Source organism: Arhodomonas sp. SL1 (assembly GCF_052060015.1).
GTDB lineage: Bacteria > Pseudomonadota > Gammaproteobacteria > Nitrococcales > Nitrococcaceae > Arhodomonas.
On the sequence record NZ_JBPODZ010000001.1, the window covers coordinates 618,379 to 731,086 of the forward strand.

Genomic DNA, 112,708 nt, shown 5'->3' on the forward strand with positions numbered 1-112,708 from the left:
TGCGCCCGGGCAGGCTCAGGGTGCCGCCGCCGACCTTATGGTACTCGCGGTCGGGGTTGAGCCGCCGGGTCACGGTCTTGCCGCCCTTGTCGAAGCGGTGCTCCAGGGTACCGCGCATCAGCCCCAACCAGTTGCGGTAGACGTTGGTCTTGTCCTCGCCGTCCACGGCGGCCACTGAGTCCTCGCAGTCCTGGATGGTGCTGACTGCCGCCTCCACCACCACGTCCTTGATCCCCGCGGGGTGGTCACGGCCGATGGGGTGATCCGGGTCGATCTGCAGCTCCACGTGGAGGCCGTGATTGGCCAGGAGCACGCCCTCCAGGGGTTCCTCGCCGCGGTAGCCCACGAACTGGCTCGGATGGGCCAGCGCGGTTTCGCTGCCATCGGAGAGCGTGATCACCAGTCGTTCCCCTTCCCGGGCGAAACCGGTGACATCGGCGTGGCGGCCGTCCGCGAGCGGGGCGATCTCGTCGAGGTAGTCCGCCGCATAAGCCATGACCCGGCGGCCACGCACCGGGTTGTAGCTGGTGCCCTTTTCAGCGCCGTCGTCCTCGGGGATCACGTCGCTGCCGTAGAGCGCGTCATAGAGGCTACCCCAGCGGGCATTGGCCGCGTTCAACGCATAGCGGGGGTTGCTCACCGGCACCACCAGCTGCGGGCCGGCCACCTCGCCGATCTCCGGATCGACATTGGTGGTGGTGACCTGGAAGTCCTCGCCCTCCGGCTGGAGATAGCCGATCTCCTCGAGAAACGCCCGGTACTGCCCCTTGTCGAAGTCCTCCCGATGCTCGCGGTGCCAGGCGTCGATACGCTGCTGGAGCTCATCGCGTCGGGCAAGGAGCTCGCGATTGCGCGGGCCGAGCTCGCGAACCAGCGACTCCAGGCCCTCCCAGAAGGCCTCCGGCGTCACACCGGTACCGGGGGCCGCCTCCCGCTCCAAGAGCTCGTGCAGGGGCTGCGCGATCCGAAGCCCTGCCTGTTCGATCCGTTCGGTCATGGTCGTACTCCGCTGAATGCACTTGATCACCGGCGCTCGGGGGCGCCCTCCGGACACCCAATCCTAACGGCGTCGACGTGGCGCGGCAATATTTGTGGAAATCCATTCCATTACGTATCGAGGATGATCCAGGAATCCGGCGCGCTTCGACCTCACGGCCCATGCCCTCTATAATGCGCCCCTGTCCGGCCAGTATAGCGACCAGCGGGGAGCCTATGAGCGGCAAGCACTTCCACACCATCGTCATCGGCAGTGGCCCGGGCGGCGAGGGGGCCGCGATGAAGCTCGCCAAGGGCGGCAAGCGGGTGGCGGTGGTGGAACGCCACACCGAGGTCGGCGGGGGCTGCACCCACTGGGGGACCATTCCCTCGAAGGCGTTGCGTCACAATGTGCGGCGGATGATGGAGTTCAACACCAGCCCGCTGTTTCGCGAGATCACCGCCCCCGCGAACCTCTCTTTCCCCACGGTACTCCGGACCGCCGAACGGGTGATCGACCAGCAGGTGGGGCTGCGCAGCAGCTTCTATGCCCGCAACGACGTGCCGGTCTACGGTGGCCGCGCCCGCTTCGCCGACGAGCATACCCTGGACTTGGAGGGCCACAATGGCCGGGTCACGCGCCTCACCGCGGACCACTTCATCCTCGCCACCGGCTCCCGGCCGTATAATCCCGCGGATGTGGACTTCACCCATCCACGGGTGTTCGACAGCGACCAGATCCTCTCGCTGGGCTATACCCCGCGGACGATCACGATCTATGGCGCCGGCGTGGTGGGCAGCGAGTACGCCTCCATCTTCCGCGGCCTCGGGGTCAAGGTGGACCTGGTCAACACCCGCGACCGAATGCTCGCGTTCCTGGACGACGAGATCTCCGATGCCCTGTCCTACCACCTGCGCGAGCATGGCGTGCTGATCCGCCACGGGGAGGAGTACGAGCGTGTGCGCCCGGGTGACGAGCACGTAATCCTGGAGACGCGCTCCGGCAAGCGCATCAAGAGCGACATCCTCCTGTGGGCCAACGGGCGCACGGGCAATACCGACAACATGGGCCTGGAGGCGTTGGGCATCCAGCCCAACGGACGCGGGCAGGTGGAGGTCAACGAGGACTTCCAGACCGCGCAGCCGCACATCTACGGCGTCGGGGACGTGATCGGCCAACCCAGTCTCGCCAGCGCCGCCTATGATCAGGGGCGCTACGTGGGTCATCACATCATCCACGGCGAGTGCGACTACCGCCTCGCCCACGACATCCCCACGGGCATCTACACCATCCCCGAGATCAGCTCCGTGGGTAAGACCGAGCGCGAGCTCACCGAGGCGAAGGTGCCCTATGAGGTGGGCCATGCCTTCTTCAAGGACCTCGCCCGGGCGCAGATCTCCGGGCAGACGGTGGGGATGCTCAAGATCCTCTTCCATGTGGATACCCTGGAGCTGCTGGGCATCCACTGCTTCGGTGACCAGGCCGCCGAGATCGTGCATATCGGCCAGGCGATCATGGCGCAGCCGGGGGAGGCCAACAGCCTGATGTACTTCATCAACACCACCTTCAACTACCCGACCATGGCGGAGGCCTATCGGGTGGCAGCGCTGAACGGATTCAACCGGATCCCCTGACCCATGGAGCGCGTCCCGGTCGGCTTCTATTTCGACTATGTTTGCCCGTTCTGCTACGTGGCGAGCCACCGGCTGCGCCGGATCACCCGGGAGTACCCGGTGGCGGTGTGTTACCGCTTCGTCGAGATCCATCCGGATAATCCGGTAACCGGGCGGCCGCTCTCGGAGCTGGGCTATCCGCCAGCACAATGGGCGCGGATGCAGGCAGCGTTGGAGCAGATGGTGGCGGAGGAAGGCCTACCCTTGGCCGAACGCAGCTTCACCACCAATACCCGCCAGGCGCTGCTGCTTGCCCGCAGGGCGCTGCAGCAGCGCCCGGGACGTTTCCTCGCCCTCCATGACGCCCTGTTCCATGCATTCTTCGCCGAGCGCCGGAACATCGGCGACCCAGCGGTGTTGACTGCCCTCGCCGCCGAGCATGGCGTCGCGGATCTGCTGCCCGAAGCCGACGACCCCGCGGCCCTGGCCGGATTACTCGAGGATGTGGAGATGGCACAGACCGTAGGCCTCACCGGCGTTCCCACTTTGCAGGTGGGTGAGCGGGTGTTCCCGGGGGCAGTCTCCACCGAGACCCTGGTGGCCGCGCTGGCCACGTATACCGAGGAAGGCGGCGATTGATGGCACGCGTCCAGCTCACGCTCCCCGAACGCATGCCCTTCGCCCATCGACTCACTGTCCGCGTGACTGATCTGAACTTCGGTGGCCACATGGGCAACGAGATGGTGCTGGTCTACGCCCAAGAGGCAAGGGCGGCGTTCCTGACCCATCACGGCTACTCGGAGAGCAACGTCGAGGGCCTCGGGATTATCGTCGCCGATGCGGTGGTCATGTACCGCGCGGAGGCCTTCGCGGATGACCCCCTCGACATCCGGGTCGGCCTGGACGGTTTCAACCGCTACGGCTGCGATATCTACTACCACCTCCTCCACGCGGACCGGGGTCATGAGGTGGCCAGGGCGAAGACCGGCATCGTGTTCTTCGATTATGGGGAACGCCGGATCGCCCGGGCGCCGGGTGCTTTCCTGCAGCGCTTTAGCACTACCTGAGCGCCGTCAGCGTCTACGCACCAGCTCGCGGTCGTAGCCGGGGATCAGCGACTCGCCGACCAGGTGCATATACTCGTGGAAGCCCTCCCCCTGCGGGAGCACATCGGGGGCGTCCCGGCGTAGCTGCAGGGTGCCGAGAAACATGGAATAGGCCAGCACCGCCCGGGCCCCGGCCTGTTCCGGCGTGGCACCCAGGGCGCGGTAGCATTCCTGCAGGAACTCCAACCGCCGCTCCATGACGCGGCGGACCACGGCGGCGATCAACGGCTGGTCACTGGCGCCCGCCAAGGTGAGATACAGTCGCCCCGCCCGGCGGCTGCCGTCGGCCTCTCGGAACAGGCGCGCAAGGCGCTTGCGCGGGTCGGTCTCCTCGGCGGCCCGGGCGAGCACCTCGTCGGTCTCGCGGCGCTCCCATAGCGCCAGCGCTGCCTCGAGCAGAGCGTTGCGGTTGCGGAAGTGCCAATAGAAGCTGCCCTTGGTGACGCCCAGTGTCCGTGCCAGCGGCTCCACGGACAGCCCGCGCATCCCTTCCGCGGCGATGGCCTGGAGCGCCGCCTCGGCCCAGTCCTCCGCCCGCAGCGTATCTCTCGCCCGCCGGTTCTCCATGCGGGGAACTCTAGGCCATACGCCATCGTATGGCAAAAGGAAGGTCCGCCGCCGTTGGCGGCGGACAGGGCAGACCCCGGTCCTCACCGGGGCGGGGGGAGCCGCTGCTGCCGGCGTTATTCGCCGGGTGGGGTCGGGCTTTGCAGCCGCTTACGGCGGTTGCGAAAGCTCACCTTCACATCTCGACCGGCCTGCTGATGCACCGGTCCCTCGGAGACCTCCGGCTCCCGTAAGGGAGCCTCCATGGGTCCCTGCCGCTCCGGTGGGGGCTTGCGGTCCCCCGCCGGCCGATTACGTCCCACCCGTGGGGGCCAGCGTCGGAACCGCTTCTTTTGACCGTCGTCGCCCGTCATTGCTCGATACCCGTAACGCGTTGGTGGCTCATCAATGGGATAGGGGCGCATTCCCCGGATTTCAACTCGCGGCGGTCATCTACGCGAAACCCCGCAGCGGGTACACTGGTGGCCTCTCCGCGAGCCCATGGAGCACCCGGTAATGGACACGCCGGATCTGAAGAACCCGGAACTCTACATCAATAGACAGCTGAGCCTGCTGGAGTTCAATCGGCGGGTCCTCGAGCAGGCGCGGGACCCCGCGAACCCCCTGCTCGAGCGCGTCAAGTTCCTCTGTATCGCCTCGAGCAACCTCGACGAGTTCTTCGAGATCCGCGTCGCCGGGCTGAAACAGGCGCTGGAGATGGGTGCCTCCCAAACCGGCCCGGACAACCGCAGCGTCCAGGAGGTGCTCCGCGAGATCGGCAGCCGGGCCCATGAGATCGTCGCCCTGCAGTACGAGCTCCTCAACGAGGAGCTGATCCCGGCGCTCAACGACACCGGCATCCACTTTCTGCGACGGGGGGAGTGGACCCCCGAACAGGCCACCTGGGTGCGTGAGTACTTCTACCGCTCGCTGCTACCCATCCTGAGCCCCCTGGGGCTCGATCCGGCGCACCCCTTCCCCCAGGTGCTCAACAAGAGCCTAAACTTCATCGTCTCCCTGGAAGGCAAAGACGCCTTCGGCCGCAACAGCGGCCTGGCCGTGGTACAGGCACCCCGGGCGCTGCCGCGCATCATCCAGTTGCCCCCGGAGATCGCGGGCAACGGGGCCTGGGACTTCGTGTTCCTCTCCTCGATCATCCACGCCCACGTCAATGACCTCTTCCCCGGCATGAATGCACGCGGCTGCTACCAGTTCCGGGTGACACGCAACAGCGATCTCTACGTTGATGAGGAAGAGGTGGATGACCTGCTCCGGGCCATGGAGGGCGAGCTCCCCTCGCGCCGTTACGGCGACGCCGTGCGCCTGGAGGTCGCGGCCAATTGCCCGGAGCACATGTCGGATTACCTCCTCGAGGAATTCGAGCTCGGCCGCGATGACCTCTACCAGGTCAACGGCCCGGTCAACCTCAACCGCCTGCTCGCCGTCTACGACCTGGTGGACCGCCCGGAGCTCAAGTACCCCTCCTTCACCCCCGGCCTGCCGGCCCAACTCGCCCACGCCAGTGACCTGTTCAAGGTCCTGCGGGACCGCGATGTCCTCCTCCACCACCCCTACGAGTCGTTCGCGCCCGTGGTGGAGTTCGTCCGCCAGGCGGCGGCGGACCCCGAGGTCCTCGCCATCAAGCAGACCCTCTACCGCACCGGTCCGGACTCGGTCATCGTCGATCACCTGGTGGCCGCGGCGCGCGCCGGTAAGGAGGTCACCGTCGTGGTGGAGCTACGCGCCCGCTTCGACGAAGAGGCGAACATCAAGCTGGCCAACCGGCTCCAGGAGGCCGGGGCCCATGTGGTCTACGGGGTGGTAGGCCACAAGACCCACGCAAAAATGATCCTCGTGGTCCGCCGCGAGGGGGCACGGCTGCGCCACTACACGCACCTTGGAACGGGCAACTACCACTCCCGCACCGCCCGGCTGTACACGGACTACGGGCTGTTCACCGCCGATCCGGTCATTGGCGAGGACGTGCACAAGGTCTTCCTCCAGCTCACGAGCTTGGGCAAGGTGAGCACGCTCTCCAAGCTGTTGGAATCGCCGTTCACGTTGCACGAGGGGATGCTCGCGAAGATCGAGCGCGAAGCGGCACATGCCCGGGCGGGCCGGCCGGCGCGGATCATCGTCAAGGTCAACTCCCTGGTCGAATCGCGGGTGATCCGTGCGCTCTATGCGGCCGCCACGGACGGTGTGGAGATCGACCTCATCGTCCGCGGCATGTGCTGCCTGCGCCCCGGCGTGCGTGGGATCTCCGAGAACATCCGGGTGCGCTCCATCGTCGGCCGTTTTCTCGAGCACACCCGGGCATTCTATTTCGCCAACGGCGATACGCCGGAGTTGTTTTGCTCCAGTGCCGACTGGATGGAGCGCAACTTCTTCCGCCGGGTGGAGACCTGCTTCCCGGTGGAGGATCCGGAGTTGCGCGAGCGCATCGTCACCGAGCTGCAGTGCTATCTCGACGACAACTGCCAGGCCTGGGAATTGCAGCCGGACGGCAGCTACCGCCAGTGCACGCCAGCGGAGGGGGAACCGCTGCGGGCCGCACAGCTGGAGCTCCTCCGCCATCACGCCGAGGGCGGTTAAGGGCCTCTCAGCAGGCGATCTCCAAACGGAACCCGGCGGGCTCGAGGTGTGCCGCCTCGGCCCGCAGGTCCGCCGCGGCGAGGGGATGGGCATCCAGCCATCCTTCGGGGAAACGCAGGACGAGCCGCGCCCCCGTCACCTCGAGGCTAACCTCCGGTAGCAGCGCGGCACTGCGGCCGCGGTGCAGGAGCACCGCCAGGCGCAACAGTACCGCAAGGCGACGCGCGCGCCGGATCCGTTCGCCGGGCAGCTCGCTAAAGGCCTTACCCGAAAACTTCCGACGGTGCACCCGCACCAGCGCGGCGAGCTTGATCTGCTCGTCCCGGGAGAAGCCGGGCATATCGCTATAGCGCAAGATGTAGGAGCCGTGCTTGTGATACTGGCTGTGGGAGATATCCAGCCCGACTTCGTGCACGCGCGCCGCCCAGCGGAGCACGCGCCGTGCCCGGGCGTCACCCAGCATCCACGGGCCGGCCGCCTGCTCCAGCAACGTCAGCGCGGTGCGCTCCACGCGACGCGCATGGGCGACGTCCACATGGTAACGGGCCGCCAGGTCCTCCACCGTAAGCTCCCGAATATCATCATCGTGGATGCGACCGACCAGATCGTGGAGTACCCCCTCGCGTAGCGCGCCGTCGGCGGCGTCCATCGCGTCGATACCGAGGGCCTCGAATACCGCCGTGAGTATGGCCACTCCCCCCGGGAGGACCTGGGCGCGGTGGTTGCTTACGCCCTTGAGGCGAACGGCATCCACATGGCCGGCCTTGCACAAGGCGCGAGCGAGTCGCTGCAGTCCGGGATGGGTGATATCGCCTTCCGTCCAGCCCGCCGCCCGGAGCGCCCCCCCGATGGCACGAATGGTCCCCGAGGCCCCCACACTGTGCGCCCAGCCCCGGGCCAGGAAATGCCCCTGAACCGGCTCTAGCTCCATCAGTGCCGCGAGGCGCGCCTCATCCATTGCCGAACGACGGATCCGACCGTCCGGGAAGAAACGCTGCGTAAAGCTCACGCAGCCCATATGCAGGCTTTCAATGGTGTGGGGGGCGAAATGCTCACCGAGGACCAGCTCGGTGCTGCCACCACCGATATCCACCACCAGGCGCTGTCCATCGCCACCGGCGAGGCTATGGGCGACACCGAGATAGATCAGGCGTGCCTCCTCATGGCCACCGATCACCTCGATCTCATGGCCGATAGCCGCCTCGGCATCGGCGATGAAATCCGCGGCATTGCGCGCCCGGCGCAGGGTATTGGTGCCCACCACGCGGACGCAGTCCGCCGGCAGCTCCCGCAGCCGCTGGCCGAAGCGCTGCAGACAGCCGAGCGCGCGCTCCCGGGCGGCGGCATCCAGACCCTTTTCCGGCGTGAGCCCGGCCGCCAGGCGCACGGGCTCGCGCAGGCGGTCCAGCACCTTGAGCTGCCCCCCGTCCACCCGCGCAACCACAAGATGAAAGCTGTTGGAGCCCAGATCTAGCGCAGCGACCTCCGCCGGGCGTGACTCCCGTTCGCTCACCCGCCCCCCCCGAGCCGACAAGCCAGGCGCGGCGGCACTAGCCATTCCAGCTCCGCTTCCCCGGGGGCGATCGCGCCGGGGAAGGTCACCAGCGCCGAACCGGCCTTCTTCAGGGGCAGGGGGCGGGCGGGCTCCCCCTGCAGGGCCCGGGCGAGCCAGATCCCGAGATCCGGTTCGTGTCCGACCAGCACCACCGGGGACGAATCAGGGACCCGGAGCACCTCATCCAACCCGGCAGGATCCGTCCCCGGAGCCAGGTCAGCGGATTCCTCCAGGGCGGCGGACGGGAACGCCGTCGCCAGGATCTCGGCGGTCTCCCGGGCACGCCGCAGGGGGCTGTGCCGGATGCGCCGCGGCGGTGCCATCACGGTGGCGAGGCCCGCGGCGACCTCGCGCATCCGCCGAATCCCCTTGTCCGTGACCGCACGGCGGGCGTCGGGGACCCCGGCCCTGGCCGCCTCGGCACGATCCTCGGCGATGGCGTGGCGGAGCACGAGCACCTGCAGCATGGCGCCTCCTAGCGGTTCAGGGCGTACATGGCCTCCTCCAGCCCGTCCGGCGTGAGGGGATACATCCGATCATCGATGACCTCCCGGATCATGGCCGTGGATTGGGTCCACTCCCAGCGGCGCGGCGGTTCCGGGTTCAGCCAGGCCAGGTGCGGAAAGGTATGGGCGAGCCGCCGCAGCCAGGTCTCCCCCGACTCCTCGTTCCAATGCTCCACCCCGGCGCCCGGGAGCTTGACCTCGTAGGGGCTCATGGCGGCGTCGCCCACCACGATCACGCGGTAGTCGGGATCGAAGGTGTGCAGCACCTCCCAGGTGGGTACCGCGCTCTCCCGACGCCGGGTGGCATCGCGCCAGACCGTCTCGTAGAGGCAATTATGGAAGTAGTAGTAGGTCAGGTGTTTGAACTCACTACGGGCCGCCGAGAACAGCGCCTCGCACAGCGCGACATGATCGTCCATGGAGCCGCCGATGTCGAAGAACACCAGCACCCGGGCGGCGTTGTGACGCTCGGGGACCATGCGCAGGTCCAGCTGCCCGGCGCGCCGGGCGGTGGAGCGGATGGTCTCGTCGAGATCCAACTCCTCGGCAGCCCCCTGCCGGGCGAAGCGCCGGAGCCGGCGCAGGGCAAGCTTGAGATTGCGGGTATCCAGGGCCTGCTCGCCGTCGAGGTTGCGGAAGCGCCGCTCATCCCAGACCTTGACCGCCCGGCGATGGCGGGATCGGTCCTGGCCGATGCGCACGCCCTCCGGGTTGTAACCCCAGGCCCCGTAGGGCGAGCGCCCGGCGGTACCGATCCACTTGTTCCCGCCCTGATGACGCTCATCCTGCTCGCCGAGGCGCTCGCGCAGCGTCTTCATGAGCTCTTCCCAGCCCATCCCCTCCAGCTCCGCCTTCTCCGCGTCGCTGAGCTGCAGCTCCGCCTGACGGCGTAGCCACTCCTCCGGGATCTCCGCCTCCAGTGCCGCGGCCAGGTCCTCGACGCCGCTGAACCAGGCCGAGAAGACCTGATCGAAGCGGTCGAAACGGGTCTCGTCCTTGACCAGCGCGGCCCGCGCGAGGTGGTAGAAATCCTCGACGCTTCCAGGGGTGACCCGGGCCTCCAGGGCCTCGAGCAGGGTGAGGAACTCGGTGACGCTCACCCGCAGGCCGGCGCCGCGCAGCGCCTGCAGGAAGCCGATGAGCATGGTTACTCCGCCCTGCCCTGCTGCTGGCGCCGCCGGGCCATGAACATCAACCGCTCGAACAGCTGGGTATCCTGCTCGTTCTTCAGCAGCGCGCCGTACAGCGGCGGCAGGGTTTTCTCGCGGTTGCTCTCCCGCAGTACCGCCGGATCGACGTCCTCGGCCATCAGCAGCTTCAGCCAGTCCAGCAGCTCGGAGGTGGAGGGCCGCTTCTTGATCCCCGGCATCTCCCGCAGGCCAAAGAACACCTCCAGCGCCTCACGGATCAGGCTGCCCTTGAGGTCGGGGAAATGCACGGCAATGATGCGCTCCATGGTTTCCCGATCCGGGAAGCTGATGTAGTGGAAGAAGCAGCGCCGCAGAAAGGCGTCCGGCAGCTCCTTCTCGTTGTTGCTGGTGATGATGATCACCGGCCGGTGCCGCGCACGGATGGTCTGCTGGGTCTCGTAGACATGGAACTCCATGCGGTCGAGTTCGCGCAGCAGGTCATTGGGGAACTCGATGTCCGCCTTGTCGATCTCGTCGATGAGCAGCACCGGCGGATCCGCGGAATCAAAGGCGTGCCAGACCGGGCCAGGCACGATGTAGTTGGCGATATCGTGGACACGCTCGTCGCCGAGCTGGGAGTCGCGCAGACGCGAGACCGCATCATACTCGTACAGCCCCTGCTGGGCCTTGGACGTGGACTTGATATGCCATTCGAAGTACGGCATCCCGAGGGCCTCGGCGACCTCCTGGGCCAGCAGGGTCTTACCGGTGCCCGGCTCGCCCTTGATCAGTAGCGGCCGCTTCAGCGTGGCCGCCGCGTTGACCGCCATGGTGAGGTCGCCGGTGGCGACGTAGCGTTGCGAACCTTCAAAGCGCATGGGGAGGGGTCTCCGTTCATTCGCCGTTGGCGACGGGCACGCGCAGGAAATGCTCCCGGTAATAGCGCAGCTCCGCGATGGAATCGCGGATGTCGTCCATGGCCAGATGGCTGCTCTGCTTGCTGAAACCCTTGAGCAGCTCCGGCACCCAGCGCCGCGCCAGCTCCTTGATCGTGCTCACGTCGAGATTGCGGTAATGGAAGTACTCTTCCAGCTCGGGCATGCAGCGGTGCAGGAAGCGTCGGTCCTGACAGATGCTGTTGCCACACATGGGCGACGCCCCTTTCGGGACCCAGCGGCGCAGGAACGCCAGCGTCTCCGCCTCGGCCCGGGCCTCGTCCACGTCGCTGTGACGCACGCGATCGATGAGCCCCGAGCCGCCGTGCTGGCGCGTGTTCCACTCGTCCATGGCGTTGAGCACCGACTCGTCCTGATGGATGGCACGCACCGGCCCCTCGGCAAGGATATTGAGATCCTTGTCCGTGACGAGGGTAGCGATCTCGATGATGGCGTCCCGGTCGGTGTCCAGGCCGGTCATCTCCAGATCGATCCAGATGAGATTGTCCGCCGAGTGGGCCATCCCGCCCCCAAGTGGTTGCTGCCCCGCGATTGTGGCGCATTCTAACAGAGGCTATTCTGCGCTGCCGGCAGGGGCGGAAGGGACAGCAGCGCATGCGGGGCAGGCAATGACGGGCATGCATGCCGGCCGAGTGGCGGTCGCCTACGGGCGCGAGGTGGTGGTCGAGGAGGAGCACGGCGCCCTGCTCCGCTGCCTGATGCGCGGCCGCCGCGGTCCGCGCCCGGTCTGCGGTGATCGGGTGGAATACCGCCGTACCGAAGGCAATGGGATCATCGAGCGCGTGCTGCCCCGCGAGACGGTGATCGAGCGCGGTGATTTTCGTGGCCGGCCGCGGGCACTGGCCGCCAACGTGGACCTCATGGGCGTCGTGCTCGCCGAACCGCCGGGCGTGGACACATTGCTGCTGGATCGCTACCTGGTGCTTGCCCGCCACGCCGGACTCGCCGTGGCACTGGTGGTCAACAAGTGTGACCGCCTCCCCCCCGAGGCCCGGGAGCGCATCGCCGCGGCCCTGAGCTATCGTGGCGAACTCCACGGTGCGCCGCTGCACTGGGTAAGCGCACGGGAAAACAGCGGCCTAGACGCCCTCGCCGCAGAGCTCGCCGGGCGCACCGCCATCCTGGTGGGGGGGTCCGGGGTGGGCAAGTCGTCGCTGATCAATGCCCTCATCCCGGATCTCGCCCTACGGATCGGGGCACTCTCGGAGGTCAGCGGGCAGGGACGGCATACCACCACCGCTACCACCCTGTTCCGACTCGCTGGTGGCGGTGCGCTTATCGACTCCCCCGGCGTCCGCACCCTGCGCCTCGATCACCTGCCGCCGGCGAGCGTACTCGCCGGCTTCCCCGAGATCGCGCGCTATATGCCGGAGTGCCGCTTCAACGATTGTCGCCACGACCGCGAGCCCGGCTGCGCCGTACGCGCCGCCGCCGCGCGGGGGGCCATCGCCGCGGACCGGCTCCGCCACTTCCACACCCTCCTCGCGGAGGCGGTCGGCAACGGCTGACCGCGGTTCACTCGTAGTGCCGGCGCCCGGCGAAGGCGTGGGAAAGGGTGCCGGGATCCACGTACTCCAGCTCTCCGCCGAGGGGGACGCCGTGGGCGATGCGGCTGACGCCGATCCCGTGGCCGCGGGCCATCTCGGCGAGGTAATGCGCCGTGGCCTCCCCCTCGACGGTGGGGTTGGTGGCGAGGATGATCTCGCGTACCTCGCCGGCGGCGAACCGCCGCTCCAGCACGTCCAGGCCGAGCTCCTCCGGGCCGATGCCGTCCAAGGGGGAAAGCTGGCCCTTGAGCACGAAGTACACGCCACCATACTCCGTCGCCGCCTCCAGGGCGTGGACATCGGCGGCACTGTCGACGATGCACAGTAGGCCCCGGTCCCGCCGGGGGCTGGAGCAGATATCACAGCGGGTCCGTTCGGTGAGCACACGGCAGTCCGCACACTCGCCGACGCGATCGGCTGCAGCGGCGAGCGCGGCCGCGATCCGGCGTGCCGCCTCCCGGTCGCGCTGGAGCAGGTGCAATGTCATGCGCTGGGCCGAACGGGGCCCGACCCCGGGCAACCGACGCAGCGCCTCCATGAGCTCCGAAACGAGGGGGGAGAAGCTCATGGGCTCAGAACGGCAGATTCATACCCGGGGGCAGCCCCATCCCCTGGCTGAAGCCCTCCATCTTCTCCTTACTCACGCGCTCTAGCTTCTGGGCGGCGTCGTTGAAGGCCGCCGCCACCAGATCCTCCACCATCTCCCGATCCTCGTACACGCTCTCATCGATGCTCACCCGGCGCACCTCGTGCCGGCCGGTCATGACCACCTGGACCATGCCGCCGCCGGCCTCGCCGGTGATCTCCATCTGCTGGAGCTCCTCCTGGGCCTGCTGCAGCTTCTCCTGCATCTGCTGGGCCTGCTTCATGATGTTCCCTATGCCACCTTTCATTACCACATCTCCATCGGTTCGTGCCGCCCCTCGGGCGACGATTCAGTCCAGCGGGCGGATGCTCTCTGGCAACAACTCGGCGTCGAATGCCTCCTGCATCGCCCGGACGTTGGGATCGGCGGCGATGCGCTCGCGCGCCTCCGCCTCCCGTTGTCGCTGCTGCCGGCGCGCCTGATCCGCGGGGGCTTCCCCCGCGCCCTCGCCTACCTGGATATCCACACGCACCGTCGTGCCGAAGTGCTCGGAAAGCGCCTCGGCGATGCGCCGTCGCCCGGACTCGTTATTGAGGTGCTGATGTCCCTCGTCAATGTAAAGGCGCACGCGCTCGCCCTCGCGAGCCCCCCACCGGCAGTGTTCGGCGAGCGCGCGCGCCATCCCGCCGATGCGAAGGGTCCCGAGGAGCGTAGCCCAGTCCGGCCCCTCCGCCACGGCATCGCCGGGGGGCGTGTCTGCCGGGGCGGACGGTGCCGCCGCGTCGGCGTCGGTTACCCCGCCATCGGCCGGGGCCGGGTCGTCGACGTCTTCCCCCGACGCCGCGCCCCCTTGGGCCGGCACCGCGACGGTTCCCGCCGCCCTGGTTGCCCCCTGCGCCGGCAGCGGGGCGACGCCGCCAGAACCCCCCTCCTCCGGACGGAAGGCCAACATACGCAGCATTGCCATCTCGAAACCGGTCCGCGCGTCGGGCGCCCAGGGCAGATCCCGGCGGCCGTGCAGGGCAATCTGGTAGTAGAGCTGGACGTCCTCGCTGCCGAGTCGCCGGGCGAGCGCCTGCAGCCGTTCGTCCTCCGCTCCCCCCTCGGTGAGCGCCCCCGGCGCGAGCTGCATGACCCCGATGCGATGCAGCACGGCGAGCACCTCGCTGATCCCCTCCCCGAAGTCCGGCGCCCGCTCACTCATCTCGGCGATCACCCGCATCACCGCAGCGGCATCGCCGTCGGCCACCGCCTCGAGCAGCCCCACGACGAAATCCGTCTCCAGGGTGCCGAGCATGGACCGCACATCGGCATCGGTGAGCGCACCGCCGCCGAAACCGAGGGCCTGGTCCAGCAGGCTCAATGCGTCGCGCATGCTGCCGTCCGCTGCCCGCGCCAGCCGCTGTACCGCCGCCGACTCCGCCTCGATCCCTTCCCGCTCCAGGATGTGGCCGAGGTGTTCGGCGATGAGCGCGGCCGGCAGGTGCTTGAGGTTGAACTGCAGGCAGCGTGAGAGGATGGTCACCGGGAGCTTCTGCGGGTCCGTGGTGGCCAGGAGGAACTTCACATGGGGCGGGGGTTCCTCCAGGGTCTTCAGCAGGGCGTTGAAGCTGTGCCGGGAGAACATATGCACCTCATCGATGAGGTAGATCTTGTAGCGCCCCCGGCTCGGCGCATACTGGATGTTGTCGAGCAACTCGCGGGTGTCATCGACACCGGTGCGCGAGGCAGCGTCCACCTCGATGAGGTCCACGAACCGTCCCTCGTCGATTTCCCGGCACGCCTCGCAGCTGCCGCAGGGCTCGATGGTTACCCCGTTCGCCTCGCAGTTCAAGCACTTGGCGAATATACGCGCGATGGTCGTCTTGCCCACACCGCGGGTACCGGTGAAGAGATACGCGTGATGGAGGCGCCCTTGGGCGATGCCGTTGGTCAGGGCACGCAGCACGTGCTCCTGCCCCGCCATCTCCGCGAAGGTGCGCGGGCGCCATTTGCGGGCAAGAACCTGGTAGGCCATTCGGGGTCCGACGCTGAAGACGTGGAGGGCATTCTAGCAGGTAGTGGAGGCGGCGACGCCAGCCGCACCCCGGCGCCCGAGTCCACTGCTACCGCTGCTCCCTTCCGGGCCTGACGGGGTTCGCAGCTTGTCGTCGCGGGGGGACCGACGCCACCACCATGGTGCGCCCTCCCCTCGGGGAAGGCGCGAGCAGACTAGCAGCATTGCCGGCGCCAGACAAACCCGCCGAATCATCCGCAAAGGCGTGCGTCCTCGCCCCACTCGGCGATCTCCGCGAGCGCCGGCTCGTCGAGCAGCCGCAACTGCCGGCCGCGCAGCTCGATCACCCCGGAGCGCCGAAACTGCGAGAGGGTCCGGCTGACTGTCTCGATGGTTACGTCGAGGTAAGCGGCGATCTCTCGCCGCCCCATGGGCAGACGGATACGATCGGCCTCCAGCGAGCGCCGCCGCCGACGCGCCGCCAGATCCAGCAGCAGTGCCGCCACCCGCTGCCGCGCCGAGCCGCGGCAGGCGCGGAGCAGGCGCTCGCGGCAGGCGGCGAGCTCCTCGCGAAGCATTCGGCTCACGGCGTCACGCACGGCCGGGTCCTCGCCCATCAGCTCGTCCACCCGGGACCAGCGGATGTGGCAGAGGTGCGCCTTCTCCAGGACGACGTACTGCTCCGTGGCGGCGGTGGGCTCCTCCAGGCCCAGGGTCTCACCGGGGAAATGGAAGCCCGCGATGACCTCCTCGCCGGAACGGGTATAGCGACAACGCTTGAGCGCACCGGAGCGCAGCACGAAGAGCCGCTCCGACCACGTCCCCGGGAGGGGACGACCGGGGGCGATGGCGGTATCCGCCCGGTCCACCACCGGGCTGGTCGCGCCGTCGTCGACGCCCAGACGGCGGGCAAAGCAAATCCCGTAGAGGCCGCAGCTCGTGCAGCTCAGTGCCGTTCCCGACTCCTCCCGGGGTGTGGTATTCGCGCTGGCGTGCATCCCGAGGCCTCCGTCGCTGCCTTGCCGCCCGACCCCCGAACGGGCGCCCGGGGGTCTTCTGGGAGGATACCACAGGGCGCGGGGGCTCCCGCGCCTCAGGGCGGGACCGGCTCGAAGGCGGCCCGTCCATGCCAGTATCCGTTGCAGACCGCGACCGGGGCCAGCGTGTCCAGCTCGCGCGCGATATCCGCCGGCGCCGCGCCCCGACGGAGGCGGTCGAAACCGTCGATCACCCGTAGGGTATCGCTCGCCTGCGGGGTAATCCGCAGCACGTCCACGCCGCTCGCCACTGCTGCCGCGTAGTCCGCCGCCAGGCTATGGGTCAGCGCCGACTGGGTCTGGATTCCGTTCAGCGTCAGGAACGCCTCGCCCTCCCGGGTTCGCACCAGGCGGCCGTCGGGATCGGCACCGCAGGCGAAGCCGCAATCATCCCGGGAGCGGCCCTCCGCCCGGGCGGTAAAGCAGCGCGCCGAATAGGCCAGCGGGAGCCGACCCCAGGCGAAGACCTCCGTCTCCAATCCCGGGATGGCGGCACTCAGCTCCTGGACGCTCTCGCCCCCGAGCTCCACGGGCAGCACCCAGCGCAACGCCCCCGCACCGTGCACGAGCGCGAGGGCCCGCGCGTTGTAGAGATTGAGCGTCGGGCCGGCGATGAAGGGCAGGCCAGCGGACTCGAGCGCGGCCACCGCCGCGAAGTCGTTGGCCTCCACGAGGAACGACCCCTGGCGACACAGCGCCCGCAGCGCCCCGAGCTCCGAGCCCGCCTCAATGAGCGTCAGCGTGGAGAGCACCGGGGTCTTGCCGCACTCGGCGAGGCGCCGGCCAATCGCCATCCAGTCCTCCGGGGCCAGCCGCCGGCGCTTCGGGCAGACGGTCTCGCCGAGATAGACGATATCCACTGGGCTGCCTGCGATGGCATCGTAGAACTCGAAGACCCCTTCCCGGCTCCAGAAATACGGGACCGCCGCCAGTGAGAGTCTGGGCCTCACGTCGTCTTGCTCCATAGTTTCATCCCCACTGGCGGTCGTAGGCCCCGAGGGTCACCTGTTCGCCCTCGGAGAGCTCGCGCAGCTGCCGCTGCCATGCAGCACGTCGGCTGGGATCCGCGGATTTGCGCCCACAGGCGTCAATGGCCTGGCGGAGCACGCCCGTCACCCGTCGGATATAGGCCGGGCTGCGCTGGCGGCCCTCCACCTTGATCGCCGCCACCCCTGCCGCCGCCAGCTCTGGCAGGATGTCCACGCTACTGAGGCTCGTGGGTTCCTCGAGGACATGCCAAGCGCCCTCCCCGGTCTCGAAGCGGCCCTTGCACAGGGTGGGGTAGCCGGCTCGCTCCCCGGGGGCGTAGCGGTCGATCAGCACACCGTTGAGCCGGGCCTCGAGGCCCGTGTCGGTAGCCTGCCAGCGGACATGGGAGGCCGGGGAGCAGGCCCCATAGCTGTTCGGCGAGCGGCCGGTGGCATAGCTGGAGAGCAGGCAGCGACCCTCGACCATGATGCAGAGACTGCCGAAGCCGAAGACCTCCACGGGCACCGGCGAGGCCTCCGCCACCTGGGCCACCTGGCGCAGGGAAAGCACGCGCGGAAGCACCGCCCGGCGGATATGGAAGTGGCGATGGTAGAACGCCAGGGCCTCCGGGTTGGTGGCCGAGGCCTGCACGGACAGGTGCAGCGGCAGCTCGGGATGGTGCTCGCTGGCGTAATCCAGCACGCCGACGTCGGCGGCGATCAACGCATCGACGCCGAGCCCGGCGGCCCGATCCACGGCGGCCTGCCAGTCCGCCCAGTTGCGGGGCTGGGGATAGGTGTTCACCGCGAGGAACACGCGTGTGCCGGCGCGATGCGCCTCCGTGATCCCCCGCTGCAGGTCCGCCTCGGTGAAGTTCAGTCCGGCGAAGTGACGGGCATTGGTCGCATCGCGAAACCCCGCGTACACGGCATCGGCGCCGGCGGCGACGGCGGCGCGCAGCGCCGGCAGGCTCCCCGCGGGACAGACCAGTTCCATGGGTGCGTTCTCCTGCTCACTGAGTCGGTCCCACACGGTAACGGAGCTCGACGGGGCGCGCCTTTGCGTCAGCGCAAAGGCCGCCCCGGGCGCTGCTGCTACCCTCCCCTCCCGCAACGCTGGCCATGAAACCGGGAGCGGCCCATGCCCCTGAATTCACTGATCCCCCGGACCGTCCGCCTTGCCGGCCAGTTGGTCCCTGCGCCCTTGGAGCGGGGATTGCTGGAGGTGGCCATTAATTACGCGCTCGCGGTTGCGCTGGCCGAGGATCGGCTGGCCTTCCTGGAGGGGCGTGTCCTTGCACTGGTAGCGCCGGATGCGGGACTGCGCTGGGCGATCACCCTGTTCCGCGGTCGACTGCTGTTGCTGCCGGCGACCACCGAAGCGGACGCCATCGTCCGCGGTCCACTGGCGATATTCCTCGATCTCGCCCGCGGCCGGATCGACCCGGACACCGCCTTCTTCCAGCGCGAGCTCGTCGTCGAGGGCGACACCGAGCTGGGGCTCGCCGCCAAGAATGCCCTGGACGCGCTGGACCCCGAGTGCCTACCGAGACCCGTCCGACACTTCCTCAGCTACTGATACCGCCGGAACACCCACCGCTTTACCCAATGCCGTCGCGCGGCCCGAGCTACCGCCGCGCTCATGTTTGAAATGGCTATAGTGATATATGAACTTTCTTTTATAGTATCTGAAATTTCTGTTATGATGCGTACCTCCTGCAACAGATCGAATTCGGGTTGGCATGATTACCGCTCAACAAATGCGGGCGTCCCGGGCGCTACTCGGCATTGATCAGCGCAAGCTCGCCGAGATGGCCGGTGTCTCGCTGCCCACCATCCAGCGCATGGAGGCCAGTGATGGCACCGTGCGCAGCAACGTCGACTCGCTAGTAAAGGTAGTGAATGCGCTACAGCGGGCCGGCATCGAGCTCATTGCCGAAGGCGCGATAAGCCATTCCGGTGGGCGGGGGGTGCGGCTGAGCACGACTGCGGAATCGAAGGGCAGTTGAACATGGCCGGATCCCTTGCGCTTGCCCTTACCGCGGTGGCGGTCGCGTTGGCTTCTTCCGGGGCTTCTTGCTTTGCCGGGCGGATGCCGTTGCTTCTCCGGTCAGTAGCCATGCCCCTGTTCGCACTGGCCGGCCTCATAGCCGCAGCGGCCGGGCTTATGGCCTTGCGGGGCACCGGTGCCGACACTGCCGTACTACCCCTCGGCCTCCCCTGGCTGCCCTGGCAGCTTCGACTGGACGCCCTCGCGGGCTTTTTCCTTGTGGTCATCGGTGTGGTGAGCGTTGCCGTTGGCCTGTATGGACGGGCCTACGTGCGTAGCCTGGAGCATGGTCGTGATTCGCTGACCGCATTGGGCGGCTTTACCGGTCTATTCCTCGCGGGCATGTTGCTGGTGGTGCTCGCCGATGATGCCTTTCTGTTCATGGTGGCCTGGGAGGTGATGTCGCTGGCATCCTATTTTCTGGTCGCCTTCCATCACGAGCAGGCCGCCAATCGGCGCGCCGCATTCCTGTATCTAGTCATGGCGCAGCTCAGCGGATTGACCATTCTCCTAGGATTCGGCGTGCTTGCGTCGTTCGGTGGGGGATTTGATTTCGATGCCATGCGGGCGGCGGAGCCCTCCCCCGCCTGGGCTAGCATGGCCTTTGGGCTCGCTTTGATCGGTTTCGGTATGAAGGCCGGCCTGGTGCCGCTGCATGCCTGGCTGCCGGAGGCGCACCCGGTGGCGCCTTCGCACGTATCGGCCCTGATGTCGGGCGTTATGCTCAAGGTCGCCGTATATGGCTTCATGCGCTTCGCCTTTGATCTGGTAGGGGAGCTCCACTGGCAATGGGGCGTGGCAGTGCTGGCCGTGGGCAGCGTCTCGGCCCTGCTGGGCGTGCTGTACGCCCTGATGCAGCACGACCTCAAGCGGCTGCTTGCCTACCACTCGGTGGAGAACATCGGCATCATTTTCATCGGCCTGGGGCTTTCCCTGTTGTATCTGGCGTCGGATCACACGACGCTAGGTGTCCTGGCCCTGATTGCGGCGCTGTATCACACGATCAATCACGCGTTGTTCAAGGGCCTGTTATTCCTGGGCGCGGGCGCGATCCTGCACAGTACTCATGAGCGCGATCTGGAGCAGATGGGTGGATTGCTGCGCCGGATGCCTTGGACGGGCCTGTTCTTTCTGGTCGGTTGCGTATCGATTTCAGCGCTGCCGCCGTTCAATGGCTTCGTCTCCGAGTGGTTGACGTTCCAGTCAGCACTGCAGGCCTGGCAGTTAGACAGCGGTGTGCTGCGCAGCGTCGTTCCCATCGCGGCGGCGATGCTCGCACTGACCGGGGCCCTGGCCGCCGCCTGCTTCGTGAAAGTCTATGGCGTGGCCTTCCTGGGGCGCGCGCGGGGCCGTCATGTGCGTCGCGCAAGGCCGGTGCCGCGGGGCATGCGCACCGGCCAGGGATTACTGGCGGTCTTATGTTTCGTCCTTGGCGTGGCGCCCACTATGTTCATCGGTCTCCTGCAGGCCGTCCCGCAGCAGATCCTGGGGGCGACCTTGCCGCAGGCCACCGCCGGGGGCTGGCTCTGGCTCACCCCGATCGCCGCGGAGACGGCCAGTTACAGTGCCCCGTTGCTTGTCGTCTTGTTGCTGCTGTTGATGGGACTCACGGCCTGGACCTGGCGCCGCGGCACCGTGCGTCGAGTGCGCCGCAACGATGCCTGGGACTGTGGCTTCGCCCCCCCCGGGCCCCGCATGCAGTACACCGCCACCGCCTTTGCCCAGCCCATCCGGCGGGTGTTCGGCCTATTGTTCCGCATCGAGGAAGGGCTCACCCGGCGTGGCGACGGCCGCTTGCATTACCGACTCAGCGTGCAGGACCGGGCCTGGGGGTTGTTCTACCTGCCGGCGGCACGCGTGGTGGAATCCGCGGCCCGCCGCGTGGTTTGGCTGCAGGCCGGCAGTGTACGCTTCTATCTTGGTTGGACCCTTGCAACCCTGCTGGTGGTGCTATGGATACTCTCCTGAGTCCCGTGGCGTGGTTGCTGGCGCTCGTGCAGGCCGCGTTCTATGTGGCCCTGGGGCCTTTCATTGCGGGCTGGATCCGCAAGGTCAAGGCGATCCTGCAGAACCGCCACGGTGCGCCGGTGCTACAACCCTACCGCGAGCTCTACAAGCTCCTAGGCAAGGAGGCACGGGTCGCTCACAGCGCTTCGCCAGTGTTTCGGGTAGCTCCATATGTCGTTTTTGTAGCCATCTGGCTGGCCGCGGCCACCGTGCCACTGATCGCGACCGGCCTGCCCACAGCGATGCTGGCGGATCTGATCGTGCTGGTGGGATTGCTGGCATTGGCGCGCTTCTTCCTGGCCCTGGCCGGCATGGACGTGGGCACGGCCTTCGGTGGGATGGGCGCCTCGCGGGAGATGTTAGTCGCTGCCCTGGCCGAGCCAGCCATGCTGCTGGGGGTTTTTACCCTCGCCATGACCGCCCACAGCACGAACCTCTCGAGCATGGTGGAGCTCCATCTGGCCGGGCCACCGGTGCTGCGGCCTTCCTTCCTGTTCGCGTTCGGCGCCCTAGTCCTCGTGGCCATTGCCGAAACCGGGCGCATCCCCGTGGACAACCCGGCAACCCATCTGGAGCTCACCATGGTCCACGAAGCCATGATCCTCGAGTACTCGGGCCGGCACTTGGCACTGATGGAGTGGGCGGCGCAAGTCAAACTGGTGCTGTACGGCGCGCTTATCGCGAATCTGTTCTTTCCCTGGGGCATCGCTCGGGAGATAGCGCCCGCGGCGTTGGCGATCGGGATCATTGCCATCTTAATGAAGCTGCTAGCGCTCGGCGCGGTGCTTGCAGTGGCGGAGACGGTACTTGCCAAGATGCGCCTGTTCCGTGTTCCGGCGTTACTGAACCTCTCGGTGTTGTTGGCCGTGCTGGGGCTGTTAGGACACGTGATCCTGGAGGTGGGACGGTGAGTCTGGTCGAGCTCCCGGTACTGCAACAGCTGGTGCTAGTGATGGCCGCGCTGGTGCTGTTCACGTCCTTCGTGCTGCTCGAGCAGGCCCGGCTGGTCTCCGCCATCCATGCCTTTGCCTGGCAGGGAGGGCTGATCGCCGCCATCACCGCCTTGGTGGCCGCGACGGAAGGTTCGCCCCACCTGTATATTTCGGCACTGCTGACGCTGGGACTCAAGGCGTTGCTGATCCCGTGGCTGCTGCATCGCCTGGTGCGGCATCTGGATCTCGAGCGCTACACCGAGACATTGGGCCGTCCCGCACTGGTGCTCATGGCGGCAGTGGCGCTGGTGATCTTCAGCTACTGGTTGGTACTGCCCCTGGTCGCGCAGGAGCTGACCTTTACCCGCGACATCGTCGCCATCAGCCTGGCCGCTGTGCTCATCGGCCTGCTAATGATGGTGGCCCGTCGCAAAGCCGTACTCCAGGTGTTGGGCTTCATGGCGATGGAAAACGGGCTGTTCCTGGCCGCCGTCTCCGCCACCGAAGGCATGCCGCTGGTGGTGGAACTCGGCATCGCCTTCGACGTGCTGGTGGCCGTCGTGCTATTCGGGGTGTTCTTCCTCCAGATCCGCGAGAGCATCGACTCGCTCGATGTCGACCGGCTCAACCGGCTGACCGAAACCCCGGAGGAGGAGCGATGAGCGCGCTGCTGCTCACCGTGTTCACCCCTCTACTCGGTGTGCTCTTGTTGGGCCTGGTGCGTTCGCCAGCGCGAGCGGGCTGGCTCAACGTGGGGATCTCGGCGGTCAGCTTTGCGGCCTCCGCCTGGATGGCGTGGTTGCTTGCGACGGTGAGCGAGATCGCGGGATGGTCGTTCCGCGTGGACGCTTTCAATGTCTATTTGCTTGCGCTGACCACCTTCGTAGGCCTAACTACCTCCGTGTTCTCCCGGCCCTACATGCGGTATGTCGTATCCACCGGCCGCACCGGCGAGCGCGGCCTTCGTCTCTATCACGCCATGTACCAGCTATTCATGTTCACCATGCTGCTGGCCTTGGCTACGGACAATCTGGGTATCCTATGGGTGGCCGTGGAAGGGGCGACGCTGAGCACCGTGCTGCTGGTGTCACTGTATCGCACCCCCGAAGCGGTCGAGGCGGCCTGGAAATACTTCATCCTCTGCGGTGTGGGCATCGCGCTGGCGCTGTTCGGCACGGTGCTGACCTACTTCGCCGCGCAGCACGTGTTCTCGGAGCCGCAAACCGGATTGGCCTGGAGCGCGCTGTATGAGCACGCGGGTGAGCTCGAGCCGGCCGTGATGGGGATAGCGTTCGCCTTCCTGCTGGTCGGCTATGGCACCAAGGTGGGACTGGTCCCTCTGCACCAGTGGCTGCCCGATGCCCATTCGGAAGGGCCGACGCCGATGTCCGCCGTGCTCTCCGGGCTGCTGCTCAATGTCGCCCTGTACGCCGTCATCCGCGTGAAAATGCTGGTCGACGGTTCGCTGGCAGACACGGCGACGCCCCACATGGCCGGCTACCTGCTCATGGGCTTCGGCATGCTCTCGTTTCTAGTCGCCGGCCTGTTCCTCCATCGCCAGCGCGATATCAAGCGCATGTTCAGCTATTCGTCCATCGAACATATGGGCCTGATGACCTTCGCATTCGGTCTCGGCGGTCCCTTAGCGACCTTCGGAGCGCTGCTGCACATGCTAGTGCATTCCCTGACCAAGTCGGCGATCTTTATCACCGTCGGCCATGCCGCGCACATTGCCGGCACCCAGCATATCGACCATATCCGCGGACTGATCCGCACCCAGCCGGCGGTCGGGTGGACGTTGCTGATCGGTGTGGCGGCCATCGCCGGCTTCCCGCCGTTTGGCGTCTTTACCAGCGAGTTCCTGCTGCTGACCGCCACCATGCAGTCTCAGCCCTGGCTGACGTTGGCCCTGCTCACAGGCCTGGCCGTGGCGCTTGCCGGGCTGTTCCGACACGTCCAACCCATGGTCTTCGGCCTCGCGCCCGAAGGGCAGCGCCCGGTCCCGGTGAACATGCTGCCGATTTTCCTTCATCTGGGACTGGTGCTGTGGCTGGGCCTCGCCATCCCCGGCGTTGTGAGCCGCTGGTTGGATCGCGCCACGGAGCTAATCACGGGGGTTCACCTGCTATGAACGCGACCTCCACCCTGACCGAGTACCTGTCTCGGCTGCGGGCGCAGGGGGTGCATGCCGGCGTCGCCGAAACGGAGCGGCTCGCCCCAGCGCACCGATTGCCGGTAAACGGCGCCGATTGGGGGGTGGCTGCGCAGGTGGGCGCCGAGCTGAACTGGCGCTGGGCCGGCATCTGGGGGGACCCTATGCCCGAATCCTGCGTCGTCCGTGCCTGTCTGGTCAGTTACGGCGACTACCTGGTGCTAGAAACGGAAGTGCCGTACACCGCACCCCTGTTGGCTTCACATACCCCCTGGTATCCCGGCGCCGACCGGATGGAACGGCATATGCAAGATCTGTTGGGCATTCGCTTCGCCGATCACCCGCGCGACCAGCGCTGGACCCGCCACCAAGCCTGGTCCGCTGAGGAGTACCCCCTGCGGCCCGAATTTCCCGTCAACGGCCAGGCACCGGTGCGAGCACCCGCCGACACCGATTACCCTTTCGTCGCGGTGAAGGGCAGCGGCGTCTACGAGATTCCGGTGGGGCCGGTGCATGCGGGCATTATCGAACCCGGTCATTTCCGCTTCCAAGCGGTCGGCGAAGAGATCCTCAGCTTGGAGGAACGCCTGGGCTACGTGCACAAGGGCATCGAGAAGCTCGCTGTCGGACGGGAGCCAGAAGAGCTGGCGCGACTCGCAGGGCGCGTGTCCGGCGACTCCACCGTCGCCCACACCTGGGCGGCCTGCCAGGCGATGGAGCATGCCGCCGACTACGATGTACCTCCACGGGCGCTGCATCTGCGGGCGTTGCTTGCCGAACGCGAGCGCGTAGCCAACCACATCGGCGATGTCGGCGCCATCTGCAACGACGTAGGCTTCGCGTTCGCCCATATGCAGTGCGCGCGGCTGCGCGAGCAGTGGCAACGGCGCAGCCACGAGCTCTTCGGTCATCGCCTGTTGATGGATGTCGTGGTGCCGGGTGGCGTAGCGCGTGATCTGCCAGGGGATGTCGCACAGAGCCTGCGCGCCGACCACCGGGGCTTACGGGAAGCGGTGGCACCGATCTTCGAGATCGTCGACGACCATCCGCCGCTGGAAGATCGGCTCCTAGGCACCGGTCGTCTAAATCGCGACGATGCCGGCGCGCTCGGGTGTACCGGTTACGTGGCCAAGGGCAGTGGACTGGACTTCGACCTGCGCCGCGACGCGCCGTATGCCCCCTACGACCGCCTGCGCGTGGACGTGCCGGTGCTCGAACAGGGCGACGTGACCGCCCGCGTGCAGGTGCGCATGCAGGAGGTACTGGCCAGCCTGGCGCTGATGGATGAGCTGCTGGAATCGCTGCCGGGGGGGAAAGTGGCCGCCTCGCTGCCCCCAGTCACCCCAGGCGCCGCCGGGATCGGCCTGATCGAGGGCTGGCGTGGCGAGATCCTCAGTTTCGTGCGCTTCGACGATACCGGCCATATCGCCCGTTTTTTCCCCCGCGACCCGAGTTGGTTCTTGTGGCCGGCCCTTGAGCGGCTCATCGACCGTAACATCGTCCCGGATTTCCCGGTGTGCAACAAATCCGTCAACGGCTCCTACTCGGGCCACGACCTCTGAGGAAGGCATGCTGAGGATCCTGCGCCAGATCGCCCGCACCGGTAAGCTCACCGAAATGCCGCCTGCCACCGGCGATGCGGAGCTGGGAACTTTGGGTATCGAGGTACGCCGCGTGCTCGAGGCACGGTTCTGCGGTAGCCTCGCTATCCGCCAGGTGGATGCTGGCTCGTGCAACGGCTGCGAGCTCGAGATCCACGCCCTCAACAACCCCTATCACGATATCGAGCGCTTCGGCGTGCATTTCGTCGCCTCGCCGCGCCACGCGGATGCGCTACTGGTGACCGGCCCGGTCTCGCGTCACATGGAGACCGCGCTGCGCCGCACCTGGCGCGCCATGCCGTCGCCCAAGCTGGTGATCGCCGCAGGGGATTGCGCCTGTACCGGCGGGATCTTCGGGGTTTCGTACGCAAGCTGCGGCGGCGTCGAAAATGTGCTACCAGTAGACGTGAAAATCGCCGGTTGCCCACCCACTCCCCTGGAACTACTCCGCGGCATCGTGGCCGCGATCCGATCCCGGTACGAGTGAGTGCGTGCATCCTCACCCGCTCGCGCCAGCCATAAGCAGTCAACGGGTCCCCGAACTCTGTGACTTTGTCACTGATCCCCGGCCGGACCCGGCGGACACTGAGGATTCCGATGGCGGTTGCGCCCGTGCGGGCCACCGCTGCGGCCAACCATGGAGGTTCCCATGCAACGCTTTCTTATCGCCCTCGTGCTCGCCCTCGTCCTCACCGGCACCGCTGGGGCCGCCGAGCACGAAGACCGGCATATGCTTACGGTCATCACCGATGACTCCACCCAGACCCAGGCCATGGCCCTGATCCTGACCCGCCAGTGGGTGAAGGACGGCGGCAGCGCCCAGATCCTGCTCTGCGACACCGCCGGCGGCATGGCCGTCTCCGGCTCCGACGTGGGTGGCGAGGCGGTTCAGCCGCCGGACATGGCCCCCCGGCAGATGCTCGGCGGACTGATCGAGGCGGGCGTGCAAGTGGATGTCTGCGCCATTTTCCTGCCCACTGGGGGAATGGAGAAGTCCGCCCTGCGTGATGGTGTCGGCGTGGCTACGCCGATGGCCATCGGCGAGGTGATGGCCGATCCGGCCACACGGCTGTTCACCTTCTGAAGCATCGTCGACGATCGACACTCTGGCGCCCCAACAATGGGAGGTGCTGTCATGGCTCAAACATCCTTTCTTTCCACCCTTCGCGGTGCCGCAGTGGCGGCACTGGCGTTGGCACCGGGCGTGGCCCTGGCCGCGCCGGCGGCGCTGGTTTCCGCGGACTGGCTGATGGCGAATCGCGACGACGTCCACGTCGTCGAGACCGCGAAGTCCGCGGAGGCCTTTGACGAGAGCGGCCACATCGTGGGCGCTCCCTTCATCCCCTACGCCCGTCTCGCCGTCGAGCACGACACCCCGGCGGGGCCCGTGCGCTATCTCCTGCCCGATCCCGACGATTTCTCTGAAGTCATGCGCGAAGCGGGGGTGAACAGCGATGAACGGGTGGTCATCACGCCCTCCGGGACGAGCGTCAACGGTGATATGACCGTGGCCGCCCGCCTGTACTGGGCCCTGCGCTACTACGGCCACGAGGACGTGGCGGTGCTCGATGGTGGTGTCGCCGCATGGCGGGACGCCGGTGGAGAGACGAGCACCGCTCCCGCCGAGGGCATCGACGCCGGTGACTTCACGGCCCGCGCGGCCCGGCCGGAGATCCATGCCTCCGCTGAAGATGTCGAGGCAATCCTCGAGGACCGCTCCGCGACGCTGACGGACAATCGTCCCCTCGAACAGTTCATTGGTCTGTTCACCAAGGACTACGTCCAGGCGAGCGGCCATTTGCCGGGTGCCGTGCCGGTGCCGTTCACCCTGTTCTCCGTCGCTCGGGATGGCGTCCATTACTGGCGCTCTCCCGACGAGGTCCGGCAGGTACTCGCCGCCATGGGGATCGGCGAGGACGAGCCGGTGGTCACCTACTGCAACTCCGGCCACGTCTCGGCAATGGCGTGGTTCGCCATCAGCGAGGTGGGCGGTCACGCCGATGCGGCCCTCTACGACGGTTCCCTCCATGAGTGGACCCAATCCCGGGAGCGCGCGGAACGTCTGATCCCGTAGCCTAAGCCCGAGGCGGCGGCGCGCCGCCGCCTCGGCCGGATACGTATCCGCCGTTCAGGGAGGAAACATGTCCCGGCTGGCTCTTCTATTGCAGCGGCTCACCCTGGCCGTCGGCCTGCTCCTGGCAGCGACGGCGACCGCGATCGAGGGCGACGCGCCCTCCACCGCGGATCACTCTCGGTTCGAGATCCTCCAGCAGGATTTCGCCAGCGGCCCGGAAGTCACCGAGGCCTGTCTGAGCTGCCATACCGAGGCCGCTTCCCAGCTGCAGGAATCGCTGCACTGGACCTGGGAGTTCGAGCATCCGGATACGGGCCAACTCCTCGGCAAACGCCATGTGGTCAACAGCTTCTGCGGCACCGTCGCCTCCAACGAGCCCCGCTGCACCAGCTGCCACGCCGGCTACGGCTGGGAGGACATGCGCGAGCCCGCACCCACTGCGGAACGACAGGTGGACTGTCTCGTCTGCCACGACACCACCGGCGAGTACTGGAAGGTCCCCACGGAGGCGGGCCATCCCCTCTATGAGCCGCAACCCACCGACGAGGGTGTCCGCCAGCCCCCGAATCTCGGCCGTATCGCCCGCAACGTCGGCCCCAGCGGACGGGCGAACTGCGGCAGCTGTCACTTCTACGGCGGGGGCGCCGACGGGGTGAAGCACGGCGACCTGGACTCCTCGCTGGAGGAGCCGCCGCGCGGCCTTGACGTGCACATGTCGCCGGAAGGGGCCGGCCTGGTGTGCTCGGATTGTCATACCGCCGGCGGCCATCAGGTCACGGGCAGCCGCTACGCCACCAAGCCGTTCGACCCCCATGGGATCGACGTGCCCGGGCACAGCGATGAGACCCGGAGCTCGTGTGCGTCCTGCCACGGCAACGCCCCCCATGGCGAAACCAAGGTCAACGACCACATCGATCGGGTGGCCTGCCAGAGCTGCCACGTGCCGGAGTTCGCCCGCGGCGGCGTGGCCACCAAGACATGGTGGGACTGGTCCACGGCCGGGAAGCTCGACGAGGACGGCAATCCCATCGAGCGCTATGATGAACAGGGCCACATCGCCTACCTCTCCACCAAGGGGGATTTCCGCCACGGGGAGGACGTGGTGCCGGACTACTACTGGTTCGATGGCGTGATGCGCTACACCCTGCGCGACGAGGTCATCGACCCCGACGATGCGCCGGTGGCGATCAACCGTTTCGACGGCGGCCCGGACGACCCCAACGCCCGCCTGTGGCCCTTTAAGACCATGCACGGTCGCCAGCCCTACGACGCCGAGTACCACACCCTGCTGGTGAACCACGTCTTCGGCGACGACGACACGGCACTCTGGACCAACTTCGACTGGGCGAAGGCGCTGGAGGCCGGCACCGCGTACGCCGGCCAGCCCTACAGCGGGGAGTTCGGCTTCGTGGAGACGGCGATGTATTGGCCCATCACCCACATGGTGGCCCCGGCGGAGGACGCGGTCACCTGCGGCTCCTGTCACGCCCGCCAGGGGCGGTTGGACGCCCTCGGCGGGTTCTATCTGCCCGGTCGTGACCGCAGCGTCGCCGTGGACGCCACCGGCTGGACACTGGTGGCGCTCACCCTCGGCGGCGTGCTCCTGCACGGTGTCGCTCGCATCATCAGCCGGCGAAGGAGGCAGCACTGATGCGCGAGGTGATGATCTACAAACGCTTCGAACGCTTCTGGCACTGGAGCCAGGCGTTGCTGATCTTCGCGATGCTGATCACCGGCTTCGAGATCCACGGCAGCTACACCTTGCTCGGTTTCGGGATGGCGGTGAAGACCCACACCATCGCCGCCTGGGCCCTCATCGCCCTGTGGGTCTTCGCGATCTTCTGGCATTTCACCACCGGGGAGTGGCGGCAGTTCATTCCCACCACCCACCGTTTGGGAGCGGTTGCCCGCTACTACCTCATCGGCACCTTCACGGGGGCGTCCCATCCGTTCCGCAAAACCAGCCGGGCCAAGCACAATCCCCTGCAGCGCCTCGCGTATCTCGGCTTCAAGCTCCTGATCACACCAGTCATCTGGATCTCGGGGCTTGCCTATCTGTTCTACAACCAGTGGCACGTCGTGGGCGCGGATGGCCTTTCCCTGGGCCTGGTGGCAATGGTCCATACCGCCGCCGCCTTCGCCATGCTCATCTTCATCATTGCCCATGTGTACATGGCGACCATGGGCCCGACGATCTTCAGCCTCATCCGGCCCATGATCACCGGTTACGAGGAGTTGGAAGAATAGGAGCGATCCACCTTGGCAACCCGGGATAACCCCACCGCCGATAGCCGTCTCCGCCATTTCCCAGTGAGTATGTTCTCCGTTGTCATGGGCATGGCGGGGTTGACGCTCGCCTGGCAGAGCGCCGCCCATGCCGCTGGCCTGCCCATGCTGGTCGCCGACACGTTGCGTCCGCTGGTGGCAGCGCTGTTTCTGGTGATCGTGGTGCTCTACGCCGCGAAGCTGGTGCGCTACCCGGCGAGCGTCATCGGTGAGCTCCGGCATCCCGTGAAGCTGAGCTTCTTCCCGACCATCTCCATCAGCCTGATCCTGCTCGGGACCCTTGCCCTCCCTGCCCTGTCCCGTCTGGCCCTTGTGCTCTGGGCCACCGGCAGTCTTGCCCACCTCGTTTTCACCCTCTACGTGATGAACAGCTGGCTGCACCACGAGCACTTCGAGATCCAGCATATGAACCCCGCCTGGTTCATACCGGCGGTGGGCAACATCCTCATCCCCATCGCCGGTGTCCCACTGGGACTGGTCGAGGTGTCCTGGTTCTTCTTCAGCATCGGGCTGCTGTTCTGGATCGTGCTGATGACCATCGTCGTCTACCGCATGATCTTCCATCAGCCGTTGCCCGCGCGCCTGATGCCCACGCTGTTCATCCTAGTGGCACCGCCGGCGGTGGGTTTCCTCTCTTACCTTCGCCTCACGGGCGGCGAGCCGGACGGATTCGCCCGGATCCTCTTCCACGCGGGTTTGTTCCTCGTGCTGCTGCTGTTGACCCAGTACCGACGCTTCACCCGTTTGCAGTTCTTCCTCTCCTGGTGGGCCTACTCCTTCCCCCTGGCCGCGATGACGGTGGCGGCCTTCACTATGTACGCCTCGGTGGGGACGGCTTGGCTGGCGGTCATCGCCGGTGCGCTACTGGTACTGGTGACCGGTGTCGTGGCGGTGCTCGTCGGCCGTACCGTCGTGGCCGTCGCACGTCACGAGATCTGTGTGGAGGAGGGATAGTCAGGCCACCGCTGGCGATGGGTGAACGCCCCATCAGCGCCGATCCTTCCGATCCATGCAATCGCTTGCGATCCGCCAACGCCCCGGGGCACGCCGACGCTTCGTCCCCCGGGGCGTGCTAGTGGCCTATCATCCCCCATAGCCCCTATAGTCCATTATCGCATAACTATATAACCAAAAATTGACATCCTGATTCGGAAAGAGTAAAAGTTTAGGGATCGTCGAGACGTGCGCCGGCAGCGCGGGGACGTCCCGGGCGCAGTGCCGGCCACCGCACAGCACCCACCCATGCCCGAGGAGGAGCCATGGAATCCGTCAAGCACCTGTCACCGTTCTATGCGGTCACCACACAGCTCCGTCCCGGTGACCTGGGCGCTCTCGCCGCAGAAGGCGTCCAGACGATCATCAATAATCGTCCCGACAACGAGGGCGAAGATCAGCCGGAGGGCGGGGAGCTCGCCGCCGCCGCCGAGCGCCTCGGGATGAGCTACCATCACCTGCCGGTGGTCTCCGGGCAGATCGCCGACGAGGACGTGCAACGCTTCTCCGAGGTCATCGAGGGTACCCGCGGGCCCGTGGTGGCCTTCTGCCGCACGGGAACGCGCTCCACCACGCTCTGGGCGTTGCACGAGGCGCGGCATCTCACCCCCGACGCGATCCTTCAGACCTGCGCCGCGGCCGGCTACGAGCTCAACGGCCTGCGTCCGCGCCTTGAGGCCGCCTGGGAGCACAGCGATCCCGGCAGGGGTGCCGAGGCCGCCCCCTCGCGCCGCTACGATGTGGTCATCGTCGGCGGTGGCGCGGCCGGCCTGGCCACGGCCGCGAGCCTGCTCGCCCGCCGCCGCGATCTGGATATCGCCGTCATCGAGCCGCGTGAACAGCACTACTATCAGCCCGGCTGGACCCTGGTGGGCGGCGGTGTGTTCCGCCGCGAGCAGACGGTGCGCCCGATGGCGGAGGTCATGCCCAAGGGGGTGCAATGGATCCGCGCCGCCGCCGCGGCCTTCCAGCCGGAGCACAACGCGGTGGTACTCGAGGACGGCGAGCGGCTCGGCTACCGGACCCTTGTCGCCGCGCCCGGCATCAAGCTCAACTGGGACGCCATCGAGGGCCTCTCGGATACCCTGGGCCGCAATGGGGTCACATCCAACTACCGCTATGAGATGGCCTCCTACACCTGGGAGCTGGTGCAGAACCTCAATGGCGGCAAGGCGCTGTTCACCCAGCCCACCATGCCCATCAAGTGCGCTGGCGCGCCGCAGAAGGCGATGTACCTGGCCTGCGATGAGTGGCGCCGCCGCGGCGTCCTCGACGGCGTGGACGTGGAGTTCAATAATGCCGGGGCCGTGCTTTTCGGGGTGAAGGAGTTCGTCCCGCCGCTGATGAAGTATGTCGAGAAGTATGGCATCGACCTCAACTTCAACAGCAATCTGATCGCCGTGGATGGTCCCGCCCACAAGGCCTGGTTCCGGGTCACCAGCGACGACGGTGAGGAGGTGGTGGAGAAGTCCTTCGACATGCTCCATGTCTGCCCGCCCCAGACCGCGCCGGATTTCGTCCGCTCCAGCCCCCTCGCCAACGAGGCCGGGTGGGTGGAGGTCGATGCCGAGACGCTCCAGCACGTGCGCTACGGCAACGTCTTCGGCCTCGGGGACGCCTCCTCGGCCCCCAACGCCAAGACAGCGGCCGCGGTGCGCAAGCAGGCGCCGGTGGTCGCAGAGAACGTCATCGCCACCCTCGAGGGCCGGGGTTGCCGGGCGGTCTACGACGGCTACGGCTCCTGCCCGCTCACCGTCGAACGGGGCCGCGTGGTGCTCGCGGAGTTCGGCTATGGCGGGAAGCTACTGCCGACCTTCCCCCTGGATCCCACGGTGCCGCGGTGGACCATGTGGATGCTCAAGGAGAAGTGGATGCCGGGCATCTACTTCGACCTCATGCTCAAGGGCCGGGAATGGCTCGCGAAGCCCCGGCGTCTGCCCCATGACCCGGCGGCCCGGGAAGCCCAGGACGCCCTGCACGAGTCGCGCACACCCGGGCGCTGACGGGAGGCGCCCGTCAGTCTCCACCCTCTGACGGCCGGGCCGCCCCGGGCGGGGCATCCCGGCCATCCTCCCCAGCGGCCGACTCCGGTGGGAGGGCGGCGTCGCTGCGACGAACTCCGGAGCCCTCCGGGAGCGCCGAGGCATCCAGGGCGATATGGGCCGGTGGCGCAGTGCCGTCCTTTTCCTGCCCGAAATACATCGTCATGTGCGGGAAGGGGATCTCGATACCGGCCGCATCAAAGTGGCGCTTGACCAGGCGGTTGTACGCGCGACCCACCGCCCACTGGTAACCCGCAACAGTGCGGATGCGCACCCGAATGTTCACCGAGCTGTCGGCCAGCGCCGTGACCCCGTCGATGTTGACGTCATCCAGGATATGGGCACCCATGTCAGGATCCTCACGGAGCTCCTCGAAGGCTGCACGCAGAGCCTCCATCGCCTCGTCCACCTCCTCGCGATAGGCGATCCCGTACTGGCCGACGTGATAGGCAAAGCCCCGCATGTAGTTCGAGACGTTATCCACCGAGGAGAACGGGATCAGGTGATAGGTCCCGGCGAGGTCACGTATCCCCACCGAGCGTACCGTCAGCCGCTCCACCTCCCCCGTGATGCCGGCGACGGTGACGAAGTCGCCGGCATTCATGGCATTCTCCAGCTGGATGAACACGCCGGTGATGATGTCCTGGACCATCTTCTGGGCACCGAAGCCCACGGCGAGACCGAGGACACCCGCACCGGCGAGCAGCGGGCCGATGTTGATCCCGATCTGGGAGAGGATGATCATCACCGCCATCGCGGCAATTACGATGGCGATGGCGTTGCTAAACAGTGCCAGCAGGGTCTTCTCCCGCGCGCTCGGGGCGCCGCGACCCGTATTCGGGTTCAACCGGTGCTCAATAAGACTGGCCACCACCATCCAGGCACCGCCCGCAACGAGCAGGGTAAGCGCCACGCTGGCAAGGGTTGCGAGTAGTGTCGTGCCCGCCGCCGAGGCCAGCCAGGCGGTGAGATCCAGCACTCCCCAGAGATCCACCAGCGCGACCACCGCGACCACGACCACCACGCCCCGCACCACCTTCAGCGCCGCGGGCACGTAAGCATTGAGGCGGCGCTCCAGCAACGGCAGCCGCCGCCGCATCGTCTCGGAGAGCCGGATCGGCCGGCGTGCCAGCCAGCCGGCGCCCTCCACCAGCAGGACGGCCACCAGCACCACGAGCAGCGTCCACACGCTGGCGCGCAGGACGAACACGAGGGTGCCGGCCGGATCCACCTGACCGCCGACGAAGACGACGGTAACGTACGCGGCCGCCAGCCAGTGCCATATGCCGGCCACACCCAGGCGCAGCCGGCGAACGGCACCACCCACGACAACGCCCTCGCCCCGGAGGGCAGCGGCGACGGTGCCGCGGTAACGGAAGACAACGCGAAGCACATAGACGTATGCCGCCAGCGAAACCAGCAGGGTGGTAAGCCGGCCGGGCGCCGCCCCCAGGTGCTGGGCAACCAGGGGTGCGGCAACGAGCAGGCCATAGCCCAGCAGCCCTGTCAGGCGGGCAACGCGGTGGTAGAGGTAGCGCGCCGCCGCACCGGCAAGGGGTAGCGGCCGCAATGCATCCTCCGCCGGGGACAACGCCAGGCGAAACAGAAGCTTCACCCCCTCGGTGACCACGAAGGCGTTGATGAAAAGCGATCCCCAGGCCGGCAGGTCCCCGCCCTCGCCCAGGGCGTACAGCGCCAGGGCATAGGCACCCAACGCGATCACCGCGATCATCGCGAGGTCGGCGAGCATCGCCAGCAGGATCGACACTGCGCGGCGCAGCGGCCCGGGCCGCCGTTCCGCCGCGCGGGCACAGGCACGGAAGACGGGGGTAGCGACGCGGCGGAGGATGGCGAAGGCCACGAGGGTGGCCACGATGAGCACGACCACCGGCATCGCTGCCCGTGCCACAGCGGCCAGATCGAGGGGTGCCGCCTCTGCGTCCGCGCCGGCGAGGGCCTGGACCGTTGCCGCCGCCTCTGCCAGCCGCTCGCCCACCGCTTCGGCAGCGGCAGCCGTGACGGCGGCGATCTGCCGCGCCATGCCGGCCGGCGCCGCCTCCGGCGTGGTGGTTGCGCCCTCTGCCTCGTCGGGGACCGGCGACGCGCCCTCGCCCTCGGCAAGCCGTCGTAGCTCGCCGATCAACCGCTCGCGGGCCTGCTCGTCGGCGAGGATATCGGCCAGGGCCGCGTAATCGGCCTGCTGTACCGGCTCCTCCTGGCTCCCTCCCTCCTGCTGGGCAGGGGCTGTGGTTACAAAGACGAGCGCCAGAAGCGCCGCGGTGAGGACTTGCAAGGCATGGCGGGAGAAGGGAAGCACGGGATCACCTCGTCCTATGCAGGCCACAATCAAAAAAGGCCCGCCGACGGGGCGGGCCTTTTATACGCGGCGTTACTCCAGCGCCGGTCGGAAGCTGGCGGAGAGAGAGGGATTCGAACCCTCGATGGGCGTTAGCCCATACTCCCTTAGCAGGGGAGCGCCTTCAGCCACTCGGCCATCTCTCCGGTGTCGCCGTCCTGGCGGCAACGGGGGCAAAGCTTACGCAAAATGCCCGTCTGCGTAAACCCGGGTCATTCCCGTTCCCCGGCTTCCCCGTCGCCGGAACCGCCGGACTCGTCCTCGTCCTGGATGCGGTCATAGATCTCCTCGCGATGGACGGAGACGTTCCGCGGCGCGTTCACGCCGATGCGTACCTGATTGCCCTTGACGCCGAGCACGGTAACCGTGACCTCATCGCCAATCATTAACGTTTCCCCGACCCGGCGGGTGAGAATCAACATCGCCTTTGACCTCCTTGGCGCACCGGCTCCCCTCCCCCTTGTAGAACTTATTGTCGTGCCCATGCGGGGTCGCGAGTCGCCGATTACCCTTGCTACACAGTGAACCTAAAACAGTGAACCCCAAAAAACCGACCCCGACCAGCACCCTCCGTGGCCTGGCCGAGACCGCGTGACGCGTCGCTAGTGACCTTCCTCACCCTCGACACGCACGGTCTTGCCTTCCTTGTCGTCCAGATCGAACGCCCGGTGGAGCGCCCGTACACCGAGCTCCAGATACTTCTCGTCGATCACCACGGAGACCTTAATCTCCGAGGTGGAGATCATCTGGATGTTGATCCCCTCCGCGGCGAGCGCGTCGAACATCCGGCTCGCCACAGCGGCATGGGAACGCATGCCCACGCCGACGATGGAGAGCTTGACGATACTCGTATCCCCGTAGACCTCGCGCACGCCGAGCTGTTCCGCCTCCTTGCGCAGGATCTCCATGGTCTTCTCGTATTCGCTGCGATGGACGGTGAACGTGAAATCCGTAAGCCCCTCGTGGCTGATGTTCTGCACGATCATGTCCACGTTGATATTGGCGTTGGAGACCGGGCCGAGCAGCTGGGCGGCGATACCCGGGTGATCCGGCACGCCGAGCACGGTGATCTTGGCCTCGTCGCGATTGAACGCGATCCCCGAGATGAGTGGTTCTTCCATGCCTTCTTCCTCGTACATGATCAGTGTGCCCGGCCCCTCCTCGAAGCTGGAGAGCACCCGCAGCGGCACCTTGTATTTGCCAGCAAGCTCCACGGCACGGATCTGCAGGACCTTGGAGCCGAGGCTCGCCATCTCCAGCATCTCCTCGAAGGTGATGCGATCGAGCCGGCGCGCCTGCGGCACGACCCGGGGGTCCGTGGTGTAGACGCCATCAACATCGGTATAGATCTGGCACTCGTCCGCCTCCAGCGCGGCCGCCAGCGCCACCGCCGTGGTATCCGAGCCCCCGCGGCCCAGGGTGGTCACCGAACCGTTCTCGTCCACCCCCTGAAAGCCGGCCACCACCACGATGCGATTCAGCTCGAGGTCCTCGCGGATGACCTCGTCGTCGATGTCCTGGATGCGTGCCTTACTGAAGGCGCTGTCGGTGAGGATGCGAACCTGCGGGCCGGTATAGCAGCGCGCTGGCGCCCCCATGCGCTCGAGTACCATGGTGAGCAACGAGATGGTGACCTGCTCGCCGGTGGACAGCAGTAGGTCCAGCTCCCGCGGCCGCGGGTTTGGCCCCTCGGCGGCGCCCCGCGCCAGCTCCATGAGCCGGTCGGTCTCGCCCTTCATGGCGGAGACCACCACCACCACCTTGTGGCCGGCATCCCGCGTGGCGATTGCCTTGCGGGCGACGTTCTCGATGCGCTCGATATCGCCCACAGAGCTGCCGCCGTATTTCTGTACGATCAATGCCATATCCGTGTTTCCTAACAGGAGTTCTCTGATTCGTTCCTTGCGCGCGGCTCACTCGAGGTTACGGCGCACCCACTCGGGCACGGACTGCAGTGCCGCATCCAGTCGTGCCGGGTCGTTGCCGCCGGCCTGGGCGAAGTCCGGCCGGCCACCGCCACGGCCGCCCACCTGCTCAGCGACCATATTCACCAAGTCGCCGGCACGGACACGGTCGGTGAGGTCCTTGGTCACACCCGCGGCGAGGCGGACCTTCTCCCCGTCCACGCTGGCGAGGACGATGGCGGCGCTGCCGAGCTTGTTCTTGAGCTGGTCCACGGTATTGCGTAGCGCCTTCGGATCACCGCCGTCCACCTTCTCGGCGAGTACCCGCAGGCCATCCAACTCGATGCTGCGATCGGCGAGGTCACTGCCGGCCTGACTGGCCAGGCGTCCCTTGAGCTGCTCGACTTCCTTTTCGAGCTCGCGGCTGCGCTCGACGAGCTGACGCAGGCGCAGCTCCACATTTTCCGGGCTGGAGCGCAGCTCCGCGGCCAGGGCGTCGATGCGCTCCTCGGCTTGTTCGGCCCAGCGCACCGCATCATCGCCGGTTACGGCCTCGATACGGCGCACGCCCGCCGATATGCCGGTCTCGGTGGTGATCTTGAAGAACCCGATGTCACCGGTGCGTGCCACATGGGTGCCGCCGCAGAGCTCGGTGGAGAAGTCCCCGAAGCGCATCACCCGCACCTGGTCGCCGTACTTCTCGCCGAACAACGCCATGGCGCCGAACTCCATGGCCTCGTCATAGGCCATGTGCCGGACGTCTGCCGGCTCGTTGGCACGAATCCACCGGTTGACCCGGCGCTCGAGCTCAGTGAGCTGCTCACGGCTCACCGCCTCGAAGTGGGCGAAATCGAAGCGCAGGCGGTCCGGGGCCACCAGCGAGCCCTTCTGGGTCACGTGCTCACCGAGTATCTCCCGCAGCGCCGCGTGCAGCAGGTGGGTGGCGGAGTGGTTGAGGACCGTCGCCTGGCGACGCTCGCCGTCCACCTGGGCGGTGAGCGCATCACCGGCGCGGATCGTGCCGCTGCGCACGACACCGATGTGCCCGTGGGCATTGCCATAGGGCACGGTGTCGCGGACCTCGAACTCCACGCCCTCACCGAGGAGCACGCCCTGATCGCCCACCTGGCCGCCGGACTCGGCGTAGAAGGGGGTGCGATCGAGGATGATCATCCCCTCGTCGCCGGTGGCGAGCTCGTTGACGGCACGCCCCTCGCTGTAGAGGGCGTCCACGCGCCCGGTATCGCGGAGGTGCTCGTAGCCCGTGAACTCAGAGCCGCCCTCGTAGTCCGCGCCCTTGCCGTAGTCGCTGCGGAAGCTGCTCGCTGCCCGGGCGCGCTCGCGCTGGGCGCTCATCTCCGCCTCGAAGCCCTCGGTGTCCACCTCCAGGCCCCGCTCGCGGGCGATGTCTGCGGTCAGGTCCACCGGAAAGCCGTAGGTGTCGTAGAGCTTGAACACCGTGGAGCCGGGGATCACCGTGCCCCGAAGGTCACGCAGGTCTTCCTCCAGGAGCTTGAGCCCCTGCTCGAGGGTCTCCCGGAAGCGGACCTCCTCCTGCTCCAAGAGCTTCTCGACACGCCCCTGGGCCTCCGCCAGCTCCGGGAAGGCCTCCCCCATCTCGCCCACCAGCGGCTGGACCAGGCGGTGGAAGAACGGCTCGGCGATGTCGAGTTTGTAACCATGGCGCACCGCCCGCCGGATGATCCGGCGCAGCACGTAGCCCCGGCCCTCGTTGCTGGGGAACACCCCATCGACGATGAGAAAGGCACAGGCGCGGATGTGGTCGGCGATGACCCGCAGCGAGCTGTTGGTGTGATCGTCGGTGCCCGCCACGTCGGCGGCGGCGGCCACCAACCGTTGGAACAGATCGATCTCGAAGTTGTTGTGCACCCCCTGCACCACCGCGGCGATCCGCTCCAGGCCCATACCGGTATCGATGGAGGGTTTGGGCAGGGGGTGCAGGGTGCCCTCGGCGTCCCGGTCGTACTGCATGAACACGAGATTCCAGATCTCGATGTAGCGGTCGCCGTCCTCCTCCGGTGTCCCCGGTGGCCCGCCGGGCACCTCGGGGCCGTGGTCGTAGAAGACCTCGGAGCACGGCCCGCAGGGACCGGTATCGCCCATGGCCCAGAAGTTATCGTGGGCGCCGATGCGCGAGAACCGCTCCGGGTCGACGCCGATCTCCTCGAGCCAGATCGCGGCGGCGTCGTCATCCTCTTCGTAGACGGTCACCCACAGGCGCTCGGCGGGCAGTTCCAGCACCTCGGTGAGGAAGGTCCAGGCGTACTGGATCGCCTCCCGCTTGAAGTAGTCGCCGAAGCTGAAGTTGCCCAGCATCTCGAAGAACGTGTGATGCCGTGCGGTGTAGCCGACGTTTTCCAGGTCGTTGTGCTTGCCGCCGGCGCGCACGCAGCGCTGGCTGCTCACCGCCCGGTTGTACGGGCGGTGCTCGCGGCCCAGGAAGACCTCCTTGAACGGCACCATCCCTGCATTGGTGAACAGCAGGGTCGGATCGTTGCCCGGGACCAGGGGCGCGCTCGGCACCACCTCGTGGCCCCGCTCCCGGAAGAACTCCAGGAATGCCCGCCGGATCTCTGCGCTCGTCTTGATCATTCCCATAACGCCATAATGTTCGCGATCACTCGTCCGCCTCCCCCCCTTCCGGGGCGTCGAGCACGCGCCGGACCTGCTCCGAGGGGAAACCGCGGTTGAGCAGGTACCGCGTGCGCCGCGCACGCTCACGGGGGGTCTCGGGAGGGTCGGCCCCGAATCGCTTGTGGTGAACGCTCCGCAACTGCTCCAGCCAGACGGCCTCGTCGGGCAGATGCGGCTCGATCAGCGTCTCGTCAACACCCCGGCGGGCCAACTCGGCGCGAATCCGCACCGGCCCGTAGCCCTGGGCACTGCGCGAGCGCACGTATTCCCCGGCGAAGCGCGCATCACTGACCAGGCCGCGTTCGGCGAGATCGGCAATCACCTCGCCGATTACTTGCTCGTCGTGTCCCCGCTGGGCGAGCTTTCGGGCGAGCTCGCGCTCGGAGTGCTCGCGCCGCGCGAGCAACCGCACGGCGACGGCCTCGGCATCGCCGCGGGGATCATCCGCGGCCGTCACGGCCCGTCACTCTCCGGCGCTGTCGGCCGGCGCCTCCCCGGCGGTCTCGTCCCGGCTGGCATCCGGCCGACCCAGCAGCTGCTCGCGCAGCTTCGCGTCGATCTCGTCGGCCATTTCGGGGTTGTCCTTGAGGAAATTGCGGACGTTGTCCTTGCCCTGGCCGATGCGGTCGCCGTTGTAGGAATACCAGGCGCCCGCCTTCTCGATCAGCCCCTGCTTGACACCCAGGTCGATGAGCTCGCCGTGACGCGAGATGCCCTCGCCGTAGAGGATCTCGAACTCGGCCTGCTTGAACGGTGGCGCCATCTTGTTCTTGACGACCTTGACCCGCGTCTCATTGCCGATCACCTCGTCGCCCTTCTTGATGGCACCGAGGCGCCGGATGTCGAGGCGGACCGAGGAGTAGAACTTCAGCGCATTACCACCGGTGGTGGTCTCGGGGCTGCCGAACATCACCCCGATCTTCATCCGGATCTGGTTGATGAAGACCACCAGGGTATTGGAACGCTTGATATTGGCGGTGAGCTTGCGCAGCGCCTGGGACATCAACCGCGCCTGCAGCCCCACGTGGGAGTCGCCCATCTCGCCCTCGATCTCGGCCTTGGGCGTGAGCGCTGCCACCGAGTCCACCACCACGATGTCCACGGCCCCGGAGCGCACCAGCATGTCCGCGATCTCCAGGGCCTGCTCGCCGGTGTCGGGCTGGGAGACCAGCAGCTCGTCGACGTTGACCCCGAGCTTCTCGGCATAGTCGGGATCCAGGGCATGCTCGGCATCCACGAACGCCGCGGTGCCCCCGGCCTTCTGTGCCTCGGCCACGGCGTGCAGCGTCAGCGTGGTCTTGCCGGATGATTCCGGGCCGTAGACCTCGACCACCCGGCCCCGCGGCAGGCCGCCGACGCCCAGTGCCAGGTCCAGGGTCAGCGAGCCCGTGGAGACCACCGGCACATCCCGGACGGCACGGGCATCGCCCATGCGCATCACCGCACCTTTGCCGAACTGCTTCTCGATCTGTCCTAGCGCGACCCCGAGGGCCTTCTTGCGGTCTTCGTCCATGTCCGTCCTCAGTAACCGTGGATACGCCCACCGGCCCTACCCGGTTGACCGCGCATTATTTCATAAAGGCCCGCCCGCTCCCACCCCGCCGCCACGCCCGAGCGGCCAGCGCGCGATCCAGCGGTACTCCGGGCCGGCCGCCGTCAGTCGCGAGGCCATCAGGCGGAACTCCTCGATCGGCCACTCGATGGGACGCCGCAGCGCCGGCATCTCCCCCGACGCCCGCCGGGCGAGGGTGACATGGGCACGGAAGGGGCGTTTGTCCAGGGGGATGCCATGCGCCGCCAGCGCCGCCTGCAGCCGCCCCACCAGCGCCTCGAGCTCGGGGGGTGTCTCCCGCGGCGCTACCAGGGCCACACCCGGGCGCCGCCACAGCGCGGTGCGCTCGAGCACCAGGGTGAACGCGGGCGGGACCGCCAGCGTCTGCGCTGCCGTGATGGCCCGCACCCGCGCGCCGGCGTCACAGTCCCCCAGAAAGGCCAGGGTCATGTGCAGGTTCGCGCTGCGCACGCGGCGCCCCGCGGGCAGGCGCCGGGCGATACCGACCAGGCCACGGCGCGCGGCCGCGCTGGGCCATAGGGCGAAGAACAGCCGCTCGGTGTTCGGGGTGCTCACGCCGGCAGGCGCTCCAGCAGCCCGTCCAGGGCGCAGGCCACGGATTGGCGTCGCACCGCTTCGCGGTCACCGCTGAAGTGCTGGCACAGGCACGCCGGCTCGCCGCCGCGCAGCCCCCATCCGAACCAGACCGTGCCGACGGGCTTGCCCGGACTGCCGCCCTCCGGGCCGGCCACGCCGGTGACCGCCACCGCGATCTCCGCGCCGGAAACCACCAAGGCCCCACGCACCAGGGCGGCGGCGGTGGCCTCGCTGACCGCGCCCTCGGCGCCCAGCACCGCGTCCGGGACCCCCAGGAGGTCCCGCTTGGCGGCATTGCTGTAGGCCACCACCCCCCGGCTGAACCAGGCGGAGCTGCCGGGGATGTCGGTGAGCACCTTGGCGATCCAGCCACCGGTGCACGACTCCGCAGTGCTCACCTGCCAACCCAGTGCGCCGAGGTGTTCCCCCAGCTGCCGCGCCCGCGCCTGCAGGGCGGCATCATCCGTGTCCTGAATCTCCATCATCCATCTCCCTCGTCGGTGGTGGCGACATCGCTGCAAACCCCCTCCGGGCGCCGGTATACTGCCGCGCATTCCAGCGGACACGCACCCCGGACCCGAGCATGAACGACAGCGCAGCCGCCCCGCCCCGGCACACCCCCATGATGCAGCAGTACCTGCGCATCAAGGCCGAACACCCGGATATCCTGGTGTTCTACCGCATGGGCGACTTCTACGAGCTCTTCTACGAGGACGCCCGGCGCGCCGCCGCGCTACTGGATATCACCCTGACCACACGGGGCGAGTCCGCCGGTGAACCCATCCCCATGGCGGGGGTGCCGGTCCATGCCTACGAGTCCTATCTTGCCAGGCTCGTCCGCCAGGGCGAATCCGTGGCGATCTGCGAGCAGATGGGCGACCCCGCCACCAGCAAGGGGCCGGTGGAACGGCGCGTGGTGCGCATCGTCACCCCCGGCACCCTCACCGATGAGGCATTGCTCGAGGAAAGGCGCAGCAACCTCATCGCCGGTCTGGCCCCCGGCGACCGGCAAGGCTTCGGCATCGCCGCCCTGGAGCTCGCCGGCGGCCGCTTCGTGGTCACCGAGGTCGCCGACGAGGAGGCCCTGGCCGCCGAGATCGAGCGCCTGCAGCCCGCGGAGATCCTGGTCCCGGAGAATTGGAACGCGCCCGCGGCGGTGGCCACCCGGCCGGGGCTGACCCGGCGCCCTCCCTGGCACTTCGAGGGCGACGCGGCCAGCCGTCGGCTCACCGAGCACTTCGGCACCCGGGATCTGGCCGGTTTCGGCGTCGCCGGGCTCGAGGACGCCATCACCGCGGCCGGGGCGCTGCTGCAGTACGTCGCCGAGACCCAGCGCTCGGCGTTGCCGCACATCCGCGGGCTGCAGGTGGAGCACCGGGACGAGGCGGTGGTCATCGACGCCGCCAGCCGGCGCAACCTGGAGCTGGAGCACAACCTCGGCGGCGGCGGCGAGCACACCCTGGCCTGGGTGCTTGATACCACCGTGACCGGCATGGGCGGGCGCCTCCTGCGCCGCTGGATCCATCGCCCCTTGCGGGAGCTCGCCGTGCTCAATGCCCGCCAGGACGCCATCGAGATGCTCCTGGACACCGCCTCCACCCCGGCCCTGCGCGAACAGCTCCGCGGCCTGGCGGACGTCGAACGGATCAGCGCCCGCATCGGCATGGGCTCGGCGCGGCCGCGGGATCTGACCGGCCTGCGCGAGGCCCTGCGCCGGCTGCCCGGACTGCAGCGCTCCCTCGCCGGCATGGACGCGGAGTTATTGCTGCAGCTACGCGCGGAGATGGCCCCCCGCCAGGATCTGCTCGATTACCTCGAGCGCGCGGTGGTGGACAATCCCCCTGTCGTGATCCGCGACGGTGGTGTCATCGCCGACGGCTTCGACGCCGAGCTCGACGAGCTCCGGGAGCTCTCACGCAATGCCGACGGCCATCTCCTGGAGCTGGAGGCCCGGGAGCGCGAGGCCACCGGCATCAACAACCTCAAGGTCAGCTACAACCGCGTCCATGGCTACTACATCGAGATCACCCGGGCGCAGAGCGACAACGTCCCGGAGCGCTACGTCCGCCGTCAGACCCTGAAGGGGGTGGAGCGTTATATCGTCCCGGAGCTCAAGGCCTTCGAGGAGCGCGTCCTGGCCGCCCGGGAGAAGGCGCTGGCCCGGGAGAAGGCCCTCTACGAGGAGGTCGTGACGACGCTGGCCGGCGAGATGGATGAGCTGCTGCGCCTGGCCACGGCACTGGCGAGCCTCGACGCCCTCGCCTGCCTCACCGAGCGCGCCGACAGCCTGGACTATGTCCGCCCCCGCCTCACCCGGAACGGCGGCATCCACATCGAGGGCGGCCGCCATCCCGTCGTGGAACGGGTCATGAGCGAGCCCTTCGTGCCCAACGACGTCCGTCTCGACGACGACAACCGCATGCTCATGATCACCGGCCCGAACATGGGCGGGAAGTCCACCTACATGCGCCAGGTCGCTCTGATCACGCTGATGGCCTGCATGGGGAGCTTCGTTCCGGCGAGCGCGGCCGCCATCACGCCGGTGGACCGGATCTTCACCCGCATCGGCGCCGCCGACGACCTCGCCGGCGGCCGCTCCACCTTCATGGTCGAGATGACCGAGACGGCCACCATCCTCAACAACGCCACCGAGCACAGCCTCGTGCTCATGGACGAGATCGGCCGTGGCACGTCCACCTTCGACGGCCTCGCCCTCGCTTGGGCCAGCGCCGCGGAGCTGGTGGCGCGGATCCGTGCCTTCACCCTGTTCGCCACCCACTACTTCGAGATGACCGCGCTGCCCGAGCACCAAGCCGGCGTATGCAACGTCCACCTGGACGCGGTGGAGCACGGCGAGCGCATCGTCTTCCTGCATTCGGTCAAGGACGGACCGGCCAACCAGAGCTACGGCCTGCAAGTGGCGGCCCTCGCCGGGGTGCCGGAGCCGGTGATCCGCGCCGCCCGCGGCAAGCTGGACCAACTGGAGACGGAGCACCGGCCACGCGGGCCGGAGCCGGACGGACAGCTGGCGCTGTTTACCGACCCGCCACCACACCCGGCCCTGGAGCGCATACGCGATGCCGATCCCGACGCCCTGAGCCCGCGGGAGGCCCTGGCGCTGGTCTATGAGCTCCATGCGCTGGCCCAGGAGCAGGGCTGAGCGCGCTATTCCCTCGGCAGCTGTAGGTTGATGACCACCTCCAGGCTGCTAGGATACGTTCACAACTTTGTCGTCAGGTGCAAAAACAATGACTTACGTCGTCACGGAAAACTGCATCAAGTGCAAATACACGGATTGTGTCGAGGTCTGCCCCGTCGACTGCTTCCACGAGGGGCCGAACTTCCTGGCCATCGACCCGGAGGAGTGCATCGACTGCACCCTCTGCGAGCCGGAGTGCCCCGCGGAGGCGATCTACTCCGAGGACGATCTGCCCGCCGAGCAGTCGCACTTCCTCGAGCTCAACGCCGAGCTCGCCCAGAAGTGGCCGGTGATCACCGAGATGAAGGATCCGCCGGAGGACGCGGAGGAATGGGACGGCGTAGCCGACAAGCTCCAGCACCTGGAGCGCTGAACCGGCGCCGGCCCTAGCCGCCCGGCGCCCGGCGCGCGTCGACGACGTTGCGCAGGCCTGCCACCCGGTCCAGAACTCGGGCGAGCTGGCCGAGGCCCCGCACCGCTACCGTCAGGCTCACCACCGCCTTCTGGGCATCCCGGTCCGTGCGGGTGTTCACCCCGTCCACCCGCACGTCCTCGTTGCTGAGCAGCGTGGTGATATCCCGCAGCAGCCCCTCCCGGTCGTAGGCCTCCACCCGGATATCCACGGGGTAGCGCCGCTCGGTGTCCTGATTCCAGCTCACCTCGATGAAGCGCCCGGCCTCCTCCTCGCGCTGCAGCCGCTCCAGGCTCGGGCAGTCCCGGCGATGGATGGTCACGCCGTGCCCGCGGGTGATGAAGCCCATGATCGGGTCCCCTGGCGTGGGCTGGCAGCAGCCCGCCATGCGGGTGAGGAGATTGCCCACCCCGTAGATGGTCACATCATCGTCGCCGCCGCTGCGCTCGGCAGTGCCGGCACCACGCCGGGGCTCCGAGGACGCTGGGCGCTCGGGGCGTGGCAGGAGCTCACGATCGAGCAGCCCGGCGATCTGCCCGCCCGTCATGTCCCCGCGCCCCAGGGCGGCGAAGAACTCCTCCAGCCGGCCGTAGCGGGTGCGTGCCGCGATCCGCTCCAGGGGCACGTCCTGGACGCCCAGGCGGTTGAGCTCGCGCTCTAGGATCGCCCGGCCGTCGGCGACGTTCTGCTCGAAATCCTGCTGACGGAACCAGCTACGCACGCTGGCCCGGGCCTTGGGCGTGACCAGATATCCCAGTGACGGGTTCAACCAGTCCCGGCTCGGCTGGCCGCTGCGCGTGCTCAGGATCTCCACCTGGTCACCGTTGCGAAGCTGATAGGTCAGCGGAACGATGCGACCGTTGACCTTGGCGCCCCGGCAGCGGTGGCCGAGCTGGCTGTGCAGGCGGTAGGCGAAGTCCAGGGGAGTGGCCCCCTGGGGCAGATCGAATACGTCGCCCCGGGGGGTGATCACGTAGACCCGGTCCTCAAAGACCTCCGCCTTGAAGCGGTCGATGAGGTCCTCGCCGCCCTCCTCGGAGCCGCCCTCGAGGAGCTGGCGGATCCAGGCGATCTTGTTGTCGAATCCGGGGTCCTCGCCACGGCCCTCCTTATAGCGCCAATGGGCGGCGATGCCGAGCTCAGCGCGCTGGTGCATCTCCCGGGTGCGGATCTGGATCTCGACGTTCTTGCCCTCCGGGCCCACCACCGCCGTATGCAGGGACTGGTAGTTGTTCTCCTTCGGGGTGGCGATGTAATCGTCGAATTCCCGGGGGATGGGCTGCCACAACGCATGGACGACGCCCAGGGCCGCGTAGCACTGGGGCACCGTCTCCACCATCACCCGCAGCGCCCGGATATCGAAAAGTTCCTCGAAGCTCAGCGCCTTACGCTGCATTTTTCGCCAAATACTGTAGATATGCTTGGGCCGGCCCTTCACCTCCGCGTCGATGCCCGCCGACTCCAGCGCCTCCTGCAGCTGATCGCGCACGGCGCCGATGTAGCGCTCCCGGTCCACCCGCTTCTCCGCGAGCAGGCGCGCGATACGCTTGTAGGTGGTGGGCTCGGTGATGGCGAACGCCCGGTCCTCGAGCTCCCACTTCAACTGCCAGATGCCCAGGCGATTGGCCAGGGGGGCATAGAGGTCCAGGGTCTCCCGGGCCAGGGCGAGCTGCCCCTCGGCATCGCGGTAGCGGACCATGCGCATATCGTGGAGCCGCTCCGAGAGGACCAGGAACACCACCCGAATGTCCCGGGCCATCGCCAGCAGCATCTTGCGCAGGGCCTCGGTGCGGTCCTCATGGGCGGCGCCACTACGCTGATGGAGCTCGCCGATCACGCCGATGCGCGCCGCCCCTTCCACCAGGCCCGCGACCTCCTCACCGAAGCGTCGCTGCAGCACTTCCGGATCGTAATCAGGGAAAACCGGCAGGTCGTGGAGCAGGGCCGCGGCCACGGTCTCGGCATCCAGGCGCAGGCCGGCCACCACCGTGGCCACCGTGACCGCGTGGGTCATATACGCCTCGCCGGAGGAGCGCGCCGCCTCCCCGTAGACCGAGCGGGCGCTCTCCCAGGCGCGGGCGAGCACGTCGGTATCCGCCGCGTCGACACTGACGGGCAGCCGCTCCAGCCACTGCGGGAAGTTCAGCTCCGCCTCGGAGATATCACCGAGCTCGCCGGTAACCTGGACCATGCATCCGTCCCTGTGGCCCTGGAAAAAGGGCCGGGATTATAGAACAAACCTTCGCAGGTTTCCTTCGACCCCTTCGACATCTATTGAAGCCGAGCCGCCACGCACCGGCGCCATCGCCGGTAGGGGGATATGGCATCATTCGCCAGGACATGTGTACACCAACGGCATAGGACAAGGGGGACAGATTATGCGCGTGGTCATCATCGGCATCGGTGGTATCGGCGGCTACTACGCCGCGCGGCTGCAGCGAACGGGTAATGAGGTGATCGCCGTCGCCCGTGGCCGCCAACTCGAGGCGCTGCAGCACAACGGCCTGCGCGTCGAGCACCCCGAGTTCCATTTCGCCGAGGCCATGACCGCGGTCGACATGCCGGGCCTCCACGCCCATGACCCCGCGGCCGTGGACGCCGTGCTGCTGGCCACCAAGTCCGCGTCCACCCCCGAGATCGCCCGGGGCTTGCGGGAATGGTTCGATGGCCGGGGCCATCGCACCGCCGTGCTCTCCTTGCAGAACGGGGTCGACAACGAGCCCCTGCTGGCCGAGGCCCTGGGCGACGACCTGGTGATCGGTGGGCTGTCGATCCGCGTGGGCACCCATGTCACCGCGCCGGGGGTGGTGGAGGCCACCGGCCCCGGGCAGGTCACCGCGGGGGTCTGGCCGGACCGCGCCAGCGCCCCCGCCGGCATCGCCACGGAGCGCCTGCCGCACATCCTTTCCGGCCTGGAGGTCGCCGGCGTGCCGGTGCAGGAGACGGACGATATCCGCCGCGAGCTCTGGCGCAAGCTCGTCATCAACAACGGCGTCAACCCCATATCGGCGGTCACCGGATGGGACAGCTGGCATCTGACTCACGACGAGCGCATCGCGCCGCTGCTCAAGCGGCTCATGCGCGAGACCGCGTCCGTGGCCCGGGCCGATGGCGTCACCCTCAACGAGCGCGATGTCGAGGAGATGTTCGCCATCATCCACGACCTAGACCCCATCAAGACCTCCATGCTCGTGGACCGCGAGCACGGCCGTCCGCTGGAGCTCGATGCCATCTGCGGCGCCGTCCTCGAGCGGGCCCGCCGGCTGGGCGAGGACACCCCCGCCACCGAGATGGTCTCGGCCCTGCTCGAACGCGGCATCTGGGCGGGGGCGCCGCAGCCGGATCCCGCCGGCGCATAGCGCCGCGGGGCGGCCGCGACGTGTACGCCTGGGTACTCCCCTTGGTAGCGGCGCCGGCGCTCGCCGCCGCCGGTGTCCTGGGCCACGCCCGCCTGCGGGCGGCCCTGGCGGCGCCGCGCGTCCCCGTGACCGCGAGCCTCGCCGAACACGGCCTGCCGGGGCGCACCGTGCAGCTGCCCACCCGCCGGGGCCGGCAGCTCGAGGCCTGGCTGATACCCGGCCGATCGGGCAAGGGGATTGCGGTGATCACCCACGGCTGGGGGGCGAACCGCGAGCTGATGCTGCCCCTGGCCCGGCCACTGCACGAGGCGGGCTGGACGGTGCTCGCCTTCGACGCCCGCAACCACGGCAACAGCGACGACGACACCTTTTCCTCCATGCCGCGCTTCGCCGAGGACATCGACGCCGCCGTGGCGTGGCTGCGGGGCCCGGCCGGTTACGGGGACGCGCGGCTTGCCCTGATCGGTCACTCCGTGGGGGCGGCGGCGACGCTGCTGGCCGCCGCGCGGCGGGAGGACGTGGCGAGGGTGGTCAGCCTCTCCAGCTTCGCCCATCCCGAACCGATGATGCGCCGCTGGCTGGCGGAAAAGGGCCTGCCGTTCTTCCCGCTGGGATGGTACGTGTTGCGCTACGTGGAGCGGGTCATCGGCCACCGCTTCGACGATATCGCGCCGGTGCGCACCATCCGCCGAATCCGTTGCCCCGTCCTCCTCGCCCATGGCCAGGGGGATACGGTAATCCCGCCGACGGACCTGGAGGCGATATGGGCGGCGGCCGGCGACGCGGAGGTCCAGGTGCACTGGCTCCCCGGCGGCCATGATGCCAGCGCCCACATCAACGACCACGTCGGCGCCCTGATCCGCTTCCTCGACCATGACCGCTGACCTCGCCGCCCTCCTGCCACCAGGGATCCCGCCGCTGGTTGCGGGGCTGCTGGTGCTCACCGCGGCGGCCACCTCATTCATCACCGCCGCCCTGGGCGTCGGCGGCGGGGTGGTGTTCCTCGCCGTCCTCGGTCTGTTCGCCCCGCCGTCGGCCCTCATCCCCGTCCACGGCGTGGTGCAGCTCGGCTCCAACGTGGGGCGGACCCTGCTGATGTGGCGCGATATCAGCACGGCGCCACTGCTCACCTTCGGCATCGGCAGCCTCGTCGGCGCCGCGGTCGGTGGTTCCATCGCCGTGGACCTCCCCCCGCACTGGCTGCGAATGGGCCTGGGGCTGTTCATCCTATTCGCCGTGTGGGGCCCGAAACCGGAGCTCGGACGCGCCGGACTGTGGGTCGGCGGCGGCGTGACCTCGTTTCTCACCATGTTCTTCGGCGCCACGGGGCCGCTGGTGGCCACGCTCATCAAGGCCCTCGCCCTGGACCGGGTCACCCACGTCGCCACCTTCTCCGCGTGCATGTGCCTCCAGCACGGCATCAAGATCGCGGCCTTCGGCATCCTCGGCTTCGCCTTCGCGCCATGGGCCTGGCTGCTCGCGGCGATGATCGCCGCCGGCCTCGCCGGGACGGTCATCGGCCGCCACGTACTACTGCGCACCCCGGACCGGCGCTTTCACCGCCTGCTGGATATCCTGCTCACCGCGCTTGCGCTGCGGCTGCTGTGGATGGGGCTGTCCGCGTGACCCGCGAACGGCTGGAGCGAAACCAATCCTGGATCTACCTCACGTCGATCCTCGCCGGCCTCGCGGTGGGACTGGCATGGCCGTCGTTGGCGACCGCCCTGGAGCGGGCCCTCTGGCCCCTGCTCGCCTGCCTGCTCTACGCCACCTTCACCCAAGTGCCCCTGACCGATCTCCGGGGCGGCTTTCGCGACTGGCGCTACCTCGCCGCCATGCTGACCGGCAACTTTCTGGCGATCCCCCTATTCGTGGGTGCCCTCGCCCACGCCCTGCCACTGGCCCCGCCCGTGCAGCTGGGGGTACTCCTGGTGCTGCTGGTGCCGTGCACGGACTGGTTCATCAGCTTCACCCATCTCGGCCGCGGCGATACCGGCCGCGCCATCGCCGCCACCCCTTTCCTGCTGGTGATCCAGCTGCTCGCCCTACCCGTGTATCTGTGGCTGTTCTTCGGTCCAACGCTGTTCGAGCTCGCCGTGGGCGGGCACCTGCTCGCCCCCTTCACTGGCCTGATCCTGCTGCCGCTCCTGCTCGCGGGGTTCACCGAACGCCTGGCCGTCGACCACCACCGGGTGCAACGGCTGGTGCACGGCCTCGCCCGGCTACCGGTACCCCTGCTCGCCCTCGTGGTGTTCGCCGTCGCCGCCTCCCAGGTCCCGCTGGTGGCGGGGCTAATGGGCGTACTGCCGAAGGTGCTGCTCGCCTTCGTGGCGTTCCTGCTGTTCTCCGCCCTCCTCGGGCCGCTGCTCGCCCGGGTGTTCCGGCTGGAGCTCCGCGCCGCGCGCACACTGACCTTCAGCCTCGGCACCCGCAACTCGTTCGTCCTCCTGCCCATAGCGCTCGGCCTACCGGAGCCCTGGCGGGCCGCGGTGGTGGTCATCGTCTTTCAGACGCTGGTGGAGCTGTTCGGGATGGTGGCCTACATCTCCTGGGTCCCGCGGCGGTTGCTGCCGGACCGTTGAGGCCGACTTATCGGGACACGGTGACTGCCGCCTCCCCAGCACAGGCAAAGGGACGATTGAAGAGGCTCAGGACCGTGACAGCGCGAGGGCCGCTACGCTCCAGGATTGCTAGCTTCCCAACCGAACAATGCTCGCCTAGACAATCGTCCGCATCCCGTAGCACGCTATGCTTATCAGAACCAAGAAGCAGGAGTGGGGGACACGGTATGGACACCGGGGCTTGGCCGTTTCCAACACAACTCGACAGCCACCCCCAGACGACGTTGACCCGATATCCCCCCTCCACGTGCCCACGCTCCCACGTCAGACCGACGGCACGATATTGCGGAAACCATCCCACGATGCGGCTAATAATGTCCGGAAAACCCGCATCTTATGCGGCTACGGCAGCGGCACGGATAACCAATAAGCGCGCCGGCACGTTCATTCAATATATGTGCCCGCTGCCTAATCACTGGTTGCGCGGTGTGAGGCGATAGCGGTGGTGGTCGGCATGAACTTTGGTCGGTAAGAGGTAGGAGCGAACAATGACGCTTGATGAGATAAAAAACGCCCTAGAACAAGGCGGCTACGCGATCAACTCGGAAAAGAGGGCCGGCAACGACCTCGGATGGCAGCTACGTCTCACAAATGGCGGTATCGTCAATGTATTCGATACAGGCAATTTTAACGTGCAAGGCAAGTGTCAGCCCGAAATCAAAGAGGCTTTGGGGGTGGTCGGGTCTGGAAGCTCGAACGCACCATCTGCGCCAGGGTCGCAAAAATCTAACAACGGATACACGAAGGTATTCGTAGTCTACGGACATGACGAAACTGCGAAGAACCACTTGGAAGCGATGCTTCGCCGGTGGGGCCTTGAGCCGCTCATACTCGATCAACTGCCGTCGGAAGGGCAAACACTGATAGAGAAGCTTGAGACTTATACGGCTGAAGTAAACTTCGCTGTGGTGCTTGCAACACCCGACGATGAAGGGCACCGCGCTGGCCACGATGATGAGAAGGCGTTTAGAGCACGCCAGAACGTCGTTTTGGAAATGGGAATGTTACTGTCCGTTCTCGGACGAAGTCGTGTCGCGATTGTACTAAAGCAGCAGTCGAATATGGAGAGGCCGTCGGACATTCAGGGTTTGATTTACATACCGTACAAGGACGATTTACAGAAAGAAGCGGCGCCGACCTTGGCCAAAGAAATGTCCACACAGGGGTACCACATTGACGTGGCGAAACTGTAGCCCGCCCTACAAAGCGCTGCAGTCGACGCCGAAACCGCCCGGCGGTTTCGGCGCCCCTGAGCGCCAGCGTTAAACGGCCGGGTCGACAGGAGTGCTGCAAAATGGAAATTTGCGCGATCTGCGCTGAACATGAAGCTACCACTAGGGATCATGTTCCGCCGAAATCCATATTTCCTAGGCCTCGTCCTGGCAACTTAATCACCGTCCCAGCGTGTGCTGAATGCAACAATGGCGCCTCAGACCTTGACGACTTGTTTAAGGTCTACCTGAGTATGCAGGCAGCCGCGAACAGCGAAATTGCCGCGCGTCTTTTCCGTGAAAAGACAGTCCGCACTTTGAAGAGAAACCAGCGCCTATTGAATAAACTCCAAGAGGAATCCGCCCAGATCGAGGTGACAACGGAAGAAGGAAGGATTGAAACACGCACGGGTTACCTGTGGGATTCGGTGGCACATGATGCTGTAATTGAGAGAACTATTCGTGGCCTTTACTGGCATCACTGGGGTGCTCCACTCACCCGGGATGCCACCCTATCGGTCCAGTGGTTGCAAACAATTCCCGACCAGGTCCTGGAAAAAATCTCTCTGTTCAATGAGGTTGCGCTCGGAGATGATCAGGTTGTCTACAAGTACATAATCTCTACGGATGATCCTCGCTTTTCGTTGTGGTTTTTCGATTTTTACGGGGCTCACTGGGCCAGTGGATATACACAACCAACCGTCATTTGACCAGGCGCTCCATCCGACCGCTAACCCGCTGCGCGGACTAGCGGCTGCTGAGCACTCTCGTTAGGGTAATTAATAGCCATGAAATGTGAGATTTGTGGACAAACTCTTGGGTCCAATAGGGATCTGTTGAACCATCTAAGAAGTTCCCATGCTATCGATCCTATTGCTTATTTCGAAGCATACCCTGTGGCAGAGAAATATTGCAGCAAATGCAAGAAATCATTGCCCATAACCAATTTTTTGTCAGATAAGAGCAATAACTACGGCTACAGAACCCAGTGCATCGCGTGCATGAAACCTGACGGAGCTAATCGGAAATGCCCTGTTTGTAATAGAGTATTAAAATGGTCTGCTGTTATTAATCACATGAAGGTAGAGCATGGAATACCTCCAGCAGAAGGGTTCAATAGGTACCTAAAGGAAAAATATTGCCCAAAATGCAAACAAGTAAAGACGTTAGACAATTTTGCAAAGCTTCAAGACCAAGAGAAAGTCTTTTTTTCGTGGTGCAACGAGTGCAATATGGATCGTAACCTGGAAAGAAATACCGCAGATAAAGATTTCGATCTTTTTCAATATCTTGTAGCTCGGCTGGCATTCTCTGATAAATGCTTTTTGTGCGATCTTTCACATGACGAGAGCGTTGAGAAATACTCAGAGCCGTTGCATATAGATCACATGAAAGCCTTTTCAAAGGGTGGAGCCTTAAGTTTAGGAAACGTGATTCTTCTATGCAGAACATGCAATCTAAAAAAAGGCACTAAAGAGCTTAATGAAGTACTTGCTGGCACTGGTCTGACTGATAGCGAGGTAGCAAATAAAATACTTCAGCTTTCCACAATACAGAGATGGGCGGAGGTTGAGTTGAAGCGTGTCTTATTAAGAAAAATTTACAAACAACACCCTAACAATGCCGTCAACTCGGACAATTAATAGCGCCGTTTCGCTTCGCTCCACTCTACTTGTAACTGCCGGTTATGGCCAGCGTTAGGCACCGAGAAACGAGGTCCACAATGGCCACCCATCATCTGCATACAGAAATTGAAATCAACGCGTCCGCGGAGCGGGTGTGGGCCGTTCTGTCGGATTTCGCCTCCTACCCGCAGTGGAATCCCTTCATCAAGTCTGTTGCCGGCACACCCCAGCAAGGTGTGCGGCTTCAGATCGCGATCCAGCCCAGCGGCGGAAAGGTCATGCGCTTCTCCCCCATCGTCCTCACGGCGGATGCCGGGCGCGAGTTGCGCTGGCTGGGCCGCTTTCTATTTCCTGGCATCTTCGAAGGCGAGCATCGTTTTCTGATCGAACCGCTTGGCGAAGGCAAGGTGCGGTTTCAGCAGAGCGAGCGGTTTAGCGGCTTGTTGGTCAGTCTGCTCCGCAGTAGCCTGGATCGAGATACTAGGCGTGGGTTTGAAGAGATGAACCGGGCGCTGAAGGCGCGGGTCGAAAGCGCGCAAGAAAAAGCAGAAGAACGGCAAGCCTAACCTGAGCGGTGCGCTAACCCGCTGTTTTTGTTGGTGCCCGGACCGGGACTCGAACCCGGACGGAGAATGCTCCGAGGGATTTTAAGTCCCTTGCGTCTACCAGTTCCGCCATCCGGGCCGGAGCGGGTCGTCCTGAAGAGGGTATTGGAGGCTAGGACCGGAATCGAACCGGTGTACACGGCTTTGCAGGCCGCTGCATCACCACTCTGCCACCTAGCCTTTGCGCGGGAGATGATAGCACTGGGCCTGCCCGATGACGAGGCCCATGACGAAAAAGCCCCGGGATTACCGGGGCCTTCGGAATCTGGAGCGGGAAACCGGACTCGAACCGGCGACCCCAACCTTGGCAAGGTTGTGCTCTACCAACTGAGCTATTCCCGCTGTGTTGTGACGCGTATTTTACTGAGCTTCCGGCCCTCGTCAACCCCGGTTCCGCGGGATCAGGTGGATTCCCCCTGGCTATCCACCGCACGCCACGCGGCGAGAAGATAGAGGACCATGGAATAGATCGTCAAGCCGGCGGCCACGTAGAGCAGCCAGAACCCGACGGTGAAGGCGGAGACCACCCACACGGGGCCCGCGTAGAGGAGCAGGAGGATCGCCACCATCTGCGCGGTGGTCTTGAGCTTGCCGAGCCAGCCCACCGCGACGCTTGCCCGCAGGCCGAGCTCGGCCATCCATTCCCGGAGCGCCGAGACCGCGATCTCGCGGCCGATGATGACCGCCACCGGAAAGGCCAGCGCGGCACTGGGGTTCGCGGTGAGCACCGCGATCAGGGCGACGGCGACGATGAGCTTGTCCGCCACCGGGTCCAGGAAGGCGCCGAAGGGCGAGGTCTGGTGCCACAGCCGGGCGAGATAACCGTCCAGCCAGTCGGTCACCGCCGCGAGGCCGAAGATCGCCGCGGCAATGACGTTCGACCACGGATACGGCAGCAGGAACATCAGTGCCATCACCGGTATCATCCCGATGCGCAACAGCGTGAGTATATTCGGCAGATTCCAGCTCATCCGGCCCTTCGCTCCCGCGCTTGTGGTGCCGCTACGCTAACATGACCCGCCCGGCGAGCGGCTCAGCCGTTCAGGGTTTCGTAGATGCGCTCCGCGAGCGCGCGGTTGATCCCGTGGACCCGGGCAAGGTCCTCGACGCCGGCGCGCTGCACGCCTTGGAGGCCGCCGAACTGCTTGAGCAACGCCTGCCGCCGCTTGGGCCCGAGGCCGGGGATCTCCTCCAGGGAGGAGCGCTGACGACGCCGTCCCCGCCGGCCGCGGTGACCGGTTATGGCGAAGCGATGGGCCTCGTCACGGATCTGCTGGAGCAGGTGCAGGCCCGGGGCATCCGGGGGTAACCGATACTCGTCCTCGCGCCCCGCGATGTGCAGCACCTCCTCGCCCGGCCGGCGCCGCGGCCCCTTGGAGATCGCGGCGATGGTGAGCTCGTCGGTGAGCTGAAGCTCGCCGAGCACCGCTTCCGCCTGGGCGAGCTGCCCGCGGCCGCCGTCGATGAGCAACAGGTCCGGCACCGGGGCCTCGCCCTTCTTGACCCGCAGATAACGCCGCTCGAGGGCCTGGCGCATGGCGGCGTAGTCGTCGCCGGCCTCGATGCCCTCGATGTTGAAACGCCGGTAGTCCGATTTCAGCGGACCCTCGCGGTTGAACACCACACAGGAGGCCACCGTCGCCTCGCCCTGGGTGTGGCTGATGTCGAAGCACTCCATGCGCTCCGGCATGGCCTCGAGCTCCAGGCGCTCCTGGAGGTCCTCGAAGCGACGATCCATGCTGGCCTGGGTGCTCATGCGGGCGCTCAGGGCGTGCTCGGCATTGCTCATCGCCAGCTCGAGCCAGCGCCGGCGCTCGCCACGGACCCGCGAGCGGATGCGCACCCGGTGGCCGGCGTCCCCGCCGAGGGCCTCCTCCAGGACCTCCCGGTCGGTCATGTCATCGCTGACGATGAGCTCCGGCGGTGCATTGCCGCCCAGGTAGTGCCCGGCGATGAAGGCATAGAGGATTTCGTCGCTGTTGGTCTCCGGCGGCGCCTTGGGGAAGTAGGTCCGGTTGCCGAGGTTGGTGCCATTGCGGATGACGAAGACCTGCACGCATGCCATGGACTCACGTACCACGCAGGCGATCACGTCCACGTCGCCGCGGGCACCGGCGACGTACTGCCGCTCCTGGATGCGGCGCAGGGCGGCGATGCGGTCGCGCAGCCCCGCCGCCTCTTCGAACTTCAGCGCGGCGGCGGCGGCCTCCATGCGCTCGACGAGCTCGTCGATGACGCGGTTGCTGTCCCCGTCGAGGAACATCTCGACATGGCGCACATCCCGGGCGTAGTCCGCCTCACTGATGTAGCCCACACAGGGCGCGGTGCAGCGCTCGATCTGGTACTGCAGGCAGGGGCGCGAACGGTTCTCGAAGAAGCTGTCCCGGCACTGGCGTACCGGGAAGACCTTCTGCAGGTGGTTCAGGGTCTCGCGCACAGCGCTGGCGCTGGGGAAGGGGCCGAAATAGCGTCCCGGCCCCTTCCGCGAGCCCCGGTGGAAGGCGAGTCGCGGGAAGCGCTGGTGGCTGGACAGGTAGATATAGGGGTAGCTCTTGTCGTCCCGGAGCAGGACGTTGAAGCGCGGCCGCAGCTCCTTGATGAGGTTGTTCTCGAGGATCAGCGCCTCGGCCTCGGTATGGGTGAGCGCCACCTGCACGTCCGCCACCTGGGCGAGCATGGCCTGGGTCTTGGCGTTATGCGCCTGACGGGTGAAGTAGCTGCCCACGCGGCGGCGGAGGTTGCGCGCCTTGCCGACGTAGATCACCGTGCCCGAGGCGTCGATCATGCGATAGACGCCCGGTGACTGCGGCAGGCTGCGCACCAGGGCACGCGGGTCGAAGGTGGGCTCGGGACGTTCAGTCATCGCCGTTGAGGAGGCCGTGCCGCATGGCCAGCCGGGTCAGGCCCACGTCGCTGCTCACGCCGAGCTTCTCGTAGAGCCGGTAGCGATACGTGCTCACCGTCTTGGGACTGAGGCAGAGCCGGTCGGAGATCTCCTGGGAGCGGTATCCCTCGGTGATCATCATCATCACCTCCAGCTCCCGGCGGGAGAGCCGATCGAAGGGGCTGCCGCTCCCTTCCAACCCTGAGATCGCCAGCTGCTGGGCGATGTCGGCGCCGATATAGCGCTGCCCGGCCATCACGGTGCGGATGGCGCGCACCACCTCCTGCTCATCGCAGCCCTTGGTGACGTAGCCGTGGGCACCCGCCTCCAGCAGGCTGCTGGGATAGGGCTCCTGCATGTGCACGGTCAGTGCGATGATCCGCGTCGAAGGGGCCATGCGGCGCAGCTTGCGCGTGGCCTCGAGCCCGCCCATGCCGGGCATGTGCACGTCCATGAGGACGACGTCCGGCATCATCTCGGCGGCGCGTTCCACCGCCTCCTCACCGCTGGCGGCCTCCCCCACCACCTCGATGTCCCCCGCCTCCTCGAGGATGCGGTGGATGCCGGTGCGCACGAGTTGGTGGTCATCAACCAGCAATACCCTGGTCATTGCGGCCCCTCCGATACCGGCGCGCGTTGCGCCCGTGCCCCCATTCCTACTCGCCAATCCTATCATCGGCCCTCCTGACCACCGCCCAGCATGTGCTCCGCCTCGGGCATGATCCTCGCCATGAGCGCCCCCCCGGCGCCCAGCACCCCCAGCAGCGCGACCACCGCGGCCACACCGAGCCACTGGGCGAGCACGCCGAGGGCGCCGCCGGCCAGGGCCAGCAGCCCCACGGAGGTATTCGAGAAGGCGACGTACAGCGCTCGCTCGTCGGCCGGGGCGGCGTCGACCAGGTAGGTCTTGCGCCCGAGCCGCACGCCCTGCTCCGCGATGCCGAGGAGCACGAACACCAGGGCATAGAGCCACGCCGAGCGCAGCGCCTCGGGGAGCAGCCCCACCAGGAGCGCAAGCGCGGCGATGGCCGCCGCCAGCACGCCGCTGGCGATAAGCACGGTGCGGCTGGAGCGGTCCGAGAAACGGCCCCATACCGGGCTGCTCAGCACATTGCCGAGGCCCACGGTGATCACGAAGCCGCCGAGCACCATGAGGCCGTCGTCGAACAGGGCCTGGGCATGGAGGGCATAGAAGGGCATGGCGAGCTCCACCGACAACAGCAGCGCCCGCACCCCGAGGAAGCGGCGATAGCCCCGGATCCGCCGTACCAGACCCAGGCCGGCGCCAAGCTCGTCGATCAGGCGCCGGCCGCCTTCGGTGGCGCCGGGGTGCTCGGTGATCACGGCGAACAGCACCGCGGCGACCGCCCAGAGGCCCGCGGCCACCACCACGGGGATCACATACGGCGCCACGGCGCTCCCATCGCCCAGCCACTGCTGCATGGCCCAGCCGGCGACCATGGTCAGCACGCCGCCGATGAAGGCGCGGTTGGAGAGCAACCGCCCCCGCCGCCCCTTGGGTACCGTTTTGGCGGTGACGTCCTGGAAGGCCACCGAGGCGGTGCCGCTGGCGACGCTGAACGCGGCGAACACGGCGACCACTGTGACGCCGGCGGCCACCGGTGGCAGGACCAGCACGGCGAGGGCGATCAGCAGCATCGCCACCGCCTGCACGCCCCCGGCGCCGGCCCAGACCCACTTGCGCCGGGCCACCGCCCGGATGCGCCCGGCGACGAAGAGTTGGGGCAGTAGCGCGCCCACCTGCTTGATGGGCATGAGCAAGCCGATGAGCCCGGCGGGTGTCCCTACGGCACCGAGGAGCCAGGGGAGCACCAGGTTCGGCCCCGCGATCTGCTCGGCGAGCTTGGTACACGCGCCATTGGCCACGTTGGCGACGTAATTGCGGGGCACGTCGGTACAGGCCGACTCGGGGATCGCCTCGCAGGCCCGCTCGTCGCTGTCGTCACCGCTGAGCACGCGGTAGGCGCGCTCGAGCCTTTGCTCCATGATGGTCATGGTCCGTCACCCTCCGGTTCGCCGGATTGTTCTTTGTTCGCCGGGCCCGGCGCCTTATGTTGCACTGCAACGATTTCGGAGTATATCGGAAACCCGACCCACGCGGGGATACAGGAGAACATGGTGGAACAGCCGATCCAGCAAATCCATCCGGAGGCCTCGGCGCCGCGACCATTGGCCGGCGCCTATCTCGACGCGCCCCTGGTGCCGGACGGCCACGCCGGCGGGTTGTTCGTCTATGCCAATTTCGTGCGCAGCCTCGACGGCCGGATCTCCGTGCGCGGGCCCGACGGCATCGAGGCGGTGCCGGCTGACGTCGCCAACCCCCGGGACTGGCGGCTGTTCCAGGAGCTTGCGGCGCGCGCGGATATCCTCCTCTCCTCCGGGCGTTACTTCCGCGACCTCGCCGCGGGCCAGGCCCAGGACGTGCTTCCCGTGTCCGCGGATCCCGCCTACGAGGATCTCCGCCAGTGGCGGCGCCGCCATGGGCTCCCCCGGCAGCCCGATGTGGCCATACTCAGTGCGACCCTGGACTTCGCGCTGCCCGCCGAGCTACGCGGCGGCGAGCGACGCGTCCTGGTGCTCACCACCGCGGATGCGGACGGCGCACGCCGTGACCGCCTCGCCGAGCAGGGCGCGGAGGTGGTGCCGCTTTCCGCCGGCCCGCGGGTCCGTGGGCGGGAGGCCGCCGATGCCTTGGCGGCACGGGGCTACCGCCGTGCCTACTCCGCCACCGGGCCGTGGGTGGCCCACACCCTGGTGGCCGACGACTGCCTGGACGCGCTGTTCCTCACCACCGTCCACCGCCTGATCGGCGGCCATGACTACGCCAGTGTCCTCGAGGGCGAACGCCTGGCCCCTGCACGGGAATGGCATCTGACCCAGCTCTGGCACGACCCCTGGGGGCCTGGCCCCGGGGGCCAGCAGTTCGCCCGCTACGACCGCTGCTGACCGGGGAGACCCCCGGCCGCCAGCGCCCGGGGGTCGAGCAGCCGGTCCAGCTCCCCGTCGCTGAGATCGGTCATCTCCCGGGCCACCTCCCGGACCGGCCGGTCCTCCTGGTAGGCCTTCTTGGCGATGGCCGCCCCCTTTTCGTAGCCGATCACGGCATTCAGGGCCGTCACCAGGATGGGGTTACGGTCCAGCGCCGCCTGCAGGCGCGATTCGTTGACGGTGAAGCCGGAGATCGCGCTGTCGGCGAGCACCCGGGCCGAGTTGGCCAGTAGCGTCTCGCTTTGCAGTAGGTTGTAGGCGATCACCGGCAGCATCACGTTGAGCTGGAAGTTGCCCGACTGCCCGGCCACGCCGATGGTGGCATCGTTGCCCATCACCTGGGCCGCCACCATGGCCACGGATTCGGGGATCACCGGGTTCACCTTCCCGGGCATGATGCTGCTGCCCGGCTGCAACGCGGGCAGGGCGATCTCGCCGAGGCCGGCCAGGGGGCCACTGTTCATCCAGCGCAGGTCGTTGGCGATCTTCATCAGGCTCACCGCCACCGTGCGCAGCTGGCCCGACAGGGCCACTGCCGCATCCTGGCTGCTAAGCGCCTCGAAGCGATCCTCCGCCACACGGAAATCCACCCCCGTCTCCTCGCCGAGGCGCCGCGCGACCCCGGCGCCGAAGTCCGGGTGGGCATTGATACCGGTACCCACCGCCGTCCCTCCCTGGGCGAGGGCCTGGACCGTGTCCAGCGCCCCCTCGACACGCTGCATCCCGGCGCGCACCTGGGCCGCCCAGCCGCCGAGCTCCTGGCCGAGGGTCACCGGCATGGCGTCCATCAGGTGGGTACGGCCGGTGGTGGTGACATCGGCGAGCTCACCGGCCCGGGCCTCCAGGGTCCGGGCGAGATGCCCGAGTGCCGGCAGCAACGCCTCGCGGGCGAGCAGCGCGGCACTGACGTGGATCGCCGTGGGGATCACGTCGTTGCTGCTCTGCCCCATGTTGACGTGGTCGTTGGGGTGCACCGTGCGGCCCAGGTCCTCGCCGGCCAGTCGGGCGATGACCTCATTGGCGTTCATGTTGGTGCTCGTCCCCGAGCCGGTCTGGAAGACATCCACCGGGAACTGGGCATCGTGCTCACCGGCGGCCACCGCGTTGGCCGCGCGGGCGATGGCCTCGGCGATATCTGTGTCCAACAGCCCCAGCTCGGCGTTGGTGCGTGCCGCTGCGGCCTTGATCAGCCCCAGGGCGCGGATGAATGGCCGCGGCATGGTCAGGCCGCTGATGGGGAAATTCTCCACGGCCCGCTGGGTCTGGGCGCCGTAGAGGGCGGCCACCGGCACCTGCAGCTCGCCCATGCTGTCCCGCTCAGTGCGTGTCGCGTTCTCGCTCATTGCCTGCCTCCCGTATACGGATGCGATACCCCGCCCGGGCGGGTAGAATCTCCGGCCCGATACGAATCCCGCCGGAGAGCCGATTGACCATGGACCTCACCGCGTTGACCGCCATCTCCCCCGTGGACGGGCGCTACGGCCCGAAGACCGAACCCCTGCGCACGCGCGTCAGCGAGCTCGGGCTCATCCGCCAGCGCGTCGTCGTCGAGGTACGCTGGCTGCAGGCCCTCGCCGCCGAACCGGCCATACCGGAGGTCCCACCCCTATCGGCACGGGCCTCCGCGGTCCTGGATGACATCGTCGCCAACTTCGACGAGGAGGACGGACGGCGCATCAAGGCTATCGAGGACATCACCAATCACGATGTGAAGGCGGTGGAGTACTTCCTCAAGGAGGTCCTTTGCGAGCACACCGAGCTCGCCGCCATCCGCGAATTCGTCCACTTCGCCTGCACCTCCGAGGACATCAACAACCTTGCCTATGCGCTGATGCTGCGCGAGGCCCGCGACGAGGTCTTGCTGCCGGCCATGGACGGCGTGGCCGGCCGGCTCCGGTCGCTCGCCCATGAGCTCGCCGACCTGCCCATGCTCGCGCGCACCCACGGCCAGCCCGCCTCACCCACCACCCTCGGCAAGGAGATCGCCAACGTGGTGGTCCGCCTCGAGCGTCAGCGCTCGCAGGTCGCCGAGACCGCCATCATGGGCAAGATCAATGGCGCGGTGGGTAACTACAACGCCCACACGGCGGCCTACCCGGAGGTGGACTGGCCGGCCTTTGCCGAGCGCTACGTGCACTCGCTGGGGCTCGAATGGAACGCCTGGACCACCCAGATCGAGCCCCATGACTACATCGCCGAGCTCTTCGACGCCGTGGCCCGCTGGAACACGGTGGCCGTCGATCTCTGCCGGGATGTCTGGGGGTATATCAGCCTGGGGTATTTCCGCCAGCGTCTGGTGGAGGGCGAAGTGGGTTCGTCGACCATGCCGCACAAGGTCAACCCCATCGACTTCGAGAACGCGGAAGGCAACCTGGGCATGGCCAACGCGGTGCTCGAGCACCTGGCGAGAAAGCTACCGGTGTCCCGCTGGCAACGTGACCTCACCGACTCCACGGCGCTGCGCAACATCGGCGTGGGCCTCGCCCACACCCTGATCGCCTGCCAGGCCCTCGGCCGGGGCCTGGGCAAGCTGGAGGCGGACGAGGAGCGCCTGGCCGCGGACCTGGACGCCAACTGGGAAGTGCTCGGCGAGGCCATCCAGACGGTGATGCGCCGCCACGGCATCGACGCCCCCTACGAGAAGCTCAAGGCCCTGACCCGGGGCAAGCGCATCGACCAGCAGCGCCTCGGCGCGTTCGTCGCCGATCTGGCCCTGCCGGAGGCGGTGAAGGCGGAGCTCGCCGCCCTCACCCCGGCGCGCTACATCGGCCTCGCCGCGGAGCAGGCCCGGAAGGTCTGAATGCCCGCCCCCTTCGGTACCCTCAGCCGCGAGGCCTTCGTCGAGCGCTACTGGCAGCAGCGCCCGCTGGTGGTGCGCGGCGCCTTCCCCGAACCCCCCGCCGGGCTGTCCGCCGAGGAGCTCGCCGGCCTCGCCACCGAGGCCGACGTGGAGTCCCGGGTGGTCATGGGCGAGACGGCGCGGGAGGACTGGATCCTCCTCCACGGCCCCTTCGAGCCGGAGTTCTTTCAAGACACGCCGGACGCCGACTGGACCCTGCTGGTCCAGGATGTGGACAAGCACCTGCCCGCCCTCGCCGCCTGGCTGGCACCCTTCCGTTTTGTCCCCGGCTGGCGCTTCGACGACCTGATGGTCAGCTACGCCGCGCCGGGCGGCACCGTCGGGCCCCACGTGGACCGCTACGACGTCTTCCTGATCCAGGGCCAGGGCCGGCGCCGTTGGGCCATTCAGGACCCGCCACCGGAGGGCGAGCGGCTGCGGGGGCACCCGGATCTCCGCCTGCTTGCCGATTTCGAGGCCACCGACGAGTGGGTCCTCGAGCCCGGGGACATGCTCTACCTGCCACCGGGCATCCCCCACTACGGGGTCGCCGAGGACGACTGTCTGACCTACTCCGTGGGCTTCCGCGCACCCTCGGGCGCGGAGCTGCTGGCCGCATGGGCCCGGGGGCGCGTCGACGCCAACGGCGACGCCGGCCGCTACCATGATGCCCCGGGGGCGCTGCCGCCCCCCGGGCGCCTCACCACCGAAGAGCTGTCCGAGCTCCGGCGGCTGATCCGCGAGGCGGCGGCCGCCGACGACGACGCCCTGGACGACTGGATCGCCCGTTACCTCACCGAGCCCAAGGCCGCGTTCCGGGATCTCCACGGTGAGGAGGAGACAGTGGCCAGCGTGGCCACGCGACTGGCGACCGATGCCGGGGTGTTGCTCAACCCCGCCGCCCGCCTGGTCCTGGCGGAGACCACTGGAGGGAGGCGCTGGTACCTCCAGGGCCAACTCGAGGACATCCCCGCGGCCGCTGCTGCGGCGGCGGAGCGCCTGGCCGCCGGCGCCACCCTGCACGCCGGGGACTTGCCGGCGTCGGCGAACGAACGCGAGGCCTTCCTCGAGTGGCTGGCGGACTGGCGCCATCGCGGCCTTGTCGTGTTTACCGACGAGCTCTCGGAGGAGGAGGACGATGGACGCTGACTCCTTCTGCGTCGAGGACGGGACCTGGACCGAGTGGGGATCGCTGGCGGCGCCCCTGCGACGCGAGGTGTTCGTCCACGAGCAGCGGGTCCCGGAATCGCTGGAGTGGGATGGTCTCGACCCGGAGTGCCACCATGTCATCGCCCTCGACGCCCAGGGACGGGCCATCGCCACGGCGCGGCTGACCCCGGACGACCACCTCGGCCGCATGGCCGTGGCCCGCCGCTGGCGCCACCGCGGTGTCGGCCGGGCGGTCATGGTACGCGCCGAGCGGGTCGCCCGACGGCGGGGCAGCCGGGTGCTGGTGCTGGCGGCCCAGCTGTCGGCGCTGCCCTTTTATGAGAAGCTGGGCTACAGCGCCTATGGCGATGTATTCGAGGACGCGGGCATCCCCCACCGGATGATGTGCCGCGACTTGGCGGAGTGAGCGGGAGGAGCCCCATGAGCGGGAACGGAGCCGAGGAGCACACCGCAGAGCTCCAGGACCACGAGGGCGTGGTGGCCGCGGTGGACCGCCTGGCGGGGAGGGCCCGCAGCCGTATCGAGCTCCAGACCCCGGACCTGGAGCCCCGCTACTTCGACCGGGAGGCCTTCGTCCAACAGCTCGAGCGCTTCTGCCTGGACCATCGGGACGCCCGGGTGCGGCTGCTGGTGGGTGACCCCCTGGCCGCCGTTCGCCGCAGCCGCCGCCTGCTCCCCCTGGCCCGTCGGCTGACCAGCTATTTCGAGCTGCGCCGCCTGAGCCCGGCCCGGGCCCGCTCGCCGCGCAGCCTGCTCATCGTCGACGACCGTCACGCCGTCTACCGGCCGAACGCCGAGCGGCCCGGCGGCGTGATCATCGAGGACGATCCGGCCCGGGTCCAGCCCCTGGCCGACGAGCTCGCCGCGGCCTATGCCGACAGCGAGCCGGATACGGAATTCCGCGGCCTCTCCCTCTAGCCCCCTACCACTCGAGCCCGCCTCCCACGCTGCCCCAGAGGTCGCGGACCCGTTCCCGGTTCAGCGCCAGCCACTGCAGCGCGATCAGGGGCATGGCGGCGTGAATGGTGCCATCCTCCACCATCGCCATGGCCTCGTCGAAGCCCATGATGTGTACCAGTATGTCCTCGCCCTCCTCGGCGAGGCCGTGGACCCCGCCGGCGAGCCTGGTGACGTCCACATGGGCACAGAACAGGCTCTGCTGTTCCGTGGTCCCACCGGGGCTGACGAGGTAGCGGTGGATCGGTAGGATCTCGCCCACCTCGCAGCCGGCCTCCTCCACCGCCTCCCGGCGGGCCACCTCCTCCGGGGGCTCCCCGGGCTCGATGATCCCGGCGATGATCTCCATCAGCCAGGGGCCACGGGGCGCGTCCAGGGCCCCGACCCGGAACTGCTCCACCAGCACCACCTGGTCACGGTCCGGATCGTAGGGCAGGATCCCCACGGAATGGCCCCGCTCGAAGACCTCCCGGGTGAGCACCGGCCCCATGCCACCCCGGAACTGCGCGTGGCGCAGGTGATAGCGGCGGAGGCGGAAATACCCCTGGAAGGCGTCCTCGGCGTCGATGATCTCGTAGTCCATCCCTCCCCCTTCGTCAGTGACCCGGGCGGTCGAAAACGGCGATGCTCTCCACGTGGGCGGTGTGCGGGAACATATCCATCACCCCCGCCGCCGAGAGCCGGTAGCCGTGCTCGTGGACCAGCCGCCCCGCGTCCCGGGCCAGCGTCGCCGGCCCACAGGATACGTAGACGATTCGTCCCGCCCCCAGCGCCGCCACATTGGGCAGCACCTCCGCCGCCCCCGAGCGCGGCGGATCCAGAAGCACCCGGTCTATGCCGCCGCGCAGCCACGGGTCGGCACTGACGTCGGCGCTGAGATCGGCCACGTGGAAGACGGCGTTGTCGATGCCGTTGCGGCGGGCATTCTCGCGGCCGCGCTCCACCAGCGCCGCCTCCCCCTCCACGCCAATGACGGTACCGGCCCGGCTCGCCAGCGGCAGGGTGAAGTTGCCGAGCCCGCAGAAGAGGTCCAGCACGCGATCGTTCGGGGACGGATCCAGCAGCGCCACCGCCCGGTCCACCATGGCACGATTGATCGCGGCGTTCACCTGGGTGAAGTCCGCCGGGCCGAAGGTGAGCTCCAGGCCGAACGATGGCAGGGCGTAGCGGAGTTCCGGGGCCGTCGGCGACAGCGGCGTGATGGTGGTCTCGTTGCCGGGTTGCCCGTAGACCGTCAGCCCGGCACGTTCGCCGAAGGCGACCAGGGCCTCCCGGTCGGCAGCGCTCCAGGGCGCCAGGTTCCGGAAGACCAGGCCACCGTTGTCATCGCCGAGTGCCACCTCGATCTGGGGCACCCGGTCGCGTATCGACAACCCGCCGATCAGCGCCGCGAGCTCGGGCAAGCGCTCGCCGACCCGGGGGTCGAGGACGTGACACTGGTCGATGTCCGCCACGAACGGGCTCATCTTCTCGCGAAACCCCACCAGCACGCGATCGCCCTTGGCGGGCACGTACTTCACGCCCAGCCGGGCCCGGCGCCGGTAGCCCCAAACCGGGCCGGTGAGCGCCGGCAACCATTGCCCGGGCTCCACCCCACCGATGTGGCGCAGGTGCTCGGCCAGCACCCCCGCCTTGTGGACAATCTGGTCTTCCGGTGACAGGTGCTGGAGGCTGCAACCGCCGCACAGGCCGAAATGGGGGCAACGGGGCTCGATGCGCCGTGGCGAGGGCTCCAGCACGTCCAGCACCCGGGCGTCATCGCGCCGCCGGTGGCGCTTCACGTACTGGAAGCGCACCCGCTCCCCGGCCAGGGCCCCGTCCACGAACACCGGCTTGTCGTCGACATGGGTAATGCCCCGGCCCTCGTGGCTAAAGCCCTCGATGACCGCCTCCACGGGCTCACGGGGAATGCGTCGCTTACGTCCCATAGGCGGTCAATCCCGGTGCCAGGCGGCCAGGAATTCGTCGAGGTGTGGTCGCCCGGCCTCGACCAGGGTCTCGCGGACCTGTTCGCAGGCGTCCCGATAGCCTGCCTCGTCGAGGCGGCCGCGCAGGCGCTCGAAGCGCAGATACAGCAGATAGGTGTTGAGCACGTCGGTCTCGCAGTAGTCCCGTACCGCGGCGAAATCCCCGGCCTCGATGCGCGCGCGCACCTGCCCCCCGCTCATGCCGAGCTTACCGGGTAGACCGCAAAGGGTAGCGATCTCGTCGAGGGGCGCATTGGCGCGGGGCTGAAAGCCCGCGAGCACGTCCATGAGGTCGGTGTGGCGCTCGTGGAAGCGATTGAGGTAGTTGTCCCAGCGGAATTCCCGGTCGTTGTCGCCGGTCTCGAAATAGCGTGGCGCGCTCAATCCGTGGATCAGGGCACGGTAGTGGAGTACCGGCAAATCGAAGCCGCCACCGTTCCAGGAGACCAGGCGCGGGACGTAGCGCTCGAGGCCGTCAAAGAAGCGCTGGATGACCTCGCCCTCGTCGCTGTCGGCGTCACCAATGGAGAACACCCGGAACTTCCCGCCGATGCGCGCCGCCACCGAGATCACCACCACCCGGTGCAGGTGCAAGCGCAGGAAGTCACCGCCGCTCTCGCCGCGCCGCACCGCCAGCATGGCCTCGGCCACCTGGTGGTCATCCAGCCCCTCGAGGCCGAGCAGACGGCGCCCTCCGGTGACGTCCGGCACCGTCTCGATGTCGAAGGCGAAGACGTTCATCGCCACTCAGTCCGGGAATACGCCGCTGGAGAGATAGCGGTCGCCGCGGTCGCAGACGATGGTCACGATGGTGGCGTCGCGGACCTCCTCGGCCAGGCGCAGGGCGGCCTGGACTGCGCCACCGGAGGAGACGCCGGCGAAGATGCCCTCCTCCGCGGCCATCCTGCAGGTCATCTCCTCGGCCTCGGCCTGACTGACCTCGATGGTGCGGTCCACGCGTTGCGGTTCGAAGATCCCCGGCAGATACGCCGGCGGCCACTTGCGGATCCCCGGGATGGTGGAGCCCTCGGAGGGCTGCACGCCGACGATCTCCACCGCCGGGTCGCGCTCCTTGAGGTAGCGGGAGACGCCCATGATGGTCCCCGTGGTACCCATGGAGCTGACGAAGTGCGTGATCCCGCCGCCGGTGGCCTCCCAGACCTCCGGCCCCGTACCCTCGTAGTGGGCGCGCCAGTTATCCGGATTGGCGAACTGATCGAGCACCCGGCCGCGGCCCTCCGCCTGCATGCGCTGGGCCAGGTCCCGGGCGCCTTCCATGCCGTCCTCCCGAGAGACCAGCACCAGCTCGGCACCGAACGCCTTCATCGAGGCGCGCCGTTCGGCGGTCATGTTCTCGGGCATGATCAGCACCATGCGGTAGCCGCGAATGGCCGCCGCCATGGCGAGGGCGATGCCGGTATTCCCGCTGGTCGCCTCGATCAGCGTGTCCCCGGGGCGGATCTCACCGCGCTCCTCGGCGCGCCGGATCATATTCACCGCCGGCCGGTCCTTTACCGAACCGGCGGGATTGTTACCCTCGAGCTTCAGCAGCACCGTATTGGATCCGCCGCGCCCGAGGCGCTGCAGACGCACCAGGGGAGTGCCGCCGACGTAGTCTTCGATGGTTGGGTATGACATGGCCGCGATTCTAGCCCATGGGCGACAGTGACAGAACCCACGCGGGCGGGCATCCTGCCCGGGTGCACGGCCATACGGGAAGGACCCCGTCGATGAGGATCACCCGCTGGAGCCTGCGGCGACGACTGCTCACCGCCACCCTGGTACCGCTACTGGGTATGGCCGGTGTACTGCTGTGCCTGCTGGGACGCGCCGAGCTCAACCACATCCGGGAGACCCTGCAGCGGGAGCTCACTGTCCACGCCCACGAGCACCAGGCAATCACCGCCGATGCCGTGGCCGTGGCGGACCGGGCCAGGCTGGCGCGAATCGTCGACACCCTGGCGGAGGCTCCCACAGTGGCCGGCGCCCGCATCACCGCTGCCGGGGGGGAAACCCTGGCCGCTGCCGAGCGGCGCAGCGGCGGCATCCCCGCCCTGTTCGGTGCCTGGCTGACCCGGCTCACCACGCTGGAATCCCTGGATGTCGAACCCGTCACCGTGGCGCTGCCGCTCCCCGCCTCCGATGACACGGCGCGATTGGCCGTCATCCCGGAATCGGGATGGGCCTACCACCGGTATCTCGCGGTGATGCTCCCGCCCCTGGCGCTGACCGGCGCCCTGGCCGTGATCACCGGGTTGCTGGCGGTGGTGATCGCCAACAGCATCGCCATGCCGGTACGCCGAGCGACGCGTTTCGCGCGCCAGATCGAGAACGATGACCTCGGTCAGCGCCTGCGCGCGGGCTCCGGCGGCGAGATGGGCGAACTGGAGGAGGCCCTCAACGCCATGGCCCGCGCCATCGCACGGGGCCGCGAGAACCTGGAGGATCGCGTCCGTCAGACCACTTCGGAGCTCCGCCAGACGCTGCAGGCCGTGGAGGTGCAGAACGTCGAGCTGGACATGGCCCGCAAGCGCGCCCTGGAGGCAAGCAAGGTCAAATCCGAATTTGTGGCGAATGTCTCCCACGAAATCCGCACGCCCATCAACGGCATCATCGGCTTCTCCGAGCTCCTCCATCACAGCCCGCTCAATCCCGATCAGCGCGACTACGTGGACACCATCCGCGCCTCCTGCGACAACCTGCTCAACATCGTCAACGATATCCTCGACTTCTCCAAGATCGAGGCGGGCAAGCTCGAGATGGAGAGTATCCCCTTCGATCTGCGGGACTGCGTCGAAGAGGTGATCGCCCTGCTGGCGCCCGGGGCCTATGACAAGGGCCTGGAGCTCACCCATCTGATCTACGCCGATGTGCCGACAAGGCTGGTGGGGGATCCGGCCCGGCTCCACCAGGTGCTGACCAACCTGGTGCATAACGCCATCAAGTTCACCCCGGCCGGCGAGGTCGTGGTGCGGGTAATGATCGACAGCGGTGAGGAGCGCCATGCCCGGGTCCGATTCAGCGTCACCGACACCGGGATCGGCCTCGACCGCCAGGACCGTGACAAGCTGTTCCAGGCATTCAGCCAAGCGGACACCTCGCTGACCCGGCGGTTCGGCGGCACCGGCCTCGGCCTGATCATCTGCCGCAAGCTCGTCGAGCGCATGGGGGGAACCATTGGCCTGGAAAGCGAACCCGCCAAGGGGTCTACCTTCTGGTTCACCGCCCGCCTGACCCGCCAGCGCGAGGGTGCCGACAGCCCGCCGGTGACGCCGTTGGTCGGCCGCCGGGTCCTGCTCGCGGACGGCCACGAGCTCGGCCGGCTCGCCCTGCGTCACCGCCTCGAGCAGTGGGGGATGACGGTGACCGAAACGGCGGCCCATGCCCGGCAGCTGGACGGGCGGCTTTCCACCGGCACGTGGGAGCTCCTCGTGCTGGGGCTGCGACGCGAGGACCTCGGCAGCACCGGGGCAAGGGGGCTGATACGGGCCGCGGCGCAGCGGGGCGTACCCACGGTGGTGTTGGCGAGCAGCGTCCACCGCCAGGAGCTCCAGGAGGCCGTCCAGGCCGGTGCCCGTGCCAGCCTGCCACGGACGGCGCGCCGAAAGACGTTGTTCCGCGAGCTTTGCAACGCCGTGGCGGGGGATTCCGGGGGCGCCAAGCCGGCCCTGCCGACCCCGCAGACGGACACCGCAACCTGCGAGAAACCGGAAGGCGGGCCCGCCCCCTCGGTGCTGGTGGTGGACGACAACGCCATCAACCGCAAGCTGGTCACCACCGTCGCCAGCCGCAACGGCATCCGCGTCGCCGAGGCGGCGGACGGCAGCGCCGCCGTGGACGCGTGCCGCCACGAGCGCTTCGATGCCGTGTTCATGGACATCCAGATGCCCGGCCTCAGCGGTGAGGAAGCGGCACGGCGCATCCGTGCGCTCCACCACCGGGACGTCGAGCCACGGATGATCGCCCTCACCGCCAATGCCATGCCGGGGGAACGGGAACGGCTACTCGCCGCGGGCATGGACGAGTGCCTGATCAAGCCCGTCACCGAGCGCCAGATCCTGGATGCCCTGGGCTACCAGCACGGTGTACGCCAGCGCGAAGGGCCTAGGAGCGAGCTACAGGCCATGTTGCGCGCCGAGCTCCCTGAACACCGCCAGCGGATCCTGGCCGCGCTGGATGATGGGGACCACGAGGCGCTGCGCGAGCACGTCCACAAGCTCCATGGTGCCGTCAGTGTCTGCCATCTCCCGGAGCTCACCGGGGCCTGCGCGACGCTGGAATCCAGCCTGCTGGCCGGGGACACGGAAACGGTGCCAGAGCAGACCCGGGCGCTGCTGCGCGCCATCGACCGCCTCGCCGACGCGGTCCCCGCCTGAGCTCAATCCTCGATGACGACGAAGGCGACCGCGTAGTCCCGCTCATCGCTGATGGTGAGGTGCGCCCGCGTCGCGCCCAGCGCCGCCAGCTGCCGCGCCGCCTCACCGGTGAGCGCAAGGCCCGGGGCCCCGGAACGGGTGTGGGTGACCTGGATCTGATGGAAACCGATACCCGATCCTATGCCGGTGCCCAGCGCCTTGGCAGCCGCCTCCTTGGCGGCATAGCGGCGCGCCACGAACGCCGGGAAATCGGCCCGGCCCGAGCCCTCGGCGATCTCCTCGGTGGTGAGCACTCGCCGGGCGAATCGCGACCCCGGCTCCGGGGCCAGCCGGCGCAGGCGGGCCACCGCCACGATATCGCAGCCCATTCCGCGGATCGCCATGACGACTCCGCCGGCCTCAGCCCCGGACCGCCTCGCGCATCAGCCGCTTCATCTCCGCCACCGCCTCGCCCAACCCGGTGAACACGGCACGGGCGACGATCGCATGACCGATGTTGAGCTCGTGGATGCCGGGCAGGGCCGCCACCGGCGCCACGTTGTGATAGTGCAGCCCATGGCCCGCGTTCACGGTCAGGCCCAGGCCCCGGGCGTAGGCCACCGCCTCCGTCACCCGCTGGAATGCGTGCTCCGCCGCCGCGCCGTCTCCGGCATCGGCGTACTCACCGGTGTGGATCTCCACGGTGGGCGCCCCGGCCGCCACCGCGGCCTCCAGCTGCCGGGGGTCGGGATCCACGAATAAGGAGACATTCACCCCCGCCGCGGCGAGACGCCGGCACACCTCGTGGCTACGTTCCGGCTGGCCGGCAACATCCAGCCCGCCCTCGGTGGTCAGCTCCTCCCGGCGCTCGGGGACCAGGCAGCAGTGGGCGGGGCGCAACGACTCCGCGATGCCCACCATCTCGTCGGTCATCGCCATCTCCAGGTTGAGCCGGGTCTGCACCGTGTCGACGAGCAGGCGCACGTCCCGGTCCCGGATGTGGCGACGATCCTCGCGCAGGTGCACGGTGATGCCGTCGGCCCCGGCCTCCTCGGCGAGCAGCGCCGCCTGCACCGGCTCGGGGTATCGGGTGCCCCGGCTCTGGCGCAGCGTGGCGACGTGGTCGATGTTCACCCCCAGCAGGGGCAGCGGTAGGCACGCTGTCATTCGCCCTGATCCCCCTTGTCCGTATCGTCGTTGGTCTCTGCCGCCACACGCAGCCGCTGCCGGTACAACGAGCGGCTGTACAGGGGCCGCTCGCCGAGGTATGGCGCCAGCGCCCGGCGCATAAGCGCCCGGGCCTCGGCGCTGGCGGCGGCCGCGGGCTCGCCGCTTGCAAGCCCCAGCAGCACTCGCCCGCCGATGACCGCCTCGCCCCGTTCGCCGGAGATCGGATAGAGCCCCGTCCCCGGATCGTACCCATAGTACCCCTGCGGCACCACCGGCCGGCCGTCCCGGTCGCGCTCCAGGCTCAGCCCGTAGCCGAGGCTCGCCAAAAGATCCCGCTCGAAGATCCGCAACAGCGCGCCCTCGCTACCGGCGTCCACGGCCAGCGCGGTAACCAGCGCGACGTAGCGCTCGAACAGCGTCGGGTGGGGATCGTTCCGGGCCGTGGTGCGCAGTAGGATCTCGTTGGCATAGAGACCGCTGATCAGCCGCGTGCCCTGCAGGTGGCGGGGCGGTCCAGCGAGCTCGGCGTCGGTGAGGGTGGCCAGCTCCCCGCGGCCCTGCCATGACAGGGTCAGCGCCTGGAAGGCCTGGAGGACCCCCGATAGCCGTGAGCGAGGCCGCCGGGCCCCCCGGGCGATCAATCCCACCCGGCCATGATCCCGGCTGAAACACTCCAGGAGCAGGCTGGTGTCGCGGTAGGGGCGGCGATGGAGCACATAGGCCGGCTCAAGGGTGGCCCGCCCCCCCTGCGCCCCGGGCATCCTAGCCCTCGCCGTAGCCCAGTGACCGCAGGGCGCGTTCGTCGTCCGACCACCCCTCCCGGACTTTCACCCAGAGCTGGAGATGGACCCTGGCGTCGAACAACCGTTCCATTTCCAGCCGTGCGGCCCGGCCGATGTGCTTGAGCCGCCGCCCATCCTCGCCGATGACGATCTTCTTCTGCCCCGGGCGCTCCACCCAGATCAGCGCGGCGATCCGCCGCAGCCGCCCCTCCTGCTCGAAGGCCTCGATCTCCACGGTGGTGGCATAGGGAAGCTCCTCGCCGAGGCCCGCCATCAGCTGCTCGCGGATCAGCTCCGCCGCCATGAACCGCTCCGAGCGGTCGGTGAGCTGGTCCTCGGGGAACAGCGGCGGGCCCTCGGGCAGGCAGGCGACGAGCTCCTGCTCGAGGGCATCCAGATTCTTGCCCCGCCGCGCCGAGACCGGCACCACCGCGGCGAAATCGTGGCGCGCGCTGAGCTGCTCGATCAGGGGCAGCAAGCGGGCCTTGTCCGCCAGCCGGTCCACCTTATTGATGACCAGGATCACCGGCGCCCGGACGGAGGGCAGCCGCGCGAAGACCAGCTCGTCATCGTCGCTCCAGCGCGTGGCATCCACCACGACGACCACGGCATCCACGTCGTCGAGGGCCCGTATCGCGGCGTCGTTGAGATAGCGGTTCATCGCCGTGCGCGTGGCGGCATGGAGCCCCGGCGTGTCCACGTAGACGAGCTGCGCGCCCTCGATGTGATGCACGCCGATAATGCGGTGGCGCGTGGTCTGGGGCTTGCGGGTGACGATGCTCACCTTCTGGCCCAGCAGGGCGTTCAACAGTGTGGACTTGCCCACGTTGGGCCGGCCCACCAAGGCGACGAAACCACTGCGCAGGGTGGGCGTGGGGGTGCTCATCGGTCGGGGTCTCCGGATTGGGTGTCGCCGCGCTCCAGTCGCGCAAGCATCTCCTGTGCCGCCCGTTGCTCGGCGCGGCGTCGACTGTCGGCGACGCCCTCGCTGGCGAGCTCGAGGCGGTCGACGCGACAACACACGACAAACGTCTGATCGTGGGAACGGCCCTGAATATCCACCACCTCGTAGTCGGGCAGCGGCAGCCGGCGCGACTGGAGATACTCCTGCAGTCGGGTCTTCGGGTCCTTGAGCTCACCGCGCTCGGGCAAGTCCTCCAGCCACTCCTGGTACAGCGAGGCGATCACGCCGCGGCAGGCCTCGAAACCGCCGTCGAGATAGACCGCCCCGAGGAGCGCCTCGACGGCATCCGCGAGGATCGAATCCCGGCGATGTCCGCCGGTCTTGAGCTCACCGCCACCGAGCCGGATATGGGCGCCGAGCCCCAGGGTCCGAGCGAGCCTCGCGAGAGACGCCTTGTTCACCAGGTTCGCGCGCAGGCGACTGAGCTCGCCCTCCCGGGCGCCTGGGCGGCGGGCGAAGACCTCCGCCGCGATCACGAAGTTGAGCACGCTGTCGCCGAGGAACTCCAGGCGCTCGTTGTTAGGACCGGGGGCGCTGCGGTGGGTAAGCGCCTGCTCGAGCAGGGCCTCATCACCGAAGTGATACCCCAATCGCTGTTGCAATGCTCCGGCAGACACGTCAGTTCGGGATCACCGCGGCCCGGTCGAAGCGGGCCACCACGTCGAGGTTGCCGATCAGCGGGCGCCGTACCTCGTAGGCCACGCTCGCCCTCATTCCGCCGGAGACGCTCTCCAGCTCCAGGTCTGAGGCCTCGAGGCTGTCGATGTCGTTGACCGAGAGCCGGCGGCTGAAGGTCCGTCGGATCTCCGCGCGATTGCTGCCGGTATAGCGAGTCTCCGCGGCGATACCCTCGAGGATCCGTCCCACCGAATAGGCCTCGATATAGACGGGAATCAGCCGCGCCCCCACCAGCGCCAGGAAGCCGATCACCACCAGCCCCACCAATAGCTGGGTAATCGTCATCCCCTGCTGCGAGCTCCGTGTCGCGTTCACTATCCGTCCCTCCCGGTTGAACCCATCAGCGGATGATATCGCCGATGCGGCGCCAGTGGAGCCCGCCATTGTCCATATCCCAGCTCAGCCACACCAGGAACGCCTCGCCCACGAGGTTCTCCTCCGGTACCGGCCCCCAGAAACGGCTGTCCGAGCTACGATCCCGGTTGTCGCCCATGGCGAAGTAGCTACGCTCCGGCACCTGATACTCAAAATCGCGCCCCGGGGCGTTCTCGTGCACCAGGATGCGGTGCCGAAACCCATCCAGGTCCTCCTCGCGTACCGAGACCGTGGGATCATCGCGATAGTCTTTGAGCGAATCCTGCGCCATGACCTCGCCGTTCACGTAGAGCCGCTTGTCCTCATAGCGGATCTCGTCACCGGGCAGGCCCACCACTCGTTTGATGTAGTCCTGGGAGGGATCCTCGGGATAGCGGAACACCACGACATCGCCGCGCTCCGGCTCGCCGACCTCGAGGAACTTTGCGTGGGCGACCGGCAGGCGCAGGCCGTAGGCGAACTTATTCACCAGGATGAAGTCACCGGGCAGCAGGGTGGGGATCATCGAGCCCGAGGGGATACGAAAGGGCTCGGCGATGAACGAGCGGATCACCAGCACCACCAGGATCACCGGGAACAGCGAGCGCGGCAGATCCACATACCACGGATCCTTGTGTCCCTTCCGGCGCTGGCGACGCCGGCCGAGGCGGTCCCACAGCCACACGCCCCCGGTGACCGCGGTCACCACCACCAGCAGAGTCTCGAAATCCAGCATCCGCGTACCTGTCCCGTTTCTACTTGTTCTGATCCACCTGCAGCACGGCGAGGAAGGCATCCTGGGGGATTTCCACCTTGCCCACCTGCTTCATCCGCTTCTTGCCCGCCTTCTGCTTCTCCAGGAGCTTACGCTTGCGGGTGATGTCGCCGCCATAGCACTTGGCCGTCACGTTCTTGCGCATGGCCTTGACGGTGGAGCGGGCGATCACCTTGGAGCCCACCGCGGCCTGTATGGCCACCTCGAACATCTGCCGCGGGATGATCTCCTTGAGCCTTTCGGTGAGCTCGCGGCCGCGGCCCTGGGCGTGGTCGCGGTGGACGATGGTGGACAGCGCGTCCACGCGGTCGCCGTTGACCAGGACGTCCAGCTTGACCAGCGGCGCCGCCTCGAAACGGCGGAAGTCATAGTCGAAGGACGCATAGCCCTTGCTCGCCGACTTCAGTCGGTCGAAGAAGTCCAGCACCACTTCCGACATGGGCATCTCGTAGTCCAGCGAGATCTGGTTGCCCACGTACTGCATGTCCTTCTGGGTGCCGCGCTTGTCCTCGCAGAGCTTGATCACCGGGCCTACGTGCTCCTGCGGCACCAGGATGCTGGCACGGATGATGGGCTCGCGGATCTCCTCGATCTCGCCCACCGGCGGCAGCTGAGAGGGGTTGTGGACCTGAAAGACCTCGCCGTCCCGGGTAACCACCTCGTGGACGACGGTGGGCGCGGTGGTGATCAGCTCCAGGCCGTACTCGCGCTCGAGCCGCTCCTGGATGATCTCCATGTGGAGCATGCCGAGGAAGCCACAGCGGAATCCGAACCCCAGCGCCGTGGAGGTTTCCGGCTCATAGGACAGCGAGGCGTCGTTGAGCCGCAGCTTGCCCAGCGCATCACGGAAGGCCTCATAGTCATCGGCATTGACCGGGAACACGCCCGCGAACACCCGCGGCTGGACCACCTTGAACCCGGGTACCGGCTCGCGGGTCCGGCGCTGGGCGTGGGTCATGGTATCGCCCACGGGGGCCCCGTCGATGTCCTTGATCCCCGCCACCACGAAGCCGACCCGGCCGGCGCTCAGCGACTCCCAGGGGGTGCGCTTGGGCGTGAAGATCCCCACGTCCCCGACCTGGAAATCGCGCTCGGTGGCCATGACCCGGATACGGTCGCCCTTGCGCAGGGTGCCGTCGAACACCCGCACCAGGCACACCACCCCGAGGTAGTTGTCGAACCAGGAGTCGATGATCAGCGCCTTCAGCGGTGCCTCGGGGTCGCCCTGCGGCGCCGGGATACGAGCGATCAACGCCTCCATGAGATCGTCGACGCCCTGCCCCGTCTTCGCGGAGATACCGAGCACATCCATGCCGTCCAGGCCGATGATCTCCTCGATCTGGTGGATCACCCGATCCGGTTCCGCCGAGGGAAGGTCGATCTTGTTGAGCACCGGCAGGACCTCGAGGCCCTGTTCGACGGCCGTATAGCAGTTCGCCACGCTCTGCGCCTCCACGCCCTGGGAGGCGTCGACGAGCAGTAGTGCGCCCTCACAGGCATACAGCGAACGGCTCACCTCGTAGGAGAAGTCCACGTGGCCGGGGGTATCGATGAAGTTCAGCTGGTAGACAGCACCGTCTCGGGCCTTGTACTCGAGGGAGACACTCTGGGCCTTGATGGTGATACCGCGCTCGCGCTCCAGATCCATGGAATCCAGGACCTGTTCCGCCATCTCCCGCGACGACAGCGACCCCGAGCGCTCGATCAAGCGGTCGGCCAGGGTTGACTTGCCATGGTCGATATGGGCGATGATGGAAAAATTCCGAATTCGTTCCATCGCGTGTGAGGCCATTGGGTCTCCGGTTGTGCAAACGGGCGGGACCCCGCGGCGGGGCGCCGCCGCGCGGGGTCGGCTCGAGGCGCAAACGATACGGCGTTAGGCCGGCGGGCTCAAATCCGCTAGCGTTCGGGCACTCGTAGCGCGAGGAAGCGCGGCCCGTCCTCACGGCGAACCAGTACCGCCACGCTCTGCCCCGGATCCAGACCGGCGAGTACCCGCTCCAGCGCCGCCGGCGAATCCACCGCCTCGCGGTTGACCCGGCTGATCACATCCCCCGACTCGATCCCCGCACGGCGGGCGGGACCCGGGCGCACCTCCTCGACAAGTACACCGGGGACATCGGCAGCCAGCCCGAGCGCCTCCCGCGTCGCGGTGTCCAGGCCGCGGACCACCAGGCCCAGGCGCTCGACGGGTCCGGATTCCGGCTCGCCGCCGGCAGCGGCGAGATCCGCCGGCAATTGCCCAATGGTAACATCCAGGCTCAGGCGCCGGCCGTCCCGGATGACCTCGACCGTCGCCGTCTCTCCCGCGGCGGTGCGACCCACCATCGGAGGCAGCGCACCGGAGCTCGCGACGTCACGGCCGTTGTAGGTGACGATGATATCCCCCACCTCCAGCCCGGAATCCGCGGCCGGGCTGTCTTCGACGATCTGTGCCACCAGCGCGCCTTCGGGGCGCTCCATGTCGAAGGATTCCGCCAGTTCCCGGGTAACGTCCTGGATCATTACCCCGAGCCAGCCCCGGGCGACCTCGCCGCCATCACGGAGCTGCTCCACCACCTCCATCGCCAGCTCGATGGGGATGGCGAAGGAGACCCCCATGAAGCCACCGGTGCGGCTGTAGATATGGGAATTGATACCCACCACTTCGCCGTCGAGGTTGAACAGCGGCCCCCCGGAGTTGCCCGGGTTGATCGCCACGTCCGTCTGTATGAAGGGTACGTAGTTCTCCCGCGGGAGGTTACGGCCGATGGCACTGACGATGCCCGCGGTCACCGAATGCTCGAAACCGAAGGGGGAGCCGATCGCGAGCACCCACTGGCCCACCTCCAGCTCGGAGGAACGGCCGATGCGCACCACCGGCAGGGATTCGGCGTCGATACGCAGCAGCGCCAGGTCGCTGCGTGGATCCGCCCCCACCAGCTCGGCGGTGTATTCCCGGCGGTCGGACAGACGCACCACGATCTCCGAGGCGTCACTGACCACGTGGTGGTTGGTAAGGATGTGTCCGTCCTCGGAGATCACGAACCCGGAGCCCAGGGAGTCGCTCTCAAAAGGCGCACGCGGCCCGCGCGGCTCCTCCTCGCGGAAGCGATCGAAGAAATCCCGAAAGGGATGGTCCTCGGGCAGCTCGGGCATCCTATCCGCCATCGGGCCATCGGCATGCTCCCGGGTGGTGCTGATGTTGACCACCGCCGGGCTGTTCTCCCGGACCATTTCGGTAAACTCCGGCAGCTGCCCCTGCGCCGGCCCCACCATGGCAACCAGCAGCACCCCCAGCAGCGCCGACAACGGACCTCTCATTGGCTTTCCTCCTCCTCGGAATCGTTATGCCCACCGCCCGGGCGGACCTCCACCACCCTGACACGGGCCGTGGCCCGGCGACCACGCGCGAGCAGCGCCCACCACAACCCCAGCGACAGCACCAGCCCCGCAAGCGCACCGGCGTCGGCGTCGAGTGGCAGGCCGGATGCGAGCGCGCGCCCGGCAACGGCACCCGTGAGCAGTATCAGCAACGGCAGGATATAGGCGACGGTACTGGCGGCGAGCAGGCCGCGTCCCGGGATCTCCAGGACCACCTCATCACCGGGAGAGGTCGTCATGTCGGTGATCACCACGAGGGGACGCCGGCGGCCGAGCCAGTCGGACAGGGCGCCGGTGCCGCAGCCACTGCGCGCGACGCAGCCGTGGCAGCCGGAGGCGGGGTTCGCCTCGACATGGACCTCCGGCCCCTCCACCGCCACCACTCGGGCGCGCTCGCGGATCATCCGCCGTCCCGGAAATTCAATGAGCGGCCCATGCGCGTGACCGCGCGGGGCGGCACCTCGCCCATCACCAGCACCTGGCGGTCGCCGACGATGCGTCCGAACACGCTGAACGCACCCATTCGCGAAAGCCCCTCGAAGCCCGACCACTTGCCGTCGACGCCGCTGACGTAAACGGACACCGAGGCCATGCCATCGGAGTACAGCCGATGCTCCACCGGGGTATCGGCGTCAATGGCCATGACACGCCGCTCACTCATACGCAGCTCAAAGCCCGGCGGCACGAACTCCAGCCGCCACTGCGGCTCGAACTCCAGCGAGGCGTCGTCCCTATGGTCGGCGTGATACCAGGTGAAATCGCGGCCGGAGAGCTCCGGCTCCAACCATTCATCGGGGATGGAATCGGGGAAGCGTACCTCGGTGAAGGCCACCTGCTCGAGGATCTCGTCGTCGTGCACAAGCTCGGCACGCAGCATCAGCCCGGTGATCTCGTCGATCCAGAAACGGTATCCGTAGCGGAACGGATCACTGGCATGGATATGCAGCCGCTGCGCGCCACGGCCGGCGACGCGGTCGCCCTCCGCCAGCGCGAGCCGGTAGTGGCGGCCGATCTTCTCCGGCTCCCGCGGCAACACACTGGCCAGGGGGTTGCGCACCTGCCGGTAATCCACCATCACGGAGTTGTCGTCGGGCAGGATACAGGTAACGCGGTCACCGTCGCGGATGATCTCCCGCGCCACCCCGTCCAGGGAATAGAGTCGTTCGCGGATACCCGGGTTGTCGCTGCGGTGGACGATGCGCATGGACTCGAGCATCTCCGGGCCCTGACGATAGACGAACACCCCGGTATAGCTCGTCTGCTGCGCGGCGGAAATCATGCGCTCCAGCCACTGGTGGGCGGCGCTGTTGTCTTCCCGCGCCTCGGAGGGGGCAGCGAGCGCCAGCAATAGCGCGGCGGCCGCCGTCAGCCAGCTGCCCCGGACCTTACTCGCCACGCGCATGCCCGGCGATGCGCGCATAGTTGAGCATGCCGCCGGGCCCCGTCCCGGCAGCATTCTCGCTGTGATTGACCAGGAAGCCATTGAGCCGGCGCTGCACGCTGGGGTCCAGCTGACGCCACTGCAGCCGCTCCAGGGTCTCCGCAACCTCGGCTCCTGCGCTGGCGGTGCTCTCGCCGGAGCTCGCCCGGCGCAACGGCACCGAGCCACTGCCCGCACCTGCGGAAGCGCTGCCGGCATCCGCGACCACCGCCGGTTCCGCACCGCCGGGTGCCGGAGTCGAGCCCTCGCGGGCCGGCCATAGTCCCACGGCAACCACCGCCACGGAGGCGGCGACCGCGAGACCCGCCACCGGCCGCGTCACCCGCGCGAGCAGGCGCGAGCCGCGCGCTCGGGGCGCTGCCCCCGTCAGGGCCGGCTCCTCGTCCAGCGCCGCCGCCACGCGCGCGGCGAATGCCCCGTCCGCTGCCGGGCCGAGCTCGCCGTGTACGGCGGCTCGCATGGTGTAGTACCGGCCAAGGGTATCCACCAGCGCCGGCTCCCGGGCGAAGCGTCGTAACAGTAGCGACGCCTCTTCCTCCGGCAACTCGTCATCGGCGAGCGCCGAAAGCTGTTCGTCCAGCTGATTACTCATTCCCGTCACCCGTCGCCTCCGACAGAAGCGGCCTGAGCCGCCGGTCAATTGCCTCCCGCGCGCGGAAAATCCGTGAGCGCACGGTCCCGATCGGGCAATCCATCGCCTGCGCGATCTCCTCGTAGGTCATCCCCTCGAACTCCCGTAGGGTCACGGCCGTGCGCAGGTCCTCCGGGAGCTCCTCGATGGCGTCGAGCACCGCCTGCTGCACCTCGTCGCGGCGCGCCAGCGCCTCCGGTGACTCATGATCCTTGAGCGGAGAATCCACGTCATATCGCTCGGCATCCTGGGCATCCACGTCGCTATCCGGCGGCCGCCGCCCCATCGACACCAGGTGGTTCTTGGCGGTGTTGATGGCGATGCGGTACAACCAGGTATAGAAGCTGCTATCGCCGCGGAAGCGCGGCAGCGCCCGATACGCCTTGATGAAGGCCTCCTGCGCCACGTCCATCGCCTCGGACTGATCATGAACATACCGCGAGATCAGCTTGATCAGCTTGTGCTGGTACTTGAGCACCAGCACGTTGAAGGCCTGCTTGTCACCGGCCTTGGCACGCGCCACCAGTGCCGCATCCGACTCGGAGTCCGCCATCAGGGGCGACCCCTCCGACGGGGCACCGGTCGCTGCTCAAAGCGGTAGACAATGGACGTCATGGATAGTTCGTGCGCTTCGTCGCGGTGATGGGCGCCGGCTCCGCATCCGGGCGGAGGCCCGCTGCTACGTGCTAGGCTTCGTTCCCCCGGGAAGCTGCGCGGCAGCGAATAGCGCGCTGAGCGTAGCCGATAGCCGACAACGGGTGCAACTCGATGACCACAGGGACCACGGAGCGCTACGACGTCCTCATCATCGGCTCCGGCGTGGCCGGCCTGACCCTGGCGCTGCGGCTGCCGCCGACGCTCGCCGTGTGCGTGGTAGCCAAGGGGGAGGTCACCGAGGGTGCGAGCCTGTATGCCCAGGGCGGCATCTCGGCGGTGCTCGACGCGACGGACTCGGTGGACGCCCATGTCGCCGACACCCTGGAGGCCGGTGCCGGCCTGAGCGACCCCGCCGTCTGCCGGTTCGTGGCCGAGCGGGCCGCGCCGGCCATCGACTGGTTGCTGGCCGCGGAGGTGCCCTTCTCCCGCGAGCACGGGGGCAACGCCCTCCACCTCCACCGCGAGGGCGGACACAGTCACCGCCGAATCGTCCACGCGGCCGACGCCACCGGCCGGGCGGTGGAGACCACCCTGGAAGGGGCCGCACGGGCGCGGGGGAACATCACCATCCGAGCCCACCACTCGGCGGTGGACCTGGTCACCCACCGGCGGGTTGGTGGCGAGCCCGGCTGCCACGGTGCGTACCTGCTCAATGCGCGCAGCGGCCACGTCCATGCGGTGGCGGCCCGGCGGGTGGTCCTGGCAACCGGTGGCGCCAGCAAGGTCTATCTCTACACCAGCAACCCGGACGGCGCCACCGGCGACGGCATCGCCATGGCCTGGCGTGCCGGTTGCCGCGTGGGGAACATGGAATTCAACCAGTTCCATCCCACTTGCCTCTTCCACCCGCAGGCGAAGTCCTTTCTGATCAGTGAGGCCCTGCGAGGCGAGGGCGCGGTGCTGCGCCTGCCCGACGGCGAGCGATTCATGCCGCGCTTCGACTCCCGGGCCGAGCTCGCACCGCGGGACATCGTCGCGCGCGCCATCGACCACGAGATGAAACGCCTCGGCCTGGACTGCGTCTACCTCGACATCAGCCACCGACCCGCGGAATGGCTTCGGGCGCATTTCCCCACCATCCACCGCCGGTGCCTGGACTTCGGCGTCGACCTGACCCGTGAACCGATCCCTGTGGTGCCGGCCGCCCATTACACCTGTGGCGGCGTGGTGGTGGACCGCCACGGGCGCACCGACCTCCCGGGCCTGTATGCCATCGGCGAGTGCAGCTATACCGGGCTGCACGGGGCCAACCGGCTGGCGAGCAACTCGCTGTTGGAATGCCTGGTCTTCGGCATCAGCGCCGCCGAGGACATTGCCGGGGCGCACCTGGCCGAGGAGCCGGCGCCACCGGCCCTGCCGCCCTGGGATGAGAGCCGGGTCAGCGACTCCGACGAGCAGGTCGTGGTGAGCCACAACTGGGACGAACTACGGCGGTTCATGTGGGACTACGTGGGGATCGTGCGCACCGACAAGCGCCTGCAGCGGGCGCACAACCGCTGGGCGCTGCTCACCGCGGAGATCCGGGAGTACTACGGCCATTTCCGCATCACCCCCGACCTCATCGAGCTGCGCAACCTCGCCATGGTGGCGGGGCTCATCATCCGAAGCGCCCGCCATCGGAGCGAGAGCCGGGGCCTGCATTTCACACGGGACCATCCCCGGCGCGGCACCGACACCCCGCGCCCAACAGTACTCGTCCCGGACTAGGCCGAGGGCTACCGCATTGCCTGGAGCACGCGGCAAAGCCCGCGCCAATCATCAACCCCATCGCGAGCGAGCAGCAGGCGCCCGGAGGCATGACCATCCCGGTAGCGGATCACCACCAGCGGACCGCGCCGCGCGTGATCGGTCACCCGCACCCAGCCGGTCCCCCCGTCCAGCCACAGGTGGCCGTCGCCGTGCAACACCAAGCGTCTTCCGGGGTGCCGGCCGCGCCGCGGTGCGACGTGGCAGCGCAGCAGCCGGCCGCCATTGAGGGTTACGGCAAGACACCACAGAAGGGCCACCCAGGCGGGGACGCCCGGCAACAGGGGTACGGGGACGGCCGCCGCCGCGTGGGTCCCCACCAGCGTGGCCGCCACCCACGCCGACGGCGCCAGGTAGAGATCACACGAGGTGGCGGATGCGCTCGACGAGTGCGGCGACTTCCCCATCGGCAGGCCGTTCCCTGGCCGTCAGCAACCAATCCACCAGACGGTCGTCCTCCTCATCGAGCAGCCGCTCCAGGGCGGCCCGCTCGGCTTCGCCGAGCCGCTCGTACTCCCGGCTCACGAATCGCTCGAGCACGACATCCAGCTCCTTGGTGCCGCGCCGGCAGCGCCAGCGCAGCCGCGATGCCTCGGACACCCTCAGCGCCGCGCCACGATCAGTTTCTTGATCTCGGCGATGGCCTTGGCCGGATTGAGACCCTTGGGGCACACCGAGGTGCAATTCATGATGGTGTGGCAACGATAGAGCTTGAATGGATCCTCGAGCTCATCGAGGCGCTCGCCGGTGGCCTCGTCGCGGCTGTCGGCGATCCAGCGATAGGCCTGCAGCAGGATCGCGGGACCGAGGTAGCGATCCGGATTCCACCAGTAGCTCGGGCAGGAGGTGGAGCAGCACGCGCAAAGGATGCATTCGTAGAGCCCGTCGAGCTCCTCGCGGTCCTCCTTGGACTGCAGTCGCTCCTGATCCGGCGGCGCCGGCGTCTGGGTCCGGATCCACGGCTGGATGGAGGCGTACTGGGCATAGAAGTGGGTGAGATCCGGGATCAGATCCTTGACCACCGCCATGGAGGGCAGCGGATAGATGCGGACGTCACCGTCGATCTCGTCGATGCCCTTGGTGCAGGCCAGGGTATTCTGGCCGTCGATGTTCATGGCACAGGAACCGCAGATGCCCTCGCGGCAGGAGCGCCGGAAGGTCAGCGTGGGATCGATCTCGTTCTTGATCTTGATCAGGGCGTCCAGGACCATCGGGCCGCAGCTGTCCATGTCCACCTCGTAGGTGTCCAGCCGCGGGTTCTCGCCGCTGTCCGGATCCCAACGATAGACCTTGAAGTGCCGGGTGTTGCCACCGCCGTCGGCGCGGTGGGTGGTGCCCTCCTGGACCCGGGAATTGGCGGGAAGACTGAACTTCGCCATCTCGTGAACCTCTTCGCTAGCGCTTGACCGTACGGACCGCGATCCCTAGTACACCCGCTTCTTCGGCGGGATGACCTCCATCTCGTCGGTCAGCGTGTTCATATGCACCGGCCGATAATCGATGGTGACCTCGCCGCTGTCATCCATCCAGGTGACGGTGTGCTTCATCCAGTTCTCGTCATCCCGGTCCGGGTAGTCCTCCCGCGCATGGGCGCCTCGGCTCTCGGCGCGGTTACGTGCCGACTTCACGGCGGTCACCGCATTACCCAGGAGGTTCTCCAGCTCGAGGGTCTCGATCAGGTCCGTGTTCCAGATCAGCGAGCGATCGGTCACCTGTACATCGGCAAAGGCCTGATAGATCTCCTCCATCCGCCGGCAACCCTCGTCGAGGGTCTCGCCGGTACGGAACACCGCGGCATAGTTCTGCATGGTCCGCTGCATGCGGTCACGGATGCGCGCGGTGGGTTCGGAGCCGTTGGCGTTGCGCAGGCGCTCCAGTCGGGCCAGGGCCGGCTCGGCGCTGTCCTTGGGCAAGGGCCGGTGGTTCTGCCCGCCCTCGCCGATGACCTCCGCGGCGCGGATGGCAGCGGCCCGTCCGAAGACCACCAGATCGAGCAGCGAGTTCGAGCCTAGCCGGTTGGCGCCGTGGACCGAGACGCAGGCGGCCTCGCCGATGGCCATCAGCCCGGGGACCACCGCATCGGGATCGCCGTCCTTCGGTGCGACCACCTCGCCGCGGTAATTCGTCGGGATACCGCCCATGTTGTAGTGCACCGTGGGCAGAACGGGGATGGGTTCCTTGGTGACATCCACCCCGGCGAAGATCCGCGCCGTCTCGGCGATGCCCGGCAGACGTTCGTTGATGACCTCCGGGCCGAGATGCTCCAGGTGGAGGTGGATGTGATCGCCCTCTGGCCCGACACCACGGCCCTCCCGGATCTCGACGGTCATCGAACGGCTGACTACGTCCCGGGAGGCCAGGTCCTTGGCATTGGGGGCGTAGCGCTCCATGAAGCGCTCCCCATCGGAGTTGGTGAGATAGCCGCCCTCGCCGCGCACCCCCTCGGTGATCAGGCACCCGGCGCCATAGATGCCGGTGGGATGGAACTGGATGAACTCCATGTCCTGCAGCGGCAGCCCCGCCCGCAGGACCATGCCCGCGCCGTCGCCGGTGCAGGTGTGCGCCGAGGTACAGGAGAAATAGGTCCGGCCATAGCCGCCGGTGGCCAGCACCACCATATGGGCACGGAAGCGGTGGATCTTGCCCGTCGCCAGCTCCAGGGCGATGACGCCGCGGCAGTTGCCTTCCTCGTCCATGATCAGATCGATGGCGAAGAATTCGATATAGAATTCCGCCTGGTGCTTGAGCGACTGCTGGTAGAGCGTATGCAGCATGGCGTGGCCGGTACGGTCCGCGGCCGCGCAGGTCCGTTGGGCCGTGCCCTCGCCAAAGTGCGTGGTCATGCCGCCGAAGGGGCGCTGATAGATTTTGCCCTCTTCGGTGCGGGAGAACGGTACGCCGTAGTGCTCGAGCTCGATGATGGCGGGGATGGCCTCACGGCACATGTATTCGATGGCGTCCTGGTCACCGAGCCAGTCCGAGCCCTTGATGGTGTCGTAGGCGTGCCAGCGCCAGTCGTCCTCGCCCACGTTGCCGAGCGCGGCGCTCACGCCCCCCTGGGCGGCCACGGTATGGCTGCGCGTGGGGAAGACCTTGGTCACGCAGGCCGTGTTGAGTCCCTTCTCCGCCATACCGAAGGTGGCGCGCAGCCCGGCACCGCCGGCGCCCACCACCACCACGTCGTAGGTATGGTCGACGATCTCGTAATCATCTGCCATCGATCAGCCTCCCAGCGCCACGGTCAGCACGGAGATGATGCCCACCAGGGCGAACAGCACCGACAAGAATTTCACCGCGACGATCAGCACCTGCCGCAGTGCCTCATCGCCGACGTAGTCCTCCAGGACCACCTGTATGCCCAGCGCCCCATGCCAGAACACCAGCCCTACCACCAGCACCATGAGCGCCGCATTGAACGGCGAGCTGAGCCAGGCCGCCGCCGCGGTATAGCCGCCACCGCTGAGGGTGGCCACGCCCACGGCGAACCACAGCATCAGCGGCACCAGCGCCACCGCCGTGAGCCGCTGCAGCCACCAGTGGGTGGCCCCGTGATGCGCGGAACCCAGGCCCCGGGCCTGCTTGATCGGAGTGCGGAAATTCATAGCTGCCCCCTCTTCCCTCGCCATCAGGCGCTCCAGGCGATGATCCACGCCACCAGCGTCAGCACCGCCGCGGCGACAATGGCGGCGACGCCGCTCTTGCGCGCGGTCTCCAGCTCGAAACCGTAACCGGCATCCCAGAACAGGTGCCGGATCCCGTTACAGAGGTGGTAGAACAGCGCGAACGTCCACAGGAACATCAACAGCTGGACGAACCAGTTGCCGAGGACCGCGCTCGCCGAGGCATGGCTCGCGGGCCCGCCCGCCAGGGCGGCCAGCCAGTACACCAGCACCAGCGCGCCCACCGAGAGCAGCACGCCCGAGGCGCGGTGGCTGATGGAGGTCAGCGCCGTGAACGGCAGCCGGTAGATCTGGAGATGGGGGGAAAGCGGCCGGTTATCGGTCTGCATGGGACTCGCTCCGCTTCATTCATTCGGGTAGTTCGGGCCAAGCCGGCGCTAAACTATACGCTCACCGTTCGCCTTGCAAGTGTCTTGCGCTGCACCACACATGAAAAATATGTTCTAACCTGTTGCAATAAAGGAACTTTTTCTTGCCGCGCCTCTGGTCCGCTTATCGTGTCTCAGAAGTCCGTACAACGACCGTTGTGCTCCCAATCACCGTAGCGGGTAGGCTCCGGACCACGGCTGCCACCGATCTCCCGCGGGCGTCGCCCAACCTCGTCCCCGTCTGTGGGCTCGCCGCCCTCGCTCGGCTCGCGTTGGGTTTCTTCCTCTTCCGGATTGTCTGACGCACGCCGATCCCTCTCACTCATTGCTCGCCCTCACTCAGTGGTTTCGTCCGTGGCGCCCGGACGTGAAATAATGCTCCAGGGTATCGCATGATGATAGCGACGGTCAGCCAATGATGCACGAGACATGGACAAGCATTATACATTTCGAGCAGCTGGATCGGCGTGCTGATGCCGCCGACGAGGATGGATTGGTCGCTCCCTTGCCTGACCTCGGCGTGCTGCGGGTCACCGGCGAGGACGCCGGGGAGTTCCTACACGCACAGCTGACCAATGCCGTCCAGGACATGGCGCCAGGCAACACCCGCCTGGCGGGATGGTGCAACCCCAAGGGGCGGCTGCTGGCATTGTTCCGCGTCCTGCGCCTCGATGACGGCTACCGCCTGCTGCTGCCCCGCCCGCTAGTGGACACGGTAATCAAACGCCTGCGCCTGTTCGTGCTGCGCTCCCGGGTCGACATCGAGGACGTCAGCGAGGGCCTCACCGGGATGGGGCTCGCCGGCGCCGCCACCGGAGGAGCGCTCGCGGAGAACGCCGGCACGCCGCCGGCGTCCGCGGACGAGGCCGTGCAGGCCGGCGAGGTGACGGTGATCCGCTTGCCCGATCCCCGGCCCCGATGGCTGCTGCTCGCGCCGGCCGAGGAGACGCCCGCGCTCTGGGCGAACATGGTGCGTGCACTCCACCCCGTGCACCCGGAGGCCTGGCGACTGCTGGATATCCAGGCCGGTCTGCCGGAGGTGCTGCCCGAGACCGTCGAGCGTTTCGTCCCCCAGATGCTCAACCTGGAGCCACTGGGCGGGCTCTGTTATGAAAAGGGCTGCTATCCCGGCCAGGAAGTGGTGGCACGAATGCACTACCTCGGCCAACTCAAGCGCCGGCTCTACCGCCTCCGCGGTGAGGGGGACAGCCCAGCACCCGGGGCGGGGGTAGCCGGTGCCAACGGGAATGCGGCCGGGGAGATCGTGATGGCCGCCGCCTGCGGTGGGGCCGCATTCGAGGCCCTCGCGGTGCTGCGCATCGAGGCCGCCGACGGCCCGCTGGAAGTGGACGGCCGGCGGCTGTCGCCGCTGCCGCTGCCCTACCAGCCACCCGGGGAGGCCGCCTGAGCGGATCCTACTCGGAGGCCTCCGGGCGCATGGCCGGGAACAACAGCACGTCCCGAATGGAGGGGGCGTCGGTGAGCAACATCACCAGGCGGTCGATGCCGATCCCCTCCCCCGCGGTGGGCGGGAGGCCGTACTCAAGGGCACGAATGAAGTCCGCGTCGTAGAACATGGCCTCATCATCGCCGGCCTCCTTGGCCGCGGCCTGCTCCCGGAAGCGTTCCGCCTGATCCTCAGCATCGTTGAGCTCGGAGAATCCATTGGCGATCTCCCGGCCACCGACGAACAGCTCGAAGCGCTCGGTGACGAAGGGGTCGTCGTCCTTGGGCCGGGCCAACGGCGAGACCTCCTTGGGGTATTCGACGATGAACACCGGCCCGTGCAGCCGCTCTTCCACCGTCGCCTCGAAGAGCTCCACCTGGAGCTTGCCGAGCCCCCAGCCCGCCTCCACCGCCAGCCCGCGCCGGCCGGCATAGGCGCCGAGGGCCTGGCGGTCGTCCACGGTGGCCTCGTCGAGGTCATCGTTGTAATCGAGCAGTGCCTGGCGCACCGGTAGCCGCGGGAAGCGCGTGCCGAAATCGAAGGTCTCGCCCTGGTAGCTGACGCGCTGGTCGCCTAGGACCTCCCGGGTCAGCCCCCGCAGCAGCTCCTCGGTGAGGTCCATGAGCTCGTTGTGATCCGCGTACGCCTGGTAGAACTCCAGCATGGTGAACTCGGGGTTGTGCCGTGTGGAGACCCCCTCGTTGCGGAAGTTCCGGTTGATCTCGTAGACCCGCTCCAGGCCACCGACCACCAGCCGCTTGAGATAGAGTTCCGGGGCGATGCGCAGGTAGAGGTCCCGACCCAGGGCATTGTGGTGGGTGACGAAGGGCCGCGCCGCCGCACCGCCGGGGATGGGCTGCATCATCGGCGTCTCCACCTCGAGAAAGCCCCGGGCGTTGAAGGCCTCGCGGATGTACTGGATGATCCGGCTGCGCAACATGAACGTCTGCCGGGAGGCGTCGTTCATGATCAGGTCCAGATAGCGCTGCCGGTAGCGCACCTCGGTGTCGGTGAGGCCGTGATACTTCTCCGGCAGCGGACGCAGGGACTTGGTCAGCAACTCCACGGACTCGCAGCGCACCGACAGCTCGCCGGTCTTGGTGCGCATGAGCACACCCTCGGCACCCACGATGTCGCCGAGATCCCAGCCCTTGAACGCCTGATAGGCCCCTTCGGGGAGGTCGTCCCGGCGCAGGAACAGCTGGATGCGCCCGCTCATGTCCTGGATGTGGGTGAAGCTCGCCTTGCCCATCACCCGCTTGGCCATCATCCGCCCGGCAATCCGCACCCGGACCCCGGCCGCCTCCAGGGCGTCATTATCCCAGCGCTCGGCATCGGCATACTCGCGCTGCAGCACGCCGGCCTGGGCATCCGGTCGGAAGTCGTTGGGGAAGGCCCGTCCGGTCTCCCGCCACTGCGCGAGCTTGCGCCGCCGCTCGGCGATGAGCTTGTTCTCGTCGGTCTGTTCGTTGCTCGACATAGCGTCTCTATAGGGCCCGCTGTATACGTTGTCGCAATGTTCTCGCCGGCTACCGCGGTGCCTGAGGGACGGGGGCGGGGTAGTCCGGTCCCGGAGCGTCGGCGGCCAGGGATGGCCGCCGTCGAGCGTACACGGACGTATTCACAGCGTCTCCGGGATCGGAGTACCCCGCCCCCGCCTCCACCCGCGCCTGAAATGGCGGGGGTTCAACCGCCCTCACACCCCGGCCTTGAGGCTGGCCTCGATGAACGGATCCAAGTCGCCGTCGAGCACCGCCTGGGTGTTACCTACCTCCACGCCGGTACGCAGGTCCTTGATCCGCGACTGGTCGAGGACGTAATTACGGATCTGGCTGCCCCACCCGATGTCGGATTTGGAGTCTTCCACCTGCTCCGCCTTCTCGCGCTGCTTCTGCAGCTCGAGCTCGTAGAGCTTGGCACGGAGCTGATCCATGGCCGTCGCCCGGTTGGCGTGCTGGGAGCGGCTGTTCTGGCATTGCACCACGATCCCCGTGGGCAGATGGGTGATGCGCACCGCCGATTCGGTCCGGTTGACGTGCTGACCGCCGGCACCGCTGGCCCGGTAGACATCCACCCGCAGGTCCGAGGGATCGATCTCCACGTCCACGTCCTCGTCCACCTCCGGGGTGACGAACACCGCCGCGAACGACGTGTGGCGACGATTGCCGGAGTCGAAGGGCGATTTCCGCACCAGGCGGTGGACGCCGGTCTCGCTGCGCAGCCAGCCGAAGGCGTGGTCCCCTTCCACCTTCACCGTCGCGCTCTTGATGCCGGCCACCTCGCCCTCGGAGAGCTCGATGATCTCCGCGTTGAGGCCCTTGCGCTCGAACCAGCGCAGATACATGCGTAGCAGCATGTTCGCCCAGTCCTGCGCCTCGGTGCCCCCGGAGCCCGCCTGGATGTCGAGGAAGGCGTTCTTGGCGTCCATCTCCCCGGAAAACATCCGCTGCAGTTCCAGGGCCTCGATATCCCGGCGGTAGGACTCGAGGTCTTCGGCCACCGCGGCCAGGGTATCCTCGTCACCCTCCTCGCGGGCCATCTCGAGGAGCTCGCCGGCGTCATCGAGGCCACCGAGGAGACGCTCCAGCGTCCCGACCACCTCCTCCAGTCGGACCCGCTCCTTGTTCAGGCCCTGGGCCCGATCCGGATCATTCCAGACATCCGGGTTTTCGAGCTCCCGGCTTACCTCCTCGAGGCGTTCCTTCCGGCCATCGTAGTCAAAGATACCCCCTAAGGGACTCGGTGCGTCCCTTGAGGTCTTCCAATGTCTGGGTAAGCGTATTGATCTCGACCATCGGTGGTCCTTTCCTTCCGCCAGCGGCACTGCCGCGAAAACCGCGGGAGTTTACACCAACAGCCGCGCCGGCGTCAGGACGCGGCCACGGGTACCCACCGATCCACACCGACGCAGTAGCCGGAAAGATTCCGAAATCCACTGAAGACCAAAGGGGGGATGAGCCACTCGAATCCGCGTGCATTCGCGTTCATCCATGGCTCCCACGAAACGGTCCCGGCTAGCGGACCTCCCGCCAGGCCTCGGCGAGGCGCTTGTCCGAGACCCGCTCGCGGGTGCCCAGCTCCTGGGCGAACAGTGACACCCGGTACTCCTCGAGCAGCCAGCGGAACCGCTCCAGGCCGGGGTCGTCGACACCCTTGCGCTCGTGCTGCTCGCGACGCTCGAGATAGGCCTCCCACCAACGCCGCACCGCCTTGTGCAGAGGTGCATCCCGGCCGGGGTCACGTTCCAAGCGCTCCAGCCGCTTCTCCAGGGCGGCCAGGTAGCGCGGCAGCTCATCGAGGCGCTGCTGCGGTGTGGCGCTGACGAAGCCGGGGTACACCAGGGCCTCGAGTTGCTCGCGCGCGTCGCCCATGGCGTTCACCATGGACAGGGGGATCGAGCCCTTGAGGCGTTTGCGGATGGCGTGATGCCGCTCGAGGATGGCCCCGACGGTGGCCGTCAGCGCCTCGGCGGTGGGCACGAGCTCGGCGCGATGGGCGCTCAGTCTCGCCTCGAAGTCGCCCTGGGTTCGCGGCGGCTCGCCACCGACGAACACCCGATCGAACACGGCATCGAGGATATCGCGTTTGAGGGCCTCGCAACGGCCGATCCCGCTATAGAGCAGGCACAGCCGGTCGATGCCCGGCAACGCCCGGCGCAGGTGACGGGCCTGATCCGGGAGGCTCAGCATATACAGGCGCCGCACGCCGGCACGATGCGCCCGGGCCGCGGCCTCGGGGGCATCGAGCAGGCGCAGGGCCACGCTGTCGCCCTCATCCACCACGGCGGGGTAGGCGCGCAGGGTAACACCGTGCTGCTCGATGGTGATGTGGTCCTCGATATCGCCGAACTCCCAGCGCCGCAATCCGGCACGCTCCCGGCCACGGGCCTGCTGGCCGCCGAACGAGGCGCTGGCCTCGCCGGCGAGCCGCGAGCGGAGCGCCCCGAGGTCACGCCCCTCGCCGAGCACCGCCCCTTCCGCGTCCACGACCCGCACATTCATGAACAGGTGCGCCGGCAGATCCGCCTCGTCCCAGGCGTCCAGGGGGATGCTCACACCGGTCATGCCCTCGAGCTCCCGGCACAGGGCCTCGCTCAGCGAGCCCTCGCCGAAGCGCAGGCGTTCGAGCACCGCACGGGCGAAATCCGGCGCCGGCACGAAGTGCTTCCGCAACGCCTTGGGCAGCGAGCGGATCAGGGTGGTCACCTTCTCCTCCACCATGCCCGGCACCAGCCACTCCAGACGCTCGGCGTCCAGCTGGTTGAGCGCCGCCAGGGGCACGATCACGGTGACGCCGTCGTCGCCGGCGCCCGGCTCGAAGCGATAGCGCAGGGGCAACTCCACCCCGCCGCCGAGGACCAGGCGGTCCGGGAATTCGGCACCGGTGAGCTCGCCGGCCGAGCGGGCCATCAGGTCCTGTCGTTGTAGTCGCAGCCGGCGATCGTGGTCGCCGCGCCGTACCCAGCGCTCGAAGCTCGGCCCGTCCACCACCTCCGCGGGCAAACGCGCCTCATAGAAGGCGCGCAAGGCCGACTCTTCCACCAACACGTCACGCCGGCGGGCCTTGGCCTCCAGGGCCTCGACCTCGGCGATCACCCGGCGGTTGTGGGCCAGGCAGGGGGCGCGGCTGTCCAGCCGCCCGCGGACCAGGGCCTCGTCGATGAACACCGCCCGCGCCGCCTCGGGATCGATACGCGCGTAATTCACCCGGCGTCGCTGCACCAAGGGCAGGCCGTAGAGGGTCACATCCTCGAAGCCGGCCACTCGGCGACGGCGCCGCTGCCAGTGGGGTTCGTAGTACTGGCGATGGACCAGGTGGGCGCCCTCGGCCTCGATCCACTCCGGACGCACCTCCGCGACGGTGCGGGCGAACACCCGCGCGGTCTCCACCAGCTCGGCGGCGACGATCCACTTCGGCCGCCGTCTCGCCAGCCCGGAACCCGGGAAGATCGCCAACCGTAGGTTGCGGGGTCCCATGTAGCCGCCGTCCTCGTGGCGCAGGGCCACGTTGGACAGGAATCCGGTCAGCAGGGCACGGTGCAGCGGCTCGTATTCCGCGGCCGCCTCGTTCTCCCGGGCGCCGCCGCCCTTGACCAGGTCCCGGAGCTGGCGGTGGACGTCCCGCCATTCCTGCAATCGCAGATAGGAGAGGAAGTGCTCGCGGCACCACTCGCGGAGCTTGCGGCGGGTACGGTGGCGTGCGCCCTCGTGGTACTCGTCCCAGAGCCGCAGGAGGCCGAGGAAATCGGAGCGTTCGTCACGCCAGCGGGCGTGGGCCTCGTCGGCCGCCTCGCGGGCCTCCATGGGCCGCTCGCGTGGATCCTGGACGGACAGCGCGGCGGCGATGACCAGCACCTCGCGCAGGCAACCGTGGGCCTCCCCGGCGAGGAGGATGCGGGCGATGCGCGGGTCCACCGGCAGCCGCGCCAGCCGCCGCCCCGTCTCGGTCAGCACCTCGTCGTCGTCGATGGCGCCAAGCTCGCGCAGCAGCTTCAGGCCGTCGCGGACGTAGCGGGGATCCGGCGGCTCGACGAAGGGGAAGGCATCGATGGCCCCGAGCCGCAGGTGCTTCATCTGCAGGATCACCGCCGCGAGGTTGGTCCGCAGGATCTCCGGGTCGGTGAACTCGGGGCGGGACTGATAGTCCTCCTCGCTGTACAACCGGATGCAGATACCGGGGGCGATGCGGCCGCAGCGGCCGGCACGCTGGTCGGCACTGGCGCGGGAGATGGGTTCCACCGGCAGCCGCTGCACCTTGGTGCGATAGCTGTAGCGACTCAGCCGCACCAGGCCGCTATCCACCACGTAGCGGATACCGGGGACCGTCAGCGAGGTCTCGGCGACGTTGGTCGCCAGCACCACGCGGCGCCCGCCATGGGGGGCGAACACCCGTTGCTGCTCGGCGGCGGAGAGACGACCGAACAGCGGAAGGATCTCGGTGTGCTGGGGGTGGTGCTTGCGCAGGGCCTCGGCGGTCTCCCGGATGTCCCGCTCGGTGGGGAGAAAGACCAGCACATCGCCGGGACCCTCGGCGGCGAGCTCGTCGACGGCATCCAGTATGCCCTGCTGGAGGCTTCGATCGCGCTCGTTGTCGTCCTCGGTGGCCAGGGGCCGGTAGCGCACCTCCACCGGATAGGTGCGCCCGGAGACGTTGACGATCGGGGCGTCGCCGAAGTGCCGGGAGAAGCGCTCCGGGTCGATGGTCGCCGAGGTGATGATCACCTTGAGATCCGGCCGCCGCGGCAGGAGGTTGCTGAGATAGCCCAGCAGGAAATCGATGTTGAGGCTGCGTTCGTGGGCCTCGTCGATGATGATGGTGTCGTAGTCGGCGAGATCGGCATCGCCCTGGGTCTCGGCGAGGAGCATCCCGTCGGTGACCAGCTTCACCCGCGTGGCGTCGGCCACATGGTCGCTGAAGCGGATGCGGTAGCCGACCCCGGCGCCCAGCTCGGTACCGCACTCCTCGGCCACCCGGGCGGCCAGGCTGCGGGCGGCGATACGCCGCGGCTGGGTATGGGCGATCAGCCCCTCGACGCCGCGGCCGAGCTCCAGGCAGATCTTGGGCAGCTGGGTGCTCTTTCCGGAACCGGTTTCGCCACAGACCACCACCACCTGGTTGTCCGCGATGGCACGGGCGATGTCTTCCCGGCGCTCGATGACCGGGAGATCCAACTCGAAGTTCGGCGCCAGCCGGCAGCCCGAGCGGGCCCGATAGCGAGCCGTCAGGCGCTGCACATCCCGCTCCAGCGCCTCGACACCCTTTCGCGGCCGGCCTCCGCGGCCGAGACGCCGGCGCACCCCGGCGAGCCGGCGTTGCAATACCGGACGCCAGGGCGGCGGCGCCTCGTCGTCCACGCGCGCGGCGAGCGCCTGCACGCGTTGCACCAGCCCCGGATCCTTCTCCTGTCCGCCCCCGCCCCGGCTCATTCCGACTCGTCGTCCACGGGCGCGGCACCGCGCCGGCGCCGCGGGGGCGTGCGACGGGGCGGGAAGCGCACCGCCTCCACATTCCAGCGATGCGTCGTGCACTCCAGCAATAACAGCGATGGCCCGCCGTTGGTGCGCGTGCGCCCCGCCGCGCCCGGATTGAGCAGCCACGGCCGCTCCCCGAGGTCCGTGGCCAGCCGGTGGCTGTGCCCGAACGCCACCGCCCCGGCATCCGGGAAACGCCGCCGGTAGCGCCGCGCCCGTTGCACCAGGGTGCCGCCGTCATCCCCGTGGACCACCACCAGCCGCCCACCGGGCAGGTTCACACTGGCCTCCCGTGGCAGGGTCTCGAGCATGTGGCGCTCCCCCTCGGACCAGCGGGCGCTGGTGTCGTTGTTGCCACGGATGGCGACCAGCTCCTCGCGGGGCTGCAGCGCAAGCAGCACATCCGCGCCACCGATGTCACCGGCATGCACGGCCACATCGGCGTGCGCCACGCATTCGGCAACACGGGGGTCTACGAAGCCGTGGGTGTCGGCCAGTATCGCGACGCGCATGGCTGCGGCCTCCAGTCAGGCCGTCTGCAGGCCCCGTCGTATGCCCTCGCCGAGTTCCTCGTAGTCGGCGGCCACCGGGAACTGGGGGAACTCATCGATGACCTTCTGCGGGGCCCGGAAGAGGATGCCCGCGTGCGCGGCACCGAGCATGGTGGTGTCGTTGTAGGAATCCCCGGCCGCGACGGTGCGGAAGTTCAGGGCGCGGAAGGCCTCCACGGATTTCCGCTTGTGGTCGCTCAAGCGCAGCCGGTAGTCGCTGATGCGCCCGTCGTCGGCGACTTCCAGCTCATGGCAGAACAGCGTCGGCCAGCCGAGTTGGCGCATCAGCGGGCGGGCGAACTCGTAGAAGGTATCGGAGAGGATGACCACCTGGTATTCGGCACGTAGCTCGTCCAGGAAGGCGCGCGCGCCCTCCAGCGGCGCCATACCGGCAATCACCGCCTCGATATCCGGCAGGCCCAACCCGTGACGGCGAAGGACGTCGAGACGCAGGCGCATGAGCTCATCGTAATCCGGGACATCACGGGTCGTCGCACGCAGCTCCTCGATACCGGTGAGCTCGGCGAACGCGATCCAGATCTCCGGGACCAGGACCCCCTCCAGGTCCAGGCACACCATCTTCACAGCCACTCCTCCGGCGCGTGCCGCGCCCGATACCGCAAAGGCGGCAAACGTAAGGGTTTTGCCTGCAGGCATCAAGCGGCACTGCCGCACCATGGAACCCCGAGGCCCGGCCCATGGTCTACCTCGCGAGTACCGCCAGTGGCATACTGGCCGCGATCTTGAACTGTGGACGAGGAGGATACCCACCAATGGCCGAGAACTCCCGCGTCGCGTCGATTCACCGCACGGCGGCCGGTACATCCGCGCTGTCGACCAACGCGGTGATCCGCAACACCTATATGCTGCTGTCGATGACGCTGCTGTTCAGCGGGGTCACCGCGGGCGTGGCAATGGTCACCAACGCGCCGCCGCTGAACTTCATCGTCGTGCTGGTCGGCTATTTCGGGCTGTTGTTCCTGACCAATGCCCTGCGCAACAGCGTCTGGGGGCTGGCGTCCATCTTCGCCCTCACCGGTTTCATGGGCTATACCCTCGGGCCGGTCCTGAGCGCGTATCTGACCATGTTCAGCAACGGCTCGGAGCTGGTCCTCACCGCCCTCGGCGGGACCGGGGCCATCTTCCTGGGTCTGTCCGGCTATGCGCTGACCACGCGCAAGGACTTCAGCTTCCTGCGGAGTTTCCTCTTCGCCGGGATCCTGGTGGCCTTCATCGCCGGGCTGGCGGCGATCTTCTTCTCCATGCCGGCGCTGTCGCTGGCGGTGAGTGCCGCGTTCATGCTGCTGATGTGTGCGCTCATCCTCTATCAGACCAGTGAGATGATCCACGGCGGCGAGACCAATTACATCATGGCGACGGTCACCCTCTACGTCGCCATCTTCAACCTGTTCACCAGTCTACTGCACTTGCTGGGCTTCTTCGCCGGCGAGGAATAACCGCCCCGCATGGACCCCGGCGATCGCGCCGGGGTCCGAATCCTCCCGGGTCTACCCCCACGACCCGGGTCGCTGTAGCCCCGCGCCTTTCGCTCGCCTGGCTCATACGCCAGCCCCGACCCTCTTGACTTATTTGCAAAAAGAATAAGAGAATATAAAATTATATAGAAAACTAATCTTGAGCCCCTGATGAAACTCAACCAGCTCCGCTACATTTGCGAGGTGGCGCGCCGTGGCCTCAACGTCTCGGCCGCTGCCGAGGCCCTGTATACCTCCCAGCCCGGGGTCAGCAAACAGATCCGCATGCTCGAGGACGAGCTCGGTGTCCAGATCTTCGCCCGCAGCGGCAAGCACCTGAGCCATGTCACCCCCGCCGGCGAGGAGATCCTGGAGGTCGCGCAACGCATCCTCCAAGAGGTGCGCAACATTAACTCCATCGCCCAGGAGCACGTGGACGAGTCCCGGGGGAGCCTGTCCATCGCCACCACCCATACCCAGGCCCGCCACGCCCTGCCACCGGTGGTGAACACCTTCCGCCCCCGCTATCCCAATGTGAGCCTGCACATGCACCAGGGCACGCCCATGCAGATCGCCGAGATGGCGGCCCGGGGGAACGTGGACTTCGCCATCGCCACCGAGGCCCTGGAGCTGTTCGAGGACCTGGTGATGATGCCCTGCTACCGCTGGAACCGCAGCATCATCGTGCCCGAGGGCCATCCCCTGTGCGCCGAGGATCCCCTGACCCTGGAAGCGGTGGCCCGCTACCCCTTGGTCACCTATGTGTTCGGCTTCACCGGGCGCTCGAAGTTGGATCAGGCCTTCAGTGACAAAGGGCTGGAACCGGACGTGGTATTCACGGCCACCGATTCGGAGGTCATCAAGACCTACGTGGGCCTGGGCCTCGGCGTCGGGATCATGGCCACCATGGCCTTCGATCCGGAACGCGATCGCGGCCTGGTGGCCCTGGACGCGCGCGAGCTCTTCGAGCCCAGTGTCACCAACATCGGCTTCCGCCGCGGCACCTACCTGCGCGGCTACATGTATGACTTCATCGAGGCCTTCGCCCCCCAGCTCACCCGGGAGGTGGTGGATCGGGCCATCGCCGCGCGCTCACCGGAGGATCGGGCGGCGCTCATGGCGGAGCTCGCTGCCAATCTGGAGGAGCGTTAAACCGCGGGATCCCGCCACTCGAAGCACTCGGCGAGGACGGTGGTCGCATAGGCCCCCGGCGATAGGGTGAAACCCAGCTCCAGCTCCCCGGGGCCGGGCCGCCACCAACCCATGGCACCGACGGGCAACCGCAGCGCGCGTCGCGCCGCACGCACCCGGCGCCGCTCGAGAAGCGCCAGCAGCTCCTCCATGCCGGCGAGTGCGACGTCCTCGAGGCGCTGCGCCTCGCCGTCGACTAGGGGCCTGCCGGTCCCGGCGAGTGGTCCGGTAGGATGGATGGATTGCAGCGCCAGGCGGTGCGCCAGGCCCTCCGGCGGCTCCCGCGAGGCGGAGAACAGGCTGCCACGGCCGTCCAGGATCATCTGATCGCCATCGATGGCGCGATCCCAGCAGTCGAGCTCGATGCGCCGCCGAAGCGCCCGGTTGAATGCCTCGGCGCGGACCGCCGAGAGCAGTAGCCCCTGTAGCTGTCGCGGCGGCGGCCGCCCCTCGCCGCGTTGCCAGGCCAGCGCCTCGGCCAGGTTATCGCCCTGCCGACCGAAACGCTGGGCACCAAAGTAGTTGGGGACCCCGCGACGCGCCAGCACCGCAAGGCGCCGATCCACGGCCGCGACCGCCGCGTCCACCTCCCGCAGCCGAATGGTGAAGCGATTCCCGGCCAGTGCCCCCACCCGGAGCTTCCGTCGGTGGCGCGCCGCCTGCAGGATCTCCAGCGCGTCGTCCACCGGCCCGGGCGGTGGTACGTCGAGGCCCGGGCCGTGGACGCTGAGCCACTGCCGGGTTACCCCCCTTCGGTCCTTTAAGCCGGCGTGGCTGACGTCGCGCACCCGGCAACCGAGGTAGCGCGCCAGCCGCCGTCCCGCCTCGGCGGTGGTCAGATCCCGCTTGCGGATCTCCAGGAGCAGGTGCTCACCCATACCGTCGGGCGCGACCAGCGGTATCTCGGTGACCCGGAAGTCCTCTGGCCGCTCCTTGAGCACGGCCGCCCCCACCGGTGGTCCATGGGCGGGCAGCGTCGGTGTCGGACGGAGGCAATCCACCGGCGGCGCGGTCATTCGCGTGCCACCAGAATCACCGCCATCGCGGCAATGCCCTCACCACGCCCGGTAAAGCCCATGCCCTCGGTGGTGGTTGCCTTGATGTTCACGGCTACCGGATCGACCCCCAGATCCGCGGCGGTGTTCTCGCGCATGGGGCCGAAATAGCCGGCGAGCCGGGGGCGCTGGGCGATGAGGGTGGCATCCAAGTTCACCGCTTGCCAGCCCGCCTCTGCGGCAAGAGACACGGCATGGCGCAGCAGCTTGCGGCTGTCGATCCCGGCGAAGGCCGGATCATCGTCCGGGAAGTGGCGCCCCAGGTCACCCGCGCCGATGGCGCCGAGGAGGGCATCGGTGACGGCGTGGAGCAGGCAGTCCCCGTCGGAGTGCGCCTCGAGTCCTTGATCATGGGGGATCTCCACCCCGCCGAGCACTAGGCGGCCGCCATCACGGAAGCGATGGGCATCCACACCCTGACCGATTCGAACGCTCATCCTCCGCCCTCCCCCCGCGCCCGCAGGACCGCCTCTAAGAGGATCCGGTCCTCGGGATGGGTGAGCTTGATGTTTGCACCCTCGCCCGGCACCAGCACGGGCTGGTAGCCCACGGCCTCCATGGCCGCCGCCTCGTCGGTGACCCGGTGTCCCTGCTTGCGGGCACTGTCCAGCGCCGCCCGTAGACGGCCGAGGGGGAAGCACTGGGGGGTCTGTGCGGCCCAGAGGTGGGCGCGGTCCACCGTGCCCGTGCTCACCCCCTCGTGGGCGCGTTTCAGGGTGTCCGAGACTGCAACCGCCAGCAGGCCGCCCGCCCTTCCAGTGGCGATGTCCACCAGCTGCCGGACGGCCCTGGCGCTCACCGCCGGCCGCGCAGCATCATGGACCAGCACGCGGTCCCCGGGCCCCGCCCCCGCTGCCAGCAACGCGTCGAGGCCGGCCTTCACGGAATCGGAGCGCTCGGCGCCGCCGATACACGTGCGCACACGCGGATCCGCCGCCACCGCCAGCGACCGCCAGCGGGCATCGCCACGGGTCAGGGCAACGACCACGCCGGCGATTCCCTCCAGCGCCAGCATCGCGCGGACACTCCAGTCCAGTACCGGCCGTCCCGCCAGCGTCTGGTACTGCTTGGGTCCCGCCCCGCCGAAGCGCTCCCCGCGCCCGGCGGCGGGGATCACCGCCCAGATACGCTCACTGTTCGTCACTGGCACCGGTCACCTGGAAGAAGGTCTCCCCCTCACGCACCATGCCGAGCTCACGACGGGCCCGTTCCTCCACCGCCTCCAGGCCGCTCTTGAGGTCGTCGACGTCGGCCTCCAAGGCGGCATTGCGGGCCTCGAGCCGCTCGTTCTCCGCGCGCTGGGCCTCGGCCGCACGCTCCAGCCGCATCACCTCGGTGACACCGCCATCACCGAACCAAAGCCGCCACTGCAGTCCCGCCAGCAACACGACGAGCACGGCGATGGCGGCGACCCGGAGCATCGCTTCAGGCCCCGAATGCCTTCAGGTTGGGGAAGGCCCTGCGGCCTGCGTAGCGCGCCTGCTCACCGAGCTCCTCCTCGATGCGGAGCAGCTGGTTGTACTTCGCCACCCGGTCGGAGCGGCACAGCGAGCCGGTCTTGATCTGGGTAGCGGTACTCGCCGTCGCCAGGTCCGCGATGGTGGTGTCCTCGGTCTCCCCGGAGCGATGGGAGACCACGGCCGTATAGCCGGCATCGGCGGCCATGGCGATGGCATCCAGGGTTTCGGTGAGGGTGCCGATCTGGTTGAACTTGATGAGGATGGAGTTGGCCACGCCGCGATCGATGCCCTCGCGGAGGATGCGGGTATTGGTCACGAACAGGTCGTCGCCCACCAGCTGCACGCGCTCACCGAGGCGCTCGCTCAATCGTGCCCAACCGTCCCAGTCATCCTCCGACATGCCGTCCTCGATGGAGATGATGGGATAGCGCTCCACCCAGCCGGCGAGCACCTCCGCGAACTCCTCGCCGGAGAAGGATCGGCCCTCGGAGGCGAGGCGATAGACGCCGTCCTCGAAGAACTCCGAGCTGGCGGCATCCAGGGCGAGCCAGACCTGGTCGCCGGCGCGATAGCCGGCATTCTCCACCGCCTCCAGGATCACCTCGATGGCCGCCTCATTGGAAGGCAGATTCGGGGCGAACCCGCCCTCGTCGCCCACCGCCGTGGACAGGCCGCGGCCGGCGAGCACCTTCTTCAGGGCATGGAAGATCTCGGTGCCGCAACGCAGTGCCTCGCTGAAGCGCTCGAAGCCCACCGGCATGACCATGAACTCCTGGATGTCGACGTTGTTATCCGCATGGGCACCGCCGTTGAGGATGTTCATCATCGGCACCGGCAGCACGTGCTCGCCCTCGGGGGCGAGCTGGCGGTACAGCGACCGCTCGTGGTCGCCCGCGGCGGCCCGGGCGCTGGCAAGGGACGCGGCGAGCAGGGCATTGGCACCGAGCCGGCCCTTGTTGTCGGTGCCGTCCAGCTCGATGAGCCGCTCATCGAGGCCACGCTGATCGTCGGCATCCATCCCCACCAGGGCCTCGCGGATGACGGTATTGACGTTCATCACCGCATGGGTGACGCCCTTGCCCAGGTAACGGGCCGGATCACCATCGCGCAGCTCCACCGCCTCACGCGCCCCGGTGGAGGCACCCGAGGGCACCGCCGCCCGGCCGAAGGCGCCGCTGTCGAGGAGCACGTCCGCCTCCACCGTCGGATTGCCCCGGGAATCCAGGATCTCCCGCGCCTTGATCGCCTTGATATTCGCCATGCCGTGCCGTTTCCTCCTGTTAGCGTGTCCGTTGGTCTAGCCGCCGGTGGACGCCTCCGCGAAGCCCTGCGCCTTGACCCAATCGTCGAGGCCCTTGAGCGTGGCCAGCAGCTCGCGCATGCGGGCCAGCGGCCAGGCGTTCGGCCCATCGGAGAGTGCCTGGTCCGGATCCGGGTGCGTCTCCATGAACACGCCGGCCACCCCCGCGGCCACCGCCGCCCTTGCGAGTACCGGCACAAACTCCCGCTGGCCGCCGGAGGCCTTGCCCTGCCCACCGGGCAGCTGCACCGAATGGGTGGCGTCGAATACCACCGGGGCCCCGGTATCGCGCATCACCGCGAGTGCCCGCATGTCGGAGACGAGGTTGTTGTAGCCAAACGAGACGCCGCGCTCGCAGGCCATGATCCGGTGATTGCCCGCCGCCCGGGCCTTGTCCACGACGTTGGCCATCTCCCAGGGGGCGAGGAACTGCCCCTTCTTGATGTTCACCGGCAGCCCCTGGGCCGCCACCCGCTGGATGAAATTGGTCTGGCGGCACAGGAAGGCCGGGGTCTGGAGGACGTCCACCACCTCTGCCACCGCCTCCAGCGGCGTATCTTCATGGACGTCGGTGAGCACGGGCACACCCACTTCCTCGCGCACCCGGGCCAGGATTCGCAGACCCTCGTCCATGCCCGGTCCGCGGTAGCTTTCCAGCGAGGACCGATTGGCCTTGTCGAATGAGGACTTGTAGATGAACGGGATGCCCAGCTCCCCGGTAATGGCCTTGAGCTCCGCGGCGCTGTCCAGGGCCATGGCCTCCGACTCGACGACGCAGGGGCCGGCGATCAGGAACAGCGGCCGATCCAGGCCTACAGGGAACCCACACAGCTCGAATTCGCTCATGATCCCGCCTCCGCGACTTCGGTTGTGCGGCGCGCGCGCTGCTGCACCGCGGCGCGGATGAAGCTCGTGAACAGGGGATGCCCGTCCCGCGGTGTGGAGGTGAACTCCGGGTGGAACTGGCAGCCGAGATACCAGGGGTGGGCGGGGAACTCCACGCACTCGACCAGCTCGTTTCGGGCCGACCATCCGGAGATCTGCATGCCCGCGGCCTCGAGTGCCTCCCCGTAGCGGTTATTGAACTCGTAGCGGTGCCGGTGGCGCTCGCGGATGACGTCCTTGCCGTAGATCCCGTGCACGAGGGAGTCCCGCAGCAAGCGCACCGACTGGGCCCCGAGCCGCATCGTGCCGCCGAGCTCGGAGTGCTCGTCGCGCAGCTCGGTGAGCCCCTCCTCATTCATCCACTCGGTGATCAGCCCGATGACCGGATGCTGCGGGTGGGTGAGGAATTCGGTGCTGTGGGCCCCATCCAGGCCGGCCACGTTGCGTGCGAACTCGATCACCGCCACCTGCATGCCCAGGCAAATGCCCAGGAACGGGATGCCGTTCTCCCGCGCGAATCCGGCGGCGGTGATCTTGCCCTCCACGCCGCGCTCGCCGAAACCGCCGGGGACGAGGATGGCGTCCACGTCGGCCAGCATCGCCGGGCCGTCGCGCTCGATCTCCTCGGAGTCCACGTACCGGATGTTGACCCGGTTGCGGGTCTGAACGCTGGCGTGTCGCAGCGCCTCGTTCAGCGACATGTACGCATCGGCGAGATTGACGTACTTGCCCACCATGGCGATGGTCACCTCGCCCTCCGGGTGGGCCATGGCCTCCACTACCCGGTGCCAGTCGCCTAGGTTCGCCGGCGGCAGCTCCAGGCCCAGGCGCTCGGCGACGATATTGTCCAGCCCCTGCTCATGCAGCGCCTCGGGCACCTTGTAGATGTTGTCCACGTCGAGCACCGAAATGACCGCCTCCGAGGCCACGTTGGTGAACAGCGCGATCTTGCGCCGCTCTTCCTCGGGGATGGCGCGCTCAGCGCGACAGAGCAGGATATCCGGCTGGATGCCGATGGAGCGCAGTTCCTTGACCGAGTGCTGGGTGGGCTTCGTCTTCATCTCCCCGGCGGCCCCGACGAAGGGCACCAGGGTGAGATGCACGAACAGGCAGCGCTGCGGACCGAGCTCCGAGCCCATCTGCCGGATGGCCTCCAGGAACGGCAGGGATTCGATGTCGCCCACCGTCCCGCCGATCTCGATCAGTGCCACATCGACGGCATCCGCCCCCTGCTGGATGCTCCGCTTGATCTCGTCGGTGATATGCGGGATGACCTGGACGGTGCCGCCGAGATAGTCCCCCTGGCGCTCCTTGCGGATCACCGCCTCGTAAATGCGACCCGTGGTGTAGTTGTTGTTCCGGGTCATGCGGGTGCGCAGGTAGCGCTCGTAGTGTCCCAGATCCAGGTCGGTCTCCGCCCCGTCGTCGGTGACGTAGACCTCGCCGTGCTGGAAAGGGCTCATGGTCCCCGGGTCGACGTTGATATAGGGGTCGAGCTTGACCATGGTCACCGACAGGCCCCGGGCCTGGAGGACACTGCCGAGGGATGCCGCCGCGATGCCCTTGCCGAGGGAGGACACGACACCGCCGGTGATGAATATAAATCGCGTCATAGAGCCTTCGAAAGCCTGGAGGAAAGAACCCGCAACGCGCCGGGGCCGGGATGGCTGGGCAAGTTACCAGAACCCCCTTGCGCAGACAACGCGGAAAACCCCGGGAAACCCATGAAATCCTTTATATTTCCGGATATTGGCCACTATCCTTGAGCAGCATTGTCAGGCCCTGGCTGATGTCGCAGCCCGCCGGCAGCCAGAGCCGCCAGCACGGCAGCTGGCCACCGCGGATACCGTGCTCGACCGACATACCGACGCCGGGGATCGCCACCACCGCCCCGTCGACGTGCAGCACCGGCCACCAGGAACGCTCCCAGGGGGCGAGGCCCATCGCCCGGAAGAGCTCCGCGACCCGCCGCCGGGGTCCACCGCGGTGCAACCGGATCCGGGCGCCGCGGGCGGCGAACTCCGGAACGGCCCGTGCGCACAGACCCTCCGGCAGGCCCCGGCCGTGGCCGGCATCAGCCCATTCCAGCCAGCCGGCGGGTCGAGGCGGATAGGGGCCGGCGGCGGCCAGATCGGGCACCGCCGCCGCCACGCCCGGGGGCAGGCGATACAGGCGCTCGGCGTGCCGGCGGACCTCTCCGGCCTCCCAGCGGAGCACCGGCTGACGGTCGCCCCCCGCGGCGAGCAGGTCCCGCAGGCCCTGGCGCAGCCGGGCCTCCGGCGGCGGCCGCAGGCCGGCCCGTCGTAGCCATGCGCGAAGCCCCACGGCGGCCACCGCCGGCGGTGCCGCGGCGAGCCCTGCAAGCGGCGATGGACCCGCCCCCAGGCCCAGCTGCGTCGCCGTCCAGTCGCCGACCTCACGGGTCTCCCTTGCATGGGCCGCGAGGCGGCCGAACCGCCGTCCCAGCTGTGGCCAACGCGTCCCGAGCCGAGGCAGGATCTCGTGGCGCAGGAAGTTCCGGTCCGGTTCCACGGAGGCGTTGCTCGGGTCTTCCACCCATTCCAGCCCCCATTCCCGGGCATAGGCGGCCAGCGCCGCGCGCGGCCAGCCGAGCAGTGGCCGCACCAGGGTCACGCCCCCGAGATCCCGGCACGGGGCTATGCCCGCGAGCCCCTCCACGCCACTGCCCCGCAGCAGCCGCAGGAGCACGGTCTCCGCCTGATCGTCGGCATGGTGGGCGGTAGCGAGCACCGCCCCTTCCGGGAGCAGCCGCTGGAAGGCCGCATGGCGCGCGGCGCGGGCCCGCGCCTCAAGGTCTGCGCCGGCATCGAGGTCGACGCGCACGCTGCGGAACGCGAGCCCCCGGGCCGCCGCTGCCATGCGGCAATGCCGCACCCAGGCGACACTGTCGCCGCACAACCCGTGGTCCACATGTACGACGCCGCTCGCCCGGCCGGCACGCGCGGCCAGGTCCAGGAGTACCATGGAATCCAGCCCGCCGCTTACCGCAAGCTCCAGGGGCGCAGCACCGACCAGGGCCGTCACCGCCGCATCGAAGGCCTGCGGACACGGCGCCGCCGTCACGGCCTACTCGCGGTAACGACCCAGCCCCATCAGCCGCTGGTAGCGCTCGGCGATCAGCGACTCCGGGTCCGGCTCGCGGAGCGCGGCGAGCTGCTCCTGCAGGATGGCATCCAGGGCATTGGCGGTGGCGTCCCAGTCCCGGTGGGCACCACCGAGGGGCTCCTCGACGAGGGCGTCCACCAGCTCGAGCTCATGGAGGCGTTCCGCGGTGATGCCCATCGCCTCCGCCGCCGCCGGCGCCTGCTCGGAGTCCTTCCAGAGGATGGAGGCACAACCTTCCGGGGAGATCACGGAATAGGTGCTGTACTGCAGCATCAGGATGCGATCACCCACCCCGATGGCCAGCGCACCACCGGAGCCGCCCTCGCCGATCACGGTGCAGAGGATGGGGGTACGCAGGCGCGACATCACCTGAAGATTGCAGGCGATGGCCTCACTCTGGCCGCGCTCCTCGGCATCCACACCGGGATAGGCACCGGGGGTGTCTATGAATGTCAGCACCGGCAGCGAGAAGCGCTCGGCCATATGCATCAGCCGCTCGGCCTTGCGATAGCCCTCGGGCTTGGGCATGCCGAAGTTCCGCCGGATCTTCTCCTTTGTGTCCCGCCCCTTCTGCTGGCCGATAACCATCACCGGTTCGCCATGATAGCGGGCGAGGCCACCGACGATGGCCGCATCGTCAGCGAAGCCGCGGTCACCGTGGAGCTCCTCGAAGTCCGTAAACAGCCGCTCCACGTAGTCGAGGGTATAGGGGCGCTGCGGGTGGCGGGCCAGCTGGGCGATCTGCCAGGGGGAGAGGTTGGAGAAGATCTGCTCGGTGAGCTGACGGCTCTTCGCCTGCAGCCGTGCGATCTCCTCGCTGATGTTGAGCTCCGCGTCGTCGCCGACGTAGCGCAGCTCGTCGATCTTTGCCTCGAGCTCCGCGATGGGGCGCTCGAAATCGAGGAAGGTGAGACTCATCGCTGGCCGTTCCGCAACACTGCCGTAACAGGCGCGAGACTATAACACGGGGCCGGCGGGTGCACTCAGTACTCCATTCGCACAGCGCCGTCCCGGGCAAGGGTTCCGAGACGGCGCAGCAACTCATCACTAGGCCGCACCCGCCAATCCTCGCCGAGCCGGAGCAGCGCCCGTGCACCGTCACCCCGGTAATCCAACACCACCGGGCAGCGGCCCTCACGATACGGCGAAAGGGTATCCCGCAGCTCTGTGATGAGCCCGTTGGCGGCCGCCGTGGCATCCACGGCCAGCAACAGGCCACGGGCGAACCGCTCGCGGGCCTCCCCGATATCCATCACCGTCTCCGCGGAAACCCGGTAGCCATCGCTGAACTCGTCATAGCCCAGTTCGCCCTGTACCACTACCAGGGCGTCCCGGACCAGCAGATGGCGGAAGCGCTCGAAGGCCTCCGGGAATACCACCACCTCCAGCCGTCCGGTGCGGTCGTCCAGGGTCACCGCGGCCAGGCGCCCGCCGGTCTGGGTCGGACGCACCCGCAAACCCACCACCAACCCGGCCACCGTGACCCGTGCCTCGCCGTTGCGCCGTCGCCCCCCTTCCACCGCCGATTGCCCGTTACCACCGGCGATCTGGTTGAGGCGGGCGGTGATGAAGGACTGGATCTCCGACTCGTACCGCTCGATCGGGTGGCCGGTGAGATACAGGCCCAGTATCTCCTTCTCCGCAGCGAGGCGTTCCCCTTCCTCCCATTCCGGCAACGGGCGCCGCGTGACCGCCGGCACCGCCTCGCCGGGCTCACCCAGGCCGAACAGGTCGTCCTGCCCCGTGGCCGCGTTGCGGCTGGTCTGCTCTGCGGCCCGCAGGGCCTCCGGGAGGTAGTGCATGGCGGTGGCCCGGTTCTCGCAAATGCTATCCAGGCTGCCCGAGCGGATCAGTGCCTCGAGCACGCGTTTGTTCAGTCGCCGCAGGTCCACCCGGGCGCACAGGTCGAAGAGATCACGGAATGCGCCGCCGCTCTCGCGCTCGGCGATCAGGGCCTCGATGGCGGAGTGGCCCACCCCCTTCACGGCCCCGAGCCCGTAGACGATGGTCCGCGGGTCCCGGGCCCGGAACATCCAGTCCGAGCGGTTGACGTCGGGCGGCTCCACGGCGAGGCCCATGGAGCGGCACTCCTCGATGAAGGTCACCACCTTGTCGGTGTTGTCCATATCCGAGGACAGCACCGCCGCCATGAACGGGGCCGGCTCGTGGGTCTTCAACCAGGCGGTCTGATAGGAGAGCAGCGCATAGGCGGCGGAGTGGGACTTATTGAAGCCGTAACCGGCGAACTTCTCCATCAGGTCGAAGATCGCCTCGGCATGGGATCGTGACATCCCCCGCTCGGTGGCGCCGGCGAGAAACAACTCGCGCTGCTTGGCCATCTCCGCGGGCTTCTTCTTCCCCATGGCCCGGCGCAGCAGATCGGCACCGCCGAGGCTATAGCCGGCGAGCACCTGGGCGATACGCTGGACCTGCTCCTGGTAGAGGATCACCCCGTAGGTGGGCTTGAGTATGGGCTCAAGGTCGTCGTGATGGAGCTCGGCGGTGGGGTAGGCCACCGCGGTGCGGCCATGCTTGCGGTCGATGAAGTCCTCGACCATGCCCGACTGCAGCGGCCCGGGCCGGAACAGCGCCACCAGGGCGATGATATCCTCGAAGCTGTCGGGCTGCAGCCGGCGGATGAGATCCTTCATCCCCCGGGACTCCAACTGGAAGACCGCGGTGGTCCGGCAGGCCTTGAGCTGGTCGAAACTCGCCGGGTCATCGAGGGGGATGTCGGCGATGTCCAGGGGCGCCTCGCCGCGCTCGGCGCGGATGGCATTCACCGCCTTCACCGTCCAGTCGATGATGGTCAGCGTACGCAACCCCAGGAAGTCGAACTTCACCAGGCCCACCGCCTCGACATCGTCCTTGTCGTACTGGGTAGCGAGCCCGCCGCCGCCGGGCTCACAGTACAGCGGCGCGAAGTCCGTGAGCGCCGAGGGGGCGATGACCACACCACCGGCGTGCTTGCCGACGTTGCGGGACATGCCCTCGAGCTTGCGGGCCATGTCGATCAGCGTCTGCACCTCCTCGTCGCGCTGGTAGAGCTCGCGGAGCTCTTCTTCCTGCTCCAGGGCCTTATCCAGGGTCATGCCCAGCTCGAAGGGCACCAGCTTGGCGATTCGGTCGACATAGCCGTAGGGATGGCCGAGGACGCGGCCCACGTCGCGCACCACCGCCCGCGCCGCCATGGTGCCGTGGGTGGCGATCTGCGAGACCTTGTCGCGACCGTATTTCTCCGCCACGTAATCGATGACCTCGTCGCGGCGCTCCATGCAGAAGTCCACGTCGAAGTCCGGCATGGATACCCGCTCAGGGTTCAGAAAGCGCTCGAAGAGAAGGTCGTAACGCAGCGGGTCGAGGTCGGTTATATCCAGGGAATAAGCCACCAACGAGCCGGCACCGGAGCCCCGTCCCGGTCCCACCGGGATGCCGTTCTCCTTGGCCCAGCGGATGAAATCGGCAACGATGAGGAAGTAGCCCGGGAAACCCATCTGCTCGATCACGCCCAGCTCGTGATCCAGCCGCTGCTCGTAGTGCTCGCGGATGGCGCCCGGGTCCAAGGTGTCGGCGGTGATGATGCGCTCGAGGCGACGCTCGAGGCCGCGACGCGCCTCGGCGGCCAGGTATTCGTCGATGCCCATGCCCGCGGGCACGGGAAAGTCGGGCAGCACATTCTGCCCCAGGGTCAGACTCAGATTGCAGCGCCGGGCGATCTCCAGGGTGTTTTCCAGGGCCTCCGGGATGTCCGAGAACTGCTCGGCCATCTCCTCGGGGCTGCGCAGGTACTGTTCCGGGCTGTAGCGGCGGGGCCGGCGCTTGTCATCGAGCGTCCGACCATCGTGGATACAGACCCGTGCCTCATGGGCGTCGAAGTCCCCGCGGGCCAGGAAGCGGACGTCATTGGTCGCCACCACGGGCGTCCCCGTCTCGGCGGCCAGCGCGACCGCGGCGTGGACATGGGCCTCGTCTCCGGGACGACCGGTGCGTTGGAGCTCCAGGTAATAGCGCCCGGGGAATTGCCGCTCCCAGAAGGCCAGGCGCTCCCGGGCCTCCGCCCCATGACCGGCCACCAGGGCGTGGCCCACGTCCCCCGAACCGGCGCCG

General features: G+C 67.8%; 105 protein-coding genes, 4 tRNA genes and 1 other RNA gene (2 of these 110 running past the window's edge). 39 read left to right on the plus strand and 71 right to left on the minus strand.

Annotated elements, in window-relative coordinates:
- Positions 1-997: the 5' portion of a malate synthase G gene (locus tag ACQ754_RS02960; protein ID WP_440995496.1), read on the minus strand. 1,172 nt of this gene lie to the left of the window's left edge; the window shows 997 of its 2,169 coding nt (coding positions 1-997); its start codon is at positions 995-997; the stop codon falls past the left edge of the window.
- 215 nt (positions 998-1,212) lie between these two features.
- Here ACQ754_RS02960 and sthA point away from each other — a divergent pair, with 215 nt between their 5' ends.
- Genes sthA through ACQ754_RS02975 form a run of 3 tightly spaced genes read left to right on the plus strand, consistent with a single transcriptional unit; the run spans position 1,213 to position 3,656 of the window.
- The gene (sthA, locus tag ACQ754_RS02965) at positions 1,213-2,610 is read left to right on the plus strand and encodes a Si-specific NAD(P)(+) transhydrogenase (RefSeq protein ID WP_440995497.1); all 1,398 of its coding nucleotides are present in this window, start codon (positions 1,213-1,215) and stop codon (positions 2,608-2,610) included.
- Between the two features lie 3 nt (positions 2,611-2,613).
- Positions 2,614-3,228, plus strand: a complete 615-nt coding sequence (locus ACQ754_RS02970; RefSeq protein WP_440995498.1) for a DsbA family oxidoreductase — start codon at positions 2,614-2,616, stop codon at positions 3,226-3,228.
- Positions 3,228-3,656, plus strand: a complete 429-nt coding sequence (locus tag ACQ754_RS02975) for a thioesterase family protein (RefSeq protein ID WP_440995499.1) — start codon at positions 3,228-3,230, stop codon at positions 3,654-3,656. The genes ACQ754_RS02970 and ACQ754_RS02975 overlap by 1 nt, the downstream gene beginning before the upstream one ends.
- A gap of 6 nt (positions 3,657-3,662) precedes the next feature.
- Here the strand turns inward: ACQ754_RS02975 and ACQ754_RS02980 are convergent, their stop codons facing one another.
- Entirely contained in the window at positions 3,663-4,262 is a 600-nt protein-coding gene (locus ACQ754_RS02980) for a TetR/AcrR family transcriptional regulator (protein WP_440995500.1), read from the minus strand.
- Positions 4,263-4,757: 495 nt separating this feature from the next.
- On the opposite strand from ACQ754_RS02980, the gene ppk1 reads away from it, so the two are divergent.
- A complete protein-coding gene (gene ppk1, locus ACQ754_RS02985) occupies positions 4,758-6,836 on the plus strand; it encodes a polyphosphate kinase 1 (RefSeq protein WP_440995501.1) in 2,079 nt (692 codons plus the stop codon).
- 7 nt (positions 6,837-6,843) lie between these two features.
- On the opposite strand, the gene ppx is transcribed toward ppk1, so the two are convergent.
- Genes ppx through orn form a run of 5 tightly spaced genes read right to left on the minus strand, consistent with a single transcriptional unit; the run spans position 6,844 to position 11,485 of the window.
- On the minus strand, positions 6,844-8,349 hold the full coding sequence (gene ppx / locus ACQ754_RS02990) for an exopolyphosphatase (protein ID WP_440995502.1): 1,506 nt from the start codon (positions 8,347-8,349) through the stop codon (positions 6,844-6,846).
- Positions 8,346-8,858, minus strand: coding sequence for a SixA phosphatase family protein (locus ACQ754_RS02995; RefSeq protein WP_440995503.1), 513 nt, complete (start codon positions 8,856-8,858; stop codon positions 8,346-8,348). The genes ppx and ACQ754_RS02995 overlap by 4 nt, the downstream gene beginning before the upstream one ends.
- An 8-nt stretch (positions 8,859-8,866) precedes the next feature.
- On the minus strand, positions 8,867-10,042 hold the full coding sequence (locus ACQ754_RS03000; protein WP_440995504.1) for a vWA domain-containing protein: 1,176 nt from the start codon (positions 10,040-10,042) through the stop codon (positions 8,867-8,869).
- A gap of 2 nt (positions 10,043-10,044) precedes the next feature.
- Complete coding sequence (locus ACQ754_RS03005; RefSeq protein WP_440995505.1) at positions 10,045-10,905, minus strand: AAA family ATPase; 861 nt, start codon at positions 10,903-10,905, stop codon at positions 10,045-10,047.
- 16 nt (positions 10,906-10,921) lie between these two features.
- The gene (gene orn / locus ACQ754_RS03010; protein WP_440995506.1) at positions 10,922-11,485 is read right to left on the minus strand and encodes an oligoribonuclease; all 564 of its coding nucleotides are present in this window, start codon (positions 11,483-11,485) and stop codon (positions 10,922-10,924) included.
- A gap of 106 nt (positions 11,486-11,591) precedes the next feature.
- On the opposite strand from orn, the gene rsgA reads away from it, so the two are divergent.
- Positions 11,592-12,491 (plus strand): ribosome small subunit-dependent GTPase A, encoded by a 900-nt coding sequence (rsgA, locus tag ACQ754_RS03015; RefSeq protein ID WP_440995507.1) that lies wholly within the window; start codon positions 11,592-11,594, stop codon positions 12,489-12,491.
- Positions 12,492-12,498: 7 nt separating this feature from the next.
- Here the strand turns inward: rsgA and recR are convergent, their stop codons facing one another.
- The 7 genes from recR to ubiU form a co-directional block, all read right to left on the minus strand.
- A complete protein-coding gene (recR, locus tag ACQ754_RS03020) occupies positions 12,499-13,098 on the minus strand; it encodes a recombination mediator RecR (protein WP_440995508.1) in 600 nt (199 codons plus the stop codon).
- Positions 13,099-13,102: 4 nt separating this feature from the next.
- Positions 13,103-13,423, minus strand: a complete 321-nt coding sequence (locus ACQ754_RS03025) for a YbaB/EbfC family nucleoid-associated protein (protein ID WP_440995509.1) — start codon at positions 13,421-13,423, stop codon at positions 13,103-13,105.
- Positions 13,424-13,465: 42 nt separating this feature from the next.
- On the minus strand, positions 13,466-15,133 hold the full coding sequence (gene dnaX, locus ACQ754_RS03030; protein ID WP_440995510.1) for a DNA polymerase III subunit gamma/tau: 1,668 nt from the start codon (positions 15,131-15,133) through the stop codon (positions 13,466-13,468).
- A gap of 53 nt (positions 15,134-15,186) precedes the next feature.
- Positions 15,187-15,283: signal recognition particle sRNA small type (ffs, locus tag ACQ754_RS03035), an RNA gene on the minus strand.
- Positions 15,284-15,363: 80 nt separating this feature from the next.
- Positions 15,364-16,110, minus strand: a complete 747-nt coding sequence (locus tag ACQ754_RS03040; protein ID WP_440995511.1) for a Crp/Fnr family transcriptional regulator — start codon at positions 16,108-16,110, stop codon at positions 15,364-15,366.
- A gap of 95 nt (positions 16,111-16,205) precedes the next feature.
- Positions 16,206-17,099: a U32 family peptidase gene (locus ACQ754_RS03045; protein WP_440995512.1), complete on the minus strand. Its 894-nt coding sequence runs from the start codon at positions 17,097-17,099 to the stop codon at positions 16,206-16,208.
- Between the two features lie 19 nt (positions 17,100-17,118).
- Complete coding sequence (gene ubiU, locus ACQ754_RS03050; protein ID WP_440995513.1) at positions 17,119-18,114, minus strand: ubiquinone anaerobic biosynthesis protein UbiU; 996 nt, start codon at positions 18,112-18,114, stop codon at positions 17,119-17,121.
- Positions 18,115-18,258: 144 nt separating this feature from the next.
- Between ubiU and ubiT the strand changes: the two genes are divergently transcribed.
- From ubiT to ACQ754_RS03120, 14 genes are all read left to right on the plus strand, one after another.
- Positions 18,259-18,696, plus strand: coding sequence for a ubiquinone anaerobic biosynthesis accessory factor UbiT (gene ubiT, locus ACQ754_RS03055; RefSeq protein ID WP_440995514.1), 438 nt, complete (start codon positions 18,259-18,261; stop codon positions 18,694-18,696).
- Positions 18,697-18,859: 163 nt separating this feature from the next.
- Entirely contained in the window at positions 18,860-19,126 is a 267-nt protein-coding gene (locus ACQ754_RS03060) for a helix-turn-helix domain-containing protein (protein WP_440995515.1), read from the plus strand.
- A gap of 2 nt (positions 19,127-19,128) precedes the next feature.
- Positions 19,129-21,135: a hydrogenase 4 subunit B gene (gene hyfB / locus ACQ754_RS03065; RefSeq protein ID WP_440995516.1), complete on the plus strand. Its 2,007-nt coding sequence runs from the start codon at positions 19,129-19,131 to the stop codon at positions 21,133-21,135.
- Positions 21,120-22,085: a respiratory chain complex I subunit 1 family protein gene (locus ACQ754_RS03070; protein ID WP_440995517.1), complete on the plus strand. Its 966-nt coding sequence runs from the start codon at positions 21,120-21,122 to the stop codon at positions 22,083-22,085. The genes hyfB and ACQ754_RS03070 overlap by 16 nt, the downstream gene beginning before the upstream one ends.
- On the plus strand, positions 22,082-22,768 hold the full coding sequence (locus ACQ754_RS03075) for a formate hydrogenlyase (RefSeq protein WP_440995518.1): 687 nt from the start codon (positions 22,082-22,084) through the stop codon (positions 22,766-22,768). The genes ACQ754_RS03070 and ACQ754_RS03075 overlap by 4 nt, the downstream gene beginning before the upstream one ends.
- The gene (locus ACQ754_RS03080) at positions 22,765-24,237 is read left to right on the plus strand and encodes a hydrogenase 4 subunit F (protein ID WP_440995519.1); all 1,473 of its coding nucleotides are present in this window, start codon (positions 22,765-22,767) and stop codon (positions 24,235-24,237) included. The genes ACQ754_RS03075 and ACQ754_RS03080 overlap by 4 nt, the downstream gene beginning before the upstream one ends.
- Positions 24,234-25,820, plus strand: a complete 1,587-nt coding sequence (locus ACQ754_RS03085) for a hydrogenase large subunit (RefSeq protein ID WP_440995520.1) — start codon at positions 24,234-24,236, stop codon at positions 25,818-25,820. Before ACQ754_RS03080 ends, ACQ754_RS03085 begins: the two co-directional genes overlap by 4 nt.
- Before the next feature lie 7 nt (positions 25,821-25,827).
- Positions 25,828-26,346: an NADH-quinone oxidoreductase subunit B family protein gene (locus ACQ754_RS03090; RefSeq protein ID WP_440995521.1), complete on the plus strand. Its 519-nt coding sequence runs from the start codon at positions 25,828-25,830 to the stop codon at positions 26,344-26,346.
- Positions 26,347-26,508: 162 nt separating this feature from the next.
- Positions 26,509-26,943, plus strand: coding sequence for a hypothetical protein (locus ACQ754_RS03095; RefSeq protein WP_440995522.1), 435 nt, complete (start codon positions 26,509-26,511; stop codon positions 26,941-26,943).
- Positions 26,944-26,994: 51 nt separating this feature from the next.
- Positions 26,995-27,933: a sulfurtransferase gene (locus ACQ754_RS03100; protein ID WP_440995523.1), complete on the plus strand. Its 939-nt coding sequence runs from the start codon at positions 26,995-26,997 to the stop codon at positions 27,931-27,933.
- A gap of 67 nt (positions 27,934-28,000) precedes the next feature.
- Entirely contained in the window at positions 28,001-29,584 is a 1,584-nt protein-coding gene (locus tag ACQ754_RS03105; protein WP_440995524.1) for a tetrathionate reductase family octaheme c-type cytochrome, read from the plus strand.
- On the plus strand, positions 29,584-30,180 hold the full coding sequence (locus tag ACQ754_RS03110; RefSeq protein WP_440995525.1) for a cytochrome b/b6 domain-containing protein: 597 nt from the start codon (positions 29,584-29,586) through the stop codon (positions 30,178-30,180). The genes ACQ754_RS03105 and ACQ754_RS03110 overlap by 1 nt, the downstream gene beginning before the upstream one ends.
- 12 nt (positions 30,181-30,192) lie before the next feature.
- Entirely contained in the window at positions 30,193-31,173 is a 981-nt protein-coding gene (locus ACQ754_RS03115; protein ID WP_440995526.1) for an SLAC1 anion channel family protein, read from the plus strand.
- Between the two features lie 305 nt (positions 31,174-31,478).
- A complete protein-coding gene (locus ACQ754_RS03120; protein ID WP_440995527.1) occupies positions 31,479-33,215 on the plus strand; it encodes a TIGR01244 family sulfur transferase in 1,737 nt (578 codons plus the stop codon).
- A 13-nt stretch (positions 33,216-33,228) separates the two neighbouring features.
- Here ACQ754_RS03120 and ACQ754_RS03125 read toward each other — a convergent pair whose 3' ends face one another.
- The 9 genes from ACQ754_RS03125 to ACQ754_RS03165 form a co-directional block, all read right to left on the minus strand.
- Positions 33,229-35,571: a mechanosensitive ion channel domain-containing protein gene (locus ACQ754_RS03125; protein WP_440995528.1), complete on the minus strand. Its 2,343-nt coding sequence runs from the start codon at positions 35,569-35,571 to the stop codon at positions 33,229-33,231.
- A 95-nt stretch (positions 35,572-35,666) separates the two neighbouring features.
- Positions 35,667-35,756 (minus strand) — tRNA-Ser (locus ACQ754_RS03130).
- Between the two features lie 66 nt (positions 35,757-35,822).
- On the minus strand, positions 35,823-36,032 hold the full coding sequence (gene csrA, locus ACQ754_RS03135) for a carbon storage regulator CsrA (protein ID WP_440995529.1): 210 nt from the start codon (positions 36,030-36,032) through the stop codon (positions 35,823-35,825).
- A 180-nt stretch (positions 36,033-36,212) separates the two neighbouring features.
- Positions 36,213-37,475 carry an aspartate kinase gene (locus tag ACQ754_RS03140; RefSeq protein ID WP_440995530.1) on the minus strand — a complete coding sequence of 421 codons (1,263 nt, stop codon included), beginning with the start codon at positions 37,473-37,475 and terminating at the stop codon, positions 36,213-36,215.
- A 48-nt stretch (positions 37,476-37,523) separates the two neighbouring features.
- Positions 37,524-40,127 (minus strand): alanine--tRNA ligase, encoded by a 2,604-nt coding sequence (gene alaS, locus ACQ754_RS03145; RefSeq protein ID WP_440995531.1) that lies wholly within the window; start codon positions 40,125-40,127, stop codon positions 37,524-37,526.
- A 25-nt stretch (positions 40,128-40,152) separates the two neighbouring features.
- Entirely contained in the window at positions 40,153-40,626 is a 474-nt protein-coding gene (locus tag ACQ754_RS03150; protein ID WP_440995532.1) for a regulatory protein RecX, read from the minus strand.
- Between the two features lie 6 nt (positions 40,627-40,632).
- Positions 40,633-41,682 carry a recombinase RecA gene (gene recA, locus ACQ754_RS03155; RefSeq protein ID WP_440995533.1) on the minus strand — a complete coding sequence of 350 codons (1,050 nt, stop codon included), beginning with the start codon at positions 41,680-41,682 and terminating at the stop codon, positions 40,633-40,635.
- Positions 41,683-41,742: 60 nt separating this feature from the next.
- Positions 41,743-42,297, minus strand: a complete 555-nt coding sequence (thpR, locus tag ACQ754_RS03160) for an RNA 2',3'-cyclic phosphodiesterase (protein WP_440995534.1) — start codon at positions 42,295-42,297, stop codon at positions 41,743-41,745.
- Positions 42,294-42,803 (minus strand): CinA family protein, encoded by a 510-nt coding sequence (locus tag ACQ754_RS03165; RefSeq protein ID WP_440995535.1) that lies wholly within the window; start codon positions 42,801-42,803, stop codon positions 42,294-42,296. The genes thpR and ACQ754_RS03165 overlap by 4 nt, the downstream gene beginning before the upstream one ends.
- A 98-nt stretch (positions 42,804-42,901) precedes the next feature.
- Here ACQ754_RS03165 and mutS point away from each other — a divergent pair, with 98 nt between their 5' ends.
- Together mutS and fdxA are read left to right on the plus strand one after the other, a co-directional pair.
- Positions 42,902-45,478 (plus strand): DNA mismatch repair protein MutS, encoded by a 2,577-nt coding sequence (gene mutS, locus ACQ754_RS03170; protein WP_440995536.1) that lies wholly within the window; start codon positions 42,902-42,904, stop codon positions 45,476-45,478.
- 88 nt (positions 45,479-45,566) lie between these two features.
- Positions 45,567-45,890, plus strand: a complete 324-nt coding sequence (fdxA, locus tag ACQ754_RS03175; protein WP_440995537.1) for a ferredoxin FdxA — start codon at positions 45,567-45,569, stop codon at positions 45,888-45,890.
- A gap of 13 nt (positions 45,891-45,903) precedes the next feature.
- Here fdxA and ACQ754_RS03180 read toward each other — a convergent pair whose 3' ends face one another.
- Positions 45,904-48,120: a RelA/SpoT family protein gene (locus ACQ754_RS03180; RefSeq protein ID WP_440995538.1), complete on the minus strand. Its 2,217-nt coding sequence runs from the start codon at positions 48,118-48,120 to the stop codon at positions 45,904-45,906.
- A 187-nt stretch (positions 48,121-48,307) separates the two neighbouring features.
- Here ACQ754_RS03180 and ACQ754_RS03185 point away from each other — a divergent pair, with 187 nt between their 5' ends.
- The 8 genes from ACQ754_RS03185 (at position 48,308) to ACQ754_RS03220 (ending at position 55,311) form a co-directional block, all read left to right on the plus strand.
- Positions 48,308-49,288, plus strand: a complete 981-nt coding sequence (locus ACQ754_RS03185) for a ketopantoate reductase family protein (RefSeq protein ID WP_440995539.1) — start codon at positions 48,308-48,310, stop codon at positions 49,286-49,288.
- Positions 49,289-49,308: 20 nt separating this feature from the next.
- Entirely contained in the window at positions 49,309-50,172 is an 864-nt protein-coding gene (locus tag ACQ754_RS03190) for an alpha/beta hydrolase (protein WP_440995540.1), read from the plus strand.
- Entirely contained in the window at positions 50,162-50,914 is a 753-nt protein-coding gene (locus ACQ754_RS03195; protein ID WP_440995541.1) for a sulfite exporter TauE/SafE family protein, read from the plus strand. Before ACQ754_RS03190 ends, ACQ754_RS03195 begins: the two co-directional genes overlap by 11 nt.
- Positions 50,911-51,870, plus strand: a complete 960-nt coding sequence (locus ACQ754_RS03200) for an arsenic resistance protein (protein ID WP_440995542.1) — start codon at positions 50,911-50,913, stop codon at positions 51,868-51,870. The genes ACQ754_RS03195 and ACQ754_RS03200 overlap by 4 nt, the downstream gene beginning before the upstream one ends.
- Positions 51,871-52,397: 527 nt before the next feature.
- Positions 52,398-53,102: a TIR domain-containing protein gene (locus tag ACQ754_RS03205; protein WP_440995543.1), complete on the plus strand. Its 705-nt coding sequence runs from the start codon at positions 52,398-52,400 to the stop codon at positions 53,100-53,102.
- A 101-nt stretch (positions 53,103-53,203) separates the two neighbouring features.
- Positions 53,204-53,830: an HNH endonuclease gene (locus tag ACQ754_RS03210; protein WP_440995544.1), complete on the plus strand. Its 627-nt coding sequence runs from the start codon at positions 53,204-53,206 to the stop codon at positions 53,828-53,830.
- Between the two features lie 522 nt (positions 53,831-54,352).
- The gene (locus ACQ754_RS03215; RefSeq protein ID WP_440995545.1) at positions 54,353-54,763 is read left to right on the plus strand and encodes an HNH endonuclease; all 411 of its coding nucleotides are present in this window, start codon (positions 54,353-54,355) and stop codon (positions 54,761-54,763) included.
- 80 nt (positions 54,764-54,843) lie between these two features.
- The gene (locus ACQ754_RS03220) at positions 54,844-55,311 is read left to right on the plus strand and encodes an SRPBCC family protein (protein ID WP_440995546.1); all 468 of its coding nucleotides are present in this window, start codon (positions 54,844-54,846) and stop codon (positions 55,309-55,311) included.
- Positions 55,312-55,342: 31 nt separating this feature from the next.
- Here ACQ754_RS03220 and ACQ754_RS03225 read toward each other — a convergent pair.
- The 7 genes from ACQ754_RS03225 to ACQ754_RS03255 all read right to left on the minus strand — a co-directional run bounded on the left by ACQ754_RS03225 (position 55,343) and on the right by ACQ754_RS03255 (position 60,250).
- Positions 55,343-55,429 (minus strand) — tRNA-Leu (locus ACQ754_RS03225).
- Positions 55,430-55,456: 27 nt separating this feature from the next.
- Positions 55,457-55,530, minus strand: a tRNA-Cys gene (locus ACQ754_RS03230).
- Between the two features lie 86 nt (positions 55,531-55,616).
- Positions 55,617-55,692 (minus strand) — tRNA-Gly (locus tag ACQ754_RS03235).
- 59 nt (positions 55,693-55,751) lie between these two features.
- Positions 55,752-56,321: a CDP-diacylglycerol--glycerol-3-phosphate 3-phosphatidyltransferase gene (gene pgsA, locus ACQ754_RS03240; protein ID WP_440995547.1), complete on the minus strand. Its 570-nt coding sequence runs from the start codon at positions 56,319-56,321 to the stop codon at positions 55,752-55,754.
- Positions 56,322-56,383: 62 nt separating this feature from the next.
- Positions 56,384-58,213, minus strand: coding sequence for an excinuclease ABC subunit UvrC (gene uvrC, locus ACQ754_RS03245; RefSeq protein ID WP_440995548.1), 1,830 nt, complete (start codon positions 58,211-58,213; stop codon positions 56,384-56,386).
- Complete coding sequence (gene uvrY, locus ACQ754_RS03250; RefSeq protein ID WP_440995549.1) at positions 58,206-58,844, minus strand: UvrY/SirA/GacA family response regulator transcription factor; 639 nt, start codon at positions 58,842-58,844, stop codon at positions 58,206-58,208. The genes uvrC and uvrY overlap by 8 nt, the downstream gene beginning before the upstream one ends.
- Positions 58,845-58,906: 62 nt before the next feature.
- Positions 58,907-60,250: an MFS transporter gene (locus tag ACQ754_RS03255; RefSeq protein WP_440995550.1), complete on the minus strand. Its 1,344-nt coding sequence runs from the start codon at positions 60,248-60,250 to the stop codon at positions 58,907-58,909.
- Between the two features lie 120 nt (positions 60,251-60,370).
- Between ACQ754_RS03255 and ACQ754_RS03260 the strand changes: the two genes are divergently transcribed.
- Positions 60,371-61,201 carry a RibD family protein gene (locus tag ACQ754_RS03260; protein WP_440995551.1) on the plus strand — a complete coding sequence of 277 codons (831 nt, stop codon included), beginning with the start codon at positions 60,371-60,373 and terminating at the stop codon, positions 61,199-61,201.
- On the opposite strand, the gene ACQ754_RS03265 is transcribed toward ACQ754_RS03260, so the two are convergent.
- The gene (locus tag ACQ754_RS03265; RefSeq protein ID WP_440995552.1) at positions 61,186-62,586 is read right to left on the minus strand and encodes a class II fumarate hydratase; all 1,401 of its coding nucleotides are present in this window, start codon (positions 62,584-62,586) and stop codon (positions 61,186-61,188) included. The genes ACQ754_RS03260 and ACQ754_RS03265 overlap by 16 nt on opposite strands.
- Positions 62,587-62,675: 89 nt before the next feature.
- Here ACQ754_RS03265 and purB point away from each other — a divergent pair, with 89 nt between their 5' ends.
- From purB to ACQ754_RS03285, 4 genes are read left to right on the plus strand one after another with little or no spacing between them, the layout of a single operon-like run.
- Positions 62,676-64,043, plus strand: a complete 1,368-nt coding sequence (gene purB / locus ACQ754_RS03270) for an adenylosuccinate lyase (RefSeq protein ID WP_440995660.1) — start codon at positions 62,676-62,678, stop codon at positions 64,041-64,043.
- Positions 64,044-65,231 carry a cupin domain-containing protein gene (locus tag ACQ754_RS03275; RefSeq protein WP_440995553.1) on the plus strand — a complete coding sequence of 396 codons (1,188 nt, stop codon included), beginning with the start codon at positions 64,044-64,046 and terminating at the stop codon, positions 65,229-65,231. It begins immediately after the preceding gene.
- Entirely contained in the window at positions 65,221-65,658 is a 438-nt protein-coding gene (locus ACQ754_RS03280) for a GNAT family N-acetyltransferase (RefSeq protein WP_440995554.1), read from the plus strand. The genes ACQ754_RS03275 and ACQ754_RS03280 overlap by 11 nt, the downstream gene beginning before the upstream one ends.
- 14 nt (positions 65,659-65,672) lie before the next feature.
- The gene (locus tag ACQ754_RS03285; RefSeq protein ID WP_440995555.1) at positions 65,673-66,170 is read left to right on the plus strand and encodes a hypothetical protein; all 498 of its coding nucleotides are present in this window, start codon (positions 65,673-65,675) and stop codon (positions 66,168-66,170) included.
- Positions 66,171-66,174: 4 nt separating this feature from the next.
- Here the strand turns inward: ACQ754_RS03285 and ACQ754_RS03290 are convergent, their stop codons facing one another.
- From ACQ754_RS03290 to cysM, 4 genes are read right to left on the minus strand one after another with little or no spacing between them, the layout of a single operon-like run.
- A complete protein-coding gene (locus tag ACQ754_RS03290; protein WP_440995556.1) occupies positions 66,175-66,792 on the minus strand; it encodes an NUDIX domain-containing protein in 618 nt (205 codons plus the stop codon).
- Between the two features lie 13 nt (positions 66,793-66,805).
- Positions 66,806-68,137, minus strand: a complete 1,332-nt coding sequence (gene rlmD, locus ACQ754_RS03295) for a 23S rRNA (uracil(1939)-C(5))-methyltransferase RlmD (protein WP_440995557.1) — start codon at positions 68,135-68,137, stop codon at positions 66,806-66,808.
- 6 nt (positions 68,138-68,143) lie between these two features.
- Positions 68,144-68,917, minus strand: coding sequence for a 3'-5' exonuclease (locus ACQ754_RS03300; protein WP_440995558.1), 774 nt, complete (start codon positions 68,915-68,917; stop codon positions 68,144-68,146).
- A gap of 6 nt (positions 68,918-68,923) precedes the next feature.
- Positions 68,924-69,814, minus strand: a complete 891-nt coding sequence (gene cysM / locus ACQ754_RS03305) for a cysteine synthase CysM (RefSeq protein WP_440995559.1) — start codon at positions 69,812-69,814, stop codon at positions 68,924-68,926.
- A gap of 92 nt (positions 69,815-69,906) precedes the next feature.
- Here cysM and ACQ754_RS03310 point away from each other — a divergent pair, with 92 nt between their 5' ends.
- Positions 69,907-72,552 carry an ATP-binding protein gene (locus ACQ754_RS03310; protein ID WP_440995560.1) on the plus strand — a complete coding sequence of 882 codons (2,646 nt, stop codon included), beginning with the start codon at positions 69,907-69,909 and terminating at the stop codon, positions 72,550-72,552.
- A gap of 2 nt (positions 72,553-72,554) precedes the next feature.
- Here the strand turns inward: ACQ754_RS03310 and acpS are convergent, their stop codons facing one another.
- The 13 genes from acpS to rpoE all read right to left on the minus strand — a co-directional run bounded on the left by acpS (position 72,555) and on the right by rpoE (position 83,242).
- Positions 72,555-72,935, minus strand: a complete 381-nt coding sequence (acpS, locus tag ACQ754_RS03315; RefSeq protein WP_440995561.1) for a holo-ACP synthase — start codon at positions 72,933-72,935, stop codon at positions 72,555-72,557.
- A gap of 16 nt (positions 72,936-72,951) precedes the next feature.
- Positions 72,952-73,698 carry a pyridoxine 5'-phosphate synthase gene (gene pdxJ, locus ACQ754_RS03320; protein ID WP_440995562.1) on the minus strand — a complete coding sequence of 249 codons (747 nt, stop codon included), beginning with the start codon at positions 73,696-73,698 and terminating at the stop codon, positions 72,952-72,954.
- A complete protein-coding gene (gene recO, locus ACQ754_RS03325; protein WP_440995563.1) occupies positions 73,695-74,462 on the minus strand; it encodes a DNA repair protein RecO in 768 nt (255 codons plus the stop codon). The genes pdxJ and recO overlap by 4 nt, the downstream gene beginning before the upstream one ends.
- A 1-nt stretch (position 74,463) precedes the next feature.
- Positions 74,464-75,369, minus strand: a complete 906-nt coding sequence (era, locus tag ACQ754_RS03330) for a GTPase Era (RefSeq protein WP_440995564.1) — start codon at positions 75,367-75,369, stop codon at positions 74,464-74,466.
- Entirely contained in the window at positions 75,366-76,049 is a 684-nt protein-coding gene (rnc, locus tag ACQ754_RS03335) for a ribonuclease III (protein WP_440995565.1), read from the minus strand. Before rnc ends, era begins: the two co-directional genes overlap by 4 nt.
- A 16-nt stretch (positions 76,050-76,065) precedes the next feature.
- Positions 76,066-76,440, minus strand: coding sequence for a DUF4845 domain-containing protein (locus ACQ754_RS03340; RefSeq protein WP_440995566.1), 375 nt, complete (start codon positions 76,438-76,440; stop codon positions 76,066-76,068).
- 25 nt (positions 76,441-76,465) lie between these two features.
- A complete protein-coding gene (lepB, locus tag ACQ754_RS03345) occupies positions 76,466-77,215 on the minus strand; it encodes a signal peptidase I (RefSeq protein ID WP_440995567.1) in 750 nt (249 codons plus the stop codon).
- A 19-nt stretch (positions 77,216-77,234) separates the two neighbouring features.
- The gene (gene lepA, locus ACQ754_RS03350) at positions 77,235-79,046 is read right to left on the minus strand and encodes a translation elongation factor 4 (RefSeq protein WP_440995568.1); all 1,812 of its coding nucleotides are present in this window, start codon (positions 79,044-79,046) and stop codon (positions 77,235-77,237) included.
- A 107-nt stretch (positions 79,047-79,153) separates the two neighbouring features.
- On the minus strand, positions 79,154-80,557 hold the full coding sequence (locus ACQ754_RS03355; protein ID WP_440995569.1) for a DegQ family serine endoprotease: 1,404 nt from the start codon (positions 80,555-80,557) through the stop codon (positions 79,154-79,156).
- Positions 80,554-81,021 (minus strand): SoxR reducing system RseC family protein, encoded by a 468-nt coding sequence (locus ACQ754_RS03360; RefSeq protein ID WP_440995570.1) that lies wholly within the window; start codon positions 81,019-81,021, stop codon positions 80,554-80,556. The genes ACQ754_RS03355 and ACQ754_RS03360 overlap by 4 nt, the downstream gene beginning before the upstream one ends.
- A complete protein-coding gene (locus tag ACQ754_RS03365) occupies positions 81,018-82,013 on the minus strand; it encodes a MucB/RseB C-terminal domain-containing protein (RefSeq protein ID WP_440995571.1) in 996 nt (331 codons plus the stop codon). The genes ACQ754_RS03360 and ACQ754_RS03365 overlap by 4 nt, the downstream gene beginning before the upstream one ends.
- Positions 82,003-82,650, minus strand: coding sequence for an RseA family anti-sigma factor (locus ACQ754_RS03370; RefSeq protein ID WP_440995572.1), 648 nt, complete (start codon positions 82,648-82,650; stop codon positions 82,003-82,005). Before ACQ754_RS03370 ends, ACQ754_RS03365 begins: the two co-directional genes overlap by 11 nt.
- A complete protein-coding gene (gene rpoE / locus ACQ754_RS03375) occupies positions 82,643-83,242 on the minus strand; it encodes an RNA polymerase sigma factor RpoE (RefSeq protein WP_440995573.1) in 600 nt (199 codons plus the stop codon). Before rpoE ends, ACQ754_RS03370 begins: the two co-directional genes overlap by 8 nt.
- Before the next feature lie 215 nt (positions 83,243-83,457).
- On the opposite strand from rpoE, the gene nadB reads away from it, so the two are divergent.
- Positions 83,458-85,053: an L-aspartate oxidase gene (gene nadB / locus ACQ754_RS03380; protein ID WP_440995574.1), complete on the plus strand. Its 1,596-nt coding sequence runs from the start codon at positions 83,458-83,460 to the stop codon at positions 85,051-85,053.
- A gap of 8 nt (positions 85,054-85,061) precedes the next feature.
- On the opposite strand, the gene ACQ754_RS03385 is transcribed toward nadB, so the two are convergent.
- From ACQ754_RS03385 to ACQ754_RS03415, 7 genes are all read right to left on the minus strand, one after another.
- Positions 85,062-85,499: a hypothetical protein gene (locus ACQ754_RS03385; RefSeq protein ID WP_440995575.1), complete on the minus strand. Its 438-nt coding sequence runs from the start codon at positions 85,497-85,499 to the stop codon at positions 85,062-85,064.
- Positions 85,453-85,692, minus strand: coding sequence for a succinate dehydrogenase assembly factor 2 (locus ACQ754_RS03390; protein WP_440995576.1), 240 nt, complete (start codon positions 85,690-85,692; stop codon positions 85,453-85,455). Before ACQ754_RS03390 ends, ACQ754_RS03385 begins: the two co-directional genes overlap by 47 nt.
- A gap of 2 nt (positions 85,693-85,694) precedes the next feature.
- Positions 85,695-86,471: a succinate dehydrogenase iron-sulfur subunit gene (locus ACQ754_RS03395; protein ID WP_440995577.1), complete on the minus strand. Its 777-nt coding sequence runs from the start codon at positions 86,469-86,471 to the stop codon at positions 85,695-85,697.
- A gap of 45 nt (positions 86,472-86,516) precedes the next feature.
- On the minus strand, positions 86,517-88,310 hold the full coding sequence (gene sdhA, locus ACQ754_RS03400; RefSeq protein WP_440995578.1) for a succinate dehydrogenase flavoprotein subunit: 1,794 nt from the start codon (positions 88,308-88,310) through the stop codon (positions 86,517-86,519).
- A gap of 3 nt (positions 88,311-88,313) precedes the next feature.
- Positions 88,314-88,694, minus strand: coding sequence for a succinate dehydrogenase, hydrophobic membrane anchor protein (sdhD, locus tag ACQ754_RS03405; protein WP_440995579.1), 381 nt, complete (start codon positions 88,692-88,694; stop codon positions 88,314-88,316).
- A 23-nt stretch (positions 88,695-88,717) separates the two neighbouring features.
- Positions 88,718-89,101, minus strand: coding sequence for a succinate dehydrogenase, cytochrome b556 subunit (gene sdhC / locus ACQ754_RS03410; protein ID WP_440995580.1), 384 nt, complete (start codon positions 89,099-89,101; stop codon positions 88,718-88,720).
- Positions 89,102-89,274: 173 nt separating this feature from the next.
- Entirely contained in the window at positions 89,275-89,466 is a 192-nt protein-coding gene (locus ACQ754_RS03415; protein WP_440995581.1) for a DUF1674 domain-containing protein, read from the minus strand.
- 179 nt (positions 89,467-89,645) lie between these two features.
- Between ACQ754_RS03415 and ygfZ the strand changes: the two genes are divergently transcribed.
- Positions 89,646-90,548: a CAF17-like 4Fe-4S cluster assembly/insertion protein YgfZ gene (gene ygfZ, locus ACQ754_RS03420; RefSeq protein WP_440995582.1), complete on the plus strand. Its 903-nt coding sequence runs from the start codon at positions 89,646-89,648 to the stop codon at positions 90,546-90,548.
- Positions 90,549-90,555: 7 nt separating this feature from the next.
- On the opposite strand, the gene lysS is transcribed toward ygfZ, so the two are convergent.
- The 5 genes from lysS to thrH all read right to left on the minus strand — a co-directional run bounded on the left by lysS (position 90,556) and on the right by thrH (position 98,688).
- On the minus strand, positions 90,556-92,067 hold the full coding sequence (gene lysS / locus ACQ754_RS03425; RefSeq protein WP_440995583.1) for a lysine--tRNA ligase: 1,512 nt from the start codon (positions 92,065-92,067) through the stop codon (positions 90,556-90,558).
- 216 nt (positions 92,068-92,283) lie between these two features.
- Positions 92,284-93,382 (minus strand): peptide chain release factor 2 gene (prfB, locus tag ACQ754_RS03430; protein ID WP_440995584.1). Its coding sequence is split into 2 segments (ribosomal slippage): positions 92,284-93,306 and positions 93,308-93,382, totalling 1,098 coding nucleotides; the frame shifts between segments, so codons are not numbered across the junction.
- 219 nt (positions 93,383-93,601) lie between these two features.
- The gene (gene hrpA / locus ACQ754_RS03435) at positions 93,602-97,513 is read right to left on the minus strand and encodes an ATP-dependent RNA helicase HrpA (protein WP_440995585.1); all 3,912 of its coding nucleotides are present in this window, start codon (positions 97,511-97,513) and stop codon (positions 93,602-93,604) included.
- Positions 97,510-98,070, minus strand: coding sequence for a metallophosphoesterase family protein (locus ACQ754_RS03440; protein ID WP_440995586.1), 561 nt, complete (start codon positions 98,068-98,070; stop codon positions 97,510-97,512). Before ACQ754_RS03440 ends, hrpA begins: the two co-directional genes overlap by 4 nt.
- Positions 98,071-98,085: 15 nt before the next feature.
- Positions 98,086-98,688, minus strand: a complete 603-nt coding sequence (thrH, locus tag ACQ754_RS03445; protein WP_440995661.1) for a bifunctional phosphoserine phosphatase/homoserine phosphotransferase ThrH — start codon at positions 98,686-98,688, stop codon at positions 98,086-98,088.
- Positions 98,689-98,882: 194 nt separating this feature from the next.
- On the opposite strand from thrH, the gene ACQ754_RS03450 reads away from it, so the two are divergent.
- Together ACQ754_RS03450 and cysB are read left to right on the plus strand one after the other, a co-directional pair.
- Positions 98,883-99,566 (plus strand): Bax inhibitor-1/YccA family protein, encoded by a 684-nt coding sequence (locus tag ACQ754_RS03450; protein WP_440995587.1) that lies wholly within the window; start codon positions 98,883-98,885, stop codon positions 99,564-99,566.
- Between the two features lie 189 nt (positions 99,567-99,755).
- The gene (gene cysB, locus ACQ754_RS03455; protein WP_440995588.1) at positions 99,756-100,736 is read left to right on the plus strand and encodes an HTH-type transcriptional regulator CysB; all 981 of its coding nucleotides are present in this window, start codon (positions 99,756-99,758) and stop codon (positions 100,734-100,736) included.
- On the opposite strand, the gene truD is transcribed toward cysB, so the two are convergent.
- The 10 genes from truD to dnaE form a co-directional block, all read right to left on the minus strand.
- Positions 100,733-101,791: a tRNA pseudouridine(13) synthase TruD gene (gene truD / locus ACQ754_RS03460; protein ID WP_440995589.1), complete on the minus strand. Its 1,059-nt coding sequence runs from the start codon at positions 101,789-101,791 to the stop codon at positions 100,733-100,735. The two genes, cysB and truD, sit on opposite strands and share 4 nt — an antisense overlap.
- Positions 101,788-102,267 carry a 2-C-methyl-D-erythritol 2,4-cyclodiphosphate synthase gene (gene ispF, locus ACQ754_RS03465; RefSeq protein ID WP_440995590.1) on the minus strand — a complete coding sequence of 160 codons (480 nt, stop codon included), beginning with the start codon at positions 102,265-102,267 and terminating at the stop codon, positions 101,788-101,790. Before ispF ends, truD begins: the two co-directional genes overlap by 4 nt.
- Positions 102,264-102,974, minus strand: coding sequence for a 2-C-methyl-D-erythritol 4-phosphate cytidylyltransferase (gene ispD, locus ACQ754_RS03470; protein ID WP_440995591.1), 711 nt, complete (start codon positions 102,972-102,974; stop codon positions 102,264-102,266). Before ispD ends, ispF begins: the two co-directional genes overlap by 4 nt.
- Positions 102,961-103,251 carry a cell division protein FtsB gene (ftsB, locus tag ACQ754_RS03475; protein ID WP_440995592.1) on the minus strand — a complete coding sequence of 97 codons (291 nt, stop codon included), beginning with the start codon at positions 103,249-103,251 and terminating at the stop codon, positions 102,961-102,963. Before ftsB ends, ispD begins: the two co-directional genes overlap by 14 nt.
- 4 nt (positions 103,252-103,255) lie before the next feature.
- On the minus strand, positions 103,256-104,551 hold the full coding sequence (eno, locus tag ACQ754_RS03480) for a phosphopyruvate hydratase (protein WP_440995593.1): 1,296 nt from the start codon (positions 104,549-104,551) through the stop codon (positions 103,256-103,258).
- A 36-nt stretch (positions 104,552-104,587) separates the two neighbouring features.
- On the minus strand, positions 104,588-105,436 hold the full coding sequence (kdsA, locus tag ACQ754_RS03485) for a 3-deoxy-8-phosphooctulonate synthase (protein ID WP_440995594.1): 849 nt from the start codon (positions 105,434-105,436) through the stop codon (positions 104,588-104,590).
- Positions 105,433-107,088 (minus strand): CTP synthase, encoded by a 1,656-nt coding sequence (locus ACQ754_RS03490; protein WP_440995595.1) that lies wholly within the window; start codon positions 107,086-107,088, stop codon positions 105,433-105,435. Before ACQ754_RS03490 ends, kdsA begins: the two co-directional genes overlap by 4 nt.
- A 121-nt stretch (positions 107,089-107,209) precedes the next feature.
- Positions 107,210-108,559, minus strand: coding sequence for a tRNA lysidine(34) synthetase TilS (gene tilS / locus ACQ754_RS03495; protein ID WP_440995596.1), 1,350 nt, complete (start codon positions 108,557-108,559; stop codon positions 107,210-107,212).
- 3 nt (positions 108,560-108,562) lie between these two features.
- Complete coding sequence (locus ACQ754_RS03500; RefSeq protein WP_440995597.1) at positions 108,563-109,519, minus strand: acetyl-CoA carboxylase carboxyltransferase subunit alpha; 957 nt, start codon at positions 109,517-109,519, stop codon at positions 108,563-108,565.
- Between the two features lie 65 nt (positions 109,520-109,584).
- Positions 109,585-112,708, minus strand: the 3' portion of a protein-coding gene (dnaE, locus tag ACQ754_RS03505) for a DNA polymerase III subunit alpha (protein WP_440995598.1). Its footprint extends 392 nt past the window's final position; 3,124 of the gene's 3,516 nt are visible here — the last part of the coding sequence; the start codon falls outside the window, past its right edge — the gene reads right to left on this strand; its stop codon occupies positions 109,585-109,587.

What these genes read in the sequence shown, in the direction of transcription:
- uvrC (WP_440995548.1), bottom strand. Translation starts at nt 58,213, where the DNA reads ATGACTGAACGTCCCGAGCCCACCTTCGACCCGCGTGCCCTGGTGCGC.
- sdhA (WP_440995578.1), bottom strand. Translation starts at nt 88,310, where the DNA reads ATGGCAGATGATTACGAGATCGTCGACCATACCTACGACGTGGTGGTG.
- thrH (WP_440995661.1), bottom strand. Translation starts at nt 98,688, where the DNA reads ATGGTGTGCCTGGACCTGGAGGGGGTCCTGGTCCCGGAGATCTGGATC.
- kdsA (WP_440995594.1), bottom strand. Translation starts at nt 105,436, where the DNA reads ATGAGCGAATTCGAGCTGTGTGGGTTCCCTGTAGGCCTGGATCGGCCG.
- era (WP_440995564.1), bottom strand. Translation starts at nt 75,369, where the DNA reads ATGAGCACCCCCACGCCCACCCTGCGCAGTGGTTTCGTCGCCTTGGTG.
- ppk1 (WP_440995501.1), top strand. Translation starts at nt 4,758, where the DNA reads ATGGACACGCCGGATCTGAAGAACCCGGAACTCTACATCAATAGACAG.
- recO (WP_440995563.1), bottom strand. Translation starts at nt 74,462, where the DNA reads ATGCCCGGGGCGCAGGGGGGGCGGGCCACCCTTGAGCCGGCCTATGTG.
- ACQ754_RS02980 (WP_440995500.1), bottom strand. Translation starts at nt 4,262, where the DNA reads ATGGAGAACCGGCGGGCGAGAGATACGCTGCGGGCGGAGGACTGGGCC.
- recA (WP_440995533.1), bottom strand. Translation starts at nt 41,682, where the DNA reads ATGGACGAAGACCGCAAGAAGGCCCTCGGGGTCGCGCTAGGACAGATC.
- pgsA (WP_440995547.1), bottom strand. Translation starts at nt 56,321, where the DNA reads ATGAGCTGGAATCTGCCGAATATACTCACGCTGTTGCGCATCGGGATG.
- ACQ754_RS03070 (WP_440995517.1), top strand. Translation starts at nt 21,120, where the DNA reads ATGGATACTCTCCTGAGTCCCGTGGCGTGGTTGCTGGCGCTCGTGCAG.
- ACQ754_RS03490 (WP_440995595.1), bottom strand. Translation starts at nt 107,088, where the DNA reads ATGACGCGATTTATATTCATCACCGGCGGTGTCGTGTCCTCCCTCGGC.
- rlmD (WP_440995557.1), bottom strand. Translation starts at nt 68,137, where the DNA reads ATGGGACGTAAGCGACGCATTCCCCGTGAGCCCGTGGAGGCGGTCATC.
- ACQ754_RS03110 (WP_440995525.1), top strand. Translation starts at nt 29,584, where the DNA reads ATGCGCGAGGTGATGATCTACAAACGCTTCGAACGCTTCTGGCACTGG.
- ACQ754_RS03060 (WP_440995515.1), top strand. Translation starts at nt 18,860, where the DNA reads ATGATTACCGCTCAACAAATGCGGGCGTCCCGGGCGCTACTCGGCATT.
- mutS (WP_440995536.1), top strand. Translation starts at nt 42,902, where the DNA reads ATGAACGACAGCGCAGCCGCCCCGCCCCGGCACACCCCCATGATGCAG.
- recR (WP_440995508.1), bottom strand. Translation starts at nt 13,098, where the DNA reads ATGAGCTTCTCCCCCCTCGTTTCGGAGCTCATGGAGGCGCTGCGTCGG.
- fdxA (WP_440995537.1), top strand. Translation starts at nt 45,567, where the DNA reads ATGACTTACGTCGTCACGGAAAACTGCATCAAGTGCAAATACACGGAT.
- ACQ754_RS03370 (WP_440995572.1), bottom strand. Translation starts at nt 82,650, where the DNA reads ATGAGTAATCAGCTGGACGAACAGCTTTCGGCGCTCGCCGATGACGAG.
- ACQ754_RS03500 (WP_440995597.1), bottom strand. Translation starts at nt 109,519, where the DNA reads ATGAGTCTCACCTTCCTCGATTTCGAGCGCCCCATCGCGGAGCTCGAG.
- ACQ754_RS03220 (WP_440995546.1), top strand. Translation starts at nt 54,844, where the DNA reads ATGGCCACCCATCATCTGCATACAGAAATTGAAATCAACGCGTCCGCG.
- sdhC (WP_440995580.1), bottom strand. Translation starts at nt 89,101, where the DNA reads ATGCAGACCGATAACCGGCCGCTTTCCCCCCATCTCCAGATCTACCGG.
- hyfB (WP_440995516.1), top strand. Translation starts at nt 19,129, where the DNA reads ATGGCCGGATCCCTTGCGCTTGCCCTTACCGCGGTGGCGGTCGCGTTG.
- alaS (WP_440995531.1), bottom strand. Translation starts at nt 40,127, where the DNA reads ATGATCAAGACGAGCGCAGAGATCCGGCGGGCATTCCTGGAGTTCTTC.
- uvrY (WP_440995549.1), bottom strand. Translation starts at nt 58,844, where the DNA reads ATGACCAGGGTATTGCTGGTTGATGACCACCAACTCGTGCGCACCGGC.
- ACQ754_RS03165 (WP_440995535.1), bottom strand. Translation starts at nt 42,803, where the DNA reads ATGATGGAGATTCAGGACACGGATGATGCCGCCCTGCAGGCGCGGGCG.
- ACQ754_RS03085 (WP_440995520.1), top strand. Translation starts at nt 24,234, where the DNA reads ATGAACGCGACCTCCACCCTGACCGAGTACCTGTCTCGGCTGCGGGCG.
- nadB (WP_440995574.1), top strand. Translation starts at nt 83,458, where the DNA reads ATGACCACAGGGACCACGGAGCGCTACGACGTCCTCATCATCGGCTCC.
- ACQ754_RS03265 (WP_440995552.1), bottom strand. Translation starts at nt 62,586, where the DNA reads ATGAGCGAGAACGCGACACGCACTGAGCGGGACAGCATGGGCGAGCTG.
- ACQ754_RS03285 (WP_440995555.1), top strand. Translation starts at nt 65,673, where the DNA reads ATGAGCGGGAACGGAGCCGAGGAGCACACCGCAGAGCTCCAGGACCAC.
- csrA (WP_440995529.1), bottom strand. Translation starts at nt 36,032, where the DNA reads ATGTTGATTCTCACCCGCCGGGTCGGGGAAACGTTAATGATTGGCGAT.
- ACQ754_RS03275 (WP_440995553.1), top strand. Translation starts at nt 64,044, where the DNA reads ATGCCCGCCCCCTTCGGTACCCTCAGCCGCGAGGCCTTCGTCGAGCGC.
- ACQ754_RS03185 (WP_440995539.1), top strand. Translation starts at nt 48,308, where the DNA reads ATGCGCGTGGTCATCATCGGCATCGGTGGTATCGGCGGCTACTACGCC.
- ACQ754_RS03095 (WP_440995522.1), top strand. Translation starts at nt 26,509, where the DNA reads ATGCAACGCTTTCTTATCGCCCTCGTGCTCGCCCTCGTCCTCACCGGC.
- orn (WP_440995506.1), bottom strand. Translation starts at nt 11,485, where the DNA reads ATGGCCCACTCGGCGGACAATCTCATCTGGATCGATCTGGAGATGACC.
- ACQ754_RS03000 (WP_440995504.1), bottom strand. Translation starts at nt 10,042, where the DNA reads ATGCTCATCGGCTTCCTGCAGGCGCTGCGCGGCGCCGGCCTGCGGGTG.
- ACQ754_RS03310 (WP_440995560.1), top strand. Translation starts at nt 69,907, where the DNA reads ATGAGGATCACCCGCTGGAGCCTGCGGCGACGACTGCTCACCGCCACC.
- sdhD (WP_440995579.1), bottom strand. Translation starts at nt 88,694, where the DNA reads ATGAATTTCCGCACTCCGATCAAGCAGGCCCGGGGCCTGGGTTCCGCG.
- lepA (WP_440995568.1), bottom strand. Translation starts at nt 79,046, where the DNA reads ATGGCCTCACACGCGATGGAACGAATTCGGAATTTTTCCATCATCGCC.
- truD (WP_440995589.1), bottom strand. Translation starts at nt 101,791, where the DNA reads ATGACCGCGCCGCCGGTGGATTGCCTCCGTCCGACACCGACGCTGCCC.
- ACQ754_RS03300 (WP_440995558.1), bottom strand. Translation starts at nt 68,917, where the DNA reads ATGAACGTCTTCGCCTTCGACATCGAGACGGTGCCGGACGTCACCGGA.
- ACQ754_RS03140 (WP_440995530.1), bottom strand. Translation starts at nt 37,475, where the DNA reads ATGGCATTGATCGTACAGAAATACGGCGGCAGCTCTGTGGGCGATATC.
- ACQ754_RS03210 (WP_440995544.1), top strand. Translation starts at nt 53,204, where the DNA reads ATGGAAATTTGCGCGATCTGCGCTGAACATGAAGCTACCACTAGGGAT.
- hrpA (WP_440995585.1), bottom strand. Translation starts at nt 97,513, where the DNA reads ATGAGCCGGGGCGGGGGCGGACAGGAGAAGGATCCGGGGCTGGTGCAA.
- ispF (WP_440995590.1), bottom strand. Translation starts at nt 102,267, where the DNA reads ATGAGCGTTCGAATCGGTCAGGGTGTGGATGCCCATCGCTTCCGTGAT.
- ACQ754_RS03105 (WP_440995524.1), top strand. Translation starts at nt 28,001, where the DNA reads ATGTCCCGGCTGGCTCTTCTATTGCAGCGGCTCACCCTGGCCGTCGGC.
- eno (WP_440995593.1), bottom strand. Translation starts at nt 104,551, where the DNA reads ATGGCGAATATCAAGGCGATCAAGGCGCGGGAGATCCTGGATTCCCGG.
- ACQ754_RS03355 (WP_440995569.1), bottom strand. Translation starts at nt 80,557, where the DNA reads ATGAGAGGTCCGTTGTCGGCGCTGCTGGGGGTGCTGCTGGTTGCCATG.
- ACQ754_RS03260 (WP_440995551.1), top strand. Translation starts at nt 60,371, where the DNA reads ATGGTGGAACAGCCGATCCAGCAAATCCATCCGGAGGCCTCGGCGCCG.
- ACQ754_RS03385 (WP_440995575.1), bottom strand. Translation starts at nt 85,499, where the DNA reads ATGGGGAAGTCGCCGCACTCGTCGAGCGCATCCGCCACCTCGTGTGAT.
- ACQ754_RS03025 (WP_440995509.1), bottom strand. Translation starts at nt 13,423, where the DNA reads ATGAAAGGTGGCATAGGGAACATCATGAAGCAGGCCCAGCAGATGCAG.
- dnaX (WP_440995510.1), bottom strand. Translation starts at nt 15,133, where the DNA reads ATGGCCTACCAGGTTCTTGCCCGCAAATGGCGCCCGCGCACCTTCGCG.
- cysM (WP_440995559.1), bottom strand. Translation starts at nt 69,814, where the DNA reads ATGTCATACCCAACCATCGAAGACTACGTCGGCGGCACTCCCCTGGTG.
- ACQ754_RS03215 (WP_440995545.1), top strand. Translation starts at nt 54,353, where the DNA reads ATGGATCGTAACCTGGAAAGAAATACCGCAGATAAAGATTTCGATCTT.
- sthA (WP_440995497.1), top strand. Translation starts at nt 1,213, where the DNA reads ATGAGCGGCAAGCACTTCCACACCATCGTCATCGGCAGTGGCCCGGGC.
- ACQ754_RS03255 (WP_440995550.1), bottom strand. Translation starts at nt 60,250, where the DNA reads ATGACCATCATGGAGCAAAGGCTCGAGCGCGCCTACCGCGTGCTCAGC.
- ACQ754_RS03100 (WP_440995523.1), top strand. Translation starts at nt 26,995, where the DNA reads ATGGCTCAAACATCCTTTCTTTCCACCCTTCGCGGTGCCGCAGTGGCG.
- lysS (WP_440995583.1), bottom strand. Translation starts at nt 92,067, where the DNA reads ATGTCGAGCAACGAACAGACCGACGAGAACAAGCTCATCGCCGAGCGG.
- ubiT (WP_440995514.1), top strand. Translation starts at nt 18,259, where the DNA reads ATGCCCCTGAATTCACTGATCCCCCGGACCGTCCGCCTTGCCGGCCAG.
- ACQ754_RS03440 (WP_440995586.1), bottom strand. Translation starts at nt 98,070, where the DNA reads ATGCGCGTCGCGATACTGGCCGACACCCACGGCTTCGTAGACCCCCGT.
- ACQ754_RS03360 (WP_440995570.1), bottom strand. Translation starts at nt 81,021, where the DNA reads ATGATCCGCGAGCGCGCCCGAGTGGTGGCGGTGGAGGGGCCGGAGGTC.
- ACQ754_RS03205 (WP_440995543.1), top strand. Translation starts at nt 52,398, where the DNA reads ATGACGCTTGATGAGATAAAAAACGCCCTAGAACAAGGCGGCTACGCG.
- ACQ754_RS03450 (WP_440995587.1), top strand. Translation starts at nt 98,883, where the DNA reads ATGGCCGAGAACTCCCGCGTCGCGTCGATTCACCGCACGGCGGCCGGT.
- cysB (WP_440995588.1), top strand. Translation starts at nt 99,756, where the DNA reads ATGAAACTCAACCAGCTCCGCTACATTTGCGAGGTGGCGCGCCGTGGC.
- ACQ754_RS03080 (WP_440995519.1), top strand. Translation starts at nt 22,765, where the DNA reads ATGAGCGCGCTGCTGCTCACCGTGTTCACCCCTCTACTCGGTGTGCTC.
- purB (WP_440995660.1), top strand. Translation starts at nt 62,676, where the DNA reads ATGGACCTCACCGCGTTGACCGCCATCTCCCCCGTGGACGGGCGCTAC.
- rsgA (WP_440995507.1), top strand. Translation starts at nt 11,592, where the DNA reads ATGACGGGCATGCATGCCGGCCGAGTGGCGGTCGCCTACGGGCGCGAG.
- ACQ754_RS02995 (WP_440995503.1), bottom strand. Translation starts at nt 8,858, where the DNA reads ATGCTGCAGGTGCTCGTGCTCCGCCACGCCATCGCCGAGGATCGTGCC.
- ACQ754_RS03415 (WP_440995581.1), bottom strand. Translation starts at nt 89,466, where the DNA reads ATGAGTGAGAGGGATCGGCGTGCGTCAGACAATCCGGAAGAGGAAGAA.
- ubiU (WP_440995513.1), bottom strand. Translation starts at nt 18,114, where the DNA reads ATGGAACTGGTCTGTCCCGCGGGGAGCCTGCCGGCGCTGCGCGCCGCC.
- ACQ754_RS03395 (WP_440995577.1), bottom strand. Translation starts at nt 86,471, where the DNA reads ATGGCGAAGTTCAGTCTTCCCGCCAATTCCCGGGTCCAGGAGGGCACC.
- pdxJ (WP_440995562.1), bottom strand. Translation starts at nt 73,698, where the DNA reads ATGACAGCGTGCCTACCGCTGCCCCTGCTGGGGGTGAACATCGACCAC.
- ftsB (WP_440995592.1), bottom strand. Translation starts at nt 103,251, where the DNA reads ATGCTCCGGGTCGCCGCCATCGCCGTGCTCGTCGTGTTGCTGGCGGGA.
- ACQ754_RS03290 (WP_440995556.1), bottom strand. Translation starts at nt 66,792, where the DNA reads ATGGACTACGAGATCATCGACGCCGAGGACGCCTTCCAGGGGTATTTC.
- ACQ754_RS03280 (WP_440995554.1), top strand. Translation starts at nt 65,221, where the DNA reads ATGGACGCTGACTCCTTCTGCGTCGAGGACGGGACCTGGACCGAGTGG.
- ACQ754_RS03120 (WP_440995527.1), top strand. Translation starts at nt 31,479, where the DNA reads ATGGAATCCGTCAAGCACCTGTCACCGTTCTATGCGGTCACCACACAG.
- ACQ754_RS03005 (WP_440995505.1), bottom strand. Translation starts at nt 10,905, where the DNA reads ATGCGCTTTGAAGGTTCGCAACGCTACGTCGCCACCGGCGACCTCACC.
- rpoE (WP_440995573.1), bottom strand. Translation starts at nt 83,242, where the DNA reads ATGGCGGACTCCGAGTCGGATGCGGCACTGGTGGCGCGTGCCAAGGCC.
- lepB (WP_440995567.1), bottom strand. Translation starts at nt 77,215, where the DNA reads ATGCTGGATTTCGAGACTCTGCTGGTGGTGGTGACCGCGGTCACCGGG.
- ACQ754_RS03040 (WP_440995511.1), bottom strand. Translation starts at nt 16,110, where the DNA reads ATGCACGCCAGCGCGAATACCACACCCCGGGAGGAGTCGGGAACGGCA.
- ACQ754_RS03180 (WP_440995538.1), bottom strand. Translation starts at nt 48,120, where the DNA reads ATGGTCCAGGTTACCGGCGAGCTCGGTGATATCTCCGAGGCGGAGCTG.
- ACQ754_RS03195 (WP_440995541.1), top strand. Translation starts at nt 50,162, where the DNA reads ATGACCGCTGACCTCGCCGCCCTCCTGCCACCAGGGATCCCGCCGCTG.
- ACQ754_RS03090 (WP_440995521.1), top strand. Translation starts at nt 25,828, where the DNA reads ATGCTGAGGATCCTGCGCCAGATCGCCCGCACCGGTAAGCTCACCGAA.
- ACQ754_RS02970 (WP_440995498.1), top strand. Translation starts at nt 2,614, where the DNA reads ATGGAGCGCGTCCCGGTCGGCTTCTATTTCGACTATGTTTGCCCGTTC.
- ACQ754_RS02975 (WP_440995499.1), top strand. Translation starts at nt 3,228, where the DNA reads ATGGCACGCGTCCAGCTCACGCTCCCCGAACGCATGCCCTTCGCCCAT.
- acpS (WP_440995561.1), bottom strand. Translation starts at nt 72,935, where the DNA reads ATGGCGATCCGCGGAATGGGCTGCGATATCGTGGCGGTGGCCCGCCTG.